Raw genomic sequence first — 89,691 nt, forward strand, 5'->3', positions numbered from 1 at the left:
TAAAGCGATTATAAACCGTTTTCCAGGAGCCATATCGCTCAGGTAAATCGCGCCATGGCGCACCAGAACACAACACCCAGAACATACCGTTGATGACTTTACGATGCTCAGCCCATGGGCGTCCGGCTCGTGGGGATGTAGGTTCAGCAGGCAGTAAGGGCTGGATGATGCTCCATGCTTCATCGGGAAGATCGTATCGGGCCATATCTCAAAGTGTTGTGGAAATAAGTAGTTACTATAGCTCAGATGATTAAGGGACACAGCCTAGGTTGTTTGTAGCGTCCGCCTCTGCCACATGGCCGGCTACCAGATTATATTGCGCTCAGATCAACGAAAATGCCAGATCGAGTATGAACCAGTCACTCCGATTTATTCAACGACACGCTACAGCCTTTTCCCATAAACCTGTGCTACATAACGCCCACGCCCATCCCCATGCCCTAAATCCATCGATACCAGCGCGCTGGCTTCCCGGTTGCTGAACCCCTGCTGCCGATAATAATGCATCGCATCCTGCGCCCATGCGTAACGCAGGCTGTGCAAAGAGTATTGTCCCTTTAGCCCTGCCAGAGCCGTTTGCGAGCGCCAGCGGTTCATGGCGCTTTTCAGATCCGGTTTATCAATCAGCCGACCGTTGCGAGCAGCGGTAATCGCAATCGCCTGATGCACTGCCTGCGTTAACGCTTCCCGATCCAGAACCCGTGTTTGTCGGGGCCGTCCGCCTTTGGTGCCGAATACTACCGTCAGTTGTTCGTCGCCTCGCTCCAGCACTGCGGCCCATGTCTGGAGCGACTGCGAGCACTGCACCGCTTCCTGCGAACGTAGGCCCATCATTCGAGCCAGTTGCAGCGTCAGCGCAAGTCCGGCGTCTTTCTGTTGCAGGATTGCCAGCGCCGCCTGATAGCACTCCGGCGTAATCGCCTGCCGCGTACCGTTCCGGCTGGCCCCACTCAGCCCTAACGTCTTGTTGCTCAGCCGTTCCGCATTCGCCAGCTTAGCCCACCCGGCAGTCCGTAGGATGACACGCACCGCCGCCATTTCATTATGCAGCGTACGCAAAGTAATTCCCTGTTCTAACCGTTCGGCGATATAGCATTCGATATGTTTTGCTTTCAGATGCTGCACTGTGCGAATCTGAATATTCAAAGACAGCAGGTGACTGGCAAGCCGCTCTGCAATTTTTAGTCGGTCATGTACCGTTTTATGGCTGCCGCCAGCCTGTCGGGCTAGCGTCTGTATTTCCCGGTTTAAACGTGACATATGCTATCCCCCATCCTCAATAACCTCTGTTCTCCGGCGCACGGCGATTTACGACACGGATTTGCCGTGCCGCACTGAACAATACCTGCGCGCCGGAGCGGCAGCGGTTGAGGTATGGCGGGGATATCGGTTATGCACTCGGTGCAGCCGCCTGCATCAGCAGGGTAATCCCCTCAGGCTAAGAGCCTGCCTCGGTATCGGTTCAGTCCTCCTCTGATAAGTAGGTTGATAAGAATTGACGCAGAAAATGTGCGTCAGATGACAGGTCGCGCCGGAAAACGCTGTGGCGCAAGGGCTGGCGCAGAGATCGTTATCGGCGTCACTTGCAACGGCTTTCAGCCGTATGAAGTGACGCCGCTGCCTCATGGATGCATTCGCTGAGGCAGCAAAAGGCCGCGGACGGTTGCGCCAGTCACTGGCGATAAGAGTGTAAACACGCATCAGCGCGTAAACGGACAGCAACGAAGCGATAGCTTCACGAACTGGATGCAGCTCTGGGCTGCTAAGGTCAGGTAGCTGCCGTCGCCGAAGCGAGCACCCGCAGAATGGCAGCGATGGCGGGCTGGGTGTAGACCTCACAGGCCGAGCCTGTGCGTTGCCTTGAAGGTCGTGGCAACATGGGATGCTGCTTCTCGCAGCGATAAAGCACTAATAACTTACTGCGCCAGCCTTCCCGCATCAAGCGGCTAACGCGCTGCGCTTGTTGGCTCCCTAACGGATTTCCATTCCATAGAAATCCGTTAGGGAGCGCCGAAATCCACCAGCGCAAAATGTAAAGTTTTGTGAATTTACGCCGGACGAGCCTTTACTCTGACTCCCCTGCCCTACCCCGTCCGCGCCCGGTGTTTTGGTAGCGCGAAGGCCAGATCTCTTCGGGGCGTTTATTCAGCGCTTCGGCGATCAGGCGTTCGCCTTTCGGCCAGTGTCGTGTCAGCGCGTTTGCCAGCGTGGACGATGCCAGCCCTGCCTCTCTGGAAATCGCCGACAATGTTGTTCCCTGCTTTCTTAAACTTGCAATGATATCCGCCGGATGCCAGTCATTACCGTCCATTTTCCCTTCCCCTATGCCGTTATCGCCAAATGTTCAGCACCTCTAAACAACTACGATGTTAAGTAATGCTAAACAGTAAGTCAATATCCGGCCACGGCGTTGACTATGCTTCCTGTACGGCTTAAATCCGCGCGGCTTAATGCGCATCTCACTCAAGAAAAACTGGGAATACTGGCGGGCATCGAAGAGGAAACCGCACGTTCGCGCGTCTCGCAATATGAAAACGGGATACATCGCCCGACATTTGAAATGATGTGCGCCTTTGCGAAGGTGCTGAATGTACCGGAAGGCTATTTCTATACCGTCGATGACAAATTTGCGGAAATGCTGCTCGATCTTTACCGCCAATATAAAACGCACACCTTTTGATCTTTCTTTTTTGGCAAACCACGCCTGTTCAGGGACTCTAAGCAACTCATATGTAAAGCAATGCTAAACATGGCATCACTACGGATGATTAATGGTGCCAGTATGTTACCTACTCGCCTTAAAGCGGCCCGTTTACGAGCCAAAATGACGCAGGAAAAATTGGGAGTGCTTGCAGGTATTGAAGAAGCGACCGCACGATCGCGCGTCTCTCAGTATGAAAGCGGCACACACCGCCCGACTTTTGAAATGATGTGCGCCTTTGCCCGCGTTCTTAATGTGCCTGAAAGTTATTTTTACACCGTCGATGACGGCTTCGCAGAACTCATCCTGAAATTATATGAAGGCGAAGCCGTTCAGTGGAAAAAGGGATAAGTCGCTTAGCGCAAAATAACCTCGCGCAACAACGGCGATCCCTCAGCAGTCCATATCCCACTGTTCGCCGTCATGCCAAACGCGCCGATGCCCCGCGTCGCAGCGCTTTTCGTCACCGCTTCCCCACCTTCCCACCGATCCAACCTGTCGGCCCATTCCTGCATCATCATCCGCCGCTGCTCAACGTAAACCTCATGGTTATAAGCGGCGCGGATCTTATTAGGATCGGCATGAGATAGTTGTACCTCGATCCACTCTTTCGGATAACCGAGTTCGTTTAACGCCGTCGAGATCGTCGCCCGAATACCGTGACCGGTTAGTCGATCCGCATAACCCATACGTTTCAGCGCGCTATTAAGCGTATTTTCGCTGATGCGCTTTTGCAGGTTGTTGCAATTGGGAAGCAGGTAGCGTTGCGCCGGTCGTCGCTTCTGCAACGTTAAAAGCGCTTTCACGATGTCGATGGCCTGTCGCGGCAGCGGCACCACATAAGCCGGAACGCTGTTACCTTCCCGGCGCATCCTGACCTGCAGCTGTTTGACCGACGCGGGCGGAATAATCCACAGCCCACGTTTAAGATCGAACTGGTCAGGTTCGGCAAGGCGCAACTCGCCGGTACGCACGCCGGTCAACAACAGCAGACGTAAGCCCTGTTGGGTTGTCTCCTGCCCGTTGTAGTCGCGCAGCTTGCGCAAAAACGACGGTAACTCATCCATGCGCAAGAAAGGATTATGCGTCACCGGCGGTCGGGGCGCGGCCACAATATCCAGATCGCTGGCCGGATTGTAGCGCACGCCTTTTTCCACTTTGGCATAGCGGAATAGTTGATTCAGCCACGTTCTTACTTTCTCTGCGGTAGTAAATGCCCTACGCCGCTCTATCCGGCGCAAGACGTCCAAAATATGTGACGGCTCAACGTCGAAAATCGGCAGGCTACCCAGCGACGGCAGCACGTCTTTAGCGAAAATGCGATCGATCTGCGACAGCGTACTTTGTCGTCCGCGCTCCAGACTCAGCGCCTTGAAGTCGCGCCACTGGCGGAACACTGCATCAAAGGTATTTTGCGCCGCAACGTTGCACTGCTGGCGATAGCTACGCGGATCGTTACCCGCAGCCAACTGCGCACGCAATTCGTCACGCTGCTGGCGTGCCTGTTTCAGGGAAAGGGCGGGATAAGAACCGAGCGAGATTCGCTGCTGTTTACCCTGCAACGAAAAGCGGAAGTGCCATTTCTTCGCGCCTTTACCGGTCACGAACAGTGACAGCCCATCGCTATCGTTCAGGGTATAGGCTTTGCCGGTGGTGCGGGCCTGCCGGGCGACGGCATCGGTTAACGCCATAGGGGTTGCCTCCTTCAGTGCTGAAGAGAGGTGTACCGCGCACAGCGAAGCGGCTCAGCAAACAATCCGCACTCGCCGTTCACCCGATTTTCGTGTACTAATTTGTGTACTACTTCGGCGTGGTTGACGGTGGTTTTCAGTGGATTTCGCTGGAGGCTCAACAGAGCGACTACCCTGTTGAATCAGAGAGCTACAGACTTTGGTGGCTGTCTATAGAAAAGAAATTGGAGCGGGAAACGAGACTCGAACTCGCGACCCCGACCTTGGCAAGGTCGTGCTCTACCAACTGAGCTATTCCCGCATGCGGTGCGCTGTATTATCTCTCAGTTCCGCTGAAAAGCAAACTTAACGGGCCTGGAGTGATGCATTGTCCGCAAAATGCACCTAACCGCATGAATGTTATCACTATAATTCATGAGGCGGGCGGCATTATGTCCCAATCTGCGCAGGCTGACAAGGGTTTTTCAGCAAAAATTCGCTTCATCGCCACGCCGGCGCAATACCGTCTCATCATCGGCAAGGATTCAATATTCCTTGGCGAAATCCACTTCCCCGCGTAGCGCGTCGCCGCGCCGGAAGCGCGCCAGGTTGTCCAGAAACAGGCGGACGAGCAGCGCTGGAACCATCGGACCGGCGACATGCGCGGTGATCGTAAGGTTGGGCGCCTGCCAAAACGGATGGGACTCAGGTAAAGGCTCCTGCCGGAAAACATCCAGCACTGCGCCGGCAATCTGTTTATTGTGCAACGCCGCGAGTAAATCCTCATCAACCACCGCCGTTCCCCGCCCTACGTTAATGAACAGGGCTGATGTTTTCATCGCGGCAAACAGCGCGGCATTGTAGATGTCCGTTGTTGCGGCGGTATCAGGCAAGAGGTTGATCACGTAGTCGGCATCCTGAACGGCGGTTTGCAGTTCGTCTATCCCCGCGACGCGCTTAAAGGAAGGTAACGGCCGGGGCGTATTCACAATGCCATAGAGCGCCGCGCCGAAAGGTTGCAGGAAACCCGCCACCTCGCCGCCAATCTCGCCGGCCCCGACAATCAGCACCTTTTTGCCGGCCAGCGATCCCGGTAAACGGCGATTCCATTCCCGCTGATTCTGGCTGCGCTGCCGCTCGTCCAGCTGTAATTCATGTCTGAGCAGTTGGGCGATAACATACTCGGCAATCGGCTGACCAAATACGCCGACCGCCCGGCTCAGCCGGTAGTCGCGCGGCAATCCCGCGGCCAATAGCGGCTTGAAACCCGCCCAGGTGGATTGCAGCCACTCAGGTTTAGCGCCCCGGGCCAACAGCGCGGCGGCGACATCCGGCTCGCCGAGCCAGACGGCATAACGGTTCGCCTGTTCCGTGGTGCCGTCCGATAACGCCAGCTCAATCGGCGCGGCTTCATCATGCAACTGCGCGCGTATTTCCTCAACACGAGGATCCAGCAGAAGAACCGTGGTCATCATCTCTTCCTTACGCAAAAAACAATACATAAAAGGAGAATAACAGCGTAACCGCTAAGAAGAAAACCTCAATGCGCGGTCCAAAAAGACGGGAAAGGCGAACCCGCGTCCGCCTCTTTTTATCGGTCGATGAAACCATCAGTAAGGCCATATCCTGCCTACGTTCGCAGGCAGGATAAAAGCTATATTTGGAAAATGACCGCCTGCCAGGGCTTCATCGTCAGGCGGCTGTCACCCGACGCGGCCGCCGGTTCAGCGCGGTTGCTGATTAACGTCTTGACGATTTTTTTGCCATCAGGGATATCCCATTCAACATTATCATGGCTGAAATTGATCGCCACCAGATACTGTTGATCTTCCAGGGTGCGGGTATAAGCGAACAGTTGATTATGCTGCGGATCAAGATCGCGATATTCCCCGTAGATCAAAGCGGGCGCCTGGCGCCTTAGCGCAATCAGTTCGCGATGATAGTTATACACGGAATCCGACTGGTCAATCTGCGAAGCGGCATTAATTTGCCTGTAGTTCGGATTAACCGCCAGCCACGGAGTGCCTTCGCTAAAGCCGCTATTCACCTCTTCGCTCCATTGCATCGGCGTTCTGGCGTTATCGCGGCTGGTCTGGCTCAGGTGTTGCAGGAACTCATCCGCCGTCACTTGTCCGCTTTCCACCAGCACCTTCCACAGCCCCCGAACTTCGACGTCCTCAAAATCCGTCACCGTCCTGAAAGGATAGTTGGTCATTCCCAGTTCATCGCCTTGATACAGGAAAGGCGTGGCGCGCTGGGTTAGCATCATCGTCGCCAGCGCTTTGGCGGATAAAACGCGCCACCGATCGCTGTCGTCGCCAAAATGCGAAACCGCGCGCGGGTGGTCGTGGTTGCTCAAAAAGCTGGTATTCCATCCCAAACGTCCCGACCGATCGATTTTCTCAAACGCCGCTTTTAACTGCGGCAATGTCCAGTCCGTCTTACGCCAGTTATCCCGATCGAGACGAACGATATCGAAATGAAACAGCATATTGAGTTCATTGCGGTCGGCGTTGATAAATTTCGGCGTATCCTCAAAGGTTACGCCAAAGGCCTCGCCCACCGTCATGGTATCGTAGCGGGATAACACTTCCCGGTTCATTTCCTGCAAATATTCATGAATACGCGGCCCGTGGGCAAAGACTAATTCCGAGTGCGTTAATTTATCCGGCGGCAAATCAGGCAGGCCGTCCTGTTTGGAGATAAAGGGAATCACGTCCATACGAAAACCAGAAACGCCTTTATCCAGCCAGAAGCGCATGATGTCGTACACTTCCTCACGTACTTTTTTATTTTCCCAATTCAAATCCGGCTGTTTTTCCGCAAAATAGTGCAGGTAATATTGTCCTGTCGCGTCGTCTTTTTTCCAGGCCGAACCGCCGAAGAAAGAGGGATAATTATTCGGCGCATCGCCATTACGACCGTCCCGCCAGATATAATAATCGCGATACGGATTCTCTTTCGACTTTCTGCTTTCCTTAAACCATTGATGCTCGTCGCTGGTATGATTTACCACCAGATCGATAATTAATTTCATATTCCGACGTTTTATTTCGCTCAACATTCGATCGAAATCTTCCATCGTACCGAACTCGGCCATGACTTTTCGATAATTGCGGATGTCGTAGCCGTTATCCGCATTAGGCGAATCAAAATGCGGACTCAGCCAAATAACATCAACCCCCAGATTCTTTAGATAATCCAGTTTCTCGGTAATGCCGTTGAGATCGCCAATACCATCGCCATTGCTGTCATTAAAAGAGCGCGGATAAATTTGATAAACGACCGCCTCTTTCCACCACTTTGCGTCTTGCGGCGGAATTGCCTGGGCGGACAGCGTGATGCCGGCTAACGATATGATCGCTGCCGGCTCACGGATATGCATGTTGGCCATCTTAATTCCTCTTTGTGAACATGTTCGTTTTCAGTGCGCTGAAGCACAAGCTGAAAGGTTCCAGCTCATTCTGGCAGCTTCTAAACAGTCTAAACTGTGAGCTGGTTAACATCTAACAGGATACATCGAATCTTTATTTAATAGGCTGATAATAATGGATGATCTTAACTTTATTTATTACATTCTTTTACCATTAGTGATAGTATTTAGAAAAATAAAACAATTAATCACAAAATAAAAAGATATTTACCGCAAAACGCCCGTTCAAACAGCGTTGGAATAAAAACAAATAAGATTATATTTTGGTGGATTAAAGGCCATTTTTGATAATATTCCGTGTAAGTTTTTGACCAGGAACAGGGAATTTCACCAACCGAAGGCTACAATGCCGACTGGAATAAGGGATAACCCAATGCTAAAGAAGCAGTAATGTCATGCTGAGTTGAAAATAACTAGGATCAGTCTTAATTAATAAGTTGTTCACTTGCTATATTATGAATCTACTTTATCCACCACCCAGCATTTACCCATAGGATTATCGCGTCCGGCGTTTAAATTCTCCATAACGCCGCCAATAATAGCGCGATAAAACAATTAGCAAGCAAATAAATCCTTATGGAAACATATCGACTTATTACGTAATTATCATTTACGGGATAAATTGCGCCATTACGGGAGTCATCTGATTGACGGATTAAATCAACCACCCCGCCGACAAGTCGCAGAATGAATAAATAAAATGGCGACAAGATTCGGCATCCGTTATTTCCCGCGCAAATAACAAGAATTGTTAACTAAGAAATAATTAGAGGCCAATATGAATACTCGATTAAAAAACCCAAAGGCGAATCTTCTTCCTTTAACGGACAAAGAGAGCATTCCCTCTTCGCTGTCCCGGCGTAAATTCATTCTTTATGGCGGATGCGTCGCGGGGACGATGGCGCTGGCCGGCGCGCCTAAAGTCATGGCCGGCAACGGCGTTAATAAGCCTAAGCCAGCGAATTGCCCGCCGGGCGTGATCGGCACATCCTGCGTCGCGACCGATAAAACGCTGGCGCCGGGCGCCAACCCGGCCGCGCCGGCGACCTTTACCATCAAACCGGCGACAGGGGAAAATATCGTTTCGGAATATCCGTTTAACGGCAGCATGCTCTACGGGGCGATGGTAAGCAGCCTGCATGAATTTGATACCAGCAGTCTGTTCGCCCATCAGGATAATGCCGATATCATATTGACCAATCTGGGGCCGCAGCCTGTGTTTGTCTCAGCCAGCGCCGAGATCAACAACGATCTCCAGAACGATACCCCGCTACGACGCCTCATTCCTTCACTGCAAAGCGTGATTATCCGGGCCGGCGCGGTGATTACCAGCGCCGACGCCGCGGCAAACGGGCTGATTTCATTGATTCAGGTACGCAGCACCCGCAATGTTGAGACGGATGTATTTTCCCAGGAAACAAACTGGGCCAAATATGCGTTCCCGGCAGGTATGCCCGCGCTGCCGCTCTGGATCTCCAACCAGCTCCATCTGGCGCATCAAATCCAGGTGAACCCGTGGCATTTGGTCGGCCTGCCGGCTCCCGCGGGCAGCAAAGCCTTACCCTATGAGCTATACGCCAACCTCTGGTGGCTGCCGGCCGGCGCGGATGCGGGGATCCACGCCGCGCATGGCAGCAATTTCCTAGAAGTGCATACGCAGTTGATTGGGTTTGGCCGCATGCAGAAATTCACCAACATGGCCAAAGCCCGTGCAGCCATTGCCGGTAAACGCGTCATCCAACCGGAAGGCGGCATGTTCTCGCCTTTCGATACCGGAAAAGCCTTCCCGGAAATGTATGAGGAATTCAGGCTGGCGCCCGGCAATTCCCATCTGCCGATGCCGCTGGTCAAGGATTATGACGGCTGGAAAGGCGAATCCGACATCTGTAAAAACGCCAGCATGGACGATCCCTGCTTCCACTACCCGCCGCATCAGTACTACGCCGACACCGATAGCGTCTGGATTGCCTTCGAATTTCACCGTTCAGCAGACAAAAGCTAATCGACAACCAAGGACAGCGTAGTCATGAATAACAGAAAACTTCCGAACGCGTGGCGGCCTTATAACACCTATGATTATGTGCCGGTTGAGGAATGGTCCGTCGGCGACGATATCGAACTGTACTCGGTCTACTGGGACGGCAAGCCGCATTCTCCCGGCGGATTCGATAGCGACTGGACTATCTATATTAACGCCAAGGCCCGATCCGGCGCCACGAACGACGAGCGCAATGTTTGTCTTATTCTACAGGTCACCTCCTGCCGGAAAGATGCCTTCAGGGTGCGTTTTTCCCCTTCCGCCGCATCAATAGAGGATTATCCGGATAAAGTTTATGGCCCGGTCGTGGCCGAACGCCTCGACCGTATCCGCCGGCACGAACAGGCGGCGGGCTATAAGCCAGTCCTGCGCTGGAACCGCAACGGCGTCAGCGTGCAATTAAGCGCGATACAAATCCAGTTTGTCAGAGCTGACGACGGCCTGCTGGCGATACGCATCAAACGCCTGTCGGACGGCGCAATCACCGATATCTCCTCCGGCCCCTTGTTCCACGCCAAACCCGGCGTCGGCACCGTGGCGAACATGAAGCGCCGGGCGGAGTCGGCCACGCACTACTTCGGTCTGGGCGAGATCCTTAATTATAATCTGACCGGCAAGCACAACCCGGAGGCCGGCGCAGCCAAAGGGGACAGCTACGGTTACTACGGCGGCTCGCGGCTCGATCATAGCGGCGAGCAGGTCACCTGCTACAATTACGATAATCTTTGGTACAACCAGCCCGAGGTTTTTCCGCGCAGCGTCCCTTATCGGGATGCCTTCAAAGCCACCTCCTGCGTCCCGCAATACCTTAACGCGCCGTTTTATATCGAACGGGCCGGCATTAACGGGCGTCAGCAGTTTCTGGGCGTGTTTCTCGATAATACCGGACAGAGTTATTTTTCCTTCAAGAACCCCGCTCGCGATAAAACGGCCGTTGAAGCGGGCGTGCAGCAGGGAGAATTCGATTGCCATTACATGTTCGCGGAACAGGCGGCCAAGGTACTGGATGCCTTTACCTACCTGATGGGACGAGGCAATCCCGGCGCGGCGTCGCCGGACGAATTGACGCTCAACGACCGTGCGACCATGCCGCCCAAATATATCTTTGGCTATTTTCAGGCCAAATACGGCTTTCCCGGTCTGCTGCGCCCGCAGGGAGAAAACGATCCGCTGAAAGTCTATGTTGAGGATATCGTCGAAGGCCATCGGCAGGCGGATATCCCGATAGAAGGACTGGGGATTGATATCGACATTCAGGAAGATAAAAAAGTCTTTACCATCAAGGATAGCTTCTGGTCCGGCGGCAAGGTCGGCGAAGGGATCTCGGTTTTCGACTGGGCGGCGCAATTCAATCTGCAATGCCAGACCAATATCACGCCGTTTATCCGGGCGGATAAGGTGGCCTACCATCCCGGCGACAGGACGAAAAAGCAGTATGAAACCGTGCAGGGTCTTATCCGCAACGGTTACTGCGTCCAGAATGAGGGGGAAGCCAACATCCCCAAATTCCGCGGCCCCAAAAATGAAAGCGATTATCCGGGGCTGACGTACACCCGAATTGGCGAGGTCAACTACCCCGATCAAAACGTGCTGGTTCTCGACTACGGCATTAACGCGCAAACGGCGGAACGGGACATGATCGGCGCGGTGGTGACCGATTACGGTAATCCGGACGCCGCCCGTTTTTGGGGCGATCAGTACGCCTATTTGCTGAAAAACGGCCTCGGGTTCGTCTGGCAGGACATGACGGTTCCCGATGCGATGCCCCACGTGGAAGACGGCAATAACTTCGCCGATACGGAGTCGCCGCGCAATCAGTTCGGCTGGTCGCTGAGCGGCGAAGCGCCGGACGACGACAGAAGGCGCACCAATACCTTCAACTGGCGCAGCTACCACGGTCAATTGCATCTGACCGATCCTCGTTTCGGCGACGGGCGTAAAACGCCTTTTGTCGAGTTGCGCAATTTCCACGCCTATATGCTGGCGAAATCCACCTATGAATATGGGCTGACGGCCCATGAAGATCTGCTGAAAAGCTATAAACGCAGCTACATCATCTGTCGCAGCGGCTACCCCGGACTGCAACACTATGCGGGACATTGGGTCGGCGATAATGCCTCGACCTGGCACCACCTTCAGGCGACCCTGCCCATGCTGCTTAATCTCGGCATGTCCGGTCTGCCGATCGCCGGCACCGACGTCGGCGGTTTCGCCCCCGGCGAAGCGCCGGAGGATCCCGGCAGCATATTATTCAACGGCAACCAGAATCGGAATCACAACCCGATGGTTTACGACCGACTGGTGCTGGGCGCCGACGACGTCGATATCGGCGCGATTTGCGAGCAGGAGTTGATGACGCGCTGGGTTCAGGCCGCCTGTTTAATGCCGTGGATGCGTAACCACTACGATGCGATGAAACCCTATCAGGAGATTTATCACTATACGGGGAGGGCGGGCGAGCAGCGAACCTTCAGCGAGATCATGGCCGCCTTTATCCGCTTTCGGGTACGCTGGCATCATCTGTTGTATGACGCGATGTATCAGAACACCCGCAGCGGCGCGCCGGTCATCAAAGCCATGAGCCTGTGGGAGGGGGACGAAGCGGTATTCAGCGAGAGCAATCGCGATATTCTCGCCACGCAGTTCTTTATCGATAACTCGGTCATCGTGGCGCCGATCCTGACGCGCAGCCTTAACGGCGATGCCGCCTATGAGGTCGAAAAAACGGTCTATCTTCCCGCCGGCGGGCAGGAGACGATCCACTGGTTCAGGTATAACGTGCTGGAAGACACGGCGGATATCGACCATCCCATCGCCGGCGGCAAGCAGGTTAAGGTCATCGCCGACATTACCGACCTGCCGCTATTTATCCGTGAGGGCGCCATTATTCCCGAACGGCATAGCCAGTCGGATCTGAAGGCCGCATTCAAAAACATTCAGGTGCTGGATAAGTTTAAGCAACCGCTCGTTCTGTCGGTTTATCCGCTGGAAAAAGCGGCGACGGCCGATTACCAGTTGTATTGGGATGACGGCGGCGTCACGCGTTCGGCGGAACGAAACGGCGTCTTTTCCGTTATCGATATCCATCAGCAATATCAACAATCGGCCGCCGAGGGAGAAACGCGGGTCATCAGCGTCACGCCGCGCAAATATGACTATCCGCTGCATGAGTTTATCTACTTGCGCATCCGGTCAAACCACTCTGCCGCGCGCCGCATCACCATCGGCGCGGCGACAGTGGACGACTGGCTGGAATCGACGGATAAACTGTTTTCGCATCAGGGCGAGGCGGCGCATAGCGATCAGCGCGGCAGCATCTGGATAAAAGCCCGCACCGGTCAATTATCTTCCGATAAACCCTTGATCGTGAGTATTTCGCTGTGAGCGATTGATCGCTGAGTGGGAAAGCGGCAGGGAAACAAGGATGTTTTCCGTTCGCTTGATGGAAAAGCAGCGCCTGCCCTTCCCCGCTTATCCTCTACTTCCCCGCCGAATTGACGCAATTCCTGCGTTTGACCAGCGAAACAAATGGGGCGATCGTGATAAAAACGCGTCCGAATCGCAAATAACCGTGAAATAAATCACAAAAACAAACACAGACGCTGAGCGAAAAACCCGCGATCAGCCGCCATTGGGCGACAAAAAAACAAAATAATTAAAAACAGCCAATTACACGGCTTTGCTAAAAATCCGCACGCAAAATAAAGCGATTCACTTCACACTTTTGCACCTAGAAAAGCGCTGTCAATACGTAACAAGGCCAACAAACGTTGCATAAATGCGACTTCCTTCAAAAAAAACAATTTTCCCATCATTAACAATCAGTCTACATTTTCGTTGATATCCAACAATCGGGGAGATGCCATGAAAATAGGTTTAGTCATTAGTGGCGGTGATGTCAGCGGTATCAATAATTTTCTGTTTCAGGTCTGTCGGATGACCGAATCTGAAATTGTGATTTTTGACGGAGGTATTAACGGGCTGATAGATAACGAGTTCAAAGAAATTTCATGGCGGGATTTGGTTGATTTTTCCATATCGCCCGTCCCCTTGATTGCCTCAGGCAGAAAAGAAGATAAATGTAGAAAGTCAGACTATGAAAAGATCGCCAAAAATATACGTCAAAGAAAGATTGACTCGCTGATCATGGCAGGGGGCGACGGTTCTTTTCAGTTTTTAAAAACGCTCAGTGGATATGGCGTTAATTGCTATGGCATTGGGATGACGATTGATAATGATATTACCGGCAACAGCTACACGATAGGATTTTCCACCGCCTGTGAACAGGTCATCAGTGAGGTGGGGAAATTAAGGAATACCGGCCGAGGATTGCCCGGACGAGTGTTTATGATAGAACTGCTTGGCGGCTACTGCGGCGAACTGACGTTGCAGGCCGCATTGAAAAGCAATGCGGATATCGCCCTTATTCCTGAATCGCCCTGGGATATTGATGTTCTGGCAGAAAAAATCAAGAGCAAGATAAAAACACAGAACAGCGTCATTATATTATGTTCGGAGGGATATACCAAAGAATACACGCCGGGTTTTCAAGGCGCGATTGATACCATGATTGGCAAAATAGAACATAAGATCGGCATCAGAATAAGAAAGACCATTCTGGGCTATGGGTTAAGAAACGGCCTTCCAACCGGAGAGGAAATTATACAAGGCGCTATCCTGGCCGAAGAAGTCGTCAGATGTATCAATACCAACCTGACGAATAAGATAATTGTTATAAATCACAATAATAAAGCTATACCGATCGACCTTGAAAGTTCCGATAAACGATTAGTCGATAAAGAGAGTAACATCTATAAGCTTGCCAAAGTAAATAACCTTATATGAGGTAATATTATGCTTAAAGTACTCTGCGTATGTGGCTGCGGCCTCGGCTCAAGCTTTGCCATTGAAATGAGCGCAAAATCCGTATTCCAAAAATTAGATATTGACGCGGATATCAGCCATACAACGGTTTCGGAAGCCTCGGCGTTAAAATATGACATTATTCTCACTCAGAAAGTGTTCGCCGACATTATTAACTCAGACGCCAGCGAGGAAGATAAAAAAAGAGTCATTATATTAAATAAACTCACCGATAAGCGTGAAATAGAAGAAAAAATCCTGGCCTATATTAACTCGATCTGAAAGATGAGGTGATGAAGTGGATACTATTATCAATTTCCTGGTGAAGGATTTATTGGGCCAAGCATCTATATTAATTGCATTAATAGCAATGATTGGCCTCATCCTGCAAAAAAAATCCGTCGGAAAAACGCTGGAAGGCACATTTAAAACGCTTCTGGGTTTTCTGATAATGATGGCTGGCATCAATATCATCGTTGATGCATTAACCTTCCTCAACAATATCTTTACCAGCGGCTTTGGTATGAAAGGATATATTACCGATGTCGCCGCAATCGCCGGTTTGGCGAACCGCGAACTGGGCTCCCAGGTCGCCCTTACGCTGCTGGTGATTTTCGTCGTTAACATTATCATTGCGCGGATTACGCCGTTCAAATACATCTTCCTGACGGGTCAGGCACTACTGTGGATGGCGACCATCGGTACGGTTATCGGTTATAAATCAGGACTGACAGGCGCGGCGTTGATTCTTACCGGCGGGATATTCGGCGGCATCATGGCGGTATTGATGCCGGCATTAGCCCAACCGATCGTGCGCAAAATCACGGACTCCGATGATGTGGCGCTAGGTCATTTCTGTACTATCGGCTATCTGGTTCAGGCCGCGGTCGCCCGCGCGATTGGTAAAAACTCGAAATCAACGGAAGATTTGGAATTACCTGATAATTTCAAGTTTCTCCAGGATACGTACCTGTCGATGGCGGTAATAATGATACCGATGTATCTTATCCCAGCCGTTGTCGCCGGTCCGACGTATATCGCCCAGTTTGCGGGCGGCACGAATTACCTGATGTATTCATTCATGCAATCGATGCAGTTCGTCACCGGCGTTTTTGTATTGTATAGCGGCGTACGCCTGCTGCTTAATGAGCTGGTTCCCGCTTTCCGGGGCATCGCCATGCGGTTAGTGCCGAATGCGAAACCCGCGCTTGATTGTCCGGTGTTGTTCCCCTATGCGCCTAATGCCGTTATCGTCGGTTTTCTGGCTACGACGGTAGGATCCATTCTTGGCATGATCATCTTTCCTCTCTTCGGTCTCGCCATGATCCTCCCAGGCCTGTTAACCAACTTCTTTGCCGGCGGCGCCGCCGGAGTGTTCGGCAACGCATTAGGCGGCAGAAGGGGCGCGATTATCGGGGGCGTCGTCCATGGGTTGTTTATTACTTTCTTACCGGCGATCCTGGTGCCGTTACTCGAAACATTCGGCTTTATCGGCGTCACGTTCAGTGATTCAGATGTTATAAGTACCGGTCTTATATTAGGCCATGCTTTCCAGAATGACTGGCCGTTCGTCATTGGATTCATTGTCTTTGTCACTATCGTTGCCTACCTGGCAAACAGAAAGCTGACTAAATAAAAGTCATTGCCGCCGCATATAACTGAATAATGACATCACATGGAAAAAGATGTGAGGAGGCGCCATGTTCGCAAAGTTAAAAGAACTCTTCAATCCAGTTAAACAGAAAGAAGAAACTGAAAATGATGAGTCGATACAGAAAATCGAGCAGGAATTATCAGATCTGGAATTACGCTTATCACAAAACCCTGCTGATAGCGCCATTCAAAAACAGCTGATGATTAAATACAACCAGGCTATTCAGGCCTTCTCAAATAGCACGCGTCATCGGAATAAGGTTGATGATGTTTTCGTAAAAATCGATGAACTAAGGAATACCATTCGCAAAAATATATGAGGTCTTATGAGCATTAGAAAATTCCTTGCAGAAAGTAAATACATCCAGGTCGGGATAAATGTCAGCTCATGGACAGATATGATTGAGAAAGCAGCGCAACCATTAATAGAGGGCGGCTATGTTACACCGCAATATGCGACCGCCATCATTAATAACACGCTGGAATATGGGGCATATTATGTTTTTGACGAAGGTATCGCCATTCCGCATGCCAGACCGGAATGCGGAGTACTGAAAAACTGCTTTAGTATGGTGACGCTCCGTGATCCCGTCTCCATTAATGGCAGCGAACCCGTGGATATTATTATCATGTTTGGCGGAGTAAACAGTGATGAACACATTACCGACGGCATTGCATCGATTGTAAATCTACTGGAAAAGGACGATACGTTATCTCAAATCAGACGAGCCGCAACAATTGATGAAATTATTGGGTTATTATGAAAAAACTGATTTTAGTTAATGGCATACCGGCATCAGGAAAAAGTTCAATATCCAGAGTCATTTCTGCATATTTTAATTTTCCTGTCTTGGGTATCGATGACATAAAAGAACCATTTATGGTTCAGTTCTCTAAAACCATTGATAGAACATTGAACAGGAAACTGGGCTATGCGGCCTATGAATCCATGTTCAATATTGTCAAAGCATCGCCGCCGGAAAGTGTTTTTGTTATGGATGCCTGGTTTGGATTCCGTGAAAAATCCGTGTTATCGGATTATCTGGAACTGTGCGGGGTAAAAAAAACGCTGGAGGTTTGGAATAACATATCACCTGAACTCGTTGCGAAGCGCTATAAGCAGCGTTGCTCTGCGCGTGTTAAAGGCCATCCGGGTGAAGAATATATTTCCGAGTTAATTATTTTAGCTGAAAAGGCACAACCCATGGGGATCGGCGATATTTATACCGTCGACCAGGATAAGGGAGTAAATAACGAAGATCTCATTTCATGGGTTAAACACCGCTTAATTTAAATAGCCTGAAATAAATCATCTATTGCATGAGGAATTAACCAATGAACAAAATGTCAACAGCAGAGCGTCGTGGTTACCAAATGATTTGCGACGCCACAGGTTCAATGATGGTTGTTGCTTGCGATCAGCGCGGCGGAATGAGAACGCTATTGGCCGACACCGTGGAAGAACAGTCGAAGATCAGCAATGAAACGTTAGGGAAAACGAAATACGACATCGCCAGTTATCTGGCGTCGGAAGCGGGATGTGTCCTGGTCGATCCGATTTGCGCCGTGCCGGGCATTATTGATGAAGGCGTATTGCCGCGCAATACGGGGCTGCTGGTCGGTCTGGATGCCTCCGGCTGGGAAACCTCCCCCGAAGGTTATCGCATTTCAAAAATGGTTGCAGGCGTCAACGCTCGAAAGGTCCGTGAACTGGGCGCAACCGGCGGCAAGATTATGATCTATTTACGCATGGATACGCCTGAAGCCAATACCGCCAACCTGGCGACGTTACGCGATATTATTGACGATTTCGCCCGTGAAGACCTCTTCCTGGTGGTGGAGTTTCTGACTTACAAACTGGAAAATGAAAGCCAGGAAGAATACCAGGGCAAAATTCCGCAACTGATTCAGGATGGCTGCAAGGCATGTATCGAATGCGGCGCCAAAGTACTGAAAATTCCCTATCCGGGTTCGGAAGCGGCCTGCGCCAAAGTCACTGAAATCTGCGGTGATATTCCCTGGGCCGTTTTATCCGCCGGCGTCGATCACGCGACATTCCTAAAGCAGGTCGATATTTCACTGCGAAACGGCGCATCCGGCGTGATCGCCGGGCGTTCACTGTGGAAAGATTGCATATCCCTTGATCGACAGGTTTCCAAAGAAAAATTATCATCGATAGCCGTCTCCCGTTTACGGGATATTCAGAAATTACTGGCGAAATATAAAAAATAACCGTTCGCCATGTGATGGCATATGTTGATAATCAGGCCGTTGATTGTCCAATCCGCGGCCGGCAACGCATTAAGGCAACACGAATGAATAGACCGGATTTGTTGATATTTGACTGCGATGGCGTACTTATCGACTCAGAAATAATAGGGATAAATCTGACCCGATCCCTCTTAAAACAGCACGGCGTCGATATCGGTTTGGCGGAATTCGCGGCCGAATATAGCGGGCTTTTATGGGATGATCTGATTAATAAAGTCAAAAGCGATAAGCGTATCGACATTCCAGCCAGCATTCATCAAGATTTCCATCGCGCCCTGTTAAAACAGTTCGAAGAAAAACTAACCAGAATTCCAGGTAGTTACGAGGCGATCAGCGAAATAGCCGCCAGGAAATGTATTTGCTCGAACTCAAGCACAGAGCAATTAAATTTTACGCTCGCCTTAGTGGGGCTGACGCCGTTATTTTCGCCGAATATATTCTCCGCCGTCGATCTCGGCCCGGGACGTTCGAAACCTCAGCCTGATATCTTCCTGCACGCCGCCGAGGCAATGCAAGCCACTCCGGATAACACCATTGTGATTGAAGACTCCGTCCATGGCGTAACGGGGGCGAAAAAGGCCGGCATGTATGTGATTGGTTTTACGGGCGGCTCGCATACCTATAGCAATCATCAAGAAAAGCTCAGGGCGGCGGGGGCGGATGTCGTCATCAATTCAATGTATCAGCTATCCAATGAACTCGCGCGTTTCGGTCGTCGCGCCGTAAAGTAGGCATTGATCATTGCGCACGATCTTCGACTTTATTACCCCGCAGGCTGCCGATATCCGCGCTGCACGAATATCCCCCGCCGCATCGACGGGGGATTGAGTTCGCCACTTTCCGCCTTAGGCGATGCTCATACCGGCATCAAAGCCTTCTCTGGCCGCAACCAGCGCATTGCTGGTTTTCACCGCGCCGCCGATGACAATGGTATTGTCAATCACGCCATCCAGTTCGCTCACCAGGTCTTTGACCGGCGTATAACCCAGCGCAATCACCACGGTATCGGCATCGAGTGAAAAATGACCCTGGGCGTTTTCCAGATCCACCTGACCCTCGCGGATCTCGCACAGCTTGGTATTCAGGTATTGTTTAACCCCATACTCGTCCAGTATGGCCATCAGATGCAGCTTACTGACGCCGTCCAGCTCCTGGAGCAGGCGATCGCGCATTTCGATAATGGCGACCTCTTTTTGCTGCATAGCCAGATGCGCCGCGGTTTCGCCGCCGACCTCGCCGCCGCCGGCGATAACGACGCGCTTGCCGGTCGTCACGTTGCCCAGCAGAACGTCTTCAGCCAGCACCACATGCGATTGCTTGATCCCTTTGATCGGCGGCACCGCCGGTTTCCCGCCGGTGGCGATAATCACGCTGTCCGGACGGTCTTTTTCCACAATCGCTTTCGTCAGTTCGGTGTTATAGCGAATATCGACGTTGAGTTTATCCAACTCACGGGTCAACCAGGCGGTATAGGTCGCCAGTTCGCCTTTACCCGGCGGATAGGCCGCGGAGCGGAATTGCCCGCCCAGATGGCCGGTTTTTTCAAACAGCGTCGCCTTGTGGCCACGCACCGCCGCGATGCGCGCCGCTTCGAGTCCCGCCGGACCGCCGCCGGCGATATACACGCGTTTCGGCTCTTGTACTTTGCTGTAGTCCAGCTCCGCTTCACGCCCCAGAGACGGGTTGACCAGGCAGGTAAAGGGAACGCCGAGGGGCAGACTGGCAAGGCAGCCCTGCATGCAGCCCAGACAGTAACGAATCGACGCCGTATCGCCCGCTTTCGCTTTGTTGGGAAGATGCGGGTCGGCCAGCGAGCCGCGGCCCATGGCGATAAAATCCGCTTTTCCCATCGCCAGAACATTATCCGCCATGCGCGGGTCATTAATTCTATTGACCGCGATCACCGGAATATTCACCATTTTTTTCAGCTCTTCGCAAAAAGAGACCGCCCAGGCATGACCGACATACATCGGCGGCACGGTGCAGGATTTATTATGTTCGCCATACACGCCCATCGTCACATGCAACGCATCGATTCCCCAGTCTTCGAAGATTTGCGCCAATACGCGGGTTTCGGAAATATCGCGGCCGCCGACAAATCCTTCGTCCGCGGAAATACGAATCGTGACCGGATAATCATCGCCCACTTCACGACGAACGGTTTGATAGATTTCTTTTAAAAACTGAATTCGGCCATCCAGGCTACCGCCATATTTATCCGTTCTTTTATTGGCGTAAGGCGATAAGAACTCCGCAATTAAATAACCATGCCCGGCATGAATTTCTACGCCATCAAAACCCGCTTGTTTTACCCGACGGGCGCAATCGCCGAAGTCTTTGACCAGCGATTGAATTTCCGCATCCGTTAACTCTTTGGGCATTTCCTGTAATGCCGGACAGGGAATGGCCGAAGGCGCAACGGGTTGCACGCCGCCATTTACCTTGTGGGAAGTCTGTCGACCCGCATGATAAATCTGCGCGAAAATTTTACTCTCGTATTGATGAATGGTATCCGTTAATTTTTTATGGCTGGGAATTTGCTCATCCCGCCAAAGACCGCCAATATGTTCACAGCCCATGCCATGTTCATTAACCGCATAATTCTCTGTAATAATCAGTCCCCAGCCGCCTTTTGCCTTCTCTTCATGATAGGCGATGTAGCGATCGGTCACGGTGCCGTCGCTGTTGCAGAGATCGCTCACCATCGCGGGAACCACAAGGCGATTGGGAATAATACATTGATTGATTTTTCCGGGTTGAAACAATTTCTTAAACATATTTCTCACGTATCCTAATAACGAATGTAAAATATATCATTCGAATTAAATCATTAGTGTTCCTTCCAGATAGAACATCCTCGCCAAAATTATAGTAATTATCAGGATTAATAGCGAATATCTCGCGACGAAAATACACCTATCAATGATCTTCCATAAGTTAATCCGCCAAATTAATCCTATAAACCGCCATCCATACACATTATCTTCTGGTTGTTATAACACTGTGATTACATATATATATTCTATTTTACAGCAGGCGAAATATCATTAACCCAATAAATCCGGAGCGAAGCATTTCGTCTGAATAAAATATTGTTGCAATATATTAAAAATAATCCACCAATGCGAATGAGATATATTTTCAGCGTTCTCGGTTAGTCAGCGTTTGAATAGATACAGAGGCGTCCAGACTGTCTAACCCGCCATCCGCACGTTCCCTGTCCGGCGCGACGACGATGGTTTTCCCGCCGGTGAAGCGATTTCACTCCAGTATCCTGTTAACCGCTTGGGAAAACCGGGCTTTCGCAACGCGATCCGGGCATGTCGAAGTTTTCACCCGCGCATTCGGGCGGAAGACAGCCGGCCCGCGCCGGAAATGCCGTTTCCAGAACAGGGATAGTTACCCATCAACGCGATATTAATACATTAACCTGTAAAGCCTTGCGCGAAAAAAGCATATGGAATTAATGCATAAAATTATCAATGAAAATCAATAAAGTACTCTGTGATTCCTTGTCTTATTCAGAAAACACATAAATTATTCTATTTATGTCATAGACGCTATTCATCCCAGCATATTAGTTTCCAAGAAAACACGACATTCGTCGCCATAATTTAATAAGTCAGTGTTACTTTTATAAATACCAGGGGATAATGCATGACCAAACACTCTTTTTTTTCGCTTTCCGGCGCGGCATTCATCGCGCTGCTCGCCGTCTCTCCCTTTTCTTCCGCAGCGAATAGCGATACGGTAAAAATTGTCATCAACCAGTCCCCGTGGCTGGATGGTTTCAAGAAAACCGTCGCCAAATATAATCAGGAGACGGGCAACAATGTTACCGTAGACACCGTACCCTATTCCGGATTGCTGGATAAAATCCGCACTTCCGTGCGGGCAAAGGAAGGCATCTACGATGTCACCATGATTGACGTCAACTGGCTGGGCGAGATCTATAGCGGCGGGTTTCTGACGCCGATAAAAGAGATCGAAGCCGATTACCAATTGCCGGATCAGGTATTAACGTTCGGCGATGCCCTATATTGGGATAAGGCGCGCGCGGTATTTAATAAACAGACCGGCGATTTATATACTTTCCCCGTTACCGCCAATCCGCAGCTTTTTTATTATCGTAAAGATATTTATGAAAAAGAGGGCGTCAGCGTCCCCAAAACCTGGGATGAATTAACCGCCAATATTAAAAAATTACATCAACCGCCGAAACAATACGGTTTCCTTACCGAGGCGGGGCCGCAGGATATCGTCTTTCGCATTACGCCTTTTCTGCTGTCGGCCGGGGGCGGGGTATTCAAAAATCCGCTTGAGGGTGATTTCAGCGTGATCCTGAACAGCCCGGAATCGCTGATCGCGCTGAAATATTATATTTCCATCGCCAAAGCGGGCTATAGCAATCCCGGTTCTCTGGCGCAAGGCGAGCTGATTCAACTGTTCGCCACCGGCAAAGCCGCGCAGGCCAATATCGTCGCCGCCGCGCGCGGGCCGCTCAGCAACCCGGATAGCTCGATCGTCACCGATAAGTTCGGCGTGGCGGTGATCCCCCATCCGGCTGACAAGAGCGGCATTTATGCGGCGGGCCACTGGGTAGGCGGCATACCGCATAACATTCCGGCCGCCAACAAGAAAGCCGCGCTGGCATTCTTCAAATGGTACGAAGAGCAGGCCAGTCAGGTTTATCTGTACGAAGCCGGTGGCGTTCCCGTGCGTTCCGATCTGATCGGCGTAGCCAAAGATCCGCTGAATTTTCTGCCGGCGTTAACCGAGGCGACGTCCAGGGCGGAAATCGTCACGCCGATCAAAGAATCCGCCCAGATTAATGCGCTGATAGGGTTGCAGCTTTACAAGGCGCTAAACGGCGAGATCTCGCCGGAGCAGGCGCTGAATAACGCGGCGAAAGCGGTTTACGATCTGGTGTCGGCGGCGGGCTACAACACCCGGCAACTCCCCGAATTGTCCGGCGCATCCGCCCAGTAAGGGGAACCCCGATGCCGAGACAAGACATGCTGACCTCCGCGTCCGGCGGCGCGATACGGCGCAAGGCGCGCGATGACTGGCCCTGGCTGGCGCTGATGCCCCTGATCATCATCGTGCTCGGATTGATGGTCACGCCGATTGTTCATCTGTTCACGCTGGTCGCCCAGGAGGTTGACTGGCAGGGCGGCGAGGCGGTGACGCGCTTCGTCGGCCTGGACAATATCCGGGCCTTCATCGACAACCCCTATTACTGGATAGGACTGCGCAACACGCTGCTGTTTTCGTTCATTGCCGTGTCGCTGCAAATCGTTTTCGGCTTTGCGCTGGCGCTGGCGGTAAACGACATGAAAAAAGAGCAGAAATTGCTGACCGCCATCCTGCTGTTGCCGATCGTCATTTCCCCTATCGTGATCGGCGCGATGTGGCGCCTGATCCTCAGCAATGATTCCGGGGTGCTGAACGTGTTTCTCAGCCAGTGGGATATCCTGCCGCCCGACTGGCTAGGCACGCCGGTGCTGGCTTTCGTCTCCGTGATTGTGGTGGACGTATGGCACTGGACGCCCTTCTCGTTCCTGCTGCTGCTGGCCGGACTGAAAGCCTTGCCGCAGGAAGTGCTGGAAGCGGCGCAACTGGATGGCTGCGGCCGCTGGCAGCGTTTTCGTCATGTGATCCTGCCCATGATGTGGCCGACGCTGCTGATTACCTTAATACTGCGCGTCATCTTCTCATTCAAGGTATTCGACGAGATCTATCTGCTGACCAAAGGCGGCCCCGGCACGGCGACGGAAATGGTCAGCTACTCCATTTACCGCGCCTTTTTCATGGAAGACCGCGAGGGCGTGGGGGCGGTGATGTCGCTGTTCACCTTCTTTATCGTGGCGCTGTTGCTGGTGCTGCTGGTGAATATTCGGAAACGGAGGAAAATCTGATGCGACTATCTTTGCGCGTACGTCAGCGCGGATTCTCCGCCTGTCGCGGCCTCGCGTTGGCGTTCTATGCCGCGCTGATCCTGTTTCCCTTTCTCTGGCTGCTGAGTACCGCCTTCAAGAAACAGATCGATATTCTGCTCGCCCGCTTTGTTTTCACCCCCACGCTGGACACGCTGAAAGAGTTACTGTTCGCGCCCGGCGCCATGTTCGGCGCCTATTTCGTCAACAGCGCGGTGATTACGCTGGCCAGCACCGCCGCCATCATTGCGGTCACGCTGCTGGCGACCTACGCCTTGACGACGGTGCGTCAGATCCCGGCGTGGCTGGGGAATCTGCTGCTCGGCTGGTGCCTGCTGTTCAACCTGCTGCCGGTGATCACCTTTGTCGGCTCCTGGTTCAATCTCTTCCGGCAACTGGGGCTGTATGATACGCGTATCGCCATCATTATCGCCTGCATCGCCGCCTACCTGCCGATGGCGCTGTGGCTCAGCGTGACCTTCGCGCGCGAGATCCCGAAAGATCTGCTGGACGCGGCCTCCGTCGACGGTTGCAGCCACTGGCAGCGTTTTCGTTACGTATTCGTGCCGCTGATCAAATCGGGCATGACCGCCACCGCCATCCTGGTGTTGCTGCTGGTGTGGAATGACTTCCCGATTGCGTTGATTCTCAGTTCCGAACAGGCGCGCACCCTGCCGGTGTACATCACCGCATTTTCGCAAAACGAGCAAATTCGCTACGCGGAAATGGCCTCTTCGTCGCTATTGGTTTCCATCCCCGTGCTGTTGTTGTTGGTGTTCGGCCAACGTTTCATCGTCAAGGGGTTGCTGTCCGGCGCGGTAAAATAATGGCAATAAATAAGGATAATCCCATGAGTGTGGTCGCCATCGAAAAGATCCATAAAAACTATGGCAACGTGACGGTCTTGCAGGACATCGACCTGCACATTGAAAAAGGGGAATTCGTGGTGCTGGTGGGGCCGTCCGGCTGCGGAAAATCCACCCTGCTGCGCATGATCGCCGGTCTGGAAGAGACCGAGACCGGACAGATTCTGCTCAAAGGCGAAAATATCAACGAGACGCCGGCCAATCAGCGCGACATCGCCATGGTGTTTCAAAGCTATGCGCTTTATCCGCATATGAACGTGGCGGAAAACATGGGCTTCGCGTTGAAAATCAAAGGAGAATCCCGCCAGGCGATCGCCGAACGGGTGAACGCCGTGGCGGAGGCGTTGCAACTGGTTCCGCTGCTGGCCCGCTATCCGCGCGAACTTTCCGGCGGTCAGCGGCAGCGCGTGGCGATCGGGCGGGCGCTGGTGCGTCAGCCGCAGGTCTTTTTGTTCGACGAACCCTTGTCCAATCTGGATGCCAAGCTCCGGGTGGATATGCGGCTGGAAATTAAAAAACTGCACCAGCGGCTGGCCGCCACCATGATTTACGTCACCCACGATCAAATCGAGGCGATGACGCTGGCCGACCGTATCGCCATCATGAATCAGGGGCGCATCGAACAGGTGGCGACGCCGCTGGAACTGTATGACCGGCCAGCCAATCTGTTCGTGGCGTCCTTTATCGGTTCGCCGGAAATCAATCGGCTGCCCGGCGCCGTGTCTGACGACGGGACGCGCTTCGTCTGCGATTCCGGCCTGACCTTGCCCCTGCCCGCCCCGTTGCCGCGTCTGGCCGGCCGGCGCATCGTTTACGCCGTGCGCCCGGAGCATTTTCTGCTGAACACGCCCGATGGGCTGTCCGCCGAGGTGGACGTGACCGAACCCACCGGCGTCGAAACGCTGCTGACGGTGCGTATCGGCGAAAACGCGCTGACCTGCACGTTCCGGCAACGGCTGGATCTGTCGCCCGGCGACGGCGTGCGCATATTGCCGGATGTCCGCCATCTCCACCTGTTCGACGCCGCGACCGGCCAACGTATTTCCTATGATGAGGAGCCCTAATGCGTACTGTCTTCCTGCTGTTTGATTCATTAAATCGACTGGCGCTGTCGCCCTACGGCGGCCGGCACGTTCCCACCCCCAATTTCGACCGGCTGGCGCGCCATACCGCCACCTTTGATCGTCATTATGTCGGCAGCATGCCCTGCATCCCCGCCCGGCGCGATATGCAAACCGGACGCCTGAGCTTTCTGCATCGCAGTTGGGGGCCGCTGGAGCCTTTCGACAATTCATTCCCGGAGCTGCTGTTCGCGCGTAACGTCTACAGCCATCTGATCACCGACCATGCCCACTATTTCGAAGACGGCGGCGCGACCTACCACACGCGCTACGACTCTTTCGAGTTTATCCGCGGACAGGAAGGCGACGGCTGGAAAGCGATGGTGCAGCCCCACTGGGAGCGGCTGCGCGAAAAGTACCATCCGTCGCAGTTCTCCACCGAACGCCGCAATATTAAAAGACAGGACGCCATCAACCGCGAGTATATCCGCGCAGAGCAAGATTTCCCTTCCGTGCAGTGCTTCGCGCGCGGACTGGAGTTTCTTGAAACCAATCTGCACGCCGACGACTGGTTCCTGCAAATCGAAACCTTCGATCCGCATGAACCCTTTACCGCGCCGGAGCGCTTCTACGATAAGGTCAAGACCGACTGGAACGGGCCGGTATTGGACTGGCCGCGCTACGGCCGGGTGGACGAATTGCCGGAGGAGTGCGAGGAGCTGCGCGCCAACTATTACCGGGTCATCGCGCTATGCGACGATCTGCTGGGCAAGGTGCTGGACTTCTTCGACCAGCACAATCTGTGGGAAAATACCGCGCTGGTGCTCACCACCGACCACGGTTTCCTGCTGGGCGAGCACGATTTCTGGGCCAAAAACCGGATGAACATCTACGAAGAGGTGGCGCATATCCCGCTGTTCATCCATCATCCGCATTACCCTGAGGCCGACGGCCAGCGGCGGCAGGCGCTGACGCAAACGCCCGATCTGGCCGCCACCTTCCTCGATATTCACGGCGCGGACAAACCGGCGGAGATGCAGGGAAAATCTTTATTGCCGGCGCTGGAGCGGGAACAACCGCTGCATGAAAACGTGCTGTTCGGCTATTTCGGCGGCGCGGTCAATATCACCGACGGACGCTATACCTATCATCGCTATCCGGAAAACCTGGACGAGCAGGAAATCTATCAGTACACGCTGATGCCGACCCATATCCGCTCCCGCTTCAGCCCGCAGGAACTGGCCGACACCACCCTGTCCCCGCCGTTTCCCTTTACCAAGGGCGCTCCGCTGCTGCGCGTGCCGGTGACCACCACGTCGCCCATGTACCAAAATTACGGCCCCGGCTCGCTGCTGGAAAAGGAGACGCGGCTCTACGATCTGGCGAACGACCCCGGCCAACTTGCGCCGCTGCATGATCCCGACACGGAACAGCGGCTGACGAAACAGATGGTGGAACTGATGCGCCGCAACGCCGCGCCGCCGGAGGCCTATCAGCGTTTGGGACTGGCGCGGGAAACCGCGGCGCCCGCCCCTCAGGATTAACCTTTCCCGCGCCAACCGCGGGTTATGCCGGGCAGCCGGCCGACCCGCTGACGCATTTCCCCGTCGATGATAAAAAAACCATGACTAACGTGATCGAACATTTCCAACTGATGGCGAAACCTTCCGGTTCGGTGTGCAATATTGACTGCCGCTACTGCTACTACCTGGAGAAGCAGCGCCTCTACCCGGAACGCCAGAGCCATTGGAAAATGGACGCGCAGACGCTGGAAAATTACGTGCGCCGGAATATCGCCGGCCAGCAAACCGATGAGGTCGGTTTTTTCTGGCAGGGCGGCGAACCGACGCTGCTCGGCATCGACTTTTTCCGGGAAGCGCTGCGCCTGCAACAGCGGTGGCGCGGCCGTAAACGCATCAGCAATTTTTTCCAGACCAACGGCACCAATATCGACGACGACTGGGCGCGCTTCCTGAAACAGCATGACTTTCTCGTCGGCCTGTCCATCGACGGCGATCGCATCAGCAATGACGCCCACCGCCTGACGCGCGCCGGGAAAAGCGCCCACGATGCGATCATCAACGGCCTGAACGCGCTCAAACGCCATCAGGTTGAATTCAACACCCTAACCGTCGTGAATGCGGAGAACGTCAAACGCCCGCTGGATGTCTACCGTTACCTCAAGCGCATCGGCAGTCGCTATATGCAGTTTATTCCGCTGGTGGAGCGGCGCGCGGCGCAGGCCGACGAACACGGGCTGACGCTGATCCAGCCCGACTTTTCCGGCCAGTGCCGCGTCACCGACTGGTCGACGCCCGCCCGCGCCTACGGACGCTTTCTTAACGCCATTTTCGACGAATGGGTGCAAAACGATCTGGGCAACATATTTGTGATGAACTTCGAGCAGACGCTGGCCAAAATAGCCGGTCGCCCCGGCTCCTGCCTGATGGGGGAAACCTGCGGCGACAACCTGATTGTGGAGGCGAACGGCGACATCTACTCCTGCGATCATTTTGTGTATCCGGAACATAAGTTGGGGAACATCAACCAGGACGATCTGCCGACGCTGGTGAATTCGCCGCAGAATATCGCCTTCGGTCAGAACAAGCGGAAGAATATCAGCAGCGAATGCCTGCGTTGCGCCGTCCGCCCCCTGTGCAACGGCGGCTGCCCGAAGCACCGTTTTAATCTCTCCGCCGACGGTCGTCCCAATAAAAACTATTTCTGCGACGGCTATGCGCTGCATCTGCAACATACGCTGCCCGTTATGCGGCATTTACTGCTACTGCTGAGGCAGGGAAACGCGCCCGGCAAGATCAAAAAAACGCTGCGCCATCATCATTATCGGCGGCACAAAGCAGGGTGAATCGGTGATTGCGCCTGACTAATGAATTACATGATTAGGGGTAATGAGACGGGGAGTGACGCACGGCGATCGCAACAGTTCGAGCCGCGCCGGGGCGGGAAACCCCGGCGGCAAATTTAATCCAGATCCGCGCCATTGCTGGCAATCACTTTCTTATACCACCAGAACGACTTTTTACGTTTACGCGCCAGCGTCCCCTGCCCGGCGTCGTCGCGGTCAACATAGACAAAGCCGTAGCGTTTGCTCATCTCGCCGGTGGACGCGGAGACCAGATCGATGCAGCCCCAACTGGTGTAACCCAGCACCGGAATGCCGTCTTCTATGGCTTCGCCCATGGCGCGGATATGTTCGCGCAGATAGCTGATGCGGTAATCATCGATAATCTCGCCGTCGGCGTTGACGTCATCACGCGCGCCGAGGCCATTTTCGACTAAAAACAGCGGCTTCTGGTAGCGGTCGTACATCATGTTCATGGTGATGCGCAGCCCCAACGGGTCGATGCCCCAACCCCATTCGCTTGTCGCAATGTACGGATTTCGCAGCGATTTCACGATGTTGGCCGCGCTGGTGTTGTCGGCGTTCATCTCCGCCGACGCGCAGCGCGAGGCGTAATAGCTGAACGAGACAAAATCGACGGTGTTTTTCAGGATCGCCTCATCCCCCGGCAGCGTCTCAATGCGGATGTCTTTTTCGCGGAACAGGCGGGCGGCGTAGGCGGGATAAGCGCCGCGCGCCTGAACATCGATAAAGAACAGGTTTTCACGATCCTTTTCCAGCGCCGCCCACACATCTTCCGGCTTGCAGGAATAAGGATAAAAGTTTCCGCCGGCCAGCATACAGCCGACCTGGTTTTGCGGGTTTACCTGATGGGCGATTTGGGTCGCCAGCGCGCTGGCGATCAGCTCGTGATGCGCGGCCTGATATTTCACCTGCTCCTGATTATCGCCTTCGTCAAACACCAGCCCCGCCCCGGAAAACGGGCTGTGCAGCATGATGTTGATTTCATTGAAGGTGAGCCAGTATTTCACCAGTCCGTCAAAGGCCTCAAAACAGGTGCGCGCATAGCGGGTGAAAAAATCCACCATGTTGCGATTACGCCAGGAACCGTACTCTATGACCAGATGCATCGGCACATCAAAATGGCACAGCGTCACCAGCGGTTCGATACCGTATTTCCTGCACTCTTCAAACACCGCGCGGTAAAAGGCGACGCCCTCTGCGTTGGGCGTCAGCTCGTCGCCGTTCGGATAGAGGCGGCTCCAGGCGATAGAGGTACGGAACACCGTGAAGCCCATTTCCGCCATCAGGGCGATATCCTCCTTGTAGCGATGATAAAAATCGATCGCCTGATGGCTGGGGTAAAACTCGTCGTCGCGCGGCGTAAAGCGCTTCTCCAACCCCAGTTTTACCGGCAGACGATGCGCGCCGTGCGGGATCATATCCACCGTCGCCGGGCCTTTCCCCCCCTCGCGCCAGGCCCCTTCGGACTGGTTGGCGGCCAGGGCTCCCCCCCATAAAAATCCTTGCGGAAATACAGACATGCAATACCTCGTCGTAGGCCAAATCAGGCCGTTGCCTGTTTAATCGTGTTCGCTTGCGCGTCGGTTTTCGCGCGTTCTTCTTCCACGGGAATATCTTCAAAACCAAGCAGCAGGGTCAGGATAAACGACAGCACCACCGCCAGCGCCATCACCCCGAAGACCCAGGCGATGCTCATCGGATTGGCCGGATCAAAGAACTGCACGCTGGTAAACAGACCGGGCGCGGCCATCGAATGGCTGGCCAGACCGGCGATGCCCGCGACGGCGCCGCAGATAAACCCGCTGATCAGGCTGGCGATAAGCGGGCGTTTCAGCCGCACCGCCACGCCGTAGAGCGCCGGTTCGGAGATGCCGGCCATAATGGCGGATGCCGCCGCGGCCAGCGCCGTCTGACGCAGTTCCGGGTTTTTCGTTTTCCATGCCACCGCCAGTGAAGAGCCGCCGAGCGACAGGTTGGCGCCGATTTCGGACGGCATCACCATCCCCTCTTTGCCGGTTTCGGCGATGGTCTGGATGATGGTCGGCGTAAATACGCGGTGCATGCCGGTCATCACCAACAGCGGCCACAGCGCGCCCATAATGGCGACGGACAGCCAGCCCAGATAGCCATGAATGGCGTACACCAGCGCCGAGATGGCGCTACCGATCCAGATGCCGATCGGGCCAATCAGCAGAATGGCGAGCGGGGCCGCAATCAGCACGATCAGCATCGGTTTAAGAAAGTTTTTCGTCACCGCCGGAGTGATGCGATCGACCCAGCGCTCGATATATGACAGACACCAGGTCATCACCAGCGCCGGGATAACGGTGTAGGTGTATTTCACCGCGGTGACCGGGATCAGCGCGAACTCGACATGCTCGCCCTGCGCGGCTTTGGCCATCAGGTCGATAAAGCTCGGGTGAACCAGCACGCCCGCAATGGCGATAGCCAGCGACATATTGGTTTTGAATTTCACCGCCGCCGATGCCGCCACCATCAGCGGCAGGAAGAAGAACGCGCCGTCGCCGATAACGGTGAGGATAGCCAGCGTCGAGGATCCTTTCTCCAGCACCCCGGTCATCTCCAGGATCATCGCCAGCAGTTTCAGCATCGATCCGCCGATGATCGCCGGGATCAGCGGCGACATAGTGCCGATCAGCGCGTCAAGGATGCCGGCGCCGATGCGTTTCAGCGTTATTTTCTGTTTGCCGACGGGTTCGTCCGGCCGCATGTCGCCTGGCAGCAGGCCGACCACTTCGCGAAACGCGTAGGATACCGTGTTGCCGATGATCACCTGACACTGGTTTTCATTGCGCACCACGCCGAGCACGCCGCTGATGTTTTTCAGCGCGGCGCCGTCGATTTTCGTATCGTCTTTCAGCACGAAACGCAGACGCGTCATGCAGTGGGTCACGGCAGCGATGTTATCGACGCCGCCCAGCGCGGTGACGACAGAGTGAGCCAAAGCCGTATAATTCTTTGACATCGGATTTTTATCCTTTTTATCAATAGGGTACAGATTCACCGCTCGACGTTGAGTGCGGAAACGACCGCGATGAAACGCTTCATAGGAAACCGGTTTCACAAAATTATTGTGAGTTTTAACGAATGAAACAAGATCACAAAACAACCATTTTTTATATTCGTGACAACGATCACTTAACGGAGATATCAGCGGGCGATTCCCGCTACGACAATCCCGCCGAGCTGAAGTAAACTGCGCTACATCGATAGCGAACGGATGATCAACATGACCACAATGCTGGAGGTAGCGAAGCGGGCAGGCGTGTCGAAGGCGACGGTTTCACGCGTGCTTTCGGGCAACGGCTACGTCAGTCAGGAAACCAAAGACCGTGTGTTTCAGGCCATTGAAGAGAGTGGCTACCGGCCCAATTTGCTGGCCCGCAGCCTGGCGGCTAAAAAGACGCAGACGCTGGGACTGGTGGTCACCAACACCCTGTATCAGGGGGTTTATTTTAGCGAGCTGCTGTTTCATGCCGCCCGCATGACGGAAGACCAGGGGCGTCAGCTGATCCTGGCGGATGGTAAACATAGCGCGCAAGAAGAGCGCCAGGCAATTCAATACCTGCTCGATTTACGCTGTGATGCGATTATTATTTATCCGCGCTTTCTCAGCGTTGATGAAATTGATGAGATTATCCAAAACCATTCTCAGCCGATTATGGTGCTTAATCGTCGGCTGCGTAAAAATAGCAGCCACTGCGTCTACGCCGATCATAAATTATCAAGCTTTACCGCCGTGTCGAAATTAATCGCCATGGGGCATCGCGATATTGCGTTTATTACCGGCTCCCTCGATTCCCCCACCGGCGTCGAACGCCTTTCCGGCTATAAAGACGCGCTGGCGCGACACAACATTGCGCTGCGCGATGCGTTGATTGTTAAGGGAAAATGGACGCCCGCCTGCGGTTCCGCCGGCGTCGCCGAATTATTATCGCGTGATGTGAACTTTACCGCGCTGGTTGCCAGTAACGACGATATGGCGATCGGCGCCATTAAACAATTACACGACAGCGGAATAGCCGTTCCGCACCCGGTCTCGGTTATTGGTTTTGATGATGTCGCGATGGCGCCTTATATTATTCCGTCCCTCGCCAGCGTCAGAATTCCGGTGACGGAAATGATCAAAGAAACCATTGGCCGCTTAATTTTCATGCTCGACGGCGGCGAATTTAAATATCAACAAACCTTCGTCGGCGAACTGATAGCACGCGACTCGCTGACGTCCGGACCGCATGCCTGAGAATATCGCCTGCCATCGTCAGCCGTGATGATGGCGGCTCATCCCGATCGTGGATTCAGGTCACTATCCCCACTTCACCCAGTTTCAGACGCCTTCCCACGACAATGACGATCGGTCTGCGTATCCGCAGAGGGAAGGTTGCGTCTCAGGCGCACGGCGTCAAACAAAATTCGTGAATAGCCTCTCAATTTGATTAACAAAAAAGCAACTCAGCTTGTCGCCGTCAGAAGCCCGTGATATCTGTATTACAACTTTACTAAAAATAGTAAAAAAGGAAAGTACATTACAGCTAATTTACGTAAGGAGACTCCATGTCGGAACTTAAATTTGCCACACGTCTGAATTCCTTTGCTTCAGGCGCCTATCGCTACTGGCCGGAACTGAAAGGTAAACCTTCCGTATTGCAAATGATTGAACGGGCCGCCACGGCCAAGGGATTGACCCATCTGGATCTAAATTATCCGCAACACATCACCGACGATGTTAAAACCATGCGCCGGAAAATCGAGGAAGTGGGTCTGGCGGTGAATGGCATGCAAATGCGTTGGGATGCGCCGGAATTTAAAATTGGCGCGTTCACTAACCCGGATCCATCGATCCGTCGTCAGGCTATCGAGTTAACCAAGCGCGGCATTGACGCGGGACGGGAGTTCGGCGCCAGTTTAATGACGCTGTGGATGGGTCAGGATGGCTATGACTACTGTTTTCAGGCGGATTACAAAAAAATCTGGGAAGATGCGGTAAGTGCGGTGAGAGAAGTGGCCGAGTACGCCCCGGATATTGATATCAGTATTGAATATAAACCCAATGAACCCCGTGCCTACAGTATTTTCCCGAACGTAACCACCTGCCTGCTGGCGGTGGAAGAGGCCGGCTGCCCGAATTTAGGTCTTACTCTTGATTTCGCTCATGTTCTGTTTGCCAATGAGATCCCTGCTTATGCCGCCGCCATGGTGGCCCGCCGCTCGCGTCTGCTAGGCCTCGATCTTAACGATGGCTGGGGCAAACGCGATGACGGCCTGATGGTCGCTGCCGTTAATCCGCGGGCCACACTGGAATTTCTCTGGCAAATGCGCCGCGATGGCTATCAAGGCGCCTACTATTTCGACACTTTCCCGGACGCCAGTGGTCTGGACCCGGTTCGTGAAGCCGAGACCAATATCGCTACCGTGACTCGATTACTGAAGCTGTGCGACAAACTCAATGACAATGTTGAGTTGCTCGATGCCATCGGCCGTCAGGATGCCGTGGCATCGCAGCAAATTATTAACGACGTAATGCTTGCTAAATAGCCCTTGCCGTTTAGCTGTCGGCTCGGGCATTTGAGTAAATAACAAAAACTACAAATAGGAAGGATAGAAGATGAAAAAACAATTACTCTCTGTACTCGCCTCTACCCTGTTTTGCTCCAGCGTCTATGCCGCGGACTTACCCCCGTTGCAATCCGACACCGAACCAGACCGTACTGACTGGACGGAACTGACCGCTAAATATGGGCCGCTGCCTGCGGCGAATAATAAGCTGAAAATTGGCGGCGTATCCAAAACCCTGACCAATGAATATTGGCGTTCCCTCGGTCAGGGCTACAAAAATGTCGCCCAAAAATATGGTTTTACCCTCGCTTACCAGGCTGCGGCCAATGAAGACGATCAGTTGGGTCAGCTATCTATCGCTGAAACATTGATCGCCCAGGGATTTAACGGCCTGCTGGTTTCCCCCCAGACTGACGCCAATTTACAGCCCGCCTATGAAAGAGCCAAAAGCAAAGGCATTCCGGTCGTCAATGTAAATGATGCTGTTATGCCAAACGCCGCCTATTATGTAGGCAACGTGCAGAAAGACAACGGTGTGCGGGTTGCAAACTGGTTTATTAAAAATAAACCGGAAGGCGGTAAGGTGGCGATAATCGAAGGTCAACCTGGGGTATACGCCGCCGCCCAACGCACCAAAGGTTTCCGTGAAACCATCGAAGCCAATGGCAAATATGCCGTTGTGGCCAGCATTCCTGCTAACTGGAGTCGTGAAAACGCCTATAACTCCGCCTCGACCATTTTGCAACAACATCCCGATTTAATTGGTTTCTATGCCAATAATGACGGTATGGCCCTGGGCGTCGTGGAAGCCGTGCGTTCGCAGGGTAAAAGCAATCAGGTCGCCGTATTTGGCACCGATGGCATTTCCGATGCTTACGCCTCCGTTAGGCGAGGCGAATTGACCGGTACGGTCGACAGCTTCCCGATACTCACCGGTGAAGTGGCAATGGAAGTCATGCTGCGTCTTATTAATGGCCAGAAATTGTCACGTGTCGTCTCCACGCCTCAAGCGCTCATCACTAAAGAAAACGTGGACGAATTCTCAACCAAAGACCATGAAACGCTGCGCAAACTGCTTGCCGGGCAATAAGTAAAGCGACGGAGGGTTTATGGAACAATATTGCTTAACGATGCGTGGGATCGGCAAAACTTACGGTAATGCCGTTGCGATTCAGGACGTAGACTTTTCAGTAAAGCGTGGTGAGGTACATGCCCTAATCGGTGAAAATGGCGCGGGGAAATCGACACTGCTGAATATTCTTTCCGGCGTTCGAGCCTCCGATACCGGTGAAATAACGGTGGACGGCAAGGTTATTCAGTTGAAAAACCCGCTATCCGCTCGCCAGGCCGGCATCGCCATGATTCATCAGGAGTTGCAGCATGTTCCCGAGCTCTCCGTTGCGCAGAATATGTTTCTCGGGCGACCGTTAACCAAATACAAAGGCTGGTTTGTCGATAAAAAAGCCCAGTATGCCCGGGCAAAATTAATTCTTAGACGTCTGGATCCCAGCATCGACCCTGATGAACCAATAAAAAATCTGAAGGTTTCACAACAACAAATCGTGGAGATTGCCCGCGCTCTGCTGGATGAAGCCAAAATCATTGCCATGGATGAGCCCACATCAAGCCTGACCCCCACGGAGTTCGAGCGGCTGGCGGAATTGATTTCCGACCTGAAATCAATGCAGGTTTCGCTGATTTACGTCTCCCATAAAATGAATGAGATTTTTAAAATCTGCGATCGCGCCACCATCCTGCGTGACGGAAAACAGGTGGGCGTAGTGAACATCTGCGACGAAACAGAAGAAACCATCGTCACCAAAATGGTGGGGCGAAAAATCGAAAAAGTACGGCATCAGTCCTTTGTTACCGATAGAGAAATCCTGCGCGTGGAAGACCTTGGACGTGACAAAGCGGTATTCCCGGCCAGTTTTAGCGTACAGGCCGGCGAAGTGTTGGGAATTGCAGGGCTGGTGGGTTCTGGACGCACCGAACTGCTAAAACTGATTGCGGGTATTGATGTAAAGACCAGCGGCAGCGTGCGGGTCGGCGGCAGGCCGGTGAAAAATCTCAATGTTCGCTCCGCCATTCGGGCGGGTATCGGTCTGGTACCGGAAGATCGCAAAAAAGAGGGAATCATTAAAGAACGGGCGGTGAAAATGAATGTGGCCCTCCCCTCAATGGGGAACTTCACCCGCTATGGATTATTAAAAAAAAGGAAATTAAATCAGGTGGCGCAAGAGGTGATGACGGATCTGAAATTGCGCCCGTTAAATATCGAAAAACCTATCGGCACCTTGAGCGGCGGTAATCAGCAGAAAGTTATTATCGGTCGCTGGCTGGCAGCAGATAACACCGTATTTCTATTCGACGAGCCAACCCGAGGTATCGATATAGGCGCCAAATCCGAGATTTATAATCTGATAGAAAAATTGGCTCAACAGGGTAAGGCGATTGTGGTGGTTTCCTCCGAGATGCCTGAAATTATTCGTATTTCCGACAGAGTTATCGTGATGCGTGAAGGGAAAATCACTATCGAGCTTAAAGGTGACGATATCACTGAAGAAAATATCGCCCGTTATGCGATCAATGATCCGAATTAAATAATAACGCTGTAACCTACACTTATCATTAAGGCAATTATTATGATGACAAAAGGTAATACTCAACCCACCGTACATCCTTCAGCGCTATTTAAATTTAATCTGCGCGATGCAGGTACTTTGATTGGTTTAATGATTATTATTGTCACCTTCTCTCTATTATCTCCGGTATTTCTTACCGTACCAAACTTACTGAATATTCTTCAGCAATCGTCGATCAACGCCATTATTGCGTTAGGTATGACGTTGGTTATTATTTCCGGCGGGATTGATCTCTCCGTGGGGCCGACAGCGGCCTTATCGGCGGTGCTGGGCGCGACCTTGATGGTGGCCGGCGTACCCGTTCCCCTGGCTGTCATGGCCACATTGGGCGTCGGGGCGCTGTGTGGCGTATTCAGCGGTACTTTGGTGGCTTACGCCGGGCTACAACCCTTCATTGTCACCCTCGGGGGATTATCTCTGTTTCGCGCCATGGCATTAATCTTTACCGGCGGCAATCCGATATTCGGTATCCCTACGGAATTCCGCGATTTCATTAATAGCGAGCTGTTAGGGATCCCAGCCCCCATCGTTATCGTGATTGTCATCGCGCTGATTCTATGGGTATTAATGAATAAAACCCCTCTGGGTGAATATATTCTGGCGGTGGGCGGCAACGAAGAGGCCGCAAGGGTTGCGGGTGTGCCGGTGAAAAAAACCAAAGTTACGGTATTTGTTATTTCCGGATTATTAGCGTCGCTGGCTTCTCTGATTCTGATTGGGCGTCTTGGAGCGGCAGAGCCAACTTTAGGAAACTTATGGGAACTGGATGCCATCGCGGCGGCGGCCATAGGCGGCGCATCGCTGATGGGTGGTAAAGGCAGCATCATTGGAACGATTGTCGGAGCGATTATTCTCGGATCATTACGTAATGGTTTGACACTCCTTAATATTCAGGCTTTTTATCAATTGCTTGCTACCGGACTGATTATTATTATAGCGATGTTGATTGACAGAGCGACACGAGGCAAATAATGACGCAGGATCCGCGAGCAATAGGCGCTCAAATTCGCATGAGGCTACCACAACTGACGCCACTGGAAAGGAAAGTGGTGGAGTCTATTACCTCGAAAACAGATTTATCCGAGCAAACCTCACTGAAAGAAATCGCTCAAGAGAATAATGTTTCTGAGGCAATGGTGGTCAAATTGGCTAAAAAACTCAATTTCTCGGGTTTTCGGGAATTCAGAAGTAGCTTGATTTATTACAACCATTCTGAGGTAGCAAGCCTGCATGCGGAAATTGAACCTAGTGACTCATCGGAACAATTACTGACCAAGGTATTCAGAACATCCATTCAGGCAATAGAAGAAACGATATCGATTCTTGATGTTTCTGAATTTAATCGTGCTGCTGATATTTTGTTCAAGGCCCGGCATATCGATTTATACGCAGTGGGCGGTTCGGCTGCCGTTGCCCGTGATATGGCTCACAAGCTGCTGAAGATCGGGATAAAGACAACGATGTACGATGACGCCCATATTATGCTGATGTCAGCGGCTATTTTATCGGACGACGATGTGGTCATCGCCATTAGTCATTCAGGCACCACGCGTGCGGTAAATGCCCCAATAAAACTCGCTGCGCGCAATGGCGCCAAAGTCATTGCCATTACCAATTATGCCGAGTCGCCCATTGCGCGTAATGCGCATGTGGTTCTCAATTCAACCTCTCAGGGCTCGCATTTGCTAGGGGAAAACGCAGCATCGCGAATCGCCCAGTTAAATATACTGGATGCATTGTTTGTAGCGATTGCGAAAAAAGATCTTAAGAAGGCAGAAAAGAATCTGATGAAAACCCAGCATGCAGTCCAGAATTCAAGAGAATATTAGCATGAGTAAAATAGTGGTCATCGGTAGTCTTCATTACGATATTATGTTGCAGGCGCACCATCGGCCGGAAAAGGGCGAAACCGTTATGGGTAGCGCCTGCTCATATAAATTTGGCGGCAAAGGCGGTAACCAGGCGGTTTCCGCGGCCAGGGCCGGCGCGCAGGTAAGTTTTGTCGGCGCGGTCGGCGAGGATGAACAGGGTAAGTTTTTACTCTCGGTACTTAAGGATAACGGGGTTGATATCCGCCATGTTGCGGTGAAGAATTGCATCCCTTCCGGTATGAGTGTCGCAATTATGGACGCAGAAAATGACTACGGCGCCGTAGTGGTATCCAATGCCAATAACCATATAGATCCGCAGCAGTTTAGCGAAGACGGCGTCTGGCAGCAGGCGGGCATGTTGTTATTGCAGAATGAGGTACCGGAAGCGATCAACATGCTGGCAGCCCGTGAAGCCCAAAAACGTGGCATTACCGTGTGCCTTAATGCTGCTCCGGCGCGTGAGCTCTGCGCATCCATGCGCTCCTCGATCGATCTGCTGGTCGTTAACGCCGTTGAAGCCCGTGATCTCACAGGAATCGAGGTCAACGATCTTTCTGGAGCCAGCGCGGCGGCGGCGGCGCTGAGCGAGGACTTTCCTTCGGTGGTGGTTACTGCCGGCGAACATGGGGTCGCATTCTGCGAAACCAAAGGTCAGTGTCACGCCTTGCCGGCGCAAAAAGTGGTACTGGTCAGCACCCATGGCGCAGGAGACTGCTTTATGGGCGCCCTATGCGCCGCGATGATGCAAGGTCAACGTCTGGCAGAAGCGGTGGTCAAGGCCAACCGTGCCGCCGCTGAGCATGTTTCCCGCAAGGCGTCCTGATTCCTGCCCTGTCGTATCCGAAGACGAATAGTCGGTGATAAAAGCATCTGACAAACCGATTTTCATGTACTGATGTATGTACTACTTCGGTGTGGTTGACGGTGGATTTCACTGGATGAGAAACAGATCGATTATCCTGTTGAATCAGTGGGCTACAGACTTTTCCGGATGTCTATAGAAAAGAAATCGGAGCGGGAAACGAGACAAGCGCTAAGTCGTAATTTATTAACGCTCAACCGATATTTTCTGTGTCAGTTGAGCCTTGAAATTAGCCTTGTTTTGCAGGCTCATCAAGCAATACATGGTACTCAATGCCAAAATCAATCCGAGTCGAAAACTGATACCAAATTTAATGAAATTATTGAGTCGACTCATTTAGTAATCTTTAGGTATGAAGGAATTCCTTCAACATCGGGTTACCCTGGCATTTCTCGAATATCTGAACGAAGGCTGTTTACCAAAGCCGTTGAATCCGCATTCTTTTTTTCTGATATTTCATTTGCATATGCCTTTGCCAAATCAGATTGTTCTTGACTTCCATAGAGGTGAATAAGTGCTATAGCCTCTTCTACATGAATTGCTTTATTAATAACCTTTCCAGCTTCATCCTCTATTATCAATAGCGCCATCAAGACTTGAGCGTATAAATGCTTTGTAGCAAAATGATAGCGCCTCAATACGCGTGGCTCGACGATAATTATTAGTATCTCTTCTGGACGTATAGTAATGCGCAACGATCCACCCACCAACGGCAATAATAACAGTGAACAATATCTTTATATATTCCATAACTACCCTCGCTAGTTTACTCTGAGCCGTAAGGAAGCGCTGATCCAAATCAATTATTAGCCACGATTATACTTGTGCTCATCCTCCCAAATTGAATTAGGAAAAAATCGGGCGTCAGCGCCGCCCTGTCATTTTTTATGCTCTTTTTTGCAGAAACTCTAAAATAAATGATGCGATTAATTCCGGTCGTTCCTCGTGTACGCAATGATTAGAAAATGGGACAGTAAATAAAACCGACTTATCAATGATATCAGCCAAACTGATTGAATGATGACGTGGAACCAACCAATCCTCATCGCCTCGAATAATCATCGTTGAGCAAGATATATTATTGACAGATCTATATGGATATCCGGTTTCACTCGTATCTAGCCACATTTTAACTATTTCAGTTAGTAACTGTGAGAATCTGGGATCCTCATTCAATGCTTCGTAGGCCTTAACATTATCAGGGAATTTATTTATCCACTTTTCAGGCGTTATATCTTTATATACTTCTCTGGCTGGATCATCCGTTGCCAGATACCACTGCGCGCCAATAGTAATCAATTTTTCGACTCGCTCAGGCCTTGATGCCGCCAGCCTAAGCGCTACCGTACCGCCATCGCTATGACCCACGATACTACATTTGTCTAATTTCAAATGATCCATGAGCATTTCTACGTCATTTTGCAATAGCGCATAACTCAAATTACTGCCAAATGTCGATTTCCCATGACCACGGCTATCTATTCCAATACATCTATATTGTTCTGGAATGTGGCTGATCATCCCATTAAAAGACTCAATATTAAGCATCCCTCCATGAATAAAAATGATTGGATACCCCGACTCATTGCCCTTTATTTCATAATATATCTTAGCATTATCGTTTATAAAAAAATCGCCGTTTTCATGATTAAAAACATTCATAATCCATATTTCCTTTCGATAAATCATAAGATTTCAATGAGTTGACAACGATGCCAACTGTATCATGGTTGCGCTCATTATAGTTCAGGCTATGCGACGAAGTATGGCTCTAATCCGGTCGGAGCTTGCTGACCACGAGCTATGGCAATCGTCGGTATCGTTAAAGGGGTCGTCTTTGTCGGGCGACGGACGCGCCTGTGGCGTCCGTATTCCGGACGGTGAAATACGCGCCGCAATGGTCTTCGGCCGGGTTCAGCACGCTGGAGGCGGCGCGAGAACGGGGAGATGACTTTACGTGCGAGTACCTTATCCCTTTGCCGATATTCGGCCGCGAAGAAGGCGTTGTCACAAATAATTTTTATTCTGAATGGAACTCACTTTTATTTCAAAACGACATAATGATCAGCGAAAGATAAACGCTTGGCCCTTTCAGGTCTTCTCTTTTGATCGTGAACCAAGGGTTTCGGTATCTACGTCCTAAACAATTCGCACCGCCGCCTTGCTGCGACTTGCAGTAGACGGTTTCCTTGGCAATCATTACAGGAAGATATAAAGATGAGTCTGAAAGACTATCGGGCTTTGATAGATGATTTCTGCGACCTCGCAGAGATTCCTCGTAGCAGCGTGTTGTACGAACGACCTCATTTCGAGATCGATGGCATCGATTTTTCCTTACCTTATGTCGCACAGCCAGAGCCAGGCCACATAGCGATCCACGCCGATCTGGGTCCACTGCACGGTAAGTATTCGGCACAACAATCCATTGCGCTGCTAGACATGAATTTTCACCTTTTCAATGCGCCCTACGGCGCGGTGTTGGCCCGCAACCCCAAGACCGAAAACATTCTGCTCATGGGCGCAGCCGGCCTTGAGCAAGCCTCCGCAGCCACGCTGTTGTCCGTGCTTTCCGCCTGCGCCGCCTTCGCTCACCAGTGGCACAAGTCCGTCGCCACAGGTTCCGCCCTTGTGCCGGTCGCCACCACGCACGGTCAATCCTAAAGAGAGGAGCAATGACATGCGTATTAATGATATACAGCCTCATTCGCTCACCCTGGGCGACTTCCCCACTCAGCCAAAAGCGTCCGACATTGCGTCGACATCAACGGTCAGTATCCGACTATCCAGTAATCCTCCGCTGCTGAGCAAGCAGCTTGAACGCTCCGCGTCCTTCAACGCGCCGCAACATCAGCCGTTGAAATTGCCGGAGCGCCATCAGGAACTCTTTGATAATTACCGGCTGGATTTGATGGAGCGCGGCAGCACAGATACGCCCCGAATTGACGGCGCGCTTCCCCGTCTATTAGGAGGGATGCTGGAAGCCAACCCCGGTGCGCGCTTCGACGATGTGGCGGCTTATCTGCCGGGAATATCGCCGCCGCCGCGGCTGACCGATCCCAGCGTTGCCGACAGACTTAACGAAATTGCGGCGCGCAGTGAACCGCATTCTCCCCCGGATGTGCGGGAAACCGCCCAGGTTTTCGCTGAATATGCAGGAAAGTTGGGCGACTACCTGGAACATGCTCATCTACTGCACGATACCGCGTTGCGCGAACAGAACCTTAGCCAGACGGATCGCGCAGATGTCCGCCGCAGCCAGACGGCACTGGCGTCAGCGGCGCGAGAAGCGATCAAGAGCGTTCCCGACGCATTTGAAACAAGCCAGAATAAGGTTAAGGCAAATCTGGCGCTGCTTGAACATGAGCTTGCCGAGACGGCACCTTCGGATGACCGTATTAAGACGATCCAGACGGAAATGAAAGCTCATGAGCAGACTCTGGCGTTCCTGCAAGGCCTACAGACTGACTATCAGGGGCATTCCAAAGTTAAACACCTCGCGACTATACAAGCTCACCTTAATCTGGAAGATGTTCAGGCGCGCTTGTCCAAATCGCTGGAATCGACTGAAAAAGGTAAGGTTATTATGGGGTCGGCTATCGTTCAGGGCGTTCAGACATTCCTGCATCTGGGGGAAGTGCGATCCTGGATGAACGTCGCCGCGAGCACCCAGATTACCCGAAACGACGCGCCAGGTTATCTGGGGCGAGCAGCGATGGCCGGCAGCGTCACCGGGTTCGCGCACGAAGCCATCGGCGGACTGATGAAACCGATTCTGGAAAACGGTCTACAGGCGTTGGGCGTTCCTGGACTTAAACCCGTCAAGGCCGATACCATCGTCCCCAACCCCCTGCGCTCAACGGTAGGCGAGTACGGCGAGGTGGTGAAAAAATCGTCACACACTCTGGCGGAGGAAACGACCCAGGCGGATCGGGAACGTTTACGGGTAAGCAACAAACAATTACGCAGCGATACCGTTTTGGCGCTAGGGGATTCGATGGCCTTTATCCCGCGCAGCGCCGTTCAGGTGCTGCGTCAAAGCCTTAACGATGCCGGCGTCGCAGATCTGAAGACGCCACATATTCTCTCAGGATTCGGCGCTCTGGGTTCCGGTGCGGCAGGCGCGATCAAATCAGTAGTGCAACTGAATACGTCTTACACCGATCCTCAGGGGCGTAAATTCGCCATCTTCGAGCCGCAGAAAACACCCCAGACGAGCATCGGCGACAAGATCAAGCAGAGCCTGGACATCAGGCAAGATAGAGTGCGCAGCAATTTCTACAGCAAAATGGCGTCGGCGGTGCAGGGGTCGCTCCTAAGTGACCTGACGCCTAAAACCAACAGTTCGACGCCGCTCAGCAGCGGGCAACGCGCCACAAACGCTTTGCTCGGGATGAGCTCGCCAATTACCTATCTTTCCTCCATTTATAGCAATCAAGCCGTTTCTACGGAAATTAAGGCGCGCAAAGGGAAAATCGAACCGGGGGATCGCCTCGCCAACGCGGCGTTCAACATCGCGGCCCAGCACCGGACTCAGCTTCCGCGTGCGACCGGCTCGGACAGCTACCTGCGGCCATTAGAGAACACTTATCACGCGCTGCGTGGGGTGTTACAGGTCGCGCCCCAGGCCACCACCGAGATGATGAGTCTGCTGGATCGCGGGGTAACAGAAGGCATGCGTCGAGTCGCCGCGGCTATAACAGACGACAAAGCGACGTCAAACGGAACCGGAGACGATCCGCCGGCATCGTCCGCCAATGCGGGGGAGGCAGCCCCTCGCCGATAGTTTGCAGGCCGCGCCGCGGCTTGCCCCGCAACGAAAAGCGGAAGTGCCATTTCTTCGCGCCTTTGCCGGTCACGAACAGTGACAGCCCGTCGGTATCGTTGAGAGAATAGGCTTTGCCGGTGGTGCGGGCCTGCCGGGCGACGGCATCGGTACGCCATTAAAGTATGGTTGAAGAGAGGTGTACCGCGCACAGGGAAGCGACTCAGCAAACAATCCGCATCGATAACGCACCCGATTTTCATGTACTGACTTGTGTACTACTTCGGCGTGGTTGGCGATGGTTTTAGTGGATTTCGCTGGAGGCTCAACAGAGCGATTAGCCTGTTGAATCAGAGAGCTACAGACATCAGCGGACATCTATAGAAAAGAAATTGGAGCGGGAAACGAGACTCGAACTCGCGACCCCGACCTTGGCAAGGTCGTGCTCTACCAACTGAGCTATTCCCGCAAAAATATTTTTTGCCGATGCAAAGGGCTTGCGCGGCTACCGATGATAATCATTGTAATACAATGAATTATATAACTATTTACTAACTCCCTCATCGGTGGCCAGCATTATGTACCAATCATTCATCGCTGACAAGCCCTTTTAACCATAAATTCCGGCCGCCCAGTGCGATTGCGCAGATAAGCAGCCGAAGGCTCAAAACATCGCCACCTCGGCGCTGATGGTCGGGCCGGGTCGATCCGACTCCGCCGCGTAGCGTCTCGCCAGCCGCAGCAACAATCCCTGACGTGCTGGCGAGCGGTTTACGTCGGCCCGGCTACAGAATGCTGATCGTGCCGTTCCTGCCGTCCAGCCTGACGCGCATGCCGTTTTCCAGACGCGACATCACGCCCCGTACGCTCATGACAGCCGGCAACTGCAACTCTCTGGCCGTCACCGCGCCATGCGAAAGCGGGCCGCCGCTTTCGGTAATCACGCCGCTGGCGCGATAAAACAACGAGGTCCACGCCGGATTGGTGGTTCTTGCCACCAGAATCGCGCCTTTGGGAAACAGCGGGAAATCGTCCGGGCTGTGGATTAAAAACACCTCGCCCTCGACGGTACCCGGACTTCCCGCCAGCCCCGTCAGCTCATTGCCGGTCGGGGTATCTTCCGCGCTATCCTGCTCGCCGTGGTTCCAGGCCGGGCTGTGCTGCTTGGCCTGCCGCCAGCCCGTCTGATTGGCGTACACGACCTGCTCCAGCGTGTCGAAACGCCCTTCGCGGATGGCCTCATCCAGCACGCTGAATGGGGCGAAATAAATATCGCCGGCCTCGCGCAGTATCCCGCGCGCCGCCAGACGCTCGCCGACCGCTTTAATCCCTTTGCGGAAGGGCAGCGTCAGGCGCGTCGTCTGGTAATGCTCAAGATCGTCCAGATAGGTGTAAATCCGCGCCAGACGGATCACCTCCTCGATAAAATAACGCACGCCTTCCGGCACCTGATTTAAATACTGATGCTGCGCCGCGGAGGCGGCCAGCCGCGCTTGCAACGCCTGACCGGCCAGGTCTTCATCGGGCAGTTCAGCCAGCATATTCAACTGGTCTAGCACCGCGTGCGGCGCTTCCAGCCAGGTAGGATAGTAAGCGTCGAAATCCAGTTCGCGATGACCGTGACGTTGCAGGAACTGCGTCAGCTCCTGCTCAAAGGCCGGGTAATCCGACAGCCGTTCTACCAGTTCGCGGGAGGAATACTGTTTAAACGCCTGCATCAGCGCGGCATCCTGGCGGATCAGGCGGGAAAGCGCCCACAGCTCGCTATTCACCTGTCCGGTTTTGGTATCGGAAACCGACAGCAGAAGATCGAACGTCGTCTTCGCTTCCACCGCCGGCATCGACATGCTCAGAAGCTGATAGAGCACGGCATACAGCGTGCGCTGCGTCAGCGAAATCGCGATATTGGGCAGGAAGTAGCGCTTGCCGGCATCGCGTACGCGCAGCACATAGCGCCAGCACTCGTCCAGTTGCCGGTTCGACAGGTCTTCGCGCAGCAGCGCGCCGATATCCAGCAGATAGGTGTCCAGATCGCGCATCCAGCGTACAGGCAGTTCCTGCACCCAGGCGTAGCGCCTCGCCAACTCGGGCAGCGCGGCCTGTAGTTCTTCGATGGAGTGGATGCCGCCTGGCATTCTTCCCGCGTACAGTTCGACCGCGTTCTGGTTGCCGTAGATATAAAAGTCTTTGATGGCGAACCATTTGCCGCCGAAGTGCGGCAGCCCCATCAGTTCGAAAGAGAAGTTGAGCGATTCATGAAATCCCTCCTCCACCAAATCCCAGGTCAGCGGCGTCACGGCGTTGGGGAAACGCTCGGCGGACTCGTCCCGCGTCCAGCGTTCCGGGACGAAGGTAACCGGGCGCGATTGCAGCAGGTAGCAGACGCCGCCGGAGAACGCCCATTCAATATCCTGCGGGAAACCAAAGAACGCCTGCGCCTGCTGCGCCAACTGCGCGACGGTGCGGCACTGGGCATCCGTCAACGCCGGGCTGCCAGCCTGCTCGTCTGATAAAGCGACGTGCCGGACGCCCCGATCGCTCTTCAGGATAATCTCGTTCTTCTGCGCGATATTGCGTTCAGCCACCGTCAATTCCGGCAGCGCTACGCGAAACTCATCAACCGCCGCCTCGCCGCCGACTACCGATTCGCCCAGGCCGAAGCAGGCGTTGATCAGCACGCGGTTAAGATCGCCGCGCACCGGATCGATGGAAAACGCAACGCCCGCGCTGTCGGCCGCCGTCATCTCCACCATCTGCTGCACCACCACCGCCATTGAAGCGTCAAGATGGGCGAGATTGAGGCGCGCGCGATAGCGCATCGCATGTTCATTCCACAAAGAGACGTAGCAGTCACGCAGGGCGGTAAGAATTTCCACCGCGCCGCGCTGGTTAAGGAAGGTATCGTGCTGCCCGGCGAACGCCGCGCCGGGCAGATCTTCGAAAGTCGAGGATGAGCGCACCGCGACGGCCCACTGCTCGGCCTGACGAACCTGCAACTGCTCGTTTATCGCCTGCGTCAGTTCATCCCCGACAGGCTGTCGGCGGATTAAGTCCTGAATGCGCCGGCTCTGCGCGGCGACATCGTCCCCGGCCTGCAAGATCGCGTCAATCTGCGATCGCAGCGGCGCCAGGAATGCACGGTAAGCCGCGCTGGTGACGATAAAGCCGGGCGGCACCGGCAGGCCGCCGGCGGTAAGCCGCGCCAGGCTGGCACCCTTGCCGCCGCTGAGCGACAGCTCCACGGCATGGGGATCGGCAAACGGCAGGACAAAGTCATTGGCTACGTACATAGGTTAGATCCTTAGCGCGGCGTCATCGCGAAAATAGCCGCATCGATGCAACCACCCCAGCACCGCGCAGGCCAGCAATGCCCCGGCGATAAGATCAATGCCGTAGTGGTAGAGTAAATAGAGCGTCGCCAGAACAAGGCCGGCAACCACGGGAAACAGCAGAACAGCTATCAGGGTATGACGTTGCAGAAGCAAATAGCCGAGGATATACACACTGATGCCGCAGTGCAGGCTGGGAAACACGTCCATGCCGGTGCCGCCCTGGGCAACCAGCGCCACCTGAAAGGCGGTGATCGCGCCGCCCTCCGGCGGATACGGGAACTGGTCGGGAAACTGCAAATAGGGACCGCCGGCGGGAACCAGCAGATAGCCCAGAAAACCAAACAGGTACATCAGCATTAACCCGTGGAAAAAACCGCGACTGGCCAGGGTCGTGCGCCGACAGGCATAAACGATCACCGGCAGCAGTATGATGAAATAAAAAGCGATATAACACAGGCTCATCACTTCAGACAGCCAGAAAGTGTGCCACGCGGCCACCTTTTCCGTCGCGCCGCCGCCGCCGAACAGCATGCGGTCCCACATCAGCAACTGCGCGTCGAACGAGCGCGGCGTCGCAAGGTGAATCGCCCTGAACAGATAAAAAACCAGCCAACTGCTGGCAAACTGCAACACGCCGAGCCAACTGCGCCACGTTCCGGCGCCGGCCGCCGTCGCTCTGGCCTGTAGAATAATAACCAGCATGCTCAGCGCCCCCGGCGCGATAAAACGCGCGTCGCGCAGGCTGAGCGCGCTGACCACGCCCCAAAGCCAAATCAGGACAATCAGAGCGAGATAGCAACGATTGCTTATCTCCCCATGCCGGCTCATCGCCACACTACGGTCTGCTTTCATTCTCTTTCTCAAGGTTCATGGCGGAAAATTTGCCGCGCTGGCGCCAGCCCCACGCGGCGATGCCGTACAGCGCCAGCAGCCAGGGATAGATCGACGCGATAACCGCCAGGCAGGGCAGCCAGATCAACGCCGTCGCGAACCCGCCGGCAAGACGAAAAAAGGTGGTGGTGTTGCGGCCGTCCGCCCGGCGTCCCGCCCACCAGCCGCACAGCCAGACCGGCAGCAGCGTAAAGATAAACGCTTTCCACGCCAGCCACTGAAGGATGTTCATCGACGCGCGCGAGGTCTCCGTCCTCGTCGGCTTTGGCGCACGACCTTGCAGCGCCTGCTGTTCCGCTTGTTTGAACGCCAACGCATAGGAACCGTCCACACGGCTGCGCGAGCGGGCCTGACGCGCCACGTTCTCCAGCATCGGCTCATCGCGACAGGCGACGGAAACGCGATTCAGCGAGCTGCTCAAATATTGCATGATGCGCGTTTCCCACTGCGCGACGCTGTCTTCTCCCTGTTCCGGCAGCGCGAGCGGATCGCTCACCAGCAGTTCCAGCGCGGAGCCGAAGCGGTCCGGCGCCTGATAGAAACTGCCGGCGGCGATAACCTGAAAACGACATTGATCCTGCATCAGTCGGCGGATAATTTTGACCACGCCTTCCTGATAAGGCTGCGGCCCGGCCCCCCATTCGCTGGTGCCTTCAGGAAAGATGACGACGCTGCCCCCCAGCTTCAGATGGGCTATCGCCTGTAAAATGGGATTGCCCGCCTGCGCCCGGCTATAGCCATAGCGCACGCGATCCTTGTCGCGCACCACCGGGATGCCTGCGAACATCAGGCGCAGGAAGCGCGAGCGCAGCAACTGAACCGCGATAAGAAACTGCGCGCTCGGCAGTAGTTGGTTGAAGATCCAGCCGTCCGTCGCGCCATTGCGATGACTGGCCAACAGCAGCGTCGGCGTTTCGCCGTCGAGGGGAGCCAACCGCCGTCCATCCGGCGTAAAAAAACGTAACGATGAGTAGTAGAAACGCACCAGCAGGCGGGCAATGCAGCGATGCCACAGGGAAAGGGGCCGACCCGGCGTAAATTGCAGATAGTCAGGCGTCTGCCTGGAGAAATCCGATTTCATCTTCTTCACCCTCCTTAAGTCAATTCCTGTCCCTTTGATTGCAGGCGCGCTGGCGTTGTCGCCCGACAATACCCCGGTACTGTAATCTCATCGCGCCAAATCAGCAAACCGCTATGGCTTGCAAAATACATTCCGCCAATAGCCGATAAAGGATCGCCGCGCCTGACGGAACAGCGCAGAGTAAGCGTGGATAACCCTTAGATAGAAAAGAAAAATAGCGGTAATAAAAGCATAAAAATGCAGACTATTCTGACGACGCGCCCAACACGATGAGCAACCAGAGTAAACCCCCATCTCAAAGAATAATTGTGTCGGTTCTGGCCGCCGCCAGGGTAAATCAGTCGGTTAGATTAGTCCAAATTCAAATCGTCATAGCGGGTCAATATCCGCCCGACAATACCGTAGTCAACCGCTTCCTGCGGCGTCATCCAATAGTTACGATCCGTATCCTTCTTAACTTTCTCCACCGGTTGCCCTGTCGCATCGGCAATCAATTTATTGACCCGATCCAGCATCCTGACGATTTCTTTGGCTTCAATTTCAATGTCGCTAGCCTGGCCGCGCACGCCGCCAAGCGGTTGGTGAATCATAAAACGGGTGTTGGTAAGGGAGTAGCGGCGCTCTTTTTTAGCGGCGAGAAAAATGGTGATCCCGGCGCTGGCGACCCACCCCGTGCCGATAATATGCACCTCGGGCTTGATGAACTTAATCATGTCATGGATGGTGTCCGCGGCTTCGACGTGTCCCCCCTGACTATTAATATAGATTTTTATCGGATCGTTGCTGATCCCCTGCAACAGCAGTAGCTGCGAAACCACTTTTTCCGTTAATGCCTGATTTATTTCGCCTGAAATAATAATAGAGCGGGACTGCAACATCTTTTGCTGAATAAGCGATGATGTATTGCTTTGCTCGGAATCCTGCTTCTCGTCGTCTTTCAGAATCGTCAACATGATCTGTTTCCCTTTAGCTATGAATATTAACGCTAGTATAGGCGCGTATAGCCAAAGGGATCACGCATCAGGGAGAGTTCAGGATAGCGCTGCCGATTGCCTGCGTTGGTAAGGTCACATCTTTCCATATTGATAACCCTCCCCCACTTTTCAATATATTCCTCAGATAGGTTTATCGCATCAGTATGCTTCAACAAATTGTGTACTACTTCGGCGTGGTTGACGGTGGATTTCAGTGGATTTCGCTGGATGCGCAACAGAGCGATTACCCTGTTGAATCAGGAGACTACAGACATCATTGGACATCTATAGAACAAGAATTGGAGCGGGAAACGAGACTCGAACTCGCGACCCCGACCTTGGCAAGGTCGTGCTCTACCAACTGAGCTATTCCCGCTCGGGATAATGACCGCACCGGATGCGAAATTCTGCATCGGTACGGGGTGCGCATTATACGAGAAATCTTTTCGACCGCAAGCCCTCGAAAATGAAAAAACGTCTGACTGCCGATAAAAAGAGCAATGCGGTGGTAAAATGCGCATTCAAAACCGGAGTAATGCGATGCTATTTTCCTTTCCGCTTAATGCATCACCCGCGGCGCGATCGGTTTAAAGCTGAATAAAATGCTCACGATAATAAGCCAGTTCGGCCAGCGACTCGCGGATGTCGTCCATCGCCTGATGGGTACCCTGCTTTTTAAAACCAGCCAGAATTTCAGGTTTCCAGCGGCGAGCCAGTTCTTTGAGCGTACTGACATCCAGATAGCGGTAATGGAAATAGGCTTCCAGTTCCGGCATATAACGGAACAGAAAACGACGATCCTGTCCGATGCTGTTGCCGCAAATGGGCGACTTGCCCGCAGGCACCCATTTTTGCAGGAACGCCAGCGTTTCCAGTTCAGCCGCGCGCTCATCAACCTTGCTGGCTTTTACCCGGTCAATCAACCCGCTGGCGCCGTGGGTACGCACATTCCAGTCGTCCATCAACGCCAGTTGACTATCCGGCTGATGAACCGCCAAAACCGGCCCTTCGGCCAATACATTTAAATTGGCATCGGTCACAAGCGTTGCAATTTCAATAATATGGTCCCGCTCAGGATCCAATCCCGTCATTTCAAGATCGATCCAGATTAGGTTATTTTCATCTACCATCGTGGGTATTCCTGTTTAGTATTGTGCGGTTACCTGACTGTTGACGCCAATCGGGCGTCAACCCGAATACCCGACTGGTGGGCATCAGTTAATTAAAATCAAATAGGGTGTATTATAGTCGCTTCAGTCGCCATGGCGATAATCATACGGTTAAGTGAGGCTCAGTGAGCAAAAAGAAACTGTCAAAAGGTCAACAACGTCGAGTTAGCGCAAACCATCAGCGTCGTCTTAAGCATGCGGACAATAAGGTCGAATGGGAAGATGGCCAACTGGGTGAAGCCCAGGAAGGTATTATTATCAGCAGGTTCGGCATGCATGCGGATGTGGAATCCGCCGCCGGCACGTTGCATCGCTGTAATATTCGCCGCACCATTAAATCGCTGGTTACCGGCGACCGCGTGGTCTGGCGGGCGGGACATGAAGCTCTGGCCGGCATCAGCGGCATTGTTGAAGCCGTCCACCCGCGCCGCTCCGTTTTGACTCGTCCTGACTTCTATGACGGCGTAAAACCGATCGCTGCCAACATCGATCAGATCGTCATCGTTTCGGCCATTCTCCCTGAACTCTCCCTTAATATCATCGATCGCTATTTGGTCGCTTGCGAAACGCTGGAAGTCGAGCCGTTGATCGTGCTCAACAAGATCGATCTCCTGGACGAAGAAGCGCGTCAGTTCGTTGACGGCCTGATGGATATCTACCGTGCGCTCAACTATCCGGTGATTATGGTTTCCAGCCATACGCAACAGGGCATCGCCGAACTGGAACAGGCGCTGACCGGGCGTATCAGTATCTTCGCCGGGCAATCAGGGGTGGGCAAATCCAGCCTGCTCAATGCGCTGCTGGCGCTGGGCGAGGATATTCTGGTCAACGAGGTGTCGGATAATTCAGGGCTGGGGCAACATACCACCACCGCGGCCCGGCTTTATCATTTCCCTCATGGCGGAGATGTCATTGATTCGCCGGGCGTTCGCGAGTTCGGTCTCTGGCACCTGGAGCCGGAACAGGTCACCAGCGGCTTCGTTGAATTTCGTGAATATATGGGCAGTTGTAAATTCCGCGACTGTAGCCATGACAACGATCCGGGCTGCGCGATCCGCGCGGCGGTCGAACGCGGCGATATCGCCGAAGAACGTTTTGATAACTATCACCGGATTTTGGAAAGCATGGCTCAGGTAAAAACGCGTAAAACCTTTTCCGATACGGATAACTGACATTTATCTTATCCGTCGCTACAATGCGCACCCTTAATAGTGGGCTATCCCTGCCCGCTGCCCTACGGGTCGCCGCAAGCAGCGTTAAACGTCGCTCCCGGCGATTTTTTATGGCGGGCTATCCCCGCCCGCCACCCTTCGGGCCGCCGCGAGCAGCGTTAAAAATCGCTCCCGGCGATTTTTTATGGCGGGCTATCCATGCCCGCCCCCCTATGGGCCGCCGCAGGCAGCGTTAAAAATCGCTCCCGGCGATTTTTTATGGCGCACCACAACTCCAAGAGGCTCACTGTGCTGGATAACATCAAAATCAAATTACAGTATTGGCTTCCCAAAATCTGGCTGACCCGCTTGGCTGGCTGGGGAGCCGATAAGGCGGCAGGTAAACTCACCACTCTGGTGATCGATCTGTTCGTCCGCTATTACAAGGTCAATATGCAGGAAGCGCAGCAACCTGATACCGCCGCTTACCGCACCTTTAACGAATTTTTCGTCCGTCCGCTGAGAGCGGATGCCCGCCCTATCGATCCGCACGCCCATCGGCTGGTGCAGCCCGCCGACGGCGTATTGTCGCAGTTTGGCGCCATTACCGACGACAAACTGATCCAGGCCAAAAATCATCATTACTCGCTGGAAGCGCTGCTGGCGGGAAACTACGTCATGGCCGACCTGTTCCGCAACGGCATGTTCGCCACCACCTATTTATCGCCGCGCGATTATCACCGCGTCCATATGCCGTGCGACGGCGTACTGCGGGAAATGATTTATGTCCCCGGCGATTTGTTCTCTGTGAATTTGTTGACGGCGGCGAACGTCCCGAATCTCTTCGCCCGCAACGAACGCGTTATCTGTCTGTTCGACACCGAATTCGGCCCGCTGGCGCAGATTCTGGTCGGCGCGACCATCGTCGGCAGCGTCGAAACCGTCTGGGCGGGGATCGTCACGCCGCCGCGGGAAGGCATTATTCAGCGCTGGACCTATCCTCGCGCCGGAGAGGAAGGCGCCATCGAGCTGGCGAAAGGTCAGGAAATGGGGCGCTTTAAACTGGGATCCACGGTGATCAACCTGTTCTCGCCGGATCAGATTCAGTTCTCCGCCAACCTCAATTGCCTCAGCGTGACGCGCATGGGCGAACCGTTCGCCGAGTCTGTACAGGGTGAGCAGGCGGATGCAACGCCGCGGGAAAGCGCGGCGAGCGAGGTAGCCGAACAACCGAGACCGGCTGAGCTAAATGCGGCCGATGCCGATAAGACGGATGAGCCGGGCTAATACCCCGCTGCGCCGTCACTCACCACCCCCGTTATCATTGCCAGTTAAAGGTAGGCTAAGCGTGCGTCTGATTGCGATTTTTCTGCTGGGATGTTTGTTATCAACCGCCTCGTTGGCGGCGTCATTGCCCAGTGAAGGGCAGTTACGCCAACAATTACAGCTCGCAGAAGCGAATAAAGGCGCCGCCGACCAGGCTTCGATTGTCGAAGAGTTGCGGCTCGCCCTGAATGCGTTGCAGGAACGTAACGAATCGCGTGAGCGCGCGGAGCAGTATCAGCGCGTCATTGATGATTTTCCCAAGCTCATACAGGATCTGCGGCGTCAGATAACGGCGGAAGACGACAAGCCGTCGGCGATCCCGGAAAGCCTGTCGGTTAACGATCTTGAGCAGCAAACTTTACAGGCCAGCAGCCAACTTCTGGAGCAGGCCCGTCAACTCCAGCAAGAGCAGGATCGCCTGCGGGAAATCAGCGATTCCCTGGGGCAACTGCCGCAACAACAAACCGAAGCCAGCCGGTCGCTCAGCGATATAGAGCGCCGCATCCAGCTATTGGGTACGCCGTCGTCGCCGCTGACGCAGGCCCAGCTCTCCGCCTTGCAGGCGGAAGCCGCGTTGCGTAAAAGCCGGGTTGATGAGTTGGAACTGGCGCAGTTATCCGCCAGCAGCCGTCAGGAGTTATCCCGTTTACGCGTCGAGCTGTATAAAAAACGCCACGATAATCTGGATATTCATCTACAGAACCTGCGCGGCAGAATTAATAACCTGCGACAAAAAGAGGCCGAACAGGCGCTTGAAAAAACCGAACTGCTGGTTGAACAAAGCGGCGACTTGCCTTCCGTCATCAGCGAACAATTGAAAATCAACCGCGAACTGTCCGTTGCCCTGAACCAACAGGCGCAGCGCATGGACCTTATCGCGTCTCAGCAACGTCAGGCCACGACGCAAACCCTTCAGGTTCGTCAGGCGCTGAGCACCATTCGCGAGCAGTCCCAGTGGCTCGGCGTGTCGCCGGTATTGGGAGAAACGTTGCGCGCCCAGATCGCCCGACTGCCGGAAATGCCCAAGCCACAGATGCTGGACAGCGACATGGCGCAACTGCGCGTACAACGTCTGCATTTTGAGGATTTGATTAATAAGCCCCACGAGATGGATAAGACCAAACAGGATGACGGCTCGCCGCTGACCAGCTCGCAACAGCGTATCCTGACCGATCAGTTGCGCACCCAGCGCAATCTGCTGACCTCGTTGATTTCCGGCTGCGATACGCAAATTCTGGAACTGACCAAACTCAAGGTGGCCAACAGTCAGTTGGTCGACGCCCTGAACGAAACCCGGGAGGCGGCGCACCGTTACCTTTTCTGGGTCGCCGATGTCGATCCCATCACCTTTTCCTACCCGCTGAAGCTGGTGCAAGACCTCACTCGCCTGCTGTCGCTGGATACCCTGACCCAGCTCGGCAGCGCCATGGTGATGATGGTCACCAGCCGTGAAACCGTGATCCCCCTGTTGGGCGCGCTGCTGCTGGTCGGATTCAGCATCAGTTCCCGCCGTCATTACCATGCGTTCCTGGAACGGGCCAGCAGCCGGGTGGGTAAGGTCACGCTCGACCAATTTTCCCTGACGCTGCGTACCGTCTTTTGGTCAATTCTGGCAGCATTGCCGCTGCCGGTGCTCTGGGCCGCCTGGGGTTATGGGTTGCAAAACGCCTGGCCCTATCCGATAGCCGTGGCGATCGGCGACAGCGTTACCGCCACCGTGCCGTTAATGTGGGTGGTGATGATCAGCGCGTCATTCTCGCATCCGCAGGGCTTGTTTATCGCCCACTTCCGCTGGTCGCCCGATCGGGTTGCCCGGGCCATGCGCTATTACCGTTTGTCGATCGCGTTTATCGTGCCGTTAATCATGGCGTTGATTACCTTTGATAAACTTAACGATCGCGAATTTTCCAGCACGCTGGGGCGCTTGTGCTTTATCCTGCTTTGCATGGCGCTGAGTCTGGTCACCACCGGCCTGAAACGGGCGGGTATTCCCCTTTATCTGGATAAAGAAGGTTCGGGGGAAAATCAGGTTAATCGGGCGATGTGGAACCTGCTGATCTGCGTGCCGCTGGTCGCCGCGCTGGCGTCCTGCATCGGCTATCTGACCACCGCCCAGGCGTTGCTGGTGCGGCTGGAAACCTCGGTTTCGATCTGGTTCTTCCTGCTAATCGTTTATTACATTATTCGTCGCTGGATGCTGATCCAGCGCAGGCGTATCGCTTTCGATCGCGCCAAGCATCGGCGTTCGGAAATTCTGGCGCAGCGCGCCCGCGGCGAAGACGACTCGCCGTCCGCCTCCTCGCATGAGAGCGGCTCGGAAGCGGTTGAAGAGCCGGTGGTGGATCTGGACGCCATCAGCGCCAAATCATTGCAGTTGGTGCGTTCCATTCTGACGCTCATCGCCCTGGTTTCAGTGATCGTGCTGTGGTCTGAGATTCATTCCGCGTTTGCTTTTATGGAAAATATCAGCCTGTGGGACGTGACCAGTACGGTACAGGGCGTTGAAAGCATTCAGTCCATTACCCTGGGCTCCGTTCTGATTGCGGTGCTTATCTTCGTCATTACCGCGCAACTTGTGCGCAACCTGCCCGCGCTGCTTGAACTGGTGCTGTTGCAGCATCTGGATCTCTCCCCCGGCAGCGGCTATGCCATCACCACCATCAGTAAATATATCCTGATGCTGATTGGCTGCATGATGGGCTTCTCGCTCATCGGAATTGAGTGGTCCAAACTGCAATGGCTGGTCGCCGCGCTGGGTGTCGGCTTGGGCTTCGGCTTACAGGAAATTTTCGCCAACTTTATTTCCGGGCTGATTATCCTGTTCGAAAAACCAATACGTATCGGCGATACCGTGACTATTCGCGATCTTACCGGCAGCATCATGCGCATTAATACCCGTGCGACCACCATATCGGACTGGGACCGCAAAGAGATCATCGTGCCGAACAAAGCCTTTATCACCGAGCAGTTTATCAACTGGTCCTTGTCCGACTCGGTGACGCGCGTAGTGTTGACCATACCGGCGCCCGCGGACGCCGACAGTAAAGAAGTCACGGATTTGCTCATGGATGCGGTCAGCCGCTGTTCGCTGATTCTGGATAATCCTGCGCCGGAAGCGTTTCTGGTCGATTTACAGCAAGGTATCCAGCTGTTCGAACTGCGTATTTTCGCGGCCGAAATGGGGCATCGCATGCCATTGCGTCACGAACTTCACCAACTGATTCTGGAAAATTATCGCAAACACAATCTGGTCATGCCGTTCCCGCCATTCCAGGTGCGGATGGATAATTTATCGCGTAAAGGAAGGACGTTGTCTTCAGGCGACAGCCGAACCACCGGCGGCCTTTAAGTAAGCGCAGATGTAAAAAAAGAACGGTCGGGTGCGAGAGCGTCGCACCCGACCTGCATGCCGTGACGCCAGCCCGTCAGGAGCGGTCGACGGAGAAAGCGATGACGTCGCTCAGCTTCTCAGCCCCCAATGCCAGCATAATCAGGCGATCGACGCCCAGCGCCACCCCCGAACATTCAGGCAGACCGTGCTTTAATGCGGCCAGCAAATTTTCATCAATCGGTTGCTGCGTCAGACCCAGAGAAGCGCGTTTGCGGTTGTCCTGCTCAAAACGCTGACGCTGCTCATCACTGTCGGTTAATTCACGGAAACCATTCGCCAGTTCGATGCCTTTAAAATAGACCTCAAAACGTTCGGCGACCCGGTTATCCTCGGTACTGATTTCGGCCAGCGAAGCCTGCGTCGCCGGAAAATGATAAACAAACGTCGGCTTTTCGCCGCCGATATTCGGCTCAACGCCAAAGGTGAACAGCATCTGCACCAGGGCGTCTCTGTCTTCTTCACGACAGGCGATATCGCCCAATCCCAGTTTTTCCGCCGCTTCACGCAGTTGAGCTTTGTCGGCGCAAAGCGGGTCGAGATCCAGATGGCGCAAGAAAGCCTGCTGATACGAGAGCAGCTCCGCGCTTTCACTCTCCAGCACCTGCTGCAACAAGTCATCGACTTCATTCATCAGGCGATACATATCATAGTGCGGGCGATACCACTCCAGCATGGTGAATTCCGGGTTATGGTAGCGGCCGGATTCTTCATTGCGGAAACTGCGGCACAGTTGAAAGATCGGGCCGCTGCCATCGGCAAGCAAACGTTTCATGTGATATTCCGGGCTGGTCATCAAATACAGCGTCATGCCATCCGCGGCGCCCGGCCCGACGAAGCGGGTCTGAAACGGACACATGTAGACATCCGTTACCGTAGCCCGGCTCATCGCCGGCGTTTCAACCTCCAGTATCCCACGATCGGTGAAAAAACGCCGGATAGCGGAAACTATCGACGCGCGCTTTAACAAAGTAGCGACAGAGGCGCTGGGTTGCCAACTTGTCGTTTCGCTCATGGTTATTACTCCAAAGTCAAACAGGTGGAGCAGTCTACCCGCATCAACGCGGACAAACAAAAATTTCCAGAGGAAAAAATCGCCGGGAGCGATTTTAAACGCCGCTTGCGGCGGCCCGAAGGGTGGCGGGCAAGGATAGCCCGCCATAAAAAATCGCCGGGAGCGATTTTAAACGACGCTTGCGGCGACCCGCAGGGCTGAGGGATCCCCAGAAATTGAAATATGTAACGCCGGAGAATATTTCGTGCGCGATAAAGCCGCCATTTTTCTGCTACGTCGTAGCACGCGCCCGACGCAGGGTGGTTCAAACGCCACCACCCTCCGAACCCGGGCTTGTGGCTGAAATCACGCCGGTAACGCGGTTCCTTCGGCGGCCGTCCCCTTTCTCGAACCACCAGTGACGCGTTCCCGACGCGGCACTGGCTTGAGCCGCATCCTTGCGGCTCATTCGCGGGGTCGTCCACCTCAGCGTAATTTCTTACGCCATGGGGTGAACAGCTTAAACACTGATTTTGTATTTAATATCAGCATGTTAAATATAAAATACAAAAAAAGTATTTTTGTGAGGATTCCTCAGCCCGCCATACATTTATATTCAGTGAAAGATTTTTTTATATCTTGGGTAAAAGAGTTATTAAAGAAATAAAAGCATTATTTCCTGGCAAATAAGCCTTTCGATCACGTTTTTATAAGTAATTCCAGTACACCCTGAAAAAAACACAAAATGCTGGATCACATCAAATTTCATTTGAATCTAATTCGCTATAATCATTTCCACACAAAAAATAGAGGTTTATCTATTCTTAATATGTCCTTAAGACATTTTTTATGTGGCTTAATGCGCTAATAATTAAGCAGATATATAAAGACTGAGATGAATAGAAGTTATTTTCTTATTTTAACTTAATTAACTTAAGTAACTGGAGGAATGCAGTGCAAACCTTTAATGCCGATGTGGCCATTATCGGGGCCGGGGGCGCTGGCTTACGCGCGGCAATTGCCGCCGCCGAAGCAAATCCCCAACTGAAAATTGCGCTGATCTCAAAAGTCTACCCAATGCGTAGCCATACCGTGGCGGCAGAAGGCGGATCAGCAGCGGTCACTCAGGACCACGATAGCTTTGATTATCATTTCAACGACACCGTATCCGGTGGCGACTGGCTGTGTGAACAAGATGTTGTCGATACCTTCGTCCATCACTGTCCTGAAGAAATGATTCAGTTGGAACAATGGGGCTGCCCATGGAGCCGTAAACCTGATGGTTCTGTCAACGTTCGCCGATTCGGCGGGATGAAAATAGAACGAACCTGGTTTGCCGCGGATAAAACCGGCTTCCATATGCTGCACACCTTGTTCCAAACCTCCCTCAAATACCCACAAATCCAACGTTTTGATGAGCATTTTGTCCTGGATGTTCTGGTTGATGACGGCCATGCCCGCGGCGTCGTCGCCATCAATATGATGGAAGGCTCATTGGTTCAAATCCGGGCGAATTCAGTCATTATGGCTACGGGCGGCGCCGGCCGCGTGTATCGGTATAACACCAACGGCGGCATCGTGACCGGCGACGGCATGGGCATAGCGTTCCGCCACGGCGTGCCGCTGCGCGATATGGAATTCGTACAGTATCACCCGACCGGCCTGCCGGGTTCCGGTATTTTGATGACCGAAGGCTGCCGCGGCGAAGGCGGCATCATGGTCAACAAAGACGGCTACCGTTACCTCCAGGATTACGGCATGGGGCCGGAAACGCCGTTGGGCGAACCGAAAAACAAATACATGGAGCTGGGGCCTCGCGACAAGGTTTCTCAGGCTTTCTGGCATGAATGGCGCGCCGGCCGCACCATCTCCACCCCGCTGGGCGACGTGGTTTACCTTGACCTGCGCCATCTCGGCGAGAAAAAGCTTAAAGAACGCCTGCCGTTCATCTGTGAACTGGCAAAAGCCTACGTCGACGTCGATCCGGTTAAAGAGCCGATCCCTATTCGTCCTACCGCGCACTACACCATGGGCGGCATCGAAACCAATCAAACCTGCGAAACCCGAATCAAAGGTCTGTTTGCCGTCGGCGAATGCTCATCCGTCGGTCTGCATGGCGCGAACCGTCTGGGATCCAACTCGCTGGCCGAGCTGGTGGTATTCGGCCGCATCGCGGGCGAACAGGCGGTTCAGCGTTCTCAGGAAGCGGCGCCGGCTAACGGCGGCGCGCTGGATGCGCAAACCCGTGATATCGAACAGAGTCTGCATGACCTGATGAAACAGGAAGGCAACGAAAACTGGTCGAAAATCCGCGACGAGATGGGCATCACGATGGAAGAAGGCTGCGGTATTTATCGCACCACGGATCTGATGCAGAAAACCGTTGATAAATTATCCGAGCTGAAAGAACGCTTCAAACGGGTGAAGATTACCGACCACTCCAGCGTATTCAACACCGACCTGCTCTACACCATTGAGCTGGGTCACAGCCTGGATGTGGCGGAATGTATGGCGCACTCGGCCATCAATCGTAAAGAGTCCCGCGGCGCCCACCAGCGTCTGGATGAAGGCTGCACCGAGCGTGATGATGTAAACTACCTGAAGCATACGCTGGCTTTTTATAGCCCTGAAGGCGCGCCACGCCTGGATTACAGCGAAGTGAAAATCACTAAACTGCCCCCGGCCAAACGTGTTTATGGCGCGGAAGGGGATGCTCAGGATAAAAGCAAGAAGGAGCAGGCGAATGGCTGATGAGATGCAAATCCTGAAAATGGAAGTCATGCGCTATAACCCTGAACAGGACAGCGCGCCGCATTTTGAGACGTATGAAGTTCCTTACAACAAACAAACGTCTTTACTGGATGCGTTAGGTTATATCAAAGATAACCTGGCTGCCGATCTCTCCTACCGCTGGTCCTGCCGTATGGCAATCTGCGGATCATGCGGCATGATGGTGAACAATGTTCCCAAGCTGGCCTGCAAAACGTTCCTGCGTGATTACACAAAAGGCATGAAGGTTGAAGCGTTGGGCAACTTCCCGATCGAACGTGATTTGGTGGTCGATATGACCCACTTCATTGAAAGTCTGGAAGCCATCAAGCCCTACATCATCGGCAACGATCGTAAACCTGCGGACGGCACGAACAAGCAAACGCCGGCTCAGATGGCGAAATACCACCAGTTCTCCGGTTGTATCAACTGCGGTCTTTGCTATGCCGCTTGCCCGCAGTTTGGCCTGAACCCTGAGTTCATCGGTCCCGCCGCCATCACCCTGGCGCACCGTTACAATCTGGATAACCGCGATCACGGTAAGAAAGAGCGTATGCCGCAGATCAACGGCGATAACGGGGTCTGGAGCTGTACGTTCGTGGGTTACTGCTCAGAGGTTTGTCCGAAGCACGTCGACCCTGCCGCCGCTATTCAGCAAGGCAAGGTTGAAAGTGCGAAAGACTTCATGATCGCTATGCTGAAACCACAATAAGGGAGGGACAACAATGACATCCAAACGTAAAGCGTATGTCCGCGACATGTCGCCATCCTGGTGGAAAAAGCTGGGTTTCTACCGCTTTTATATGCTGCGCGAAGGCACGGCGGTACCCGCCGTATGGTTCAGCATCGTCCTGATGTGCGGCGTCTTCTCGCTGAAGAATGGTCCGGAAAGCTGGGCGCATTTTGTTGGTTTCCTGCAAAACCCGCTGGTGCTGCTCATCAACATCATCGCCTTGCTGGCCGCGGTGCTGCAAACCAAAACCTGGTTTGACCTAGCGCCTAAAGCCGCCAACATCGTGGTAAAAGACGAGAAAATAGGGCCGGAGCCGATTGTTAAAGGGCTGTGGGCGGTCACCATTATAGTAACGCTGGCCGTTTTGGCTATCGCCTTACTATTCTGATCAGGAGGAAAACGTGATTAATCAAATGCCAAAACGTTCCGATGAACCGCCTTTCTGGGGATTATTCGGCGCAGGTGGTATGTGGAGCGCAATTTTCTCTCCGGTAATCATTCTGCTGGTCGGTATTCTGCTGCCCCTCGGTCTGTTTCCGGATGCGCTGAGCTATGAACGCATCATCGCGTTCAGTCAGAGTTTTATCGGCCGCGTATTCCTGCTGCTGATGATTACTCTGCCCATCTGGTGTGGTTTACACCGTATTCACCACTCCATGCACGATCTGAAAATTCACATCCCTGCCGGGAAATGGGTTTTCTATGGTCTGGCGGCTATTCTGAGCGTCGTCACCATTATTGGCGTCGTCACTTTGTAAGTCGATTGCCCGTCATTAACGGCCTGCCGATGCAGGCCGTTTTTTTAACGTGAATAGGTAAGCGGCGCGAAGCGCGCAAAAAACAATTAATACGGCGAGTGAGAAACACAGCGGTATGAGTAATACGCAGCTAATTATGTCAGCTATGAATAATAACGGTCTGCAAAAAGCGATAACAAGCAGCGAATGGCGATGACGAAACAGGATTTAGCCCAGGCACCGCCGGCAGCAAAGAATACGCTGATCATCACCCCATAATTTTATCGCGAAACATAAAGAATACCGCGCCTAATAAGCATAACCCCGCCCAGATATAATCCGTTCGGAAAGGCTCTTTTAAAATAATCATTGAAAAAGGAATGAATACAGTAAGGCTGATAACTTCCTGCAATATTTTAAGCTGTCCCGCCGACGCAACCTGATAACCGATCCGGTTAGCGGGAACCTGTAATAAATACTCAAATAAAGCAATTCCCCAACTGACCAGCGCGGCAATCAGCCAGGTGCGACCGCTGAAATAGCGTAAATGACCATACCAGGCAAACGTCATAAACACGTTACTGAGTGTCAGCATACTTACAGTGATGACTAACGGCGACATCGTTTTTCTCCCTTCGATTCATCGCCGCATTATGTCGTCGTTCAGAGGAAAACGCTATTGCAGCATTTCCCTCAATATGAAAACATTTATTACTTACTGCGCGCTACGCTGTATCGCTTCGCCACCGGCCTCAACATCCTGTCCGACACCGCGCGTCGTGTTGCAACCAACGACGGCAGACAAAATCAATACAGAGAAAATGGCAACAAGGCTTTTCTTTAACATGAGTAATTCCTTCTTAATGAGAATAATTATTTTAGTGGTAGGAAAATGTCTCTTTAAGCGTAGTCAATATGGGCCGTTCCGTGGAACTTTTCGGATTAATGGCGATATCAGGCGCGGCAAGGCGAAAAAAAACCGCCAGAGCGGCGGCGGCTTTTTCAAAAAACTTAATTACTTAACGCGAGAGACATATTCGCCGGAACGGGTGTCTACTTTAATCACTTCGCCAATCTGCACAAACAACGGCACTTTAACAACCGCGCCGGTGGTCAGGGTCGCAGGTTTACCGCCCGTACCGGCGGTATCGCCTTTCAGACCCGGATCGGTATCGACGATTTCCAGTTCCACAAAGTTCGGCGGCGTTACCGCGATAGGCTGACCGTTCCACAACGTTACGATGCACTCAGCCTGATCGAGCAGCCATTTGGCGTTATCGCCAACCGCTTTCTCGTCCGCCGCCAGCTGTTCGAACGTTTCGTTATTCATGAAATGCCAGAATTCGCCGTCGTTGTACAGGTAAGTCAGGTTCATATCCATGACATCGGCGCCTTCGGCGGAGTCGGTGGATTTGAAGGTTTTTTCAATCAGCTTGCCGGTCAGTAAACGACGCATTTTCACGCGAGCGAAAGCCTGGCCTTTACCCGGTTTGACGAACTCACTTGATTCGACAGCGTAAGGCTCACCTTCGAACATGATTTTAAGACCGGAACGGAAATCGTTGCTAAAATAAGTCGCCATAAAGGCCCTCTATAATTTAATACTGGTACTAAGCCAAAAAATGGCACACATTGTAACCCTAAATATACCTTCCAGAGAAGATTGGTTGCAGCAACTTGCGGACGTAATTACCGATCCTGATGAATTACTGCAACTTCTGGCGCTAAACCACCATGCTGAACTGCGGCAAGGAAATGATGCCCGCAGGCTTTTCCCACTGCGCGTCCCGCGGGCGTTTGCCGCACGGATGCAAAAGGGAAATCCGCGCGATCCGCTGCTATTGCAGGTTCTAACCGCACGCGAAGAATTCGTCGCCGCGCCGGGCTTCACGCATGACCCGTTGGATGAACAGCATAGCGTGGTGCCGGGATTGCTTCACAAATACCATAACCGAGCGCTGTTGCTGGTCAAAGGCGCCTGCGCGGTTAACTGCCGTTATTGTTTCCGCAGGCATTTTCCGTATCAGGAAAATCAGGGCAATAAAGCAAACTGGCGCCAGGCTTTGGACTATATCCGTCAACATCATGAGCTGGATGAAATCATTTTTTCCGGCGGCGATCCGTTGATGGCGAAAGACCAGGAGCTTGACTGGTTGATAACCGAGCTGGAAGCGATTCCCCACTTGAAGCGACTGCGTATCCACAGCCGTTTACCGGTGGTCATTCCGGCACGCATCACCGAAGCGTTATGCCAGCGCCTGGCGCAAACATCGCTTCAGGTATTGCTGGTCACGCATATTAACCATGCGCAGGAAATCGATCCTGATTTAACACAAAGTATGGTTCGTTTACGCCAGGCGGGCGTCACATTACTGAACCAAAGCGTACTGCTACGCGGCGTTAATGACAACGCGGATACGCTGGCGGACTTAAGTCGCGCCCTGTTTGACGCCGGTATTCTTCCCTATTATCTCCATGTCTTGGATAAAGTTCAGGGGGCGGCTCACTTTCTCATTGATGATGAGCAAGCGCGTACGCTGGTCAAAGCCCTGCTGACCAAGGTGTCTGGCTATCTGGTTCCCCGACTGGCGCGGGAAATTGGCGGGGAAGCCAGTAAAACGCCATTGGACCTGAACCTGAAACAGCATCTGTAAAGCGGAAACGAACAGCGCTGCCCGGGAATCGATCGCCGGGCAGTTCGTGCTGATTCAGGGCTGCGGGCATTTATAAACGCTGCCGACCATCTTGCTGTCCAGTGGAACAAAACTTGACCAGACTGTCTCACTCGGGCTGCTCACGCCATAAAGGGTATTTCCCCCCATTGCCGCCGCCTTATTGCGCAAATCATTCGCCGCGCCGCGCATTGAAGTGGCCTCATTATGATTGCCGGAGAACCAGTTACTCTGGGTGCCGCTAACCTGGCCGAGTAACTGACATTCGCTGGACGGTTGAGTCTCCGTAAACGTAACGGCTTGCCCTGCGGGACTGAGTTGATTGGTGGTACTGCATCCTGCCAACAACACGGCAGCAGAAAGACCGAGTAATACGCGGATCCGCATTTTCCCCTCCATGATATTAAAAAAATAAACTATGCCGGGATTCATCATCCTGCGATGCCATTCCCGTTGCTATTCATGCCACGACCACATTTAACATTCTATACCGTAAAAGCCAATGAAGATGATTCATCGCTCAATGAATTGATAGTAAATGAAAAAATATTGACGAGTCCTGGCACCAGCCGGTAAGCGGCTTTAGGTTTTGTCTGAAAAGGCGAAAAACCAGACAATACGCGTATTAATAACCGGATAAAAAGCGCAGCCTTATTTTCGCTCTTCCTTGTACATCTCCCCCTCGATCAATCTATCGAATTAACAGCGGGTACTCATTGTTCGTTTAACGCTTTGATAAAACGAGAAATAACAAGCCGAGGTCTTTCCCTTTAAGGAAATCGACAACATGTACACAAAAAAAATATTATTAGCGGCCAGCGGCATGTTTCTATGCGTTGCGACCAGCCAGGCCGCAGGACTCATTACAACGGACGATACCCTACGCAACGATCTCGCATGGCTTTCAGACCGCGGCGTGATTAACGTCAGCCTTTCCACCTGGCCGTTGAGTCAGGAAGAAATCGACGCGGTTCTTTCGCAGGCGAAACCCGTTACCGCGACGGAAAGGAACGTCATCAGCAGAGTTGAGCAACGCATCAACAATCTGAAATCCAATGTCCGTATTACCGGCTATGCCTCCAGCGATAAACCGGGATTACCGCAGGGCTTTGGCGGCACCCACGCCAGCGACCATGCGCTTTCTATCGGCGCCGGCGCCAGCGATGAGTTCTGGGATGTTAATCTTAAAGGGACGGTTGAAGGCAACCAGCGGATTGAAGATCAATCCCGCTGGAATATGGATGGCTCTTACGGCGCGATTAAAATTTTCAATCAATGGCTCTCATTCGGCAAAATCTCCCAATGGTGGGGGCCGGGCTATGACGGCAGTTTGATCCGTTCTGACGCCGCTCGGCCGGTAACCGGTTTTATGTTACAGCGCGCCGACCAGTCCCCGTTCGAAACGCCCTGGCTTTCGTGGATTGGCCGCTGGCAGTATCAGCTCTCCGCCGGCCAGCTCGAACAGTATTATACGGTGCCTGAAGCCAAACTTATCGGCGGACGCCTGACGCTGATGCCGACCAACTTTATTGAACTGGGCGCGTCGCGCATCATGATGTGGGGCGGCGAAGGTCGACCTCAGTCATGGGGATCGTTCTGGGATGGCGTGGCGGGGAAAGACAATACCGGGACGCAAAATGAGCCAGGCAACCAATTAGCCAGCTTTGATTTCAAACTGAAGTTACAACCGTTAACGGGTCTGCCCGTCAGCCTGTACGGTCAGTTGGTCGGTGAAGACGAGGCCGGCATGCTGCCCTCGCAAAACACCTATCTGCTCGGTCTGGAAGGTCATCCGGAATGGGGTACATCCACCATCAACTGGTACATTGAAGGCGCCACCACCCGCGCCGACGACTCCCGCTTAAATTATGTCTATGCTCACCATATCTATAAAGGGGGCTACTACCAGCAAGGCTATCCGCTGGGGCATGCTATGGGCGGCGACGGCCGCATGCTGTCCGGGAAAGTGGAACTGGCGCTGGATGACGGACAACGCTGGAGCACCCGGATAACCTATGCCAGGGTGAATCCGAACGATCAAAATATCAATCAGGCCTTCCCGCGTTCCGATACGCTGAAAGGCATAGAACTTGGCTGGGGCTATGACTTCCAGTCAAAAGTGAAATTTGATACCCGCGTGTGGTACACCGATAGCGATAACAGCACCAGCGACGATGTCGGTGCCGGTGTAGGCGTCGAAATCCCAATCAATCTCTAAGCGGCGGCAGTAAAAAAGGCGGGAATCCCGCCTTTTTTCATTACGGCTGACTTAAGCGCGCCACTGTTTGAAGCGGTTAATCAGACCGTTGGTCGAGCTATCGTGGCCGCTGACCTCTTTCGCGTCTTGCAGCTCCGGCAAAATGCGATTCGCCAGTTGTTTACCCAATTCCACTCCCCACTGGTCAAAAGTGAAGATGTTCAGGATCGCGCCCTGGGTGAAGATTTTGTGTTCGTATAGCGCGATCAGGGCGCCCAGGCTGTATGGCGTAATTTCACGCAGCAGAATGGAGTTGGTCGGGCGGTTGCCTTCAAAGACTTTGAACGGCGCGACGTGTTCGACCTCTTGCGGCTTTTTACCCGCCGCGGCGAACTCGGCTTCCACCACGTCACGGCTCTTACCAAACGCCAGCGCTTCAGTCTGGGCAAAGAAGTTGGACAGCAGCTTGCTATGGTGATCGCTTAATGGGTTGTGGCTGATCGCCGGCGCGATGAAATCGCAAGGAACCAGCTTGGTACCCTGGTGAATCAATTGATAAAACGCATGCTGACCGTTGGTTCCCGGTTCACCCCAGATAATCGGACCGGTTTGATAATCGACGGGGTTGCCGTTGCGATCGACGTATTTACCGTTGGACTCCATATTCCCCTGCTGGAAATAGGCGGCGAAACGATGCATGTATTGGTCATACGGCAGAATGGCTTCCGTTTCCGCGCCGAAGAAATTGTTGTACCAGATACCGATCAACGCCAACAGCACCGGCAGGTTTTGCTCCGCCGGCGTAGAGGCGAAGTGTTTATCCATGGCATGAGCGCCGCTGAGCAACTGCTCAAAATTCTCAAAACCCAGCGAAAGGATGATGGACAGGCCAATCGCCGACCACAGGGAATAACGTCCGCCGACCCAGTCCCAGAACTCAAACATATTGTCGGTATCAATGCCAAAATCGCCGACGGCTTTGGCATTGGTAGACAGCGCGGCAAAGTGTTTTGCCACATGTTTTTCGTCTTGCGCGGTTTTCAGGAACCAGTCGCGCGCGCTGTGCGCGTTGGTCATGGTTTCCTGCGTGGTGAAGGTTTTGGAGGCAACCAGGAACAGCGTCGTTTCAGGATTAAGCGGCTTCAGCGTTTCGGCGATATGCGTACCGTCAACGTTGGAGACAAAGTGCATATTCAGATGATTTTTATACGGTTTCAACGCTTCAGTGACCATATACGGCCCCAGGTCGGAACCACCGATGCCGATATTCACCACATCGGTAATCGCCTTGCCGGTATAGCCTTTCCACTCGCCTCCGATGACGCGCTCGCTGAATTTCTTCATTTTTTCCAGAACGGCATTCACCTCCGGCATGACATCCTTGCCATCGACCAGGATCGGCGTGTTGCTGCGGTTACGCAGCGCGACGTGCAACACCGCACGGTCTTCGGTACGGTTGATTTTCTCGCCGGAAAACATGGAGTTGATGGCGCCGGCCAGATCGGTTTCCCGCGCGAGGGCCTGCAATTTGTCCAGGGTTTCCGCCGTAATGCGGTTTTTGGAGTAATCCACCAGCATCTGATCGCCGAAGGTGGCGGAAAAACGCTCAAAACGCTGGCTGTCCTGCGCAAATAAATCTTTGATCCGCACATCTTTCATGACATCAAAATGTTGTTGCAATGCTTGCCACGCGGCGGTTTGGCTTGGGTTAATATTTTTCATAACAATGATCTTCTCTCCGAGAATGAAATCAAAAATCGCTCATTCGATTGTATCCCGTAAATCGCCAATTGAGATCCCTTTTCTTGATAAATGCACCTGCGCGGCGTTTGTTTATTGACAGCGGCGGGAGAACCCGCTATTTGTAACGACGTACTTGCGCTTTCAGTGCGCAAGCCAGAAGAGGAGCGTCGCCCAGGTACGATATCGGAGGATCCGCCGTCCGTTAATGATATCCGAGGGGGAGCGATGCCGAGATGAGATGAGACGCGGTATTCACTTCATCGACCGCAGGGGCTGAATCCCCTGGGTTGTCACCCGGTTCGCCCTGAAGGGCGTTCAGCAAGGTGGAGCGCTTCTGGGTGTATCGTAGTTTTGCTTTCTACGCCTGCTCCCTGCTTACCGCTCTTCCCTTGTGCCAAGGCTGATAAATAATTGCTGTTGTGAAAAATTGAGACCAATAGCCCCTGCACGAGGTTTTTTAAATGTCCGAACAAACGAACCCCATTGTCGCCAAATTTGGCGGCACCAGCGTAGCGGATTTCGATGCGATGAACCACAGCGCCGATGTCGTGCTGTCCAACCCCAATGTGCGGGTTGTGGTGCTCTCCGCCTCTGCCGGCGTGACCAATTTACTGGTTGCCCTGGCGGAAGGTCAGAGTCAGGAACAACGTCTCCACCTGCTGGACCAGATTCGCAGAATCCAATACGCCATCATCGATCGCCTGGCGGAGCCCGCGGTGATCCGCGATGAAATCGACCGGATGCTGGAAAACGTTACGACGCTGTCCGAAGCCGCGGCGCTGGCGACCTCTAACGCATTGACGGATGAATTGGTCAGTCACGGCGAACTGATGTCGACCCTGCTGTTTGTTGAAGTCCTGCGCCAGCGCGATGTGGTCGCCGAATGGTTCGACGTACGTAAAATCATGCGCACCAACGACCATTTCGGCCGCGCGGAACCCGATTGCGAAGCATTGGGCGAACTGACGCGCAGCCAGTTACAGCCCCGCCTGGATAAAAGTTTAATCATTACGCAGGGCTTTATCGGCAGTGAAGCCAAAGGCCGCACCACCACCCTGGGCCGCGGCGGCAGCGATTACACCGCCGCCCTATTGGGCGAAGCCTTGAATGCCGGCCGCATTGATATCTGGACCGATGTTCCCGGCATCTATACCACCGACCCGCGCGTGGTGCCGGCGGCCAAACGCATCGACCAGATTATGTTTGAAGAAGCCGCCGAGATGGCGACCTTCGGCGCGAAAGTGCTGCACCCGGCGACATTGTTGCCGGCCGTGCGCAGCGATATCCCGGTATTCGTCGGCTCCAGCAAAGATCCCGCCGCGGGCGGAACGCTGGTATGCAACAAAACGGAAAATCCGCCGTTATTCCGCGCGCTGGCGCTGCGCCGTAAACAGACGCTGCTCACGCTGCACAGCCTCAATATGCTGCATGCGCGCGGCTTCCTGGCCGAAGTGTTCAGCATTCTGGCTCGTCATAACATCTCGGTGGATTTGATCACCACTTCCGAAGTGAATGTGGCGCTGACGCTGGATACCACCGGCTCTACCTCAACCGGCGACGGCCTGCTGTCCAGCGCGTTGTTGACCGAGCTCTCCTCGCTGTGCCGGGTGGAAGTCGAAGAGAATCTGTCGCTGGTGGCGTTAATCGGCAACAAACTTTCTCAGGCCTGCGGCGTCGGTAAAGAGGTGTTCGGCGTTCTGGATCCGTTTAATATCCGCTTGATTTGCTACGGCGCCAGCAGCAACAACCTGTGCTTCCTGGTTCCCGGCGATGATGCGGAGCGCGTCGTGCAAACGCTGCACCGCAGCTTGTTTGAATAACGCCCCGCTAGTCCGATATCAGGCCGATGCGCCTGATATCGGCCGCGACCTCTCTCTATACGCTACGAGCAATCGCCTTCTCCTTGTCGCCGAACCGTTGGCGCCATAAGCGCGGCGTCATCCCCGTATCCTTGGTGAACACCACCGAAAAATAGTTACTGTCCTCGAAGCCGCAGCGCACCGCTATCTCGCTGATTAACATGTCATGGTGGCTGAGCAAATATTTAGCCTGACAGAGACGCAACTGCCGCAGATACTGACCGACGGTCATACCGGTTTGCTGACGGAATAGCTGGCGCAACGGGCGCTCCGCCGCCTGATGCTGATGGCAGAACGCTTGAAAATTGAATGAACTATTGAGACTGTTGCCCAATGCCGCGATCAACAGATCGAGCTTTTCCCCGCCTTCCGGACGCTCGGCATTGATCGGTTGATAGCGATGACGACACAGCGTAATGGCGAGATTCAGAAACAGACTTTCCAAAAAGCAGCGGGATAATTTGTCATGTTTCGCGCTTTCATGCTCTATCTGGCCGATTATCTGACGCGCCTGCGCCATACCGTGACTACTCAGCCGCCAGCGCGGATCGCTGCCCGCCGGCCGTTTACGTTGCAGCAACTCCTGCCAGTCAACGTTCAACTGCAATCGCTCAGGGCAGTAAATGATGTTGTGCAACGTCAGGTTGTTGACCGATTCGTAACGGTGACGATCTTCCGCGCGGATGTAGAACAGATCGCCGCAGGTTATCCGATAAGGCCGGTCATTCAACACGTGCAGACCATTGCCGCGCCATACCAGCACCAATTCGCAAAACTCATGCGTATGCTCCGCAAAGACGTTTTGCGGATAGCGATCCGCCACCGCCACCGGTTGGGAAGCGGACGCGAAGAAATCATCTTTTTTCAGGATCATCAGTTCAGCGGACACGGCGATGACTCACAACAGGCTGTCGAACAGCATTAATCAGACAGTATTCGCTTTTTTGCCGGAAAAAACGGTGATTCCTTTCTCATTATCAGTGTCGGCGGCCGGCCGTCATGCTCAGGCGCATCGCCTGCGGCGAGTGGGAAAACTCACGCTTGAATAAAGTGGAGAAGTGATTACTGTCGCCGAAACCGCACTGGTACGCAATGTCGGTGACGTTCGTATCGCTGTGACGCAACAGATGGCGAGCTTTCATCAGCCTCAGTCGATTGAGGTAACGCTGCGGCGTCAGGCCGGTTTGCTGCTTCAACTGTCGATGCAGCGTCCGCAATGAGAGACTGAACTGACCGGCGAGCTGTTCCCAGCATACCGTCTCGCTAAAGTGATCGTCCAACCAGGCGATAAGGTGATTCAGTCGCCCATTGTCGTCATGCGCGGCGTCGCCAAAACTGCTTTTACTCAGCAGAACCAGCAATTGCATAAACAGAATTTCGCGTTCGGCGATGGCATGCGTGCCGGCATCGTTCCCCAGCGCCTCCAGCCGATCGATAAACCGTTTAATCTGCTGCAATGTGCTTTGGTTAACCCGCCAGTGCGACGGATAGATGCCATCCTGCTCCTGCGGCAGCAATTTATCCAGTCCGGCCAGGAAATTGAAGGCGTCCGGCGCCCGATACAACACATTGGTCAGGCACAGATTTTCCGTATGCTCAAACAGGTGCCGATCATAATCGCGCACAAAGCAGATTGAACCGCCGCTCAGCGTATAGGGCTGACCATTAAAGACATGCGTTCCCGTGCCGTGTTCGACAATCACGATTTCGTAAAAGTCATGATGATGCTCCGGAAATTCAGGCTGCGGCAAACGCGGCTCAATCGCCACCGATGCGTTGCCTGACGGGAAAAAGTCGACGCTGCGTAAAACGGTCATTATCACCCCCAAAACCACCGTAACGTATGAAGAGATAGTAGATAACGATTCTCATCTATACCTTAAATTTTCGACGTCAAAACACGCAAATTCGGTTCGATTTTCAAGAACGGCCAGGAATTATTCGGAAATGCGGTCGCCGTCACAGGCGGAGATACGCGGCGTGAAGCCCTATTTTGTGAGCTATCGCCGGTTCACCTTTGTCCCTTTGCCAACCGCTCGCGGGAAATGTCAGTAGCATGAAGGCAGGCGCGGAAGGATATTTTTAGACTGATGGGCAATGATTCATCTCAGGAAACCCATTATGACTTTCCGCCCCAACGTGACCTTACGCCATAGCGTTGCCGTTGACCTTGGCGCCTCCAGCGGCCGCGTCATGCTCGCCAGTTACGACGGCGACAGTAAAGATCTGGCATTGCGCGAAATCCATCGCTTCGCGAACAGTCTGACGTCAAGCGACGGCCATGTCGCCTGGCAGATAGATGCGCTGGAAAGTGAAATTCGCCGCGGATTACAGAAAGCCTGCGACATCTGCCCCGCCATTGACAGCATCGGCATCGACACCTGGGGCGTCGACTATGTGCTGATCGATCGGGCCGGCAGGCGTATCGGCCAGCCCGTCGCCTACCGGGACAGCCGGACCGATGGCGTAATGGCCCGCGCGCAGCAGGAGATCGGCCGCGCTGAAATTTATCGCCGCAGCGGGATTCAGTTTCTGCCGTTCAATACGCTTTATCAGTTTCGCGCCTTAACCGAGCAACAGCCGGCACTGCGGGAAAAGGTCGCTCATGCGCTGCTCATCCCGGATTATTTCGCCTTCCGCCTGACGGGCGCGCTGAATTGGGAATACACCAACGCCACCACCACCCAGATGGTGAATATCAACACCGATAGTTGGGACGAACGCCTGCTCGACTGGGCGGGCGTCCCGCAGGAATGGTTCGGCGTTCCCACCCCGCCCGGCACAATCATCGGCCACTGGGTAAACCGCGCGGGCGATAAGATCCCGGTGATTTCCGTCGCCTCGCACGACACGGCCAGCGCGGTTGTCGCCGCGCCGTTGACCGACCACGCCGCCGCCTACCTCTCTTCCGGCACCTGGTCGCTGATGGGCTTTGAAAGCCCGACGCCGTACACCAGCGATAGGGCGCTGGCCGCCAACATCACGAATGAAGGCGGCGCGGAGCACCGCTATCGGGTGCTGAAAAACATTATGGGTCTGTGGCTGCTGCAACGGATCGGCAAAGAGCTGGCGGTATCCGATCCGGCGACGTTGATCCTGCGCGCGCAGCGGATCCCCGCCGGCCGTTCACTGATCAATCCCAATGACGATCGTTTTATCAATCCGGACAACATGTGTCGGGAGATCCAGACGGCATGCCGCGAAAGCCGCCAGCCAATCCCGGAAAGCGACGGCGAACTGGCGCGCTGCATTTTCGATAGTCTGGCGCTGTCGTATGCCGACGTGCTGGAAGAACTGGCCGGGCTGCGCGGCAAGCCATTCAGCGCCCTGCATATCGTCGGCGGCGGCAGCCAGAACCATTTTCTCAACCAGCTGTGCGCCGATGCCTGCGGCATTCCGGTGATTACCGGGCCGATTGAGGCCTCCACGCTGGGAAATATCGGCTGTCAGCTAATGGCGCTGGGGGACGTCGCCGATGTCGACGCATTCCGCGCCCTGATAACGAGAAATAGCGAACTCCACCACTTTTCCCCTCATTCAGATAGCGAAATTGCCCGCGTCGTCGCGCAATTTCAGCAAAACCGTCAAACACGTAAGGAGCGTTGTGCATGATCACTCATATCAATCAGGCCTGGGAACTGGCGAAGGTCCGTTTTGCCGCCGTCGGCGTCGACGCTGAGGAAGCGATGCGCCAGCTCGATCGTCTGCCCGTATCGATGCACTGCTGGCAGGGCGATGACGTCGCCGGATTCGAAAACCCGGAAGGCGACCTGAGCGGCGGTATCCAGGCCACCGGCAACTACCCCGGCAAAGCGCGCAACGCGACCGAACTGCGGGCCGACCTCGACCGGGCGCTAAGCCTGATCCCCGGACCGAAGCGTCTGAACCTGCATGCGATCTATCTGGAGGCCGACAAGCCGGTCGCACGCAATGAAATCAAACCCGAACACTTTAAAAACTGGGTGGAATGGGCCAGGGGCAACAACATGGGACTGGATTTTAACCCGACCTGTTTTTCCCACCCGCTGAGCGCGGACGGCTTTACGCTTGCGCACGGCAACGATGAAATCCGCCGATTCTGGATTGAACACTGCCAGGCCAGTCGCAAAGTTTCCGCCTATTTCGGCGAACAGCTCGGCACGCCGTCGGTGATGAACATCTGGATCCCGGACGGCATGAAAGATATTACCGTGGATCGCCTTGCTCCGCGTCAGCGCCTGCTGGCCGCGCTGGATGAGATTATCGCCGAGAAACTCAACCCGGCGCATCACATCGATGCGGTCGAGAGCAAGCTGTTCGGCATCGGCGCGGAAAGCTACACCGTCGGCTCCAATGAGTTTTACTTTGGATACGCCGCCAGCCGTCAGACCGCGTTGTGTCTGGATGCCGGCCACTTCCACCCGACGGAAGTCATCTCCGACAAAATCTCCAGCGCCATCTTGTACGTACCGCGCCTGTTGCTGCACGTCAGCCGTCCGGTTCGCTGGGACAGCGACCACGTCGTGCTGCTGGACGATGAAACCCAGGCCATCGCCAGCGAAATTATTCGTCACGATCTGTTCGACCGCGTACACATCGGCCTCGACTTCTTCGACGCCTCCATCAATCGTATCGCCGCCTGGGTTATCGGCACCCGGAATATGAAGAAAGCCCTGCTGCGCGCCCTGCTGGAGCCGACGGCGAAATTGCGCCGACTGGAACAGGAAGGCGATTACACCGCCCGCCTGGCGCTGCTGGAAGAACAAAAATCGCTGCCATGGCAGGCGGTATGGGAAATGTATTGCAATCAACATGATACGCCGGTCGATGCCCAATGGCTGGAAAGCGTACGTCGTTACGAAAAAGACACCCTGAGTCAACGCGGCTAATGCCACAAGGAAACAGAGACTATGCAGAATATCCTCAACGCCTGGTTTGTAGAAGGCATGATTAAAGCAACATCGGACGCCTGGCTGAAAGGCTGGGATGAACGCAACGGCGGCAACATTACCCTGCGTTTAAGCGCCGACGATATCGCCCCCTACCAGGCTGATTTTCATCAACAGCCGCGTTACATCGCGCTGAGCCAGCCGATGCCGGATTTGGCCGACACGCCGTTTATCGTGACCGGCTCCGGCAAGTTCTTTCGCAACGTACAGCTCGATCCCGCCGGCAATATCGGCGTCGTGCAGGTTAACGGCAGCGGCACGGGCTACCACATTTTATGGGGGCTGGAGAATGACGCGGTGCCGACGTCGGAACTGGCGTCGCACTTTCAGTCGCACTGCGTGCGGATGAAAGCCACCGACGGCAAAGATCGCGTGATCATGCATTGTCACGCCACCAACCTGATCGCCCTGACCTACGTACTGGAAAACGATCGCGATATCATCACCCGCAAACTGTGGGAAGGCAGCACCGAATGTCTGGTGGTATTCCCGGACGGCGTGGGCATTCTGCCGTGGATGGTGCCGGGTACCGATGAGATCGGCACCGCGACCGCCGGCGAGATGACAAAACACGCGCTGGTGCTGTGGCCGTTCCACGGCGTCTTCGGCAGCGGCCCGACGCTTGATGAGACATTCGGCCTGATCGATACCGCCGAAAAATCCGCCGAAGTTCTGGTGAAAGTGATTTCCATGGGCGGTATGAAACAGACCATCAGCCGGGATGAGCTGATCGCCCTCGGTAAACGTTTTGGCGTTACGCCGCTGGCAAGCGCCCTGGAGCTTTAACCGTCGGCCCGTTTACTCTCAAAAATCCTTCGCCGTTCAACAGGCGGTAGCGGCATGTCCCCCAGGCGACGGAATAACATCGCGCCTGGGGGACATGATTGCAGTGATTTTCCTGTCCATCTTCACGAGCCGACTGACGCAACGCCGAATACCGCTGGCGCTGATGCTCATCGCCGGAACGGCATTAACACGTTTAAGGAGATATCCATGAGCTTTATGTTGGCACTGCCCAAAATCAGTCTTCACGGCGCCGGCGCAATTGGCGATATAGTGCAACTGATCAAGGGGAAAAAATGGGGCAAAGCGCTGGCCGCTCCCGGCGCGCCCTGTAATCCGCGTACCGCCTCTCGTGAAGAAGTCCGCACGCTGTATCTGGAGGCATTATGATCCGCAAAGCTTTCGTCATGCAGGTAAATCCGGACGCCCATGAGGAATATCAGCGCCGCCATTCACCCATTTGGCCAGAGCTTGCAACGGCGCTGAAACAACATGGCGCTCATCGCTATGCCATTTATCTCGACGCTGAACGCCATCTGCTTTTCGCCACCGTCGAGATTGAATCCGAAGCGCGCTGGCAAGCCGTCGCCCAAACAGAAGTTTGTCAGCGCTGGTGGCGATCGATGCGTGAACTTATGCCGAGCAATCCGGATAACAGCCCGATAAGCCAGACGCTGCAAGAGGTCTTTTATCTGGAATAACGCCGCCTCTGTTTCATCAGATAACCTTCGCGACGGCGGCGCATGCCTGTCACCGTCATCCCGCCGGATGCGAAGCAGCCAAGGTGCGTCGGTGAATATCCGCAACGCGGAAAGCGTGATGTCGGTAATCGATGATGCAAAAGGAATGTTAACTTTAGTTAAATAAATATAAAACTAACTATTTGCTTGCTATTAAATGTTTCCGGATGCTTCTTAACTTAACTAAATAATTCTACTTGCATTAATGCATGGCTGACATGATTCAGTTCGCATAGTTAATTAAAGATTAATATTTATAAAAACATGCCCAAATCAATAATCCTTCTGTTTTCCTCTTACTGCAACCCCAATAGCGATATGATCTTCACGCGCTATATCTGCTGTGGACTATAGGCGAAATAACTCTTAGACATGTAGTAAGGAAAGAGGATGAAGACCAAAACGTCGTATGGCCTGAGTTGGCTCCCGTTAGTCATTATTTTGATTATCGCCGGTATTCTCTGGCAACTCACCCCACCAACAGGACTCAGCCTTGCCGCCTGGCATTCCGCCGTCATTTTCGTCGCAACCATTATCTGTATTGTGGCCAATGTACTGCCGATTGGGGCTATCGGTATTATCAGCATCACCATTTTCGCCCTGACGTATGCCGCGGGCGATACCACCGCCAGCGGTTCAATACAAACGGCGCTCAGCGATCTCAACAGTTCCCTGATCTGGCTGATCGTGGTGGCATTCATGATTGCCCGCGGCTTTATTAAAACCGGGCTTGGCCGCCGTATCGCATTACAAATGATCCGCCTGCTCGGCAAACGCACGCTTGGTCTGGCTTACGGCCTGGCCTTCGCCGATTTGGTGCTCTCCCCCGCCATGCCAAGCAATACCGCGCGCTGCGGCGGCATCATCTATCCCATTGCCGATTCGCTGTCGCGCAGTTTCGACTCGAAGCCGGACGATGCATCGCGCAGTAAAATCGGTACTTTTCTGATCACCTGTATCGGCAACGTCAACGATGTCACCGCTTCCATGTTTATGACCGCCTACACCGGCAACCTGTTGGCGATAAAGCTGGCGGCCAATGCCGGCGTCACCATCACCTGGGGAAGCTGGTTCCTGGCGGCGGTGGTGCCTTGCCTCATCTCCCTGATTCTGGTTCCGCTGCTGGTTTACTGGCTGACCAAACCAGAAATTCGGCGTACGCCGGATGCCCCTAAGCTGGCGATCGAAGAATTGCAGAAAATGGGGCCGATGAGCCGCGGCGAATGGCTGATGGGTACGACCGTGATACTGCTGTTGGTTCTGTGGATTTTTGGCGATAGCCTGGGCGTTGATGCCACCACAGCGTCCTTTGTCGGCCTCTCCTTTCTGCTGTTAACCGGCGTATTGCGCTGGGATGATATCAAAAGCGAGAAAGGCGCCTGGGATACGTTAATCTGGTTCGCCGCCTTGTTGATGATGGCGAATCAGTTGAAAAAACTGGGCTTTACCACCTGGTTCGGCGATCTGATCGGCAGCAATATCGGCCACCTGATGCAAGGCACCAGTTGGGTTCTGGTGCTGTTGATACTCAATGCCGCCTACTTCTACACCCACTATTTCTTCGCCAGCGGCAATGCGCAGATTGCCGCGTTGTTTGCAGTGTTTCTCGGCGTCGGGATTAACCTGAATATCCCGGCTGTTCCGATGGCTTTCATGCTGTCGTTCACCAGCAGCCTGTATTGCTCGCTAACGCAATATACGCACGCGCGCGGACCGATCCTGTTCGGCGCCGGCTACGTGCCGACGGCCGTATGGTGGCGAACCGGCTTTATCGTCAGTCTGCTTAATCAGGCGATCTTTATGAGCGCCGGTCTGCTGTGGTGGAAAGCGATCGGCCTGTACTGATTTTTAGTAACGGGAAAGGCCGGAGTTATCCGGCCTGTTTCGTTTTACCGCGGCAAAAGCAGGGATTAGAAGGAGTAGGACAAACTGCCGACGATACTGCGTTCGGCGCCGAAGTAGCAGAACTCCAGCGAGTTACAGGCCGCCACATAACGTTTATCCGTCAGGTTATTCACGTTCAGCTGCGCGCTCAGACCTTTCAATCCGACCTTCGACAGATCGTACCCGACCGCCATATCCACCAGCGTATAGGAAGGCAGCGTATGCGTATTGGCGCGATCGCTGGTCACGCCGTTCACGTAGCGCACCCCGGCCCCCAGCGTCAAGCCGTCCAGCGGGCCGCGATTCACATCGTAGCTGGCCCAGGCGCTGGCCTGATTACGCGGCGCGTAAACGGCGCGTTTCCCCTGTTCTTCCGTACTGCTCTTCTTGTAGCGAATATCCGTATAGGTGTAGGCGGCCTGCAGGCGCAGATTGTCGGTAATATGGCTGACCGCTTCCAGCTCCACGCCCTCCGATTCGATCTCCCCCACCGAGCGATAGGGATCGGTCGGCTGCACTTTGGTGGCGACATTCTTCTGATTAATACGGAATAGCGACATGCTGTACTGGTTTTGCGAACCTTCCGGCTGATATTTCAGCCCGGCCTCCCACTGACGGCCTTTCATCGGCTCCAGGACGTGACCATCCTCGCCGACAAAACTGGTTGGCGTGAATGCGGTGGAGTAGCTGACGTAAGGGGCAAAACCGGAGTCGAACAAATAGAGCAGCGCCGCTCGGGAGCTAAAATTATCCTTATCCAGTTCGCTGCGGTTACCCGTGCTCTTATCGATATTGGTCACTTTCACCCGATCGTGGCGCCCGCCCAGCGTGAAACGCCAGCGTTCCCAGCTCATCTGATCCTGAACGTAAATCCCCGTTTGTTGCAGCTTATGCTTCTCAATCGTTGACGGGTACATGGCCGTCGGCAAGGCGCCATAAACCGGATTGAAAGCATCAATATCCGGGAATGCGCCTGATGGCCAGTCCACGTCATTATGGCGCTGCTGGTAGTCGATGCCCACCAGCAGGCGGTGGTTCACCGCGCCGGTATCAAAGCTGCCGTCAAGCTGGTTATCCAACGTCAGCGCCGAAAGTTCTTCCCGCGAGCCGGAATAGTAGCGATAAAGCGAGTCGCCGCTGCTCCAGCCATAGGCATAGACCTGGTCCAACCGGACTTTGGTACGCAGATAGCGCAGTTTCTGGCGTACCGTCCAGCCGCTATCAAAACCGTGCTCGAAGTTGTACCCCACCATATTTTGCTTACGGTCGTACTTCTCGTAATTTTCTTCGCCCTCATAGAAGTTATTCGAGATTTTACGGCCGTTGTGCGCCACCACGGTGCCTTCATAGGGTAAACCCGAGTGGCTGCCGCCTTCCGGATCGCGGTGCAGATAGGCCATCAGCTCCAGCCGGGTTTTATCGGCAATCCGCCACGTCAGGCTGGGGGCGATGGCATAACGCTCCTCTTTCAGCGGCCCGAACTGGGTATCCGCTTTACGCACCATGCCGCCAAGACGGAAAGCGAAACGCTCGTCGTCATCCAGCGGCCCGGTGACGTCGAACGCCGCGCCGCGCTGGGCATTATTCCCGGCAAACAGTTTGATCTGCCCGCTGCGTTCAAACGACGGCTGGCGGGAATTCAGCGCCACAATCCCGCCCGGAGAAGCGCGGCCATACAGCACCGACGCCGGGCCTCTTACCACTTCAATGCTCTCCAGAAACCAGGGATCGACCACCAGAGAACTGTGGGAGTTGGTATCCCCCATCATCTTCAGTCCATCGAGATAGACGTTATCCAGGCTGCCGTCGGAAAAACCGCGCAGCACCATGTAATCGAAGCGGTTAGACGCGCCGATTTGATCGCTGAATACGCCCGGCGTGTAGCTCACGGCCTGCCGAACGTTGATCGCGCCCTGCTCCTGAATCTGGTTGCGCGTAACGATGGAAACCGCCTGCGGCGTTTCGATATCCGGCGTCGCCAGCTTGGTGGCGCCGCTTTGCGTTTGGGATGTCACCACTATCGTGTCTTCCTGGGAAGAGGACGAAGCCGTCGTATCCTGGGCAATCGCTGTTGCCGTCAATCCACTGACGACACAACCGACCGCCAGCGCCAGACGAGTTATTCTAAACATGGGAATCTCCACAGAGCCTAATCGCTATTGCAAATAAGAATTATTACTGCTTTTGATCCTGCGTTAGCTATGCGCAGTGACGGCTTGCGTATGCGCAACGCCAAAAAGGGAACTCTGTGGCAATAAGCCCGACGACAGTCGGGACAAAGAAACGTTGTTGGAATAAAAGAAAGGGCTAACAGGCGCTGCGCGCATCGCTCGGCGCAATGCCGTAACGCCGCCGGAAAGCGGTGGCGAAATTGGTGGCGTGCTGGTAGCCGGACATCCAGGCGGCCTGCTGAACGCTATACCCCTGCGCCAGATAGCGCCGCGCGAGATCCAGCCGACAGTCGCGCAAATAATCAAATACCGAGCGCCCATAAACCAGACGGAATTTGGCTCTCAGGCTGCTGGGGCTCATGGCGGCCAGCTGCGCCAGTTCGCCAAGCGTATAGTCTTTTTCAGGTTGCTGCGCCAATAGCCGGCGAACATTCTCCAGCCGGTGCTGCTCGCCGGGCGGCGACAGATGACGCGTTTCCCGCCCGCCGCGCTGGCCGAACGACAGGCCGTGACCCAGCAGTTGCAGCGTGGCGCCTTCCAGCATGAATTGGCGCGCCAGACCCGGCGGCGCTTCCAGCGAGTGCCGTAATCCCGACAGTAAATAACCGGGGATCTGCCATAAAAACGCCGGATAACCGTCGCGCCCCCATGCGCCCAACAGCGAAGACAATAGCGGCTGCTGCGCAGCGCTGTCGGGATGGACGCCAAGTGAAAGGGTACGAAGATGGTGGTCCGCCAGATGGCTGGCGTTCATCATCAGCTGATCGCCCAGCCGGGTGCTAAACGCCATACCGGATCGCACAATAAACTCTTTGCCGTCCAGGCGCAGCGTCACGCAGCCTTCCAGCACCACGAGCGTATACAGCGGGCAACGATGGAGAGACACGGACTCGTAAGGTTGGAGTACCTGCACGTTGGAGTTCGTCAGGCAAAAACCGGAAGACAATGTCATCTCTTCGATGTCTCCCTGTACGACAATCCGTTTTTCTTTGCCACGCTCACGGCTCGACGACAAGTGCGGGAAACGGTAATCGATGCCGTAACGTTCGCCGAAATCGAAGAAATCTTCAATGGAAAATCGCCGTTTTAGCATGAACTAAGAAGATCCCCTTACCCTGTTTAACGTCCGGAATTTGGCCTTCGGTTAACGAAAATAGCGCAGCAAAGCGGAAAAACCGATTTCAGCCTAATAATTATGCACATTATCATTGCTGCGCGATTGCATCAATAAGAGTGAATATCATTCTCGCCAGGAGGGAAGCGCGTCGCTACGCAAGTAAAAAACCATGCGCGCAACGCGCCTTTACTGACATAGCGACGCTGGTGGGATCAGCGATGTTTATGTCGATGACCTTGTTGAGCAGACAACTTAATCCGCGTCATAGCCCAGATTCGGCGCCAGCCAGCGCTCCACTTCGCTGACGGACAGGCCTTTACGTTTAGCGTAGTCTTCGACCTGATCGCGCTGAATCTGCGCGACGGCGAAATACTTACTGTCGGGGTGACTGAAATACCAGCCGGATACCGACGCCCCCGGCCACATGGCATAAGAGTCCGTCAGCTTCATGCCGGCGTGCTTTTCCACGTCCAGCAGTTGCCAGATCTCCGCCTTTTCCGTATGGTCCGGACAGGCCGGATATCCCGGCGCCGGGCGAATCCCCTGGTAGTTTTCACGGATCAGTTGGTCATTGCTGAGGTTTTCATTGGCCGCATAGCCCCAGTAAACCTTGCGCACGCGCTCGTGCAAATACTCGGCGAAGGCTTCAGCTAACCGATCCGATAAAGCTTTCACCATGATTTTGTTGTAATCATCATGCTTCGCTTCCCATTGCTCGGCCAACGAATCCTCCTCCAGCCCGCCGGTGACGGCGAATGCGCCAAGATAGTCCGGCTTACCGCTGGATTTAGGCGCGACGAAATCGGCCAGGCAATAGTTGGGGAAATCCGCTTTTTCCGTTTGCTGACGAAGATGATGGCTGACCAACCGCACCTCATCCCGACGCTCATTGGTATAAACCTCCACGTCGTCCCCCACCCGGTTGGCGGGAAACAGCCCCACGACGCCGCGGGGATGAAGCGCGCCGCGCGCCGACAGATCGTCCAGCATGGCATTGGCGTCGGCAAACAGGCGCTTCGCTTCGTCGCCCACCAGCTCGTCCTCCAGAATGCGCGGATATTTGCCGGCCAGCGACCAGGTCATAAAGAACGGCGTCCAGTCGATATAGTTACGCAACGTTTCAATACTGGCGGAAACCTCCTGTACGCCCAGCCGATGCGCAACCGGCGGCGTATAATCTTCCCAGTCCAGCGGCGCGGCGTTATCGCGGGCGGCTTGCAGCGTGATGGGCGGCGTTCTGGGCTTTTTGCGCCCATGCTGAATACGCACGGTTTCATATTCTTTGCGGATACGGGCGACAAAATCGTCACGCTGACTGGCGGACAGCAGCGCAGAGACAACCCCGACGGTGCGGGAAGCATTCTGTACATAGACCGTCGGGCCGCTATAGTTCTGTTCGATCTTCACGGCGGTATGCGCTTTCGATGTCGTCGCGCCGCCGATCATTAACGGCAGGGTAAAGTTCTGGCGCTCCATCTCTTTCGCCACGTTGACCATTTCATCAAGAGAAGGGGTGATCAAGCCGGACAGGCCGATGATATCCACCTTCTCTTCACGCGCGGTCTTCAGGATCCTATCCATCGGCACCATCACGCCCAGATCGATAATTTCATAGTTATTGCACTGCAATACCACGCCGACGATATTTTTACCGATGTCGTGAACGTCGCCTTTCACCGTCGCCAGCAGGATCTTGCCGGCGGTTTCGCCTTTGGCCTTGCTGGCTTCAATATAGGGTTCGAGGTAGGCGACGGCCTGTTTCATCACGCGAGCGGATTTCACCACCTGCGGCAGAAACATTTTACCGGCCCCGAACAGGTCGCCAACCACGTTCATGCCATCCATGAGCGGACCTTCAATCACTTCAATCGGGCGCGCCGATTCCAGACGCGCTTCCTCGGTGTCCAGCTCAATAAATTCCGTGATGCCTTTTACCAAAGAGTATTCCAGGCGTTTCTTCACCGGCCAGGAACGCCATTCGGCCTGGGGCTTATTGCTCTCGTCATCTGACTTGCTGCCGCGATATTTTTCCGCCAGCTCCAGCATCCGCTCGGTGGCGTCGTCACGACGGTTGAGGATCACATCCTCGACCGCATCGCGCAGTTCGGCGGGAAGATCGTCATAGATCGCCAACTGGCCGGCATTAACGATCCCCATATCCATGCCGCTGCGGATCGCATGGTAAAGGAAGACGGCATGGATCGCTTCGCGCACCATGTCATTGCCGCGGAAAGAGAATGAAACGTTAGACACGCCGCCGGAGATCATCGCATAGGGAAGCTGCCGTTTAATATCCGCGCAGGCTTCGATAAAGTCGACCGCATAATTGTTGTGCTCTTCAATCCCGGTCGCGACGGCAAAAATATTGGGGTCGAAAATAATATCTTCCGGCGGGAAACCCACTTCTTCCGTCAGAATGCGATAGGCGCGACGGCAGATCTCAATTTTACGGGCGCGGGTATCCGCCTGCCCGACCTCATCAAACGCCATCACCACCATCGCTGCGCCATAACGCCGCACCAGCTTGGCATGATGCACAAAGGCCTCAACCCCTTCCTTCATGGAAATGGAGTTAACGATCCCTTTGCCCTGGATACATTTCAGCCCTTGCTCAATGACATCCCATTTCGAGGAGTCAATCATGATCGGCACGCGGGCAATATCAGGCTCGCCGGCGATCAGATTGAGAAAACGGGCCATCACCGCTTTCGCATCCAGCATCCCTTCATCCATGTTGATATCGATGATCTGCGCGCCGTTTTCTACCTGATGGCGGGCGACGTCCAACGCTTCATTGTACTTCTCTTCTTTTATCAGCCGTTTGAAACGCGCCGATCCGGTGACGTTAGTGCGTTCGCCAACGTTAACAAATAGCGTGTCGGCATCGATGCTCAACGGCTCCAGGCCGGACAGACGGCAGGCCACCGGAATAGCCGGTAATTGACGGGGCGCCACGCCTTTGACCACCTCGGCAACGGCGGCGATATGCGCCGGCGTCGAACCGCAGCATCCTCCCACGATATTCAGAAACCCGGCGCGCGCCCATTCACCAATGTGCCGCGCCATATCATCGGCATCCAGATCGTACTCGCCAAAAGCATTCGGCAATCCCGCGTTCGGATGAGCCGACACATAGCACTCGGCAATACGGGAAAGTTCCGCTACGTATTGACGCAGTTCTTCCGGTCCCAGCGCGCAGTTCAAACCAAACGATAAAGGACGGGCATGACGCAACGAGTTGTAGAACGCTTCGGTGGTCTGCCCCGACAGCGTACGCCCGGAGGCGTCAGTGATTGTGCCGGAAATCATCACCGGCAATTCAACGCCCAATGCCTCAAACTCGGTTTCAACCGCAAAGACGGCGGCTTTGGCGTTTAAGGTATCAAAGATGGTTTCGATCATTATCAGATCGACACCACCCTCGATCAGCGCGCGGGTGGATTCCCGGTAAGCGGCGACCAGTTGATCAAAACTGATATTGCGGAAGGCGGGATCGTTCACATCCGGGGAAATAGAGGCGGTTCTATTGGTCGGGCCAAGCACGCCGGCCACATAACGCGGCTTATCCGGCGTCATCGCCGTCCACTTATCCGCGCTGGCGCGAGCCAACCGTGCCGCGGCGGTGTTAATCTCAGCCGACAACGACTCCATCCCATAATCCGCCATCGCGATAACCGTGGAGTTGAAGGTGTTGGTTTCCAGGATATCGGCCCCGGCTTCCAGATATGCGTCGTGAATAGCGGTAATGACCTGGGGTTTGGTCAGCACAAGAAGGTCGTTATTGCCTTTTACGTCGCTTGGCCAGTCGGCAAAACGCTCGCCGCGATAGTCTTCTTCCTGCAAGTGATAGCTCTGGATCATGGTTCCCATACCACCATCCAGCACCATAATGCGTTGCGCTAACTGACGGCGCAACTCGTCTACCCGATTAATCACAAATACCTCATACCAGCGGTGAATATCTCACCAATGCAAGGACCTATCCTAACATAACTTCCCCCTTCGCTAACGTCGCGCCGCATGAGGCTGTCAGGCAAACGACACATTGGCGGCGGTGAAGAAAAGCTTGTACAGCGCTCTCGCAGCACATTCGATATCGGGTCAGGATGGCCGTTAAAAATGTCAAAAACGCCGAGAACGGCGCCTTTGACAGGAAAATTAGTCTCAATCCAATGTCGGATTCATACGACGCAAATCGTAAGGCGTAATCTGGTAAACATAGTAATTCAGCCAGTTAACCAGCAGCAGATGCCCGTGACTACGCCAGGTGGCCTTGGGTACGATCTCGGGATTGTTATCAGGGAAATAATTCACTGGAATCGCCGGGTCAAGCCCACTCGACTTATCGCGAAAATATTCATTCGCCAGCGTCAATGCATCGTATTCAGGGTGGCCGGTAACAAAGGCCAGACGCTTATCCCGACTGGCAAACAGATAGGCGCCGGCCTGTTCGGACTCGACCAGAATCTCCAGGTCGGTACGACCGCGAATCACTTCGGTAGGAAAATCGGCATAACGGGAGTGCGGCGCCAGGAATGTCTCATCAAATCCCCGGGTCAATAACGCGTGAGGTTGCAGCGTATGATGAGAATAGACGCCCGACAGCTTCTCTTTGCGGGTCATTTTCGGTATGCCGTACAGAATATTCAATGCCGCCTGTACGGCCCAACAGACAAAGAGAGTGGAAGTGACGTGCTCTTTTGCCCACTCGATGACTTTTACAATCTGCGGCCAGTAAACCACGTCGCAAAAATCAACCAGCCCCAGCGGCGCGCCAGTGACGATCAAGCCATCAAAGTTTTCATCCTGGATATCATCAAAGTCGCAGTAGAAATTATTCAGATGTTCGGTCGGCGTATTCTTCGACTCACGGCTATCGATACGCAACAACTGAATATCGATCTGCAACGGGGAGTTTGATAGCAATCTCAGAAACTGGTTTTCAGTTTCAATTTTCTTCGGCATCAGGTTCAGTACCAGCACCTTCAAAGGGCGAATTTCCTGCGTTTTGGCGCGCGAGGACGTCATCACAAACACGTTCTCATTGCGCAGAAAACTTACGGCTGGTAACTCATCAGGAACCCGGATTGGCATAACCTTATATCCTCAATGCATACGTTTATACGTTTAGACTTCTAGATGCCTGAAGATAACGATTTTTAACATAAATGTCGAGCATTCACGGCCAAAGGTGAAAATGTTTCACGGTGAACAAGAGCAATGCTCACGAGATTTATCTTTTTTCTTTTGCTCTCTCAATAACCTCCGAATCGGCCAATACCCGCGGACTATCGATCACCATCAAATAAGCTTTCGGTGAACTGGCAACCGTGATTTCCTGTAGCACTCGCTCTTCTACCGGCGATAGACCGCCTTCGTTCATTTCAAGCGCATGTATAATCAGCGTATCCCGACCGAATTTGAACCAGCTCCGCTTTACCAGCCTGCGGCTTAAATCATACAGAACTTTTTGCGCGCGAAAGAAATCTGCAACCAGTAAACGCGAATTACTGAAGACCTGGCTGGCATCGCTAACCTCCTGATGGGTTTCAGGATTACGAACAATCATTTTATTTTTACGGATTTGGATATACAGGATCGACATTAATCTTCCTAATTAACTGATTTTTATGGTTTTATAAAGAAGGTGAGGAATAAAAAACGGAAAGCAGTATAGCGTAATAATCCCACATTTACGTATGAGACTTTTGGTCTGGTTATTAAGATAGTGGGCGAGGCCGTTTGAATCAATGCATGTCCGTCTCAACAACAGCCTTATTTCCCCCCAACGCAAAAAGCCCCATGCTTTCGCATGAGGCTTTTTACTTTATTTGATGCCTGGCAGTTCCCTACTCTCACATGGGGAGACCCCACACTACCATCGGCGCTACGGCGTTTCACTGCTGAGTTCGGCATGGGGTCAGGTGGGACCACCGCGCTATCGCCGCCAGGCAAA

71 protein-coding genes, 3 tRNA genes, 1 rRNA gene, 1 pseudogene and 1 riboswitch are annotated in these 89,691 nt (G+C 53.8%); of the genes and pseudogenes, 43 read left to right on the plus strand and 33 right to left on the minus strand.

Features of this window, described 5'->3' with window-relative positions:
- From ABRZ26_RS20145 to ABRZ26_RS20155, 3 genes are all read right to left on the minus strand, one after another.
- The coding region (locus ABRZ26_RS20145) for a transposase (protein WP_319602908.1) at positions 1–205 on the minus strand (205 nt) is incomplete at its 3' end.
- A gap of 179 nt (positions 206–384) precedes the next feature.
- A complete protein-coding gene (locus ABRZ26_RS20150; protein WP_319605910.1) occupies positions 385–1,260 on the minus strand; it encodes an integrase domain-containing protein in 876 nt (291 codons plus the stop codon).
- A gap of 805 nt (positions 1,261–2,065) precedes the next feature.
- Entirely contained in the window at positions 2,066–2,311 is a 246-nt protein-coding gene (locus ABRZ26_RS20155; protein ID WP_319605911.1) for a helix-turn-helix domain-containing protein, read from the minus strand.
- A gap of 105 nt (positions 2,312–2,416) precedes the next feature.
- Here ABRZ26_RS20155 and ABRZ26_RS20160 point away from each other — a divergent pair, with 105 nt between their 5' ends.
- Complete coding sequence (locus tag ABRZ26_RS20160; protein WP_319605912.1) at positions 2,417–2,680, plus strand: helix-turn-helix domain-containing protein; 264 nt, start codon at positions 2,417–2,419, stop codon at positions 2,678–2,680.
- Between the two features lie 102 nt (positions 2,681–2,782).
- Positions 2,783–3,052 (plus strand): helix-turn-helix domain-containing protein, encoded by a 270-nt coding sequence (locus ABRZ26_RS20165; RefSeq protein WP_319605974.1) that lies wholly within the window; start codon positions 2,783–2,785, stop codon positions 3,050–3,052.
- Positions 3,053–3,057: 5 nt separating this feature from the next.
- Here the strand turns inward: ABRZ26_RS20165 and ABRZ26_RS20170 are convergent, their stop codons facing one another.
- The 4 genes from ABRZ26_RS20170 to ABRZ26_RS20185 all read right to left on the minus strand — a co-directional run bounded on the left by ABRZ26_RS20170 (position 3,058) and on the right by ABRZ26_RS20185 (position 7,765).
- The gene (locus ABRZ26_RS20170) at positions 3,058–4,392 is read right to left on the minus strand and encodes a tyrosine-type recombinase/integrase (RefSeq protein WP_413556353.1); all 1,335 of its coding nucleotides are present in this window, start codon (positions 4,390–4,392) and stop codon (positions 3,058–3,060) included.
- 225 nt (positions 4,393–4,617) lie between these two features.
- Positions 4,618–4,693: transfer RNA gene (locus ABRZ26_RS20175), tRNA-Gly, on the minus strand.
- Between the two features lie 223 nt (positions 4,694–4,916).
- Complete coding sequence (locus tag ABRZ26_RS20180) at positions 4,917–5,843, minus strand: D-2-hydroxyacid dehydrogenase (RefSeq protein ID WP_319605913.1); 927 nt, start codon at positions 5,841–5,843, stop codon at positions 4,917–4,919.
- A gap of 182 nt (positions 5,844–6,025) precedes the next feature.
- On the minus strand, positions 6,026–7,765 hold the full coding sequence (locus ABRZ26_RS20185) for a glycoside hydrolase family 13 protein (RefSeq protein ID WP_319605914.1): 1,740 nt from the start codon (positions 7,763–7,765) through the stop codon (positions 6,026–6,028).
- Positions 7,766–8,582: 817 nt separating this feature from the next.
- Here ABRZ26_RS20185 and ABRZ26_RS20190 point away from each other — a divergent pair.
- The 10 genes from ABRZ26_RS20190 to ABRZ26_RS20235 all read left to right on the plus strand — a co-directional run bounded on the left by ABRZ26_RS20190 (position 8,583) and on the right by ABRZ26_RS20235 (position 19,360).
- Positions 8,583–9,806: a hypothetical protein gene (locus tag ABRZ26_RS20190; protein ID WP_319605915.1), complete on the plus strand. Its 1,224-nt coding sequence runs from the start codon at positions 8,583–8,585 to the stop codon at positions 9,804–9,806.
- Between the two features lie 24 nt (positions 9,807–9,830).
- The gene (locus ABRZ26_RS20195) at positions 9,831–13,226 is read left to right on the plus strand and encodes a TIM-barrel domain-containing protein (RefSeq protein ID WP_319605916.1); all 3,396 of its coding nucleotides are present in this window, start codon (positions 9,831–9,833) and stop codon (positions 13,224–13,226) included.
- A 480-nt stretch (positions 13,227–13,706) separates the two neighbouring features.
- A complete protein-coding gene (locus ABRZ26_RS20200; protein ID WP_319605917.1) occupies positions 13,707–14,687 on the plus strand; it encodes a 6-phosphofructokinase in 981 nt (326 codons plus the stop codon).
- A gap of 9 nt (positions 14,688–14,696) precedes the next feature.
- A complete protein-coding gene (locus ABRZ26_RS20205; RefSeq protein WP_319605918.1) occupies positions 14,697–14,987 on the plus strand; it encodes a PTS sugar transporter subunit IIB in 291 nt (96 codons plus the stop codon).
- Between the two features lie 16 nt (positions 14,988–15,003).
- A complete protein-coding gene (locus tag ABRZ26_RS20210) occupies positions 15,004–16,341 on the plus strand; it encodes a PTS sugar transporter subunit IIC (RefSeq protein ID WP_319605919.1) in 1,338 nt (445 codons plus the stop codon).
- Between the two features lie 64 nt (positions 16,342–16,405).
- A complete protein-coding gene (locus ABRZ26_RS20215; RefSeq protein WP_319605920.1) occupies positions 16,406–16,678 on the plus strand; it encodes a hypothetical protein in 273 nt (90 codons plus the stop codon).
- A gap of 6 nt (positions 16,679–16,684) precedes the next feature.
- On the plus strand, positions 16,685–17,122 hold the full coding sequence (locus tag ABRZ26_RS20220; protein ID WP_319605921.1) for a PTS sugar transporter subunit IIA: 438 nt from the start codon (positions 16,685–16,687) through the stop codon (positions 17,120–17,122).
- Complete coding sequence (locus tag ABRZ26_RS20225; protein ID WP_319605922.1) at positions 17,119–17,652, plus strand: P-loop nucleotide/nucleoside kinase family protein; 534 nt, start codon at positions 17,119–17,121, stop codon at positions 17,650–17,652. The genes ABRZ26_RS20220 and ABRZ26_RS20225 overlap by 4 nt, the downstream gene beginning before the upstream one ends.
- 41 nt (positions 17,653–17,693) lie before the next feature.
- Positions 17,694–18,590, plus strand: coding sequence for a tagatose-bisphosphate aldolase (locus ABRZ26_RS20230; protein ID WP_319605923.1), 897 nt, complete (start codon positions 17,694–17,696; stop codon positions 18,588–18,590).
- Between the two features lie 83 nt (positions 18,591–18,673).
- Complete coding sequence (locus ABRZ26_RS20235) at positions 18,674–19,360, plus strand: HAD family hydrolase (RefSeq protein ID WP_319605924.1); 687 nt, start codon at positions 18,674–18,676, stop codon at positions 19,358–19,360.
- A gap of 114 nt (positions 19,361–19,474) precedes the next feature.
- Here the strand turns inward: ABRZ26_RS20235 and ABRZ26_RS20240 are convergent, their stop codons facing one another.
- A complete protein-coding gene (locus ABRZ26_RS20240) occupies positions 19,475–21,406 on the minus strand; it encodes an oxidoreductase (RefSeq protein ID WP_319605925.1) in 1,932 nt (643 codons plus the stop codon).
- An 880-nt stretch (positions 21,407–22,286) separates the two neighbouring features.
- On the opposite strand from ABRZ26_RS20240, the gene ABRZ26_RS20245 reads away from it, so the two are divergent.
- The 6 genes from ABRZ26_RS20245 to ABRZ26_RS20270 all read left to right on the plus strand — a co-directional run bounded on the left by ABRZ26_RS20245 (position 22,287) and on the right by ABRZ26_RS20270 (position 29,358).
- Positions 22,287–23,618, plus strand: coding sequence for an extracellular solute-binding protein (locus ABRZ26_RS20245; protein WP_319605926.1), 1,332 nt, complete (start codon positions 22,287–22,289; stop codon positions 23,616–23,618).
- 11 nt (positions 23,619–23,629) lie between these two features.
- A complete protein-coding gene (locus tag ABRZ26_RS20250; protein WP_319605927.1) occupies positions 23,630–24,547 on the plus strand; it encodes a carbohydrate ABC transporter permease in 918 nt (305 codons plus the stop codon).
- A complete protein-coding gene (locus ABRZ26_RS20255) occupies positions 24,547–25,392 on the plus strand; it encodes a carbohydrate ABC transporter permease (RefSeq protein ID WP_319605928.1) in 846 nt (281 codons plus the stop codon). Before ABRZ26_RS20250 ends, ABRZ26_RS20255 begins: the two co-directional genes overlap by 1 nt.
- A gap of 23 nt (positions 25,393–25,415) precedes the next feature.
- Positions 25,416–26,495 (plus strand): ABC transporter ATP-binding protein, encoded by a 1,080-nt coding sequence (locus tag ABRZ26_RS20260; protein WP_319605929.1) that lies wholly within the window; start codon positions 25,416–25,418, stop codon positions 26,493–26,495.
- Entirely contained in the window at positions 26,495–28,036 is a 1,542-nt protein-coding gene (locus tag ABRZ26_RS20265; RefSeq protein ID WP_319605930.1) for a sulfatase, read from the plus strand. Before ABRZ26_RS20260 ends, ABRZ26_RS20265 begins: the two co-directional genes overlap by 1 nt.
- Positions 28,037–28,116: 80 nt before the next feature.
- On the plus strand, positions 28,117–29,358 hold the full coding sequence (locus tag ABRZ26_RS20270) for an anaerobic sulfatase maturase (RefSeq protein ID WP_319605931.1): 1,242 nt from the start codon (positions 28,117–28,119) through the stop codon (positions 29,356–29,358).
- A 116-nt stretch (positions 29,359–29,474) separates the two neighbouring features.
- On the opposite strand, the gene ABRZ26_RS20275 is transcribed toward ABRZ26_RS20270, so the two are convergent.
- Both ABRZ26_RS20275 and ascF read right to left on the minus strand, forming a co-directional pair.
- Positions 29,475–30,899, minus strand: a complete 1,425-nt coding sequence (locus ABRZ26_RS20275) for a 6-phospho-beta-glucosidase (protein ID WP_319605932.1) — start codon at positions 30,897–30,899, stop codon at positions 29,475–29,477.
- A gap of 23 nt (positions 30,900–30,922) precedes the next feature.
- A complete protein-coding gene (gene ascF / locus ABRZ26_RS20280) occupies positions 30,923–32,365 on the minus strand; it encodes a PTS cellobiose/arbutin/salicin transporter subunit IIBC (RefSeq protein ID WP_319605933.1) in 1,443 nt (480 codons plus the stop codon).
- A gap of 264 nt (positions 32,366–32,629) precedes the next feature.
- On the opposite strand from ascF, the gene ABRZ26_RS20285 reads away from it, so the two are divergent.
- The 7 genes from ABRZ26_RS20285 (at position 32,630) to ABRZ26_RS20315 (ending at position 40,295) form a co-directional block, all read left to right on the plus strand.
- The gene (locus ABRZ26_RS20285) at positions 32,630–33,643 is read left to right on the plus strand and encodes a LacI family DNA-binding transcriptional regulator (RefSeq protein ID WP_319605934.1); all 1,014 of its coding nucleotides are present in this window, start codon (positions 32,630–32,632) and stop codon (positions 33,641–33,643) included.
- 311 nt (positions 33,644–33,954) lie between these two features.
- A complete protein-coding gene (locus ABRZ26_RS20290; protein ID WP_319605935.1) occupies positions 33,955–34,935 on the plus strand; it encodes a TIM barrel protein in 981 nt (326 codons plus the stop codon).
- A gap of 70 nt (positions 34,936–35,005) precedes the next feature.
- On the plus strand, positions 35,006–36,046 hold the full coding sequence (locus tag ABRZ26_RS20295) for a sugar ABC transporter substrate-binding protein (protein WP_319605936.1): 1,041 nt from the start codon (positions 35,006–35,008) through the stop codon (positions 36,044–36,046).
- 19 nt (positions 36,047–36,065) lie between these two features.
- Complete coding sequence (locus ABRZ26_RS20300; RefSeq protein ID WP_319605937.1) at positions 36,066–37,559, plus strand: sugar ABC transporter ATP-binding protein; 1,494 nt, start codon at positions 36,066–36,068, stop codon at positions 37,557–37,559.
- Between the two features lie 42 nt (positions 37,560–37,601).
- A complete protein-coding gene (locus tag ABRZ26_RS20305; RefSeq protein ID WP_319605938.1) occupies positions 37,602–38,573 on the plus strand; it encodes an ABC transporter permease in 972 nt (323 codons plus the stop codon).
- Entirely contained in the window at positions 38,573–39,430 is an 858-nt protein-coding gene (locus tag ABRZ26_RS20310) for a MurR/RpiR family transcriptional regulator (protein WP_319605939.1), read from the plus strand. The genes ABRZ26_RS20305 and ABRZ26_RS20310 overlap by 1 nt, the downstream gene beginning before the upstream one ends.
- A gap of 1 nt (position 39,431) precedes the next feature.
- On the plus strand, positions 39,432–40,295 hold the full coding sequence (locus tag ABRZ26_RS20315) for a ribokinase (RefSeq protein WP_319605940.1): 864 nt from the start codon (positions 39,432–39,434) through the stop codon (positions 40,293–40,295).
- A 416-nt stretch (positions 40,296–40,711) separates the two neighbouring features.
- Here the strand turns inward: ABRZ26_RS20315 and ABRZ26_RS20320 are convergent, their stop codons facing one another.
- The gene (locus ABRZ26_RS20320) at positions 40,712–41,029 is read right to left on the minus strand and encodes a hypothetical protein (protein ID WP_319605941.1); all 318 of its coding nucleotides are present in this window, start codon (positions 41,027–41,029) and stop codon (positions 40,712–40,714) included.
- Positions 41,030–41,219: 190 nt separating this feature from the next.
- The gene (locus tag ABRZ26_RS20325; protein ID WP_319605942.1) at positions 41,220–41,996 is read right to left on the minus strand and encodes an alpha/beta fold hydrolase; all 777 of its coding nucleotides are present in this window, start codon (positions 41,994–41,996) and stop codon (positions 41,220–41,222) included.
- Positions 41,997–42,551: 555 nt separating this feature from the next.
- On the opposite strand from ABRZ26_RS20325, the gene ABRZ26_RS20330 reads away from it, so the two are divergent.
- Positions 42,552–42,995 (plus strand): CesT family type III secretion system chaperone, encoded by a 444-nt coding sequence (locus ABRZ26_RS20330; protein ID WP_319605943.1) that lies wholly within the window; start codon positions 42,552–42,554, stop codon positions 42,993–42,995.
- A gap of 16 nt (positions 42,996–43,011) precedes the next feature.
- On the plus strand, positions 43,012–45,117 hold the full coding sequence (locus ABRZ26_RS20335) for a hypothetical protein (protein ID WP_319605944.1): 2,106 nt from the start codon (positions 43,012–43,014) through the stop codon (positions 45,115–45,117).
- A gap of 372 nt (positions 45,118–45,489) precedes the next feature.
- Here the strand turns inward: ABRZ26_RS20335 and ABRZ26_RS20340 are convergent.
- The 7 genes from ABRZ26_RS20340 to orn form a co-directional block, all read right to left on the minus strand.
- Positions 45,490–45,565: transfer RNA gene (locus ABRZ26_RS20340), tRNA-Gly, on the minus strand.
- A 316-nt stretch (positions 45,566–45,881) separates the two neighbouring features.
- Positions 45,882–48,386, minus strand: a complete 2,505-nt coding sequence (locus tag ABRZ26_RS20345) for a PEP/pyruvate-binding domain-containing protein (RefSeq protein ID WP_319605945.1) — start codon at positions 48,384–48,386, stop codon at positions 45,882–45,884.
- Positions 48,387–48,389: 3 nt separating this feature from the next.
- The gene (locus ABRZ26_RS20350; RefSeq protein ID WP_319605946.1) at positions 48,390–49,280 is read right to left on the minus strand and encodes a phosphatase PAP2 family protein; all 891 of its coding nucleotides are present in this window, start codon (positions 49,278–49,280) and stop codon (positions 48,390–48,392) included.
- Positions 49,264–50,400: a lysophospholipid acyltransferase family protein gene (locus ABRZ26_RS20355; RefSeq protein ID WP_319605947.1), complete on the minus strand. Its 1,137-nt coding sequence runs from the start codon at positions 50,398–50,400 to the stop codon at positions 49,264–49,266. Before ABRZ26_RS20355 ends, ABRZ26_RS20350 begins: the two co-directional genes overlap by 17 nt.
- 350 nt (positions 50,401–50,750) lie before the next feature.
- The gene (locus ABRZ26_RS20360) at positions 50,751–51,353 is read right to left on the minus strand and encodes an ATP-dependent Clp protease proteolytic subunit (RefSeq protein ID WP_319605948.1); all 603 of its coding nucleotides are present in this window, start codon (positions 51,351–51,353) and stop codon (positions 50,751–50,753) included.
- Between the two features lie 321 nt (positions 51,354–51,674).
- A tRNA-Gly gene (locus tag ABRZ26_RS20365) sits at positions 51,675–51,750 on the minus strand.
- A 211-nt stretch (positions 51,751–51,961) separates the two neighbouring features.
- Positions 51,962–52,504 (minus strand): oligoribonuclease, encoded by a 543-nt coding sequence (orn, locus tag ABRZ26_RS20370; RefSeq protein ID WP_319605949.1) that lies wholly within the window; start codon positions 52,502–52,504, stop codon positions 51,962–51,964.
- Between the two features lie 164 nt (positions 52,505–52,668).
- Here orn and rsgA point away from each other — a divergent pair, with 164 nt between their 5' ends.
- From rsgA to mscM, 3 genes are all read left to right on the plus strand, one after another.
- Positions 52,669–53,715, plus strand: a complete 1,047-nt coding sequence (gene rsgA / locus ABRZ26_RS20375) for a small ribosomal subunit biogenesis GTPase RsgA (protein ID WP_319605950.1) — start codon at positions 52,669–52,671, stop codon at positions 53,713–53,715.
- A 288-nt stretch (positions 53,716–54,003) separates the two neighbouring features.
- Complete coding sequence (gene asd / locus ABRZ26_RS20380; protein ID WP_319605951.1) at positions 54,004–54,981, plus strand: archaetidylserine decarboxylase; 978 nt, start codon at positions 54,004–54,006, stop codon at positions 54,979–54,981.
- A gap of 61 nt (positions 54,982–55,042) precedes the next feature.
- Positions 55,043–58,369, plus strand: a complete 3,327-nt coding sequence (gene mscM, locus ABRZ26_RS20385) for a miniconductance mechanosensitive channel MscM (protein WP_319605952.1) — start codon at positions 55,043–55,045, stop codon at positions 58,367–58,369.
- Positions 58,370–58,445: 76 nt separating this feature from the next.
- Here the strand turns inward: mscM and epmA are convergent, their stop codons facing one another.
- A complete protein-coding gene (epmA, locus tag ABRZ26_RS20390; RefSeq protein WP_319605953.1) occupies positions 58,446–59,423 on the minus strand; it encodes an elongation factor P--(R)-beta-lysine ligase in 978 nt (325 codons plus the stop codon).
- A gap of 933 nt (positions 59,424–60,356) precedes the next feature.
- Here epmA and frdA point away from each other — a divergent pair.
- The 4 genes from frdA to frdD are packed head-to-tail and all read left to right on the plus strand — an operon-like array spanning position 60,357 to position 63,662.
- The gene (gene frdA, locus ABRZ26_RS20395; RefSeq protein ID WP_319605954.1) at positions 60,357–62,153 is read left to right on the plus strand and encodes a fumarate reductase (quinol) flavoprotein subunit; all 1,797 of its coding nucleotides are present in this window, start codon (positions 60,357–60,359) and stop codon (positions 62,151–62,153) included.
- On the plus strand, positions 62,146–62,883 hold the full coding sequence (locus tag ABRZ26_RS20400) for a succinate dehydrogenase/fumarate reductase iron-sulfur subunit (RefSeq protein ID WP_319605955.1): 738 nt from the start codon (positions 62,146–62,148) through the stop codon (positions 62,881–62,883). The genes frdA and ABRZ26_RS20400 overlap by 8 nt, the downstream gene beginning before the upstream one ends.
- Positions 62,884–62,896: 13 nt before the next feature.
- Positions 62,897–63,292 (plus strand): fumarate reductase subunit FrdC, encoded by a 396-nt coding sequence (frdC, locus tag ABRZ26_RS20405; protein WP_319605956.1) that lies wholly within the window; start codon positions 62,897–62,899, stop codon positions 63,290–63,292.
- A 13-nt stretch (positions 63,293–63,305) separates the two neighbouring features.
- Entirely contained in the window at positions 63,306–63,662 is a 357-nt protein-coding gene (gene frdD / locus ABRZ26_RS20410; RefSeq protein WP_319605957.1) for a fumarate reductase subunit FrdD, read from the plus strand.
- Between the two features lie 247 nt (positions 63,663–63,909).
- On the opposite strand, the gene ABRZ26_RS20415 is transcribed toward frdD, so the two are convergent.
- The 3 genes from ABRZ26_RS20415 to efp all read right to left on the minus strand — a co-directional run bounded on the left by ABRZ26_RS20415 (position 63,910) and on the right by efp (position 65,223).
- Positions 63,910–64,263: a DMT family protein gene (locus tag ABRZ26_RS20415; protein ID WP_319605958.1), complete on the minus strand. Its 354-nt coding sequence runs from the start codon at positions 64,261–64,263 to the stop codon at positions 63,910–63,912.
- A 93-nt stretch (positions 64,264–64,356) separates the two neighbouring features.
- The gene (locus ABRZ26_RS20420; protein WP_009111250.1) at positions 64,357–64,488 is read right to left on the minus strand and encodes an entericidin A/B family lipoprotein; all 132 of its coding nucleotides are present in this window, start codon (positions 64,486–64,488) and stop codon (positions 64,357–64,359) included.
- A gap of 168 nt (positions 64,489–64,656) precedes the next feature.
- Entirely contained in the window at positions 64,657–65,223 is a 567-nt protein-coding gene (gene efp, locus ABRZ26_RS20425; RefSeq protein WP_136168237.1) for an elongation factor P, read from the minus strand.
- 40 nt (positions 65,224–65,263) lie between these two features.
- Here efp and epmB point away from each other — a divergent pair, with 40 nt between their 5' ends.
- Positions 65,264–66,295: an EF-P beta-lysylation protein EpmB gene (gene epmB, locus ABRZ26_RS20430; protein ID WP_319605959.1), complete on the plus strand. Its 1,032-nt coding sequence runs from the start codon at positions 65,264–65,266 to the stop codon at positions 66,293–66,295.
- 54 nt (positions 66,296–66,349) lie between these two features.
- Here epmB and ABRZ26_RS20435 read toward each other — a convergent pair whose 3' ends face one another.
- Positions 66,350–66,700, minus strand: a complete 351-nt coding sequence (locus ABRZ26_RS20435) for a DUF4156 domain-containing protein (protein WP_319605960.1) — start codon at positions 66,698–66,700, stop codon at positions 66,350–66,352.
- Between the two features lie 400 nt (positions 66,701–67,100).
- Between ABRZ26_RS20435 and ABRZ26_RS20440 the strand changes: the two genes are divergently transcribed.
- Positions 67,101–68,531 (plus strand): capsule assembly Wzi family protein, encoded by a 1,431-nt coding sequence (locus ABRZ26_RS20440; protein ID WP_319605961.1) that lies wholly within the window; start codon positions 67,101–67,103, stop codon positions 68,529–68,531.
- Positions 68,532–68,582: 51 nt separating this feature from the next.
- On the opposite strand, the gene pgi is transcribed toward ABRZ26_RS20440, so the two are convergent.
- Positions 68,583–70,232, minus strand: coding sequence for a glucose-6-phosphate isomerase (gene pgi / locus ABRZ26_RS20445; protein ID WP_319605962.1), 1,650 nt, complete (start codon positions 70,230–70,232; stop codon positions 68,583–68,585).
- A gap of 170 nt (positions 70,233–70,402) precedes the next feature.
- A riboswitch (Lysine riboswitch) is annotated at positions 70,403–70,595 on the plus strand.
- Between the two features lie 119 nt (positions 70,596–70,714).
- Here pgi and lysC point away from each other — a divergent pair.
- Positions 70,715–72,073 carry a lysine-sensitive aspartokinase 3 gene (lysC, locus tag ABRZ26_RS20450; protein ID WP_319605963.1) on the plus strand — a complete coding sequence of 453 codons (1,359 nt, stop codon included), beginning with the start codon at positions 70,715–70,717 and terminating at the stop codon, positions 72,071–72,073.
- Between the two features lie 55 nt (positions 72,074–72,128).
- Here the strand turns inward: lysC and rhaR are convergent, their stop codons facing one another.
- A complete protein-coding gene (rhaR, locus tag ABRZ26_RS20455; protein WP_319605975.1) occupies positions 72,129–72,986 on the minus strand; it encodes an HTH-type transcriptional activator RhaR in 858 nt (285 codons plus the stop codon).
- 103 nt (positions 72,987–73,089) lie between these two features.
- Positions 73,090–73,929, minus strand: coding sequence for an HTH-type transcriptional activator RhaS (gene rhaS / locus ABRZ26_RS20460; RefSeq protein WP_319605964.1), 840 nt, complete (start codon positions 73,927–73,929; stop codon positions 73,090–73,092).
- A 322-nt stretch (positions 73,930–74,251) separates the two neighbouring features.
- Here rhaS and rhaB point away from each other — a divergent pair, with 322 nt between their 5' ends.
- From rhaB to ABRZ26_RS20490, 6 genes and pseudogenes are all read left to right on the plus strand, one after another.
- A complete protein-coding gene (gene rhaB, locus ABRZ26_RS20465; protein ID WP_319605976.1) occupies positions 74,252–75,724 on the plus strand; it encodes a rhamnulokinase in 1,473 nt (490 codons plus the stop codon).
- Complete coding sequence (gene rhaA / locus ABRZ26_RS20470; RefSeq protein WP_319605965.1) at positions 75,721–76,980, plus strand: L-rhamnose isomerase; 1,260 nt, start codon at positions 75,721–75,723, stop codon at positions 76,978–76,980. Before rhaB ends, rhaA begins: the two co-directional genes overlap by 4 nt.
- Positions 76,981–77,001: 21 nt before the next feature.
- Positions 77,002–77,826, plus strand: coding sequence for a rhamnulose-1-phosphate aldolase (gene rhaD / locus ABRZ26_RS20475; RefSeq protein WP_319605966.1), 825 nt, complete (start codon positions 77,002–77,004; stop codon positions 77,824–77,826).
- 207 nt (positions 77,827–78,033) lie between these two features.
- Positions 78,034–78,135 (plus strand): annotated as a pseudogene (locus tag ABRZ26_RS20480) (hypothetical protein); the annotation flags it as partial.
- A gap of 74 nt (positions 78,136–78,209) precedes the next feature.
- Complete coding sequence (rhaM, locus tag ABRZ26_RS20485) at positions 78,210–78,524, plus strand: L-rhamnose mutarotase (RefSeq protein ID WP_319605967.1); 315 nt, start codon at positions 78,210–78,212, stop codon at positions 78,522–78,524.
- A gap of 429 nt (positions 78,525–78,953) precedes the next feature.
- Positions 78,954–80,408 carry a DASS family sodium-coupled anion symporter gene (locus ABRZ26_RS20490; protein ID WP_319605968.1) on the plus strand — a complete coding sequence of 485 codons (1,455 nt, stop codon included), beginning with the start codon at positions 78,954–78,956 and terminating at the stop codon, positions 80,406–80,408.
- 65 nt (positions 80,409–80,473) lie between these two features.
- Here the strand turns inward: ABRZ26_RS20490 and foxA are convergent, their stop codons facing one another.
- From foxA to rrf, 6 genes are all read right to left on the minus strand, one after another.
- A complete protein-coding gene (gene foxA / locus ABRZ26_RS20495; protein WP_319605969.1) occupies positions 80,474–82,579 on the minus strand; it encodes a ferrioxamine B receptor FoxA in 2,106 nt (701 codons plus the stop codon).
- A 175-nt stretch (positions 82,580–82,754) separates the two neighbouring features.
- Positions 82,755–83,711: an AraC family transcriptional regulator gene (locus ABRZ26_RS20500; RefSeq protein ID WP_319605970.1), complete on the minus strand. Its 957-nt coding sequence runs from the start codon at positions 83,709–83,711 to the stop codon at positions 82,755–82,757.
- Between the two features lie 276 nt (positions 83,712–83,987).
- Positions 83,988–87,671 (minus strand): methionine synthase, encoded by a 3,684-nt coding sequence (metH, locus tag ABRZ26_RS20505; protein WP_319605971.1) that lies wholly within the window; start codon positions 87,669–87,671, stop codon positions 83,988–83,990.
- A gap of 228 nt (positions 87,672–87,899) precedes the next feature.
- A complete protein-coding gene (metA, locus tag ABRZ26_RS20510) occupies positions 87,900–88,829 on the minus strand; it encodes a homoserine O-acetyltransferase MetA (protein WP_319605972.1) in 930 nt (309 codons plus the stop codon).
- 139 nt (positions 88,830–88,968) lie between these two features.
- Positions 88,969–89,340 (minus strand): YjaA family stress response protein, encoded by a 372-nt coding sequence (locus ABRZ26_RS20515; RefSeq protein ID WP_319605973.1) that lies wholly within the window; start codon positions 89,338–89,340, stop codon positions 88,969–88,971.
- 231 nt (positions 89,341–89,571) lie between these two features.
- Positions 89,572–89,687: ribosomal RNA gene (gene rrf / locus ABRZ26_RS20520) — 5S ribosomal RNA — on the minus strand.
- Positions 89,688–89,691 lie beyond the last annotated feature (4 nt).

It is taken from the genome of Brenneria sp. L4-2C (genome assembly GCF_040240335.1).
Taxonomy (GTDB): Bacteria; Pseudomonadota; Gammaproteobacteria; order Enterobacterales; family Enterobacteriaceae; genus Brenneria.

Excerpts from the sequence above, each read along its gene's own strand:
- ABRZ26_RS20235 (WP_319605924.1), top strand. The coding sequence starts at position 18,674 with ATGAATAGACCGGATTTGTTGATATTTGACTGCGATGGCGTACTTATC.
- frdC (WP_319605956.1), top strand. The coding sequence starts at position 62,897 with ATGACATCCAAACGTAAAGCGTATGTCCGCGACATGTCGCCATCCTGG.
- ABRZ26_RS20290 (WP_319605935.1), top strand. The coding sequence starts at position 33,955 with ATGTCGGAACTTAAATTTGCCACACGTCTGAATTCCTTTGCTTCAGGC.
- ABRZ26_RS20190 (WP_319605915.1), top strand. The coding sequence starts at position 8,583 with ATGAATACTCGATTAAAAAACCCAAAGGCGAATCTTCTTCCTTTAACG.
- orn (WP_319605949.1), bottom strand. The coding sequence starts at position 52,504 with ATGGTAGATGAAAATAACCTAATCTGGATCGATCTTGAAATGACGGGA.
- ABRZ26_RS20415 (WP_319605958.1), bottom strand. The coding sequence starts at position 64,263 with ATGTCGCCGTTAGTCATCACTGTAAGTATGCTGACACTCAGTAACGTG.
- ABRZ26_RS20420 (WP_009111250.1), bottom strand. The coding sequence starts at position 64,488 with ATGTTAAAGAAAAGCCTTGTTGCCATTTTCTCTGTATTGATTTTGTCT.
- ABRZ26_RS20490 (WP_319605968.1), top strand. The coding sequence starts at position 78,954 with ATGAAGACCAAAACGTCGTATGGCCTGAGTTGGCTCCCGTTAGTCATT.
- ABRZ26_RS20170 (WP_413556353.1), bottom strand. The coding sequence starts at position 4,392 with ATGGCGTTAACCGATGCCGTCGCCCGGCAGGCCCGCACCACCGGCAAA.
- ABRZ26_RS20180 (WP_319605913.1), bottom strand. The coding sequence starts at position 5,843 with ATGACCACGGTTCTTCTGCTGGATCCTCGTGTTGAGGAAATACGCGCG.
- ABRZ26_RS20255 (WP_319605928.1), top strand. The coding sequence starts at position 24,547 with ATGCGACTATCTTTGCGCGTACGTCAGCGCGGATTCTCCGCCTGTCGC.
- ABRZ26_RS20195 (WP_319605916.1), top strand. The coding sequence starts at position 9,831 with ATGAATAACAGAAAACTTCCGAACGCGTGGCGGCCTTATAACACCTAT.
- ABRZ26_RS20355 (WP_319605947.1), bottom strand. The coding sequence starts at position 50,400 with ATGAAATCGGATTTCTCCAGGCAGACGCCTGACTATCTGCAATTTACG.
- efp (WP_136168237.1), bottom strand. The coding sequence starts at position 65,223 with ATGGCGACTTATTTTAGCAACGATTTCCGTTCCGGTCTTAAAATCATG.
- ABRZ26_RS20325 (WP_319605942.1), bottom strand. The coding sequence starts at position 41,996 with ATGAATGTTTTTAATCATGAAAACGGCGATTTTTTTATAAACGATAAT.
- rhaR (WP_319605975.1), bottom strand. The coding sequence starts at position 72,986 with ATGATCCTGAAAAAAGATGATTTCTTCGCGTCCGCTTCCCAACCGGTG.
- ABRZ26_RS20260 (WP_319605929.1), top strand. The coding sequence starts at position 25,416 with ATGAGTGTGGTCGCCATCGAAAAGATCCATAAAAACTATGGCAACGTG.
- ABRZ26_RS20285 (WP_319605934.1), top strand. The coding sequence starts at position 32,630 with ATGACCACAATGCTGGAGGTAGCGAAGCGGGCAGGCGTGTCGAAGGCG.
- epmB (WP_319605959.1), top strand. The coding sequence starts at position 65,264 with ATGGCACACATTGTAACCCTAAATATACCTTCCAGAGAAGATTGGTTG.
- ABRZ26_RS20200 (WP_319605917.1), top strand. The coding sequence starts at position 13,707 with ATGAAAATAGGTTTAGTCATTAGTGGCGGTGATGTCAGCGGTATCAAT.
- ABRZ26_RS20220 (WP_319605921.1), top strand. The coding sequence starts at position 16,685 with ATGAGCATTAGAAAATTCCTTGCAGAAAGTAAATACATCCAGGTCGGG.
- ABRZ26_RS20250 (WP_319605927.1), top strand. The coding sequence starts at position 23,630 with ATGCCGAGACAAGACATGCTGACCTCCGCGTCCGGCGGCGCGATACGG.
- ABRZ26_RS20305 (WP_319605938.1), top strand. The coding sequence starts at position 37,602 with ATGATGACAAAAGGTAATACTCAACCCACCGTACATCCTTCAGCGCTA.
- rhaM (WP_319605967.1), top strand. The coding sequence starts at position 78,210 with ATGATCCGCAAAGCTTTCGTCATGCAGGTAAATCCGGACGCCCATGAG.
- ABRZ26_RS20330 (WP_319605943.1), top strand. The coding sequence starts at position 42,552 with ATGAGTCTGAAAGACTATCGGGCTTTGATAGATGATTTCTGCGACCTC.
- ABRZ26_RS20435 (WP_319605960.1), bottom strand. The coding sequence starts at position 66,700 with ATGCGGATCCGCGTATTACTCGGTCTTTCTGCTGCCGTGTTGTTGGCA.
- epmA (WP_319605953.1), bottom strand. The coding sequence starts at position 59,423 with ATGAGCGAAACGACAAGTTGGCAACCCAGCGCCTCTGTCGCTACTTTG.
- ABRZ26_RS20275 (WP_319605932.1), bottom strand. The coding sequence starts at position 30,899 with ATGTCTGTATTTCCGCAAGGATTTTTATGGGGGGGAGCCCTGGCCGCC.
- lysC (WP_319605963.1), top strand. The coding sequence starts at position 70,715 with ATGTCCGAACAAACGAACCCCATTGTCGCCAAATTTGGCGGCACCAGC.
- ABRZ26_RS20315 (WP_319605940.1), top strand. The coding sequence starts at position 39,432 with ATGAGTAAAATAGTGGTCATCGGTAGTCTTCATTACGATATTATGTTG.
- ABRZ26_RS20245 (WP_319605926.1), top strand. The coding sequence starts at position 22,287 with ATGACCAAACACTCTTTTTTTTCGCTTTCCGGCGCGGCATTCATCGCG.
- ABRZ26_RS20150 (WP_319605910.1), bottom strand. The coding sequence starts at position 1,260 with ATGTCACGTTTAAACCGGGAAATACAGACGCTAGCCCGACAGGCTGGC.
- rhaS (WP_319605964.1), bottom strand. The coding sequence starts at position 73,929 with ATGACCGTTTTACGCAGCGTCGACTTTTTCCCGTCAGGCAACGCATCG.
- ABRZ26_RS20500 (WP_319605970.1), bottom strand. The coding sequence starts at position 83,711 with ATGCTAAAACGGCGATTTTCCATTGAAGATTTCTTCGATTTCGGCGAA.
- ABRZ26_RS20300 (WP_319605937.1), top strand. The coding sequence starts at position 36,066 with ATGGAACAATATTGCTTAACGATGCGTGGGATCGGCAAAACTTACGGT.
- ABRZ26_RS20335 (WP_319605944.1), top strand. The coding sequence starts at position 43,012 with ATGCGTATTAATGATATACAGCCTCATTCGCTCACCCTGGGCGACTTC.
- rhaD (WP_319605966.1), top strand. The coding sequence starts at position 77,002 with ATGCAGAATATCCTCAACGCCTGGTTTGTAGAAGGCATGATTAAAGCA.
- pgi (WP_319605962.1), bottom strand. The coding sequence starts at position 70,232 with ATGAAAAATATTAACCCAAGCCAAACCGCCGCGTGGCAAGCATTGCAA.
- ascF (WP_319605933.1), bottom strand. The coding sequence starts at position 32,365 with ATGTCAAAGAATTATACGGCTTTGGCTCACTCTGTCGTCACCGCGCTG.
- ABRZ26_RS20225 (WP_319605922.1), top strand. The coding sequence starts at position 17,119 with ATGAAAAAACTGATTTTAGTTAATGGCATACCGGCATCAGGAAAAAGT.
- rhaA (WP_319605965.1), top strand. The coding sequence starts at position 75,721 with ATGATCACTCATATCAATCAGGCCTGGGAACTGGCGAAGGTCCGTTTT.
- ABRZ26_RS20360 (WP_319605948.1), bottom strand. The coding sequence starts at position 51,353 with ATGTTGACGATTCTGAAAGACGACGAGAAGCAGGATTCCGAGCAAAGC.
- ABRZ26_RS20515 (WP_319605973.1), bottom strand. The coding sequence starts at position 89,340 with ATGTCGATCCTGTATATCCAAATCCGTAAAAATAAAATGATTGTTCGT.
- ABRZ26_RS20350 (WP_319605946.1), bottom strand. The coding sequence starts at position 49,280 with ATGAAAGCAGACCGTAGTGTGGCGATGAGCCGGCATGGGGAGATAAGC.
- ABRZ26_RS20345 (WP_319605945.1), bottom strand. The coding sequence starts at position 48,386 with ATGTACGTAGCCAATGACTTTGTCCTGCCGTTTGCCGATCCCCATGCC.
- ABRZ26_RS20400 (WP_319605955.1), top strand. The coding sequence starts at position 62,146 with ATGGCTGATGAGATGCAAATCCTGAAAATGGAAGTCATGCGCTATAAC.
- foxA (WP_319605969.1), bottom strand. The coding sequence starts at position 82,579 with ATGTTTAGAATAACTCGTCTGGCGCTGGCGGTCGGTTGTGTCGTCAGT.
- ABRZ26_RS20185 (WP_319605914.1), bottom strand. The coding sequence starts at position 7,765 with ATGGCCAACATGCATATCCGTGAGCCGGCAGCGATCATATCGTTAGCC.
- ABRZ26_RS20270 (WP_319605931.1), top strand. The coding sequence starts at position 28,117 with ATGACTAACGTGATCGAACATTTCCAACTGATGGCGAAACCTTCCGGT.
- ABRZ26_RS20265 (WP_319605930.1), top strand. The coding sequence starts at position 26,495 with ATGCGTACTGTCTTCCTGCTGTTTGATTCATTAAATCGACTGGCGCTG.
- metA (WP_319605972.1), bottom strand. The coding sequence starts at position 88,829 with ATGCCAATCCGGGTTCCTGATGAGTTACCAGCCGTAAGTTTTCTGCGC.
- ABRZ26_RS20155 (WP_319605911.1), bottom strand. The coding sequence starts at position 2,311 with ATGGACGGTAATGACTGGCATCCGGCGGATATCATTGCAAGTTTAAGA.
- ABRZ26_RS20160 (WP_319605912.1), top strand. The coding sequence starts at position 2,417 with ATGCTTCCTGTACGGCTTAAATCCGCGCGGCTTAATGCGCATCTCACT.
- ABRZ26_RS20440 (WP_319605961.1), top strand. The coding sequence starts at position 67,101 with ATGTACACAAAAAAAATATTATTAGCGGCCAGCGGCATGTTTCTATGC.
- ABRZ26_RS20165 (WP_319605974.1), top strand. The coding sequence starts at position 2,783 with ATGTTACCTACTCGCCTTAAAGCGGCCCGTTTACGAGCCAAAATGACG.
- ABRZ26_RS20295 (WP_319605936.1), top strand. The coding sequence starts at position 35,006 with ATGAAAAAACAATTACTCTCTGTACTCGCCTCTACCCTGTTTTGCTCC.
- ABRZ26_RS20240 (WP_319605925.1), bottom strand. The coding sequence starts at position 21,406 with ATGTTTAAGAAATTGTTTCAACCCGGAAAAATCAATCAATGTATTATT.
- ABRZ26_RS20205 (WP_319605918.1), top strand. The coding sequence starts at position 14,697 with ATGCTTAAAGTACTCTGCGTATGTGGCTGCGGCCTCGGCTCAAGCTTT.
- ABRZ26_RS20215 (WP_319605920.1), top strand. The coding sequence starts at position 16,406 with ATGTTCGCAAAGTTAAAAGAACTCTTCAATCCAGTTAAACAGAAAGAA.
- ABRZ26_RS20310 (WP_319605939.1), top strand. The coding sequence starts at position 38,573 with ATGACGCAGGATCCGCGAGCAATAGGCGCTCAAATTCGCATGAGGCTA.
- ABRZ26_RS20230 (WP_319605923.1), top strand. The coding sequence starts at position 17,694 with ATGAACAAAATGTCAACAGCAGAGCGTCGTGGTTACCAAATGATTTGC.